General features: G+C 39.4%; 100 protein-coding genes and 2 pseudogenes (1 of these 102 running past the window's edge). 48 read left to right on the top strand and 54 right to left on the bottom strand.

Annotated elements, in window-relative coordinates:
• From H6G06_RS21065 to H6G06_RS21050, 4 genes are all read left to right on the top strand, one after another.
• Positions 1–182, top strand: partial view of a bifunctional sterol desaturase/short chain dehydrogenase gene (locus H6G06_RS21065; protein ID WP_190563718.1) — the 3' portion only. Its footprint begins 1,042 nt before the window's first position; 182 of the gene's 1,224 nt are visible here — the last part of the coding sequence; its start codon lies off the left edge, out of view; the stop codon is at positions 180–182.
• Positions 183–306: 124 nt separating this feature from the next.
• A complete protein-coding gene (locus H6G06_RS21060; RefSeq protein ID WP_190563680.1) occupies positions 307–804 on the top strand; it encodes a DUF6174 domain-containing protein in 498 nt (165 codons plus the stop codon).
• Positions 805–1,082: 278 nt separating this feature from the next.
• Positions 1,083–1,904, top strand: coding sequence for a radical SAM protein (locus H6G06_RS21055; protein WP_190563678.1), 822 nt, complete (start codon positions 1,083–1,085; stop codon positions 1,902–1,904).
• Between the two features lie 302 nt (positions 1,905–2,206).
• Positions 2,207–2,830, top strand: a complete 624-nt coding sequence (locus tag H6G06_RS21050; RefSeq protein WP_190563676.1) for a 4Fe-4S single cluster domain-containing protein — start codon at positions 2,207–2,209, stop codon at positions 2,828–2,830.
• Between the two features lie 70 nt (positions 2,831–2,900).
• On the opposite strand, the gene H6G06_RS21045 is transcribed toward H6G06_RS21050, so the two are convergent.
• Both H6G06_RS21045 and H6G06_RS21040 read right to left on the bottom strand, forming a co-directional pair.
• On the bottom strand, positions 2,901–4,196 hold the full coding sequence (locus H6G06_RS21045) for a dihydroorotase (RefSeq protein ID WP_190563674.1): 1,296 nt from the start codon (positions 4,194–4,196) through the stop codon (positions 2,901–2,903).
• Positions 4,197–4,458: 262 nt separating this feature from the next.
• On the bottom strand, positions 4,459–5,802 hold the full coding sequence (locus H6G06_RS21040) for a histidine phosphatase family protein (RefSeq protein WP_190563672.1): 1,344 nt from the start codon (positions 5,800–5,802) through the stop codon (positions 4,459–4,461).
• A gap of 293 nt (positions 5,803–6,095) precedes the next feature.
• On the opposite strand from H6G06_RS21040, the gene H6G06_RS21035 reads away from it, so the two are divergent.
• Both H6G06_RS21035 and H6G06_RS28215 read left to right on the top strand, forming a co-directional pair.
• A complete protein-coding gene (locus H6G06_RS21035) occupies positions 6,096–8,075 on the top strand; it encodes a leucine-rich repeat domain-containing protein (RefSeq protein WP_242039802.1) in 1,980 nt (659 codons plus the stop codon).
• An 81-nt stretch (positions 8,076–8,156) separates the two neighbouring features.
• Positions 8,157–8,468: a hypothetical protein gene (locus H6G06_RS28215; protein ID WP_242039801.1), complete on the top strand. Its 312-nt coding sequence runs from the start codon at positions 8,157–8,159 to the stop codon at positions 8,466–8,468.
• Between the two features lie 43 nt (positions 8,469–8,511).
• Here H6G06_RS28215 and H6G06_RS21030 read toward each other — a convergent pair whose 3' ends face one another.
• The 4 genes from H6G06_RS21030 to H6G06_RS21015 form a co-directional block, all read right to left on the bottom strand.
• A complete protein-coding gene (locus tag H6G06_RS21030; RefSeq protein ID WP_190563670.1) occupies positions 8,512–8,853 on the bottom strand; it encodes a hypothetical protein in 342 nt (113 codons plus the stop codon).
• Between the two features lie 342 nt (positions 8,854–9,195).
• Positions 9,196–10,011 (bottom strand): hypothetical protein, encoded by an 816-nt coding sequence (locus H6G06_RS21025; protein WP_190563668.1) that lies wholly within the window; start codon positions 10,009–10,011, stop codon positions 9,196–9,198.
• Between the two features lie 59 nt (positions 10,012–10,070).
• Positions 10,071–11,285 carry a DUF790 family protein gene (locus tag H6G06_RS21020; protein ID WP_190563666.1) on the bottom strand — a complete coding sequence of 405 codons (1,215 nt, stop codon included), beginning with the start codon at positions 11,283–11,285 and terminating at the stop codon, positions 10,071–10,073.
• A complete protein-coding gene (locus tag H6G06_RS21015; RefSeq protein ID WP_190563664.1) occupies positions 11,215–12,840 on the bottom strand; it encodes a DEAD/DEAH box helicase in 1,626 nt (541 codons plus the stop codon). The genes H6G06_RS21020 and H6G06_RS21015 overlap by 71 nt, the downstream gene beginning before the upstream one ends.
• A gap of 53 nt (positions 12,841–12,893) precedes the next feature.
• Between H6G06_RS21015 and H6G06_RS21010 the strand changes: the two genes are divergently transcribed.
• From H6G06_RS21010 to H6G06_RS21000, 3 genes are all read left to right on the top strand, one after another.
• The gene (locus H6G06_RS21010; RefSeq protein WP_190563663.1) at positions 12,894–14,198 is read left to right on the top strand and encodes an adenylate/guanylate cyclase domain-containing protein; all 1,305 of its coding nucleotides are present in this window, start codon (positions 12,894–12,896) and stop codon (positions 14,196–14,198) included.
• Between the two features lie 261 nt (positions 14,199–14,459).
• A complete protein-coding gene (locus H6G06_RS21005; protein ID WP_338422972.1) occupies positions 14,460–17,108 on the top strand; it encodes a PAS domain S-box protein in 2,649 nt (882 codons plus the stop codon).
• A 194-nt stretch (positions 17,109–17,302) separates the two neighbouring features.
• Positions 17,303–18,496, top strand: coding sequence for a serine/threonine protein kinase (locus H6G06_RS21000; protein ID WP_190563659.1), 1,194 nt, complete (start codon positions 17,303–17,305; stop codon positions 18,494–18,496).
• Positions 18,497–18,653: 157 nt separating this feature from the next.
• Here the strand turns inward: H6G06_RS21000 and msrA are convergent, their stop codons facing one another.
• Positions 18,654–19,319: a peptide-methionine (S)-S-oxide reductase MsrA gene (gene msrA, locus H6G06_RS20995; protein ID WP_190563657.1), complete on the bottom strand. Its 666-nt coding sequence runs from the start codon at positions 19,317–19,319 to the stop codon at positions 18,654–18,656.
• A 496-nt stretch (positions 19,320–19,815) separates the two neighbouring features.
• Complete coding sequence (locus H6G06_RS20990; protein ID WP_190563655.1) at positions 19,816–22,266, bottom strand: VIT domain-containing protein; 2,451 nt, start codon at positions 22,264–22,266, stop codon at positions 19,816–19,818.
• A 454-nt stretch (positions 22,267–22,720) separates the two neighbouring features.
• Between H6G06_RS20990 and H6G06_RS20985 the strand changes: the two genes are divergently transcribed.
• Positions 22,721–24,205, top strand: a complete 1,485-nt coding sequence (locus tag H6G06_RS20985; protein ID WP_190563653.1) for an NB-ARC domain-containing protein — start codon at positions 22,721–22,723, stop codon at positions 24,203–24,205.
• A 188-nt stretch (positions 24,206–24,393) separates the two neighbouring features.
• Here the strand turns inward: H6G06_RS20985 and H6G06_RS20980 are convergent, their stop codons facing one another.
• Entirely contained in the window at positions 24,394–26,574 is a 2,181-nt protein-coding gene (locus H6G06_RS20980; RefSeq protein WP_190563651.1) for a recombinase family protein, read from the bottom strand.
• Positions 26,575–26,661: 87 nt separating this feature from the next.
• On the opposite strand from H6G06_RS20980, the gene H6G06_RS20975 reads away from it, so the two are divergent.
• The gene (locus H6G06_RS20975; RefSeq protein WP_190563649.1) at positions 26,662–27,978 is read left to right on the top strand and encodes a proton extrusion protein PcxA; all 1,317 of its coding nucleotides are present in this window, start codon (positions 26,662–26,664) and stop codon (positions 27,976–27,978) included.
• 226 nt (positions 27,979–28,204) lie between these two features.
• The gene (gene mltA, locus H6G06_RS20970) at positions 28,205–29,464 is read left to right on the top strand and encodes a murein transglycosylase A (RefSeq protein ID WP_190563647.1); all 1,260 of its coding nucleotides are present in this window, start codon (positions 28,205–28,207) and stop codon (positions 29,462–29,464) included.
• A 28-nt stretch (positions 29,465–29,492) separates the two neighbouring features.
• Here the strand turns inward: mltA and modB are convergent, their stop codons facing one another.
• The 4 genes from modB to H6G06_RS20950 all read right to left on the bottom strand — a co-directional run bounded on the left by modB (position 29,493) and on the right by H6G06_RS20950 (position 33,219).
• Positions 29,493–31,301: a molybdate ABC transporter permease subunit gene (gene modB, locus H6G06_RS20965; RefSeq protein ID WP_190563645.1), complete on the bottom strand. Its 1,809-nt coding sequence runs from the start codon at positions 31,299–31,301 to the stop codon at positions 29,493–29,495.
• Positions 31,302–31,413: 112 nt separating this feature from the next.
• Positions 31,414–32,259, bottom strand: coding sequence for a hypothetical protein (locus H6G06_RS20960; RefSeq protein ID WP_190563643.1), 846 nt, complete (start codon positions 32,257–32,259; stop codon positions 31,414–31,416).
• 117 nt (positions 32,260–32,376) lie between these two features.
• Entirely contained in the window at positions 32,377–32,907 is a 531-nt protein-coding gene (locus H6G06_RS20955; protein WP_190563641.1) for a GNAT family N-acetyltransferase, read from the bottom strand.
• Positions 32,908–33,219, bottom strand: a complete 312-nt coding sequence (locus H6G06_RS20950) for a type II toxin-antitoxin system TacA family antitoxin (RefSeq protein WP_190563639.1) — start codon at positions 33,217–33,219, stop codon at positions 32,908–32,910. It abuts the gene before it with no gap.
• A 168-nt stretch (positions 33,220–33,387) separates the two neighbouring features.
• Between H6G06_RS20950 and ggt the strand changes: the two genes are divergently transcribed.
• Positions 33,388–35,115 (top strand): gamma-glutamyltransferase, encoded by a 1,728-nt coding sequence (ggt, locus tag H6G06_RS20945; RefSeq protein WP_190563637.1) that lies wholly within the window; start codon positions 33,388–33,390, stop codon positions 35,113–35,115.
• On the opposite strand, the gene H6G06_RS20940 is transcribed toward ggt, so the two are convergent.
• The 6 genes from H6G06_RS20940 to ruvC all read right to left on the bottom strand — a co-directional run bounded on the left by H6G06_RS20940 (position 35,112) and on the right by ruvC (position 40,680).
• Positions 35,112–35,369, bottom strand: coding sequence for a hypothetical protein (locus H6G06_RS20940; protein ID WP_190563635.1), 258 nt, complete (start codon positions 35,367–35,369; stop codon positions 35,112–35,114). The genes ggt and H6G06_RS20940 overlap by 4 nt on opposite strands.
• A 372-nt stretch (positions 35,370–35,741) precedes the next feature.
• Positions 35,742–36,821 (bottom strand): AI-2E family transporter, encoded by a 1,080-nt coding sequence (locus H6G06_RS20935; RefSeq protein ID WP_190563716.1) that lies wholly within the window; start codon positions 36,819–36,821, stop codon positions 35,742–35,744.
• Positions 36,822–36,903: 82 nt separating this feature from the next.
• Positions 36,904–38,337 carry a bifunctional orotidine-5'-phosphate decarboxylase/orotate phosphoribosyltransferase gene (locus H6G06_RS20930; RefSeq protein WP_190563634.1) on the bottom strand — a complete coding sequence of 478 codons (1,434 nt, stop codon included), beginning with the start codon at positions 38,335–38,337 and terminating at the stop codon, positions 36,904–36,906.
• Between the two features lie 121 nt (positions 38,338–38,458).
• Positions 38,459–39,199, bottom strand: coding sequence for a molybdopterin-dependent oxidoreductase (locus H6G06_RS20925; RefSeq protein ID WP_190563632.1), 741 nt, complete (start codon positions 39,197–39,199; stop codon positions 38,459–38,461).
• Between the two features lie 118 nt (positions 39,200–39,317).
• Entirely contained in the window at positions 39,318–39,911 is a 594-nt protein-coding gene (locus tag H6G06_RS20920) for a cytochrome b/b6 domain-containing protein (RefSeq protein ID WP_190563630.1), read from the bottom strand.
• Positions 39,912–40,188: 277 nt separating this feature from the next.
• A complete protein-coding gene (gene ruvC / locus H6G06_RS20915) occupies positions 40,189–40,680 on the bottom strand; it encodes a crossover junction endodeoxyribonuclease RuvC (protein WP_190563628.1) in 492 nt (163 codons plus the stop codon).
• Positions 40,681–41,131: 451 nt separating this feature from the next.
• On the opposite strand from ruvC, the gene H6G06_RS20910 reads away from it, so the two are divergent.
• On the top strand, positions 41,132–42,505 hold the full coding sequence (locus H6G06_RS20910; protein ID WP_190563626.1) for a gluconeogenesis factor YvcK family protein: 1,374 nt from the start codon (positions 41,132–41,134) through the stop codon (positions 42,503–42,505).
• A gap of 82 nt (positions 42,506–42,587) precedes the next feature.
• Complete coding sequence (tsaE, locus tag H6G06_RS20905; protein ID WP_190563713.1) at positions 42,588–43,061, top strand: tRNA (adenosine(37)-N6)-threonylcarbamoyltransferase complex ATPase subunit type 1 TsaE; 474 nt, start codon at positions 42,588–42,590, stop codon at positions 43,059–43,061.
• A gap of 55 nt (positions 43,062–43,116) precedes the next feature.
• Here the strand turns inward: tsaE and H6G06_RS20900 are convergent, their stop codons facing one another.
• Both H6G06_RS20900 and H6G06_RS20895 read right to left on the bottom strand, forming a co-directional pair.
• Positions 43,117–44,292, bottom strand: coding sequence for a patatin-like phospholipase family protein (locus H6G06_RS20900; protein WP_190563624.1), 1,176 nt, complete (start codon positions 44,290–44,292; stop codon positions 43,117–43,119).
• A 170-nt stretch (positions 44,293–44,462) separates the two neighbouring features.
• Positions 44,463–45,782 carry a dihydroorotase gene (locus tag H6G06_RS20895; protein ID WP_190563622.1) on the bottom strand — a complete coding sequence of 440 codons (1,320 nt, stop codon included), beginning with the start codon at positions 45,780–45,782 and terminating at the stop codon, positions 44,463–44,465.
• Between the two features lie 275 nt (positions 45,783–46,057).
• On the opposite strand from H6G06_RS20895, the gene lepB reads away from it, so the two are divergent.
• The 4 genes from lepB to H6G06_RS20875 all read left to right on the top strand — a co-directional run bounded on the left by lepB (position 46,058) and on the right by H6G06_RS20875 (position 50,934).
• Entirely contained in the window at positions 46,058–46,711 is a 654-nt protein-coding gene (gene lepB, locus H6G06_RS20890) for a signal peptidase I (RefSeq protein WP_190563620.1), read from the top strand.
• A gap of 335 nt (positions 46,712–47,046) precedes the next feature.
• A complete protein-coding gene (locus tag H6G06_RS20885) occupies positions 47,047–47,838 on the top strand; it encodes an MOSC domain-containing protein (protein ID WP_190563618.1) in 792 nt (263 codons plus the stop codon).
• Between the two features lie 146 nt (positions 47,839–47,984).
• Positions 47,985–49,145 (top strand): circadian clock protein LdpA, encoded by a 1,161-nt coding sequence (gene ldpA / locus H6G06_RS20880; RefSeq protein ID WP_190563616.1) that lies wholly within the window; start codon positions 47,985–47,987, stop codon positions 49,143–49,145.
• 52 nt (positions 49,146–49,197) lie between these two features.
• Positions 49,198–50,934 (top strand): R3H domain-containing nucleic acid-binding protein, encoded by a 1,737-nt coding sequence (locus tag H6G06_RS20875; RefSeq protein ID WP_190563614.1) that lies wholly within the window; start codon positions 49,198–49,200, stop codon positions 50,932–50,934.
• A 52-nt stretch (positions 50,935–50,986) separates the two neighbouring features.
• On the opposite strand, the gene H6G06_RS20870 is transcribed toward H6G06_RS20875, so the two are convergent.
• A complete protein-coding gene (locus tag H6G06_RS20870) occupies positions 50,987–53,803 on the bottom strand; it encodes a ParA family protein (RefSeq protein ID WP_190563612.1) in 2,817 nt (938 codons plus the stop codon).
• Between the two features lie 62 nt (positions 53,804–53,865).
• The gene (locus H6G06_RS20865; protein WP_190563610.1) at positions 53,866–54,507 is read right to left on the bottom strand and encodes a hypothetical protein; all 642 of its coding nucleotides are present in this window, start codon (positions 54,505–54,507) and stop codon (positions 53,866–53,868) included.
• 84 nt (positions 54,508–54,591) lie between these two features.
• Between H6G06_RS20865 and H6G06_RS20860 the strand changes: the two genes are divergently transcribed.
• On the top strand, positions 54,592–55,623 hold the full coding sequence (locus H6G06_RS20860; protein WP_190563608.1) for a cysteine hydrolase family protein: 1,032 nt from the start codon (positions 54,592–54,594) through the stop codon (positions 55,621–55,623).
• A gap of 52 nt (positions 55,624–55,675) precedes the next feature.
• On the opposite strand, the gene H6G06_RS20855 is transcribed toward H6G06_RS20860, so the two are convergent.
• Positions 55,676–56,563: a LysM peptidoglycan-binding domain-containing M23 family metallopeptidase gene (locus H6G06_RS20855; protein WP_190563606.1), complete on the bottom strand. Its 888-nt coding sequence runs from the start codon at positions 56,561–56,563 to the stop codon at positions 55,676–55,678.
• A 199-nt stretch (positions 56,564–56,762) separates the two neighbouring features.
• Here H6G06_RS20855 and H6G06_RS20850 point away from each other — a divergent pair, with 199 nt between their 5' ends.
• Positions 56,763–57,965: an HhoA/HhoB/HtrA family serine endopeptidase gene (locus tag H6G06_RS20850; RefSeq protein WP_190563604.1), complete on the top strand. Its 1,203-nt coding sequence runs from the start codon at positions 56,763–56,765 to the stop codon at positions 57,963–57,965.
• Between the two features lie 40 nt (positions 57,966–58,005).
• Here H6G06_RS20850 and H6G06_RS20845 read toward each other — a convergent pair whose 3' ends face one another.
• The 3 genes from H6G06_RS20845 to ispD all read right to left on the bottom strand — a co-directional run bounded on the left by H6G06_RS20845 (position 58,006) and on the right by ispD (position 59,873).
• Positions 58,006–58,350, bottom strand: coding sequence for a DUF760 domain-containing protein (locus H6G06_RS20845; RefSeq protein ID WP_190563602.1), 345 nt, complete (start codon positions 58,348–58,350; stop codon positions 58,006–58,008).
• A 137-nt stretch (positions 58,351–58,487) separates the two neighbouring features.
• Entirely contained in the window at positions 58,488–59,030 is a 543-nt protein-coding gene (gene scpB / locus H6G06_RS20840) for an SMC-Scp complex subunit ScpB (protein ID WP_190563600.1), read from the bottom strand.
• 165 nt (positions 59,031–59,195) lie between these two features.
• A complete protein-coding gene (ispD, locus tag H6G06_RS20835) occupies positions 59,196–59,873 on the bottom strand; it encodes a 2-C-methyl-D-erythritol 4-phosphate cytidylyltransferase (protein ID WP_190563598.1) in 678 nt (225 codons plus the stop codon).
• Between the two features lie 158 nt (positions 59,874–60,031).
• Here ispD and H6G06_RS20830 point away from each other — a divergent pair, with 158 nt between their 5' ends.
• Positions 60,032–60,991 carry a glycosyltransferase family 9 protein gene (locus H6G06_RS20830; RefSeq protein ID WP_190563596.1) on the top strand — a complete coding sequence of 320 codons (960 nt, stop codon included), beginning with the start codon at positions 60,032–60,034 and terminating at the stop codon, positions 60,989–60,991.
• 118 nt (positions 60,992–61,109) lie between these two features.
• Here H6G06_RS20830 and H6G06_RS20825 read toward each other — a convergent pair whose 3' ends face one another.
• Positions 61,110–61,592, bottom strand: coding sequence for a CRR6 family NdhI maturation factor (locus tag H6G06_RS20825; protein WP_190563594.1), 483 nt, complete (start codon positions 61,590–61,592; stop codon positions 61,110–61,112).
• 643 nt (positions 61,593–62,235) lie between these two features.
• Here H6G06_RS20825 and H6G06_RS20820 point away from each other — a divergent pair.
• Both H6G06_RS20820 and H6G06_RS20815 read left to right on the top strand, forming a co-directional pair.
• Positions 62,236–62,694 carry a Fur family transcriptional regulator gene (locus H6G06_RS20820; protein WP_190563592.1) on the top strand — a complete coding sequence of 153 codons (459 nt, stop codon included), beginning with the start codon at positions 62,236–62,238 and terminating at the stop codon, positions 62,692–62,694.
• 154 nt (positions 62,695–62,848) lie between these two features.
• A complete protein-coding gene (locus H6G06_RS20815) occupies positions 62,849–64,600 on the top strand; it encodes a DUF3685 domain-containing protein (protein ID WP_190563590.1) in 1,752 nt (583 codons plus the stop codon).
• A 60-nt stretch (positions 64,601–64,660) separates the two neighbouring features.
• On the opposite strand, the gene H6G06_RS20810 is transcribed toward H6G06_RS20815, so the two are convergent.
• From H6G06_RS20810 to H6G06_RS20800, 3 genes are all read right to left on the bottom strand, one after another.
• Entirely contained in the window at positions 64,661–66,181 is a 1,521-nt protein-coding gene (locus H6G06_RS20810; protein WP_190563588.1) for a dihydrolipoyl dehydrogenase family protein, read from the bottom strand.
• Between the two features lie 132 nt (positions 66,182–66,313).
• Positions 66,314–67,429, bottom strand: a complete 1,116-nt coding sequence (cobD, locus tag H6G06_RS20805; protein WP_190563586.1) for a threonine-phosphate decarboxylase CobD — start codon at positions 67,427–67,429, stop codon at positions 66,314–66,316.
• 26 nt (positions 67,430–67,455) lie between these two features.
• Complete coding sequence (locus H6G06_RS20800; protein WP_190563584.1) at positions 67,456–67,740, bottom strand: HU family DNA-binding protein; 285 nt, start codon at positions 67,738–67,740, stop codon at positions 67,456–67,458.
• 394 nt (positions 67,741–68,134) lie between these two features.
• On the opposite strand from H6G06_RS20800, the gene H6G06_RS27885 reads away from it, so the two are divergent.
• The 3 genes from H6G06_RS27885 to H6G06_RS28155 are packed head-to-tail and all read left to right on the top strand — an operon-like array spanning position 68,135 to position 68,609.
• Positions 68,135–68,266, top strand: a complete 132-nt coding sequence (locus H6G06_RS27885; RefSeq protein ID WP_190563582.1) for an element excision factor XisH family protein — start codon at positions 68,135–68,137, stop codon at positions 68,264–68,266.
• Complete coding sequence (locus H6G06_RS20790; RefSeq protein ID WP_422387056.1) at positions 68,257–68,505, top strand: element excision factor XisI family protein; 249 nt, start codon at positions 68,257–68,259, stop codon at positions 68,503–68,505. Before H6G06_RS27885 ends, H6G06_RS20790 begins: the two co-directional genes overlap by 10 nt.
• On the top strand, positions 68,448–68,609 hold the full coding sequence (locus H6G06_RS28155) for an element excision factor XisI family protein (RefSeq protein WP_422387058.1): 162 nt from the start codon (positions 68,448–68,450) through the stop codon (positions 68,607–68,609). The genes H6G06_RS20790 and H6G06_RS28155 overlap by 58 nt, the downstream gene beginning before the upstream one ends.
• Positions 68,610–68,656: 47 nt before the next feature.
• Here the strand turns inward: H6G06_RS28155 and H6G06_RS20785 are convergent.
• From H6G06_RS20785 to pilM, 5 genes and pseudogenes are all read right to left on the bottom strand, one after another.
• Positions 68,657–69,601 (bottom strand): annotated as a pseudogene (locus H6G06_RS20785) (type II secretion system protein GspD); the annotation flags it as partial.
• Complete coding sequence (locus H6G06_RS20780) at positions 69,534–69,794, bottom strand: hypothetical protein (protein WP_199306822.1); 261 nt, start codon at positions 69,792–69,794, stop codon at positions 69,534–69,536. The gene H6G06_RS20780 and the pseudogene H6G06_RS20785, both read right to left, overlap by 68 nt.
• A gap of 126 nt (positions 69,795–69,920) precedes the next feature.
• The gene (locus tag H6G06_RS20775) at positions 69,921–70,694 is read right to left on the bottom strand and encodes a pilus assembly protein PilO (RefSeq protein WP_190563580.1); all 774 of its coding nucleotides are present in this window, start codon (positions 70,692–70,694) and stop codon (positions 69,921–69,923) included.
• A complete protein-coding gene (locus H6G06_RS20770; RefSeq protein ID WP_190563578.1) occupies positions 70,691–71,476 on the bottom strand; it encodes a PilN domain-containing protein in 786 nt (261 codons plus the stop codon). The genes H6G06_RS20775 and H6G06_RS20770 overlap by 4 nt, the downstream gene beginning before the upstream one ends.
• Positions 71,477–71,480: 4 nt before the next feature.
• Positions 71,481–72,515 (bottom strand): type IV pilus assembly protein PilM, encoded by a 1,035-nt coding sequence (gene pilM / locus H6G06_RS20765; RefSeq protein ID WP_242039800.1) that lies wholly within the window; start codon positions 72,513–72,515, stop codon positions 71,481–71,483.
• Here pilM and H6G06_RS27585 point away from each other — a divergent pair.
• Positions 72,508–72,726, top strand: coding sequence for a hypothetical protein (locus tag H6G06_RS27585; protein ID WP_190563722.1), 219 nt, complete (start codon positions 72,508–72,510; stop codon positions 72,724–72,726). The two genes, pilM and H6G06_RS27585, sit on opposite strands and share 8 nt — an antisense overlap.
• A 95-nt stretch (positions 72,727–72,821) precedes the next feature.
• Positions 72,822–74,120: an ABC transporter substrate-binding protein gene (locus H6G06_RS20755; protein WP_190563574.1), complete on the top strand. Its 1,299-nt coding sequence runs from the start codon at positions 72,822–72,824 to the stop codon at positions 74,118–74,120.
• Between the two features lie 83 nt (positions 74,121–74,203).
• Here the strand turns inward: H6G06_RS20755 and H6G06_RS20750 are convergent, their stop codons facing one another.
• The 3 genes from H6G06_RS20750 to H6G06_RS20740 form a co-directional block, all read right to left on the bottom strand.
• Positions 74,204–75,532, bottom strand: coding sequence for a Mur ligase family protein (locus H6G06_RS20750; RefSeq protein WP_190563572.1), 1,329 nt, complete (start codon positions 75,530–75,532; stop codon positions 74,204–74,206).
• A 138-nt stretch (positions 75,533–75,670) separates the two neighbouring features.
• Positions 75,671–75,796 carry a photosystem II protein Y gene (locus tag H6G06_RS20745; RefSeq protein ID WP_096572282.1) on the bottom strand — a complete coding sequence of 42 codons (126 nt, stop codon included), beginning with the start codon at positions 75,794–75,796 and terminating at the stop codon, positions 75,671–75,673.
• A 225-nt stretch (positions 75,797–76,021) separates the two neighbouring features.
• Positions 76,022–76,561 carry a gamma carbonic anhydrase family protein gene (locus tag H6G06_RS20740; RefSeq protein ID WP_190563570.1) on the bottom strand — a complete coding sequence of 180 codons (540 nt, stop codon included), beginning with the start codon at positions 76,559–76,561 and terminating at the stop codon, positions 76,022–76,024.
• Positions 76,562–76,800: 239 nt separating this feature from the next.
• Here H6G06_RS20740 and H6G06_RS20735 point away from each other — a divergent pair, with 239 nt between their 5' ends.
• The 3 genes from H6G06_RS20735 to H6G06_RS20725 all read left to right on the top strand — a co-directional run bounded on the left by H6G06_RS20735 (position 76,801) and on the right by H6G06_RS20725 (position 80,864).
• Entirely contained in the window at positions 76,801–77,313 is a 513-nt protein-coding gene (locus H6G06_RS20735; protein WP_190563568.1) for a TIGR02652 family protein, read from the top strand.
• A 74-nt stretch (positions 77,314–77,387) separates the two neighbouring features.
• Positions 77,388–77,822: a VOC family protein gene (locus tag H6G06_RS20730; protein WP_190563566.1), complete on the top strand. Its 435-nt coding sequence runs from the start codon at positions 77,388–77,390 to the stop codon at positions 77,820–77,822.
• Positions 77,823–78,032: 210 nt separating this feature from the next.
• Positions 78,033–80,864, top strand: coding sequence for a M16 family metallopeptidase (locus tag H6G06_RS20725; RefSeq protein WP_190563564.1), 2,832 nt, complete (start codon positions 78,033–78,035; stop codon positions 80,862–80,864).
• 331 nt (positions 80,865–81,195) lie between these two features.
• Here H6G06_RS20725 and H6G06_RS20720 read toward each other — a convergent pair whose 3' ends face one another.
• Entirely contained in the window at positions 81,196–82,515 is a 1,320-nt protein-coding gene (locus H6G06_RS20720) for an alkaline phosphatase PhoX (RefSeq protein WP_190563562.1), read from the bottom strand.
• A gap of 742 nt (positions 82,516–83,257) precedes the next feature.
• On the opposite strand from H6G06_RS20720, the gene H6G06_RS20715 reads away from it, so the two are divergent.
• Positions 83,258–83,905, top strand: coding sequence for a PEP-CTERM sorting domain-containing protein (locus H6G06_RS20715; protein ID WP_190563560.1), 648 nt, complete (start codon positions 83,258–83,260; stop codon positions 83,903–83,905).
• Positions 83,906–84,324: 419 nt separating this feature from the next.
• Complete coding sequence (locus H6G06_RS20710) at positions 84,325–84,708, top strand: sulfocyanin-like copper-binding protein (RefSeq protein WP_422387057.1); 384 nt, start codon at positions 84,325–84,327, stop codon at positions 84,706–84,708.
• 173 nt (positions 84,709–84,881) lie between these two features.
• On the opposite strand, the gene H6G06_RS20705 is transcribed toward H6G06_RS20710, so the two are convergent.
• The 3 genes from H6G06_RS20705 to H6G06_RS20695 form a co-directional block, all read right to left on the bottom strand.
• Positions 84,882–85,148: a hypothetical protein gene (locus H6G06_RS20705; RefSeq protein WP_190563556.1), complete on the bottom strand. Its 267-nt coding sequence runs from the start codon at positions 85,146–85,148 to the stop codon at positions 84,882–84,884.
• Positions 85,149–85,299: 151 nt separating this feature from the next.
• Positions 85,300–87,444, bottom strand: a complete 2,145-nt coding sequence (locus H6G06_RS20700) for a peptidase domain-containing ABC transporter (protein ID WP_190563554.1) — start codon at positions 87,442–87,444, stop codon at positions 85,300–85,302.
• Positions 87,445–87,865: 421 nt separating this feature from the next.
• Positions 87,866–88,108 (bottom strand): hypothetical protein, encoded by a 243-nt coding sequence (locus H6G06_RS20695; protein ID WP_190563552.1) that lies wholly within the window; start codon positions 88,106–88,108, stop codon positions 87,866–87,868.
• A gap of 251 nt (positions 88,109–88,359) precedes the next feature.
• On the opposite strand from H6G06_RS20695, the gene H6G06_RS20690 reads away from it, so the two are divergent.
• The 5 genes from H6G06_RS20690 to H6G06_RS20670 all read left to right on the top strand — a co-directional run bounded on the left by H6G06_RS20690 (position 88,360) and on the right by H6G06_RS20670 (position 94,289).
• On the top strand, positions 88,360–89,883 hold the full coding sequence (locus H6G06_RS20690) for a beta-barrel domain-containing protein (protein WP_338422971.1): 1,524 nt from the start codon (positions 88,360–88,362) through the stop codon (positions 89,881–89,883).
• Positions 89,884–89,970: 87 nt separating this feature from the next.
• A complete protein-coding gene (gene map, locus H6G06_RS20685) occupies positions 89,971–90,798 on the top strand; it encodes a type I methionyl aminopeptidase (protein ID WP_190563707.1) in 828 nt (275 codons plus the stop codon).
• A gap of 173 nt (positions 90,799–90,971) precedes the next feature.
• Positions 90,972–91,859 carry an XDD3 family exosortase-dependent surface protein gene (locus tag H6G06_RS20680; protein ID WP_190563550.1) on the top strand — a complete coding sequence of 296 codons (888 nt, stop codon included), beginning with the start codon at positions 90,972–90,974 and terminating at the stop codon, positions 91,857–91,859.
• Positions 91,860–92,193: 334 nt separating this feature from the next.
• Entirely contained in the window at positions 92,194–93,591 is a 1,398-nt protein-coding gene (locus H6G06_RS20675) for an amidase (RefSeq protein ID WP_190563548.1), read from the top strand.
• Positions 93,591–94,289, top strand: a complete 699-nt coding sequence (locus H6G06_RS20670; protein WP_190563545.1) for a Crp/Fnr family transcriptional regulator — start codon at positions 93,591–93,593, stop codon at positions 94,287–94,289. The genes H6G06_RS20675 and H6G06_RS20670 overlap by 1 nt, the downstream gene beginning before the upstream one ends.
• 371 nt (positions 94,290–94,660) lie before the next feature.
• On the opposite strand, the gene H6G06_RS20665 is transcribed toward H6G06_RS20670, so the two are convergent.
• The 3 genes from H6G06_RS20665 to H6G06_RS20655 are packed head-to-tail and all read right to left on the bottom strand — an operon-like array spanning position 94,661 to position 96,314.
• Positions 94,661–95,152 carry a hypothetical protein gene (locus tag H6G06_RS20665; protein ID WP_190563544.1) on the bottom strand — a complete coding sequence of 164 codons (492 nt, stop codon included), beginning with the start codon at positions 95,150–95,152 and terminating at the stop codon, positions 94,661–94,663.
• A 21-nt stretch (positions 95,153–95,173) separates the two neighbouring features.
• On the bottom strand, positions 95,174–95,500 hold the full coding sequence (locus H6G06_RS20660) for a cupin domain-containing protein (RefSeq protein WP_190563542.1): 327 nt from the start codon (positions 95,498–95,500) through the stop codon (positions 95,174–95,176).
• 37 nt (positions 95,501–95,537) lie between these two features.
• On the bottom strand, positions 95,538–96,314 hold the full coding sequence (locus H6G06_RS20655; RefSeq protein WP_190563540.1) for an SAM-dependent methyltransferase: 777 nt from the start codon (positions 96,312–96,314) through the stop codon (positions 95,538–95,540).
• Positions 96,315–96,731: 417 nt separating this feature from the next.
• Between H6G06_RS20655 and ispG the strand changes: the two genes are divergently transcribed.
• From ispG to H6G06_RS28055, 4 genes and pseudogenes are all read left to right on the top strand, one after another.
• Positions 96,732–97,955, top strand: a complete 1,224-nt coding sequence (gene ispG, locus H6G06_RS20650; RefSeq protein WP_190563705.1) for a (E)-4-hydroxy-3-methylbut-2-enyl-diphosphate synthase — start codon at positions 96,732–96,734, stop codon at positions 97,953–97,955.
• A gap of 171 nt (positions 97,956–98,126) precedes the next feature.
• A complete protein-coding gene (ctpC, locus tag H6G06_RS20645) occupies positions 98,127–99,410 on the top strand; it encodes a carboxyl-terminal processing protease CtpC (protein ID WP_190563538.1) in 1,284 nt (427 codons plus the stop codon).
• A gap of 199 nt (positions 99,411–99,609) precedes the next feature.
• Positions 99,610–99,864 (top strand): annotated as a pseudogene (locus H6G06_RS20640) (DUF4277 domain-containing protein); the annotation flags it as partial.
• A gap of 5 nt (positions 99,865–99,869) precedes the next feature.
• Positions 99,870–100,040 (top strand): hypothetical protein, encoded by a 171-nt coding sequence (locus H6G06_RS28055; protein ID WP_190563537.1) that lies wholly within the window; start codon positions 99,870–99,872, stop codon positions 100,038–100,040.
• Positions 100,041–100,203: 163 nt separating this feature from the next.
• Here the strand turns inward: H6G06_RS28055 and H6G06_RS20630 are convergent, their stop codons facing one another.
• On the bottom strand, positions 100,204–101,601 hold the full coding sequence (locus tag H6G06_RS20630; RefSeq protein WP_190563535.1) for an amidohydrolase: 1,398 nt from the start codon (positions 101,599–101,601) through the stop codon (positions 100,204–100,206).
• Between the two features lie 82 nt (positions 101,602–101,683).
• Between H6G06_RS20630 and H6G06_RS20625 the strand changes: the two genes are divergently transcribed.
• Together H6G06_RS20625 and H6G06_RS20620 are read left to right on the top strand one after the other, a co-directional pair.
• Positions 101,684–102,463: a cysteine hydrolase family protein gene (locus tag H6G06_RS20625; RefSeq protein ID WP_190563533.1), complete on the top strand. Its 780-nt coding sequence runs from the start codon at positions 101,684–101,686 to the stop codon at positions 102,461–102,463.
• A gap of 43 nt (positions 102,464–102,506) precedes the next feature.
• Positions 102,507–102,962, top strand: coding sequence for a cupin domain-containing protein (locus H6G06_RS20620; protein ID WP_190563531.1), 456 nt, complete (start codon positions 102,507–102,509; stop codon positions 102,960–102,962).
• Positions 102,963–103,109: 147 nt separating this feature from the next.
• On the opposite strand, the gene H6G06_RS20615 is transcribed toward H6G06_RS20620, so the two are convergent.
• The 3 genes from H6G06_RS20615 to H6G06_RS20605 all read right to left on the bottom strand — a co-directional run bounded on the left by H6G06_RS20615 (position 103,110) and on the right by H6G06_RS20605 (position 104,971).
• Complete coding sequence (locus tag H6G06_RS20615; RefSeq protein WP_190563529.1) at positions 103,110–103,433, bottom strand: transposase family protein; 324 nt, start codon at positions 103,431–103,433, stop codon at positions 103,110–103,112.
• Positions 103,434–103,554: 121 nt separating this feature from the next.
• Positions 103,555–104,382, bottom strand: a complete 828-nt coding sequence (locus tag H6G06_RS20610; protein WP_190563527.1) for an SDR family oxidoreductase — start codon at positions 104,380–104,382, stop codon at positions 103,555–103,557.
• Between the two features lie 148 nt (positions 104,383–104,530).
• Positions 104,531–104,971, bottom strand: coding sequence for a hypothetical protein (locus H6G06_RS20605; protein WP_190563525.1), 441 nt, complete (start codon positions 104,969–104,971; stop codon positions 104,531–104,533).
• A 304-nt stretch (positions 104,972–105,275) separates the two neighbouring features.
• Here H6G06_RS20605 and H6G06_RS20600 point away from each other — a divergent pair, with 304 nt between their 5' ends.
• Entirely contained in the window at positions 105,276–105,707 is a 432-nt protein-coding gene (locus H6G06_RS20600; protein ID WP_190563523.1) for an NUDIX hydrolase, read from the top strand.
• 192 nt (positions 105,708–105,899) lie between these two features.
• On the opposite strand, the gene H6G06_RS20595 is transcribed toward H6G06_RS20600, so the two are convergent.
• A complete protein-coding gene (locus tag H6G06_RS20595) occupies positions 105,900–109,049 on the bottom strand; it encodes a DUF4114 domain-containing protein (protein WP_190563521.1) in 3,150 nt (1,049 codons plus the stop codon).
• 769 nt (positions 109,050–109,818) lie between these two features.
• On the opposite strand from H6G06_RS20595, the gene H6G06_RS20590 reads away from it, so the two are divergent.
• Positions 109,819–110,592 carry a hypothetical protein gene (locus tag H6G06_RS20590; protein WP_190563519.1) on the top strand — a complete coding sequence of 258 codons (774 nt, stop codon included), beginning with the start codon at positions 109,819–109,821 and terminating at the stop codon, positions 110,590–110,592.
• 311 nt (positions 110,593–110,903) lie between these two features.
• Here the strand turns inward: H6G06_RS20590 and H6G06_RS20585 are convergent, their stop codons facing one another.
• Positions 110,904–112,217: a hypothetical protein gene (locus H6G06_RS20585; RefSeq protein ID WP_190563517.1), complete on the bottom strand. Its 1,314-nt coding sequence runs from the start codon at positions 112,215–112,217 to the stop codon at positions 110,904–110,906.
• A gap of 953 nt (positions 112,218–113,170) precedes the next feature.
• On the opposite strand from H6G06_RS20585, the gene fmt reads away from it, so the two are divergent.
• Positions 113,171–114,169: a methionyl-tRNA formyltransferase gene (gene fmt, locus H6G06_RS20580; RefSeq protein ID WP_190563515.1), complete on the top strand. Its 999-nt coding sequence runs from the start codon at positions 113,171–113,173 to the stop codon at positions 114,167–114,169.
• On the opposite strand, the gene H6G06_RS20575 is transcribed toward fmt, so the two are convergent.
• Both H6G06_RS20575 and H6G06_RS20570 read right to left on the bottom strand, forming a co-directional pair.
• On the bottom strand, positions 114,166–114,567 hold the full coding sequence (locus H6G06_RS20575) for a DUF6464 family protein (RefSeq protein WP_190563513.1): 402 nt from the start codon (positions 114,565–114,567) through the stop codon (positions 114,166–114,168). The genes fmt and H6G06_RS20575 overlap by 4 nt on opposite strands.
• Before the next feature lie 427 nt (positions 114,568–114,994).
• Positions 114,995–115,343, bottom strand: a 349-nt coding sequence (locus H6G06_RS20570) for an RNA-guided endonuclease InsQ/TnpB family protein (RefSeq protein WP_242039799.1), incomplete at its 5' end; no start/stop codon positions are given.

Below are 115,343 nucleotides of genomic sequence, written 5' to 3'. Positions count from 1 at the left end.
TTAATCCCTATGGTGTGATGTCAGCTAACCAAGTGGCACAGGGAATTTTGTTTTTAGCCAAGCGGGATTTTAGAAATATTATTGTCACGGTAAACCCGCTAACTTATGTACTATTTCCTATTAGGGAACTTATGACATGGTTTTATTGTCGTATTTTTAGTAAAGCAGTTAAGGGGAATTAGTGAGAAGGAAAATAAAAAATTAAACTGTTATTTCCTTCACACCAGGCAAATACTCAAGAACTGCTGCTGGGCATTGCCCACCCTACCAAGAAAACACATCAACCAACACAGGATCAAAATAAATATGCGTTTACCTATAGCCATTGGTGCAGGATTACTAATTTCCCTGAGTTTCAACTTACCAGTCTTTTCTAAAATCTCCACCCCCATACAGGTAACTCAAGCACAACCAAGTCAAAAAAATACACAAATATTAAAGTCTAATCTTCGTTTGTGGAAAAAACAAAAAATCGCCAATTATCGCTATACTCTAACTAGAAGTTGCTTCTGTACAGCCGAAGCTAGGGGACCGATAGTGATTGAAGTGCGTAATGGTGTCACAACAGCAGTTACTTATGTGGCAACTAGTAAGCCGGCAGATAAAGAACTATTCAAACAATATGATACTATTCCCAAGCTTTTTGATGTGATCCAAGATGGAATTAACAGAAAAGCAGCAAGTTTAACTGTGAAGTATCATCCTAAATTTGGCTATCCCACCCAAATTAATATTGATTATGATTTTCAGATGGCTGATGAAGAATTATATCTAACTGTAGAAAAGTTTGAAGTAATTAAGTAACGATTCAGGGTACAGAATAGAGAATGCAGAATAAATAAGGTTGAGGATCATGCTTGATTTTTTTGTGAAAATCTCGAATCTTTTAATTCCTGATTTGATAATTATTCTGACTCCTGAATTATTACGTGATTAAGACATCGCCTTAACAATTTTCAGCATTTCCTCACTTTGGGAATTTACCTCACAACTTCCTCACAAACTAGTTCTAAATTATAAATAAATCTGGTGTTTTGCATGATCTCGACAGATATCAAACTAGGCTAAGTTGTGAGGTAGTAATGAGCGCATCACCATCAAGCCAAAAACCCCACTGTGCCGCAGTGTATGGGCCAGTAAAATCTGGGCGATTTGGGCGATCGCTCGGTATCGATCCTATAGGGATAATATCTACCTGTTCCTTTAAATGTATATATTGTCAGCTAGGTAATATTCAACAACAAACTACTCAACAGCAAATTTTTGTCCCTACTAGCCAAATTATCTCTGAACTGCAAGCGATCGCACAAAGGGAAATACAGTTAGATGTAGTGACTGTGAGTGGTAGTGGTGAACCTACCCTAGCACTTAATTTAGAAGAAATTCTCGCAGCTATAAAAGAAATCTTTAAACAACCAAAAGTAGTATTAACGAATAGCACATTATTAGGTGATAAATCCGTCCGTAACGCTTTATTACTAGCGGATATTGTCGCCGTCAAACTCGATGCTGTTTCGTCAAATCAACTACGGCAAATTAATCAGCCTCTAGAGAAGATTGATTTACCAGATATTATTCAGGGAATTACACAATTTAGACAGGAATATCAGGGAAGGATGGCAATACAAACCATGATTTTGTCTTCTTGGACAGCGGAAACCCAAGCAGGTTATATCCATTTGCTTAAAGTTCTCCAACCTGATGAAATACAAATTAACATTCCTTCCCGCCCCCGCGTCTTAGTTAGTCAGTTAGAATCCAGAGGTAATGATATTGCTGAATCTCGCGCCTATGCTTGTGAGAATTTCAAATTGCTAACCCCGGAAGAACTCAGTGCTATGGCACAAAAAATTCACACTGCTACTAAAATTCCTGTGCGCTATCCCATACTAGGTGACAGGTGACAGGTGACAGGTAAGAGTCTTTCCTAATTAGGGCTTGCTGAATAAATTGGAAAACTTTACAGGTAAAAGGTTTGAGGAATTTTGACTTTCAAAAAGTGCAAGATTTTATGGCGTGGGAACTTGAAAACCTTGCATTTCAGTTTGATTCCCAGTAAAAATTGCTCCCATCCAACTCTTGAAACTGTTCCCTGTTCCCTGTTAAGAGTTCCCTGTCTCCACGACAAGACTTTTTCAGCAAACCCTAATTACGAATTACGAATTACCTAATTGCTTACTGTTGTATTTTTAAGGAGTTAATAAAGATGGCTACAACAACAACAGAAATCTTATCAGCACTCAAAGAAATTCCCGCTGGCTATCTGAATATTATGGGTTATGTTGATAAGTCAGAAGTTAATGGTCCTGGTTGTCGGGCTGTGGTTTGGGTGCAAGGTTGTCCCCGTGAGTGTGATGGTTGCTTTAATCCCGACTCTTGGACTTTTGAAATTAACAAGTTAGTGGCTATTGATACCCTAGCTGAAGATATTCTCAAAAATCCCCATAATACAGGTGTAACTTTCTCTGGTGGTGAACCATTTTGGCAAGCATCCGCACTGGCAAGTTTAGCACGTAAAGTTAAAGCCGCTGGGCTAAATGTGATGGCTTTTACTGGTTTTACTCTCAAGCAATTACAATCTGAATCAGCGCCTCCCGGTTCTCAAGAATTGTTAGCACAATTAGATATTTTAATTGACGGTCCTTTTGTCCAGTCTCAAGCAATTAATTCTCCCTTGTCTCCCGTTTCTTCTAAAAATCAACAAGTTCATGTATTTAACCCAGAATTTAAAGATCAAATTAGTTGGGCTAGTGATCAAATAGAAGTTCACGTTCTCAAAGATGGCGATCGCATTGTTACTGGTTATCAAGGTTGGTTAGAACTGACATAAGGGAACAGGTAACAGGGAACAGGGAACAGGAAATAAGTATCACTTCCTTCTCTGTCACCTGTCACCTGCTTTAACACCAAGTTTGCAAAACGCGACCTTTTATTTGTTGTCCAAACCAAGGTGTATTATTAGAAAGTGTATAAAGATTCTCTCTATTAACTGTCCAGATTTCCTCAGGGTCAAATAATGTTAATTCGGCTTTTTCACCGGGTTTAATAGGTTTAATTTCTTGTTGTAAACACGCTGCTGGTTGATTACTTAAAACTCGCCATAATTCTAAAGCTGTAAATTCTCCAGTTTCTACCAGATTTTGCCACAATAAAGGTAATGCTAATTCTAAACCAATTGCCCCCGGTGGTGATTCAGCAAAAGCCTGAACTTTCTCTTCATAGGTGTAAGCTGCATGATCAATAGCGATCGCATCTATCACACCTCCACGCACACCCCCACGCAAAGCCGCTACATCACTAGGATTACCTAAAGGCGGGTCTAAATGCAAGGCTGTATGATAACTCTTCACATCTGTGGTATCTCGTAACAGGTGCATCCAAGTGGTGCTGGCTGTCACTGGTAAACCTTGAAACTTTGCAGTGGCGATTAATTCCACACTCCGGGCTGTAGAAACCCGCATAATATGAACAGGAGTTCTGATATCGGCGACTAATTCCAACAAAGCAGCGATCGCACTTGTTTCCGCACTAGCTGGAATAGGGGGTAAACCGATCCGCAAAGCCTCCCCACTTTCCCGCATTACCCCATTTGCTGATAAATGGCGATCGCATGGCCAAAACGCCACAGGTTTACCAAAAGGTTGCAAATATTCCAAAACCCGCCTAACTATACCCAAATTTTCCCAAGGTTTAGCATCCGTAAAACCCACAACCCCAGCAGTAGCTAAATCAGCAAACTCTGTTAATTGCTTACCAGCTAAATCAGAGGTAATAGCACCCCAAACTTGAAGCAGGGGTGCAGGGGTGCAGGGGTGCAGGGGAGAAGAAGAATGTAAACTCTCCTCTAATTTAATTTGCTTCTGCAACTGTGCCACCAGAGCCGGGTTATCAATAGCCGGAAATGTATCAGGTAAAACACTCACTCTCGTGAAACCACCAGCAGATGCAGCTTGCAAAAAAGAAATTAAAGTTTCTCTTTCTTCAAACCCTGGTTCACCGGAATGACTATATAAATCCACCAACCCAGCACCGATCACCAAACCCCGACAATCTTTAATAGAAATATCGGCGCTAATATCAGAAATTTGCGGTGCAATTGCTTGGATATAACCATCAACAATTAACACATCAGCTATTTGGTCAGTTTCCGAAACCGGATCGATTACCCGTACTTTTTGCAGCAGTTCAGTTGTCATTGTATCTATCGGCTATTACCTATGAGTGAGTCAGTAGTTTGTTTATTTTATTTCTTGAAGATGCAAAATTTAAATTTCGGATTTGGAATTATAGCAGGAGTCAGGAGTAAAACCCTTTTGTAGTGGGAGTTTCATTATCAATTGATGTCCTAACCACCCTGTCCATGGCTATAATGGAAAAATCTAAAATCCAAAATCCAAAATCTAAAATTCCATCACCGACAGCCGATAGCATAGCGTAGCATAAGCCTAAACCAATATCCTACAATGCTCCTGCTGCCGTTTTATCCAGTACACCCCCACTTAAATGACCAGTAATATTCATCGCTTGCAGCACAGGTAAACCACTTGCTCCTGAAGGGTAGTCAATCACACTAACTGCACCGTTACCTTGACGGAAATTCCAGAAATTTTCTAGTGATAAACCCAGGATATGACATAGCAAGGTTTTATTCGTCGCATCGTGAGCCACTACCAAACCGGTTTGGAGTTGATTTTCCTCAGCAGCTTGTAATATTGACTGCCAAGCGGCTACACTGCGTTCCCGTACCTGTTGTAAATTTTCCCCTGCCGGCATCTGCACTTCGGCGGGATGAGTGCGCCAGCGTTCCAACTCTCCGGGAAATTCCTGTTCTATTTCGGCTTCAAATTTACCTTCCCAGGTTCCGTGACTGATTTCTCTTAAACCATCTAGTAATTGCAACTTGACATCAGGATGCTGCTTGAGAATAATTTCCGCTGTTTCTTTCGGACGTGCCATAGTGCTGCTAAAAGCAAAATCAATCGCCACATCTTTGAGAAACTCCCCAGCTTTTCCGGCTTGGTTTCTGCCATTATCATTGAGAGGAACGTCAATTTGTCCTTGAAACTTACCTTGACGATTCCATTCTGTTTCCCCGTGACGTACTAATAATAATCTAAATCCCTGATGATTTGGTCGCAAACTAGGTAAACTCTCTCCCAGGTGTTGCGTCTGATTCATTGATTCTAACTGCACTGGTTCACCCAAACCGCCCGCAAAATTCAAAACGCTAATTCCACAGTTACACTGTTGTATTCCATGATAGCCACTGGGAAGAATACCCAAAGCTGTACTAATCAGGGCGCGGTTAATACCATTATGACCAACTATAAGAATAGTTTCCCCTTGATGACGAGATAAAATTTCTTGCCAAAACTGCTTGGCTTGTTCATATAAAGACAGAACAGGAAATAGTTCTTGTGTCCCCTGTGCGTCATTAATCATCATCCGCAATTCATGGGGGCGTTTTTTCCAAATACTATAGTCATCAGGGAACTTCTCTTTCACATCAGCAGATAACATTCCCGCCCATAAAGGTAAATCTACTTCGACCAGATTTTCAGAAACCTGAATCACAGCAGACTTTTCCACCAACTCATTATGAATAATTTCCGCTGTTGTCTTCGCTCGGTTGAGGGGACTGCTGTATATTGCGGTAAATGCTATATTACTCAGGGCTTTACCCGCTTTACCCGCATCGCTCCGACCTTTATCCGTTAACGTTGACGCATCAGTACGTCCTTGGATACGTCGTTCAATGTTATATGTACTTTGCCCATGACGCACAATGATGACACGAGTCATTAAAAAACCTCTTCTCTCTAAAGGACTAATTTTACTGCAAATCAGCTAATAGATTACTAACTCAAGTTGCTAGTTATCTAGTTGAGGCTGGTAATGGGTAATGGGTAATGGGTAATTGGTAATGGGTAATGGGTAATGGGTAATTGGTGATGAAATCCTTCTTTTCATCCTGTTCATCCTTGAATCCTGGACATCCTGATTCTGACAGTAAACAGCCATAACCTAGCATTTACACTGATAAGTTAAAATAATCTCCATCAATCTTCTTTTCTCTTACCCTTAGCCTTGGAATTATGAAGCAGGATGAGTTGTTGGTACTGATAGATCGCGCTGCGGCTGAGGGTTGGGAAAAGTTAGACTTGTCGCGGAAAAATTTGACCGAGATACCAGAGGCGATTGCCAAATTAACCAATCTCACCCAGCTTTACCTCAATAACAACCAAATCACCGAGATACCAGAGGCAATTGCCAAATTAACCAATCTCACCCAGCTTGTCCTCTATAACAACCAAATCACCGAGATACCAGAGGCAATTGCCAAATTAACCAATCTCACCCAGCTTGTCCTCTATAACAACCAAATCACCGAGATACCAGAGGCAATTGCCAAATTAACCAATCTCACCCAGCTTGTCCTCTATAACAACCAAATCACCGAGATACCAGAGGCAATTGCCAAATTAACCAATCTGACGCAGCTTTACCTCTTTTCCAACCAAATCACCGAGATACCAGAGGCGATTGCCAATTTAACCAATCTCACCCAGCTTGTCCTCTATAACAACCAAATCACTGAGATACCAGAGGCAATTGCCAATTTAACCAATCTCACCCAGCTTGTCCTCTATAACAACCAAATCACTGAGATACCAGAGGCAATTGCCAAATTAACCAATCTGACGCAGCTTTACCTCTTTTCCAACCAAATCACCGAGATACCAGAGGCGATCGCTAATTTAACCAATCTCACCCACCTTTACCTCAATGACAACCAAATAACGGAGATACCAGAGGCGATTGAAAGTTTACCGAAATTAGAAAAATTAGATTTACGGGGAAATCGGCTTCCTATTTCACCAGAGATTTTAGGATCTTCTTTTGATGATGCTGGTTCAGTTGAAGACATTTTCAATTACTTGCGATTACTCCGTAGCGGTGAAGTGCGTCCACTCAACGAAGCCAAACTCTTACTCATCGGACAAGGTAGCGTCGGCAAAACATCCCTCATCGAGCGACTAATCCGTAATAAATATGAAAACAATCAACCCCAAACCGACGGACTCAATGTAGAAACTTGGAACGTACAGGTAAATAGCAAAGACATCCGCCTGAATGTTTGGGACTTTGGCGGCCAGGAAATTTATCACGCCACCCATCAGTTTTTTCTGACTAAGCGTAGCCTCTATCTCCTAGTCTGTAATTGTCGCACCAGCGAAGAAGAAAACCGCATCGAATATTGGCTGAAACTAATTGAAAGCTTTGGTGGCCAGTCCCCCGTGATTATCGTTGGCAACAAAAAAGATGAACAACCCCTAGACATCAACCGCAAGGCATTACGGGAAAAATATCCTAATATTCAAGACATTATTGAAACTTCCTGCCAAGACAATATCGGCATTGATGAACTTCGCACGGCCATTTTGAAGCAAATCGCCAACCTCAAAGAAGTCTACGACCTTCTACCCCTCTCATGGTTTGAAGTTAAACAACAACTTGAATCCATGAATGAAGACTTCATCACCTACAGTAACTATATTGGCATCTGCTATCAAAACGAGATTCCTGAAGAACAAAACCAAGAACAACTTATTGACCTGCTGCATAGACTTGGCTTAGTTCTCAACTTCCGTGATCATCCCATCCTCCAAAATTTCAACGTCCTCAAACCCAACTGGGTGACAGAAGGTATTTATGCACTCCTGAGCGATGAAACCCTCAAAACTAAAAGCAAAGGCATATTCACCCACAATGATCTCTCCCGCATCCTCAATCCAGAGCGTTACCCTACCCAGCGTCACGACTATCTAATCGGGCTGATGAAGGAATTTGAGCTTTGCTTTCAACTAGAATGTCAACCACCAAAATTCTTGATTGCGGGACTTCTGCCTAAAGACCAACCAGACAAAACAGAACTAGAAGGCGAAACCCTGGAATTTCAATACCATTACAAAGTTCTCCCCGAAAGCATCATCTCCCGCTTCATTGTTAACACCCACGAAAAAATCCATAACCAAATCTATTGGCGCAGTGGCGTAATGCTGCAATATCAATAGACCTCTCCGGAAATATGGTAGAGACGTTCCGCCGGAACGTCTCTACAAGGGTTTCAAACCACGCACATTTAATTACCGGAGATGTCTAATGACTTAACTCAAACAAACGGTGCAAGCGTAGCAGAACTAATGCAAATTATCAGCACCATGCGCCAAACTGCCGCCCAATTTCCAACAGAAATCCGTGAAGACATCACCATTGATATTGATGATGTAGAAGTAGAAATTCAAAAACCAGAAAAAGAACGCAATTTACCCAAACTCAGAAAGCGTCTAGTAGCTTTACTAACTGCTGCTAGTGTAGCTGCTGCCCCGATTGCAGGTATGACAGACTTTACAAATAATGTTATGGAAATAGGGAGCAAATTAGGCATAGAACTAATTAAGCATTAGTCCTGAATGTGGTGTTTGGCGTGGAGTGTGTAGTGGGGAAGTATCAATTACCATCACTCAAATCTAGCTGCAACTGTAACCCGTCATTTTCATTCAGATTTTGATATGCGGGTTGTAAAAATATAGGAGTATAAGGAATTGTTATTGACTCACTCAGAGGTAATTCTTCAGAAATTGTGTTTTCTTGAGCTTGATTCTGGGAGATTTGCTCAAAAAACTTGCGAAAATCATTTTTGGCGTTGCGATCATTAATATTAACTAAAGAATCACCCTTTAAAGTAAAACTTCCAGGTTGAGGCTGTGCCATTGATTGTGCATACACGGCGCTATTTAAGCTCAAAAAAGCAGCTATAATTGTTAAGGTAGCAGGAAATTTAGCTTTCATTGTTTTGCTGTTTTTAATAAAGATATTCTTACATCCGATAATTATAAATCTGACTTTAGATATATTTGTATTTCCAACTACATAAGTTAATAATAATGCTGGTCTTTAGTTAAGTTATTTAAATAATTAAATTTTCCTTTATAAAAACCCTGAAAAGTATAAAAAAATGTAATATTTTTTTGATTAAATTCTTAAGAAAAAATTAAAATATTTCATAAATAAAAAAATATTGTATGGTAGGCATTGCCCACCTATTCCTATTATTTCGTAATTCGTACTTACGGATTTTCCCCCCTACTCTCTCTTCCCTGTCACCTGTCACCTGTCACCTGTCACCTATTCTCAATCATTAACACTCACAAGTTGAGGAAGTCGAGAAACAGGAGTATCTAAAAAGTAAGCCAGCACTTCCTGCCGCCAAGCATCGTAAATTTTTGGTAAATCATCAATATCCGTACCAATAGCTGTATGCGTAAGTTGCCAATGTTCCTTGAGGTAAGGATTTCTTCTGTTTTGTCCTTCTTCATCAAGTTCTAATATTTGTGCAACTAAATCTGCTTTTTCTGCTGGGGAAGCTTGGTCATACTTGCGTTGCCACCATTTTACAACGCCGACACGGTGAAAAGCTTCTTCTGGTTGAATTCGAGTAGCGGAAAATTTAGCTGATTCAGGGTCACTAATTTTACTGGTACGACTATTAACTAATAAAGATGCCACAATGTGCATTTCATAATGTAACTCAAAAGCCAAAAAACCTTGCCAATTACGAATGGGTAAATCTCCCATATAATCCCAATGTTTTTGTACTTGTCGTTGTATATCTTCAATGGGATCACGTCCTGATATGACTTGCGCCCTACGACGGGTATTTTCTGCGTGTGCGCCATCATCACCAATTTGCTGACTTAAAAATAACTGAAGTTCTGGGTCAGGAATTTGACCAATTATATTAGCACAAACTTGAACAATAAACAAATCATGAGCCGCACCTGCAACACGAAAACGATAGAAGTTTTCAATTTCTTCTGTTGTTTCCGGGGGTTTGGTTTCATGTAAACGTTTTTTTGGTAGATGGGGTGCGTGTTGATTAATTATTTTCTCAAAGATTTCTAGTTCTAAGTCAGTTGTCCAAGCGGGACGGGTAACAGTTGGATTCATGTTAAAAATAGGAGTCAAGAGTCAGGAACAAGATAATTACCAATTACCAATTACCAAAATTATTCCATTACAGCTAAAACTGCTTTTGGTAATAACTTTTCTTTAAACCAAACAATTCTTGCTGGGACATCATTTAATTTAACACCTGCCTTTTCTAAATTCAATCTTTCAGAAATTGCTAAAATTAAATTATCACAATTGGCACGACGTACCTGAGAAAACTTCTTTTGTAAATATTCCGGTCGCCAATAACCAACGATTTCTAATAAAAAAGTTCTGCCATCAGGATGAACGAGGCGAAAATCGGGAATCATGACACTACCGGGAATCGGAAGTAAATCAACTTCTCGCTCTAATATCCACCCGCTTTTTAAAGCATCCCATTTATCAGCAAAAGACTGTTCTAACATACTATCATAGGGCTTACCTTTAGGATAGTGAGAAACTAAACCACATTCAGAATTGAGAGTAAACCTGCCAGTTTTCCATTCATTTGTATAAAAATCTCGTGTTTGTAAAGTGGCGGCTAAACTCCATTTTGTTACATGGAGTAAAGCGGGAATTAATTTAGCGATCGCCAAACCATAACGGGTACTAGGACTAAATAAACTTGTTGGACCATCAATACTAATAGTAAAACCGTGGTCAGCATCACCTTCAATATAAGCCATTAATTGAAACAACTTCAGATAACGAAATAACAACTTATATTCTCCCGGTACATTGCGGTGAGCATTTAACACCAACTGACTGGCTTTATAAAACACACCTTGCACCTGAGATAAATTATAACGATGTAATAAATCTTCAGACTTAGGAGCATCAAAAGCAGTTAAAATTTTATTTTCAGATAAATCAGCATAAAGACCATCACGCACCTGAATTGGTAAAACCTCCTGTTGTAATTCCTGACTCAAATCATCAGCGATTTTAGTCAAAACCACATCAGTTGCTTCCCGACTAGAAACAGATTTTGCAGCCAAAGAAAACACCCGTTCCCGTAACATAGTCGGTTCCAGTGGACTAACAACCTCAAAAGTGCAGAAACTACTTTTAAGAACATAAGCCAAACCGCGCTTCATGCGATAATCAGTAGTATCGCCTTCAAAATCTGCCAATTGACGTTCAAGAACCCCTTGAGATTTCCCCACCGCGTCTTTAAAAAAACCAATCAAATCACTTGCCAAATCCAAATGTTGCTGATCAAGTTTCAGTCTCTTCGGGATAATCTCCTCCCCGTTTTGACGATGAATCAATAACTCCGTTGGTAACATCCTTCTTCTGTGTTGAATAATTAATTTCTAACTGTTCAGCAGCCTTAGCACTTCTTTCCTGACCACCCCCATAAACAACCTTTAAATTTCCCTTTCTTCCTTTCTTCTCCCCTCTGCTCCCCTGCTCCCCTCTGCTCCCTTGCTCCCCTGCTCCCCTACTCCCCTGCTCCTCTGCTCCCATGCTTTTATTCTCTCCTCTTCTCCTAGCAGAAGTTCCCTCCTCACTAGTATCCTCAGCCACGACTTCATATAAAATCGCCTGTTTATTTTCCAGATTTCCCTTACGTAAAACTCTACCCAGACGCTGAACATATTCCCTAGCAGAACCAGTACCAGAAAGAATAATTGCTATTGAAGCTGCAGGAACATCAACCCCCTCATTTAAGACATGAGAAGCAACCAAAGTATTATATTGCCCCTCCTTAAACTTAGATAAAATTTCATGCCTTTCCTTCACCGGAGTTTGATGAGTGATAGCGGGAATTAACAAATCTTGAGAAATGCGGTAAACAGTAGCATTATCAGCCGTAAAAATCAACATCCTTGCGGGGTAATGTTCAGCTAATAAATCAATCAGAATTCTTAACTTACCATCAGTCCCCAGAGCGATTTCTTTTGCTTGCCGATGTGCTAACATTGCCCTGCGTCCTACCTGCGATCGCGCACTCATTTGTACAAAAGTTTGCCAACCTTGTAAACTTCCCAAAGAAATGCGAGATTGCTTTAAAAAATCATTGCGGGTTTGAATTAGCTGGTTATATCTTTCTCGTTCAAGTTGGGATAACTTCACTTTTATCTGCACAACTTGATGTTCTGCCAAAGCCTTACCCGCCAAATCTTCAGCACGTTGGCGATAAACTTCTCTACCAATGAGAATGTTTAAATCAGCGTGTTTACCATCTGTGCGTTCTGGTGTAGCAGAAAGTCCCAGTCGATAGGGTGCGATCGCATATTCAGCAATTACCCGATTAAAATCAGTCGGTAAATGATGACATTCATCAAAAATAATCAAAGCATATTTATTACCCAAACTTTCCGCATGAATAGCCGCACTATCATAAGTTGCTACCAAAATCGGTGTTTGATCCCGTGAACCACCCCCCAGCAAACCTAATTCCGCATCAGGAAAAGCCGCTGTCAGGTGTGCATACCACTGGTGCATCAAATCCAAAGTGGGGACAACAATCAATGTCGTGCGCGGTGTCGCTTGCATGGCCATTTGAGCCAAATAAGTCTTACCCGCCGCTGTGGGCAGCACCACAACCCCCTGCCTTCCCGCCAATTTCCAAGCCGCTAAAGCCTCATTTTGGTGGGGATAGGGAGTCATTTCCAAACTGGGAACCAACTCTAGAGGATAAAATTTCTTAGCCTCATCAGTAAAGTTTGTCTCTTCTGCTTGCAGTGCTTCGACTAAAGAACGGTATCTAATGGCGGGAATGCGGAATTTTTCGATTCTATCATCCCATGTGGCAAAGTCTATCCAAGCTTTGCTGCGTGGTGGTGGGTGTAAAATTAACGTACCACGATCAAAAGTTAAAGTAGGGTTGCGACCCATGTTAGGTTTTCTCCCAACTGTTCACATTTAACTACTCATAACCTAAAAAGTGCATGATTCCCAAAAGAGATTTTGGTACAACCCGAATAGAGGCGCTGTTTACTCCGGAAATATTGGACTTGCAAATAGATGTAAGCCAGGTTGAATCCTACAAAGAACAGCGGCGGCGCTTTATACTCAAGCGTTTAGAATTGCAAACAAAAATCATGCTCATTGTTGGTTTAACACTGACTGCTTTTTTTGTCTGGGTGAATCAACAACCTCATGGAAAATTATATGCCTTGAAAATTGGTTTAGTAATTGAATTTTTCATTTTGATTTGTTGGTTATTATGCCAGACTAAACTAGGACATCGTTACCCACATTTAATTTTTTTAAGTTTATCTTGGGCTGTAACTTGTGTTGTCCAAATTTATACGGCCATTCTGTTTGATTTTGTAGAGCCTTTTACTAATATTTGGAATTTGATGTTTATCACTCAAGCCACTCTTATTCCTGTATTATGGCGAACTCATCTCATCTCACAAATTGGTACGATTGTCTCTTATTTAGGATTGTACTTAATCTATCGTCCTCAATTTAGACATCCATTATATTTTTATGTAGAAAATGGAATTTATTTCTTTTGGACTGCACTAATTTGTGTTTTTTCTGTTTATTTATATGAACAGTTGAAGAAACAAGAATTTAGGTCGAGACAAGAATTAGAAATAGCCCAAAAACAATCAGAAAAACTGATTTTAAATATCTTACCACAGGTAATAGCTGAACAATTAAAACAACAACCTACAACCATTGCTGATAGCTTCCTGGAAGTAACAGTTTTATTCGCTGATATTGTAGGATTTACGGAGCTTTCTAGTCATACTTCCCCACCTCAACTAGTGGAGTTATTAAACGAAATATTCTGCTTATTTGATGAATTAGCAGAACTGCATGGAATCGAGAAAATCAAGACTATTGGTGATGCATATATGGCAGTTGCTGGTTTACCTAATCATCGCAGTGATCATGCCATAGCCATAGCTAATATGGCGCTGGATATGCAACAGGCTGTAGCTAGGTTCAACCAAGAACAAAATCAATCGTTTCGTATCCGTATTGGTATTAGCACTGGTCCAGTAGTAGCAGGGGTGATTGGGTTAAAAAAATTTGCTTATGATCTGTGGGGAGATACAGTTAATACTGCTAGTAGAATGGAATCACATGGTATACCAGGTTGTATCCAGGTTTGTGAAGCCAGCTATCATCTGTTAAAAGAAAACTATTTACTCCAAGAACGCGGCTTAATTGAAGTCAAAGGTAAAGGGGAAATGAACACTTACTTACTCCTGAGAGCAAAATTTAACAATCAATAAAGTTTTATTCCTCAACATCTGCTAATAATATTAATTAGGGACATGATAGAGTCTATACCTGAAAAAGTAAACTTACATAGATTTTTACTACTTTAGATAGATTCCTAGTCAAGAAATATAAGCTTTGGATTGCCCAGTTGCATAATAGTTATGGAACTATAGCGCCGTGTCTGACTAAATTTCAGGGCAAATTCAAGTAGCTTGCAGCACTAAAGGAGACCTATATTGAAAGGAAGAGTTTCCCTTCTATTAAACTATGGTGTGGCGATTGTATCTGTTGGTATCGCCTTGGTACTAACATTCGTGTTACAGCCATTTCTAGATCGATCTATTTTTCTGCTATTTTTTGGGGCTATAGCAATTAGTACCTGGTATGGTGGCATCAAGCCAGGGATATTAGCTACTATTTCTTCTACCATAGCTGTCAACTACTTTTTTATCAACCCCAAATTTTCATTTCATGTTGATAGTCTCAACAGTATAATTAAGTTATCATTATTTATGATGATAACACTATTGATCAATTGGCTCAACTCAGAATTACGTGCTGCTAAACAGAAGTTAGAAATAAATATCCAATACCTGGCTGCGAGTGAATCTCGATTCAGAAGATTGAAAAATGCCAACATTATCGGGGTGATTATAACTGATATGAATGGCAAAGTGTTAGAAGCAAATGATGCCTTTTTAAAAATGGTAGGTTATTCACAAGAAGAACTACTAACAGGACGAATAAACGTTCGAGAAATAACACCTCCAGAATATGTGGAACAAAGCGAAAACTTAAAGGTTGAGTTAAAAACTCAAGGAGTTTGTCAACCTTTTGAGAAACAATACATCCGTAAAGATGGCAGTCGGGTTAGTGTTATAGTAGGTTTGGCATTATTAGACAATAATTCAGAACAAATCATCGGGTTTGTGGTAGATGTCAGTCAACGTAAACAAGCAGAGGAGTCCCTACAGAAACAGGAAGAACAACTGCGCTTGATTACCAATTCTTTGCCAGCAAAAATTTCTTATGTTGATGCTCAACAGCGTTATCGCTTTAATAATAAAAAATATGAAGAATGGTTTGGCATACCCACCTCTGAAATTTATGGTAAGCACCTGGAAGAATTTTTAGGAAAGTCAATTTATCAAACAATTTCTCCTTATGTAGAAACAGCCCTATCAGGAAAGGAAGTCACCTACGAAACCCAAATATTTCATCAAGATGGTACAAAACGTCATACAAGCGTCACTTACATTCCCCAATTTAATCAGCAAGGAATAGTGAAAGGATTTGTGGCTCTCATGAGAGATATTACTGAGCAAAAACAAGCCGAATTTGCGCTTAAACAAAGCGAAGAAAAATTTCGGAAATTAACAGAAAAAGTGCGCGTTATTCCTTGGGAAGCAGATTCTAAAACTGGGAATTTTACATACATTGGTCCCCAAAGTGAAGCAATTCTCGGTTATCCCTCAAATGATTGGTACAATGAAAATTTTTGGGCAACACACATCCACCCAGATGATCAGGAATGGGTAGTTAATTATTGTTTCCACTCTTCACAATCACTGGAAAATTACGAATTTGAATATAGAATGTTGGCCGCAGATGGCAGAGTGGTTTGGTTATATGACATTGTTAATGTGCTGCGGGGTGAAGATGAACCAAAGCTACTGCATGGGTTCATGATTGACATTACCGAACGTAAGCAAGCAGAGCAAGAACGGGAACAATTACTAGAGCGAGAACAAGCAGCTAGGGCTGAAGCAGAAGCTCTTAACCGCATCAAAGATGAGTTTTTAGCCACACTTTCTCACGAACTCCGCACCCCCCTCAATGCCATGTTAGGGTGGACACAGCTACTCAAAAGCCGTAAGTTTAATGAGGCTACCACTGCTACAGCGTTGGATACCATAGACCGTAACAGTCGTGCTTTAGCACAATTAATTGAAGATGTTTTGGATGTTTCCCGGATTATCCGTGGCAAACTTCACCTTAATCTGCGTCCAGTGGAACTTGCCCCAGTAGTAGAAGCAGCTATCGACACTGTGCGCCCAGCCGCAGATGCTAAAAGTATTTCCATTGAGTCAGAATTTGACCCAGCACTGGGGTTAGTGATAGCTGATGCTAACCGCTTGCAACAAATAATCTGGAATTTGCTCTCCAACGCTGTCAAGTTTACACCCAAGGGAGGAAGAGTTCAGGTAAAACTAGAGCGAATTAATTCCCGTGTGCAAATTCAAGTCAGTGATACTGGAATAGGAATTTCTCCTGAATTTATACCTCATGTATTTGAACGCTTCCGCCAAGCTGATAGCTCAACTACGCGATCGCACGGCGGATTAGGATTAGGATTAGCCATCGTCCGTCATTTGGTAGAACTGCACGGCGGCACAGTTTCCGCCAGCAGTCCAGGAATAGAACATGGGTCAATCTTCACCGTCAATTTACCCATGAAAGCCTTAATGAGCGAAAATAATACACCAAAGCCACACCCATTTTCAGCCAAAAGCGATTTTGTTAATCAGCAATTCTCAATCCTGCAAGATGTGCGGGTACTTGTTGTTGATGATGAAGCAGATACACGGAATTTGCTCACCACAATTTTAGGACAATATGGCGCTCAAGTCCTCGCTGTAACTTGTGTTCAAGAAGCACTGAAGGCGTTATCACAATTCCACCCAGATATATTAATAAGTGATATTGGAATGCCCCAAGAAGATGGCTATACACTAATTCGTAAAGTTAGAAGTCTTCCTAGTGATCAAGGAGGAAAAATTCCCGCAGTGGCACTAACAGCTTATGCTAGAGCAGAAGACCGCACCCAAGCTTTGTTAGCCGGCTTTCAGTTACATATTCCCAAGCCGATAAATCCTGGAGAATTAGCAGCGGTGGTTGCTAATTTAGCTGGGAGAACATGATAATTCATCATATTTCCTTCGGAAACGCTTCGCGAAAGTAATTTATAATTCGTAATTAGGAAAAACTCAGATCTTTCACCTGTCACCCTTTATCTGTCATCTATTCTCCTGCTTCCTTTACATTTTCTCATTCAATTGATTATCCTGGAATAGTCGGGGAATAAACTGAGCGTAAATTGCCAGCAGGTGTCTAAATGCTGCAAACAGAAGAAATATTACAAGACCGTTATCAAATCCAACGCCAACTTGGGAATAATGGAATTCGCCAAACTTGGTTAGCTAAGGATTTGCAAGCCACTAACCCAGAAAATTCTTTAGTTGTCGTCAAACTCTTGGCTTTTGGTGGTGCTGTTCAGTGGGATGACCTCAAACTATTTGAGAGAGAAGGACAGATTCTGAAACAACTAAATCATCCTTGTATCCCCAAGTATATTGATTATTTTTGTATTGATGACCGCAGTCTCTGGTTTGGCTTGATTCAAGAATATATTCCTGGTGAATCTCTCAAAGAAAAACTCGTTGCTGGTGAAAGATTTACGGAAAATAAAGTTAGAAAAATTGCTGTTAAGGTTTTAAAAATTCTCACCTATTTACATGAGTTAAATCCAGGAGTTTTACATCGAGATATTAAACCAAGTAATTTGATTTGGGGTGAAGATAATCAAATTTATTTAGTTGATTTTGGGGCTGTTCAAGATAAAGCTGCTAAAGAAGGTGTAACTTTTACCGTTGTCGGTACTTATGGTTATGCACCTATGGAACAATTTGGAGGTCGGGCGGTTCCTGCATCGGATTTGTATGCTTTAGGAGCAACTTTAATTCATTTATTAACTGGTCTTCCTCCCGCAGATTTACCTCAGCAAGATTTACGAATACAATTTGCAGACCGAGTTAGTCTGAGTTTGTCCTTTGAAAATTGGTTGCAGAAGCTAATAGAACCCGCACCAGAACAACGTTTTAGTAATGCAAATCAAGCCTTGACTGCGCTCAAATCTGGGGATACAGTTAGCCCAAAAAGAGCAGTTGAACACTTAGAGATCAAAGATGTCATTAACAATTCTGGATGTGGTATATCTAATCAATATGCACCAGTACCAGAGGAAATTTTAGGTTGGAATTGGGGGGCGTTTTTGATGCCTTGGTTGTGGATGTGGCCTAATAATGTTTGGTATGGGTTGCTGTGTTTTATCCCCCATATTGGCGGAATCATGACAATCGCTCTCGGTTTTAAAGGTAATGAGTGGGCTTGGAAAAGTAGACACTGGCGCAGTATTGAACAATTTAAAGCCCATCAAAGAGGTTGGGCGATCGCTGGGATTATGATTGGCGCACCTGTGAGTATTATTATTTGGATGGGAGTTTTCGCTTATCTCATGCACGCATTTTAATGATATCGTTGATCTCGTTCCCAGTCTGAGACTGGGAATGCTATCACAGAGACTCTGACTCTGGTATCATTCAAGGCAGAGCCTTGAAAAATTCATTCCCATACAGAGTATGGGAACGAGAAAACCCCTACCCACTCTACATTATGAATCGGTTCTTCTAACTGACTGGGGCTTCAGAAACACCCACAGGACAAGCAACATTAGTACCACCTAAACCGCAATAACCACCGGGATTTTTAGCTAAATACTGTTGATGGTAGTCTTCAGCATAATAAAATTCAGGTGCATCTAAAATTTCTGTGGTAATTTCCCCATACCCTGCTTTTTCTAAAGCTTGTTGATAAGCGTCCCGTGATGCTTCTGCTAGTTGCTTTTGAGTCTGTGAATATACATAAATACCAGAACGGTATTGAGTGCCAGAGTCATTACCTTGACGCATTCCTTGGGTGGGGTTGTGGCTTTCCCAGAAGACTTTTAGCAGTTGGGAATAAGTAATTACCTGCGGATCAAACACTACTAATACTACTTCATTATGACCAGTCATGCCTGTGCATACTTCTCTGTAGGTGGGGTTAGGTGTGTAACCAGCAGCATAACCTACCGCAGTGCTGTAAACTCCGTTTTGTTGCCAAAACTTGCGTTCTGCACCCCAAAAACAGCCTAAACCAAACATGGCAGTTTCCATACCTTCAGGAAACGGAGGTTTGAGGGGGTTACTGTTGACGTAATGTTTTGCAGGTACTGGCATTTTTTCTGTGCGTCCTGGTAACGCTTGCTCAGGTGTAGGTATGGCCAGTTTTTTACCAAAACCGAATATTCCCATTGTTTTTCTTATGAATGATGGCTGTACTTTATATATTGTAAAGATTTTGGGGATTGGTGGAAATTTGGACGGGCTAGAAGCCCATCGCACAACAATACTGTTCGGTTAACGAAAATTACCACGCAAATAACCCATTGTATAAAACCAACAAAATATTGAAAATGTTGGGTTATGCCTCCGGGACACTGCGTGTATGCTTACAGCACGCTTTGCGAACAAGTAGTGTCCCGAAGGGATACGTGCCTCAACCCAATCTACGTATTTTCGTTTTTTAGCCTTAACTAAACAGTATTCCCTAATCAATAATTGTTTTTCCCCATCACCAATTACCAGCCCAAACACATTTTATCTCGTTCCCAGTCTCTGACTGGGAATGCTATTACAGAGGCTTTGCCTGTGCTTGAAATAGAAGGCAGAGCCTTCTATAATTCATTCCCATACAGAGTATGGGAACGAAAAATAAATAGATTGGATAAGTATTAAAACAGGCATTATCCTATGGTTGAATTTGAATTTTTAACACCACTTGACCGATGAACTTTTCTGAACATTTCCAAGTATATAATTTCCGGAAGATGATATCAATTGTTTGCCATTCCTGAATCGTTGAATTGTCTTCATCTAATGCCACATTTTTCACTCTGCCATGATGATATTCAAACTCAAATACTAACTCACCACTAACACCTTCAGGTAATGGAATTGTTTGGAGATAATCAGTAATTAGAGATATCATTGACTGAGTTATTCCTGTGATATTTACTATCTTTAAACGAGGGTTATTCTGATCAACTGGTTTCAGAGAGAGTGGAACTGGATAACCACGTCCTTTTATTTCATTGGGATCTGAATCTTCATTATTTAATGCTGTAAAATCAGCCAAAAAATCCGTTAACTCTGCATCTGATAATGGTTCAGATATTACAGATGGTTCAGGTTTACTTAACAAAGCTCCAAGATTAGCAAAATCATCTGGTAATGATTCAAGTCCAGGTGCGGGTGCATACATGGGAGGTTGAGGACGTGAGAGAGATGGCCGTCTTCCGATGAGAGCAGCACTACCAATTATTTTACGTTGATGGCTAATACCTTCGGGCATTTCTACAGGTACTTGTAGAGATAGAGAATCTTCTAAAGGATTAACTCTCACCTCATCACTAACAGCAATAAAGGCGGTATATTGGGATAATAATTGATAAGTTAATACTGTATTGGTGACTGCTTCTACACCTGCTTTTGTGTCACCACTAACCATTTGATTCATTAGATCTTTAATGCGAGAACGTCCCCAAAGTTGGGCAATACCAGGATTACCTGTGACGGTAAAGTTAATATTAAAGGTTTGTTGATGATGTTTACCATCGGCGGTTATGCCAGTAATGTGCAGTTTACCAGCAAGACGATCTGATTTATTGCCAAATAATACTAATGGCTGTTCTGCAAATAAATCTGGTGGGGTTAATGGATAGATAATTGGCGATTCTCCATCACCTTCCCATTGTAATTTGATGTTAGTAAAAACGGGATTATTAATTTGACGGTAGAATTTTTCTACTACCTCATTCACTGGTTCGTCATGACGAATAATATGGGCAATACCTCTGCCTATTTCGGCGATTCTATTCAGTAAAAAGCGATTGACTGAACTACCTGCACCAAAGCTATGTAAACGAGTTCCTGGTTGCAGATGTTGTTGTACTGCTGCTAAAATTCGGTTTTCATTACCGATATAACCATCAGTTAATAAAACAATAGTTCGCAACCTGTTAAACTCTGTAACAGGGAAATTTAAGACCGTGCGAATACCCTTTAACATTTCTGTTCCCCCACCAGCATTTAAACGGTTGATGTAGTTAAGTGCTAGTCGGCGATTTTGGGGAGTGTTGAACAGGGGAACGGCTGAAAGTTGCTGTGTCGTATCAGCAAAATCTATGATACTAAATGTATCTTGGGGATTAAGTCCATTGATAAAACGGCGCATCAATTCTTGACATTGTATCAGTGGAGCGCCACTTTGGGAACCGGATGTATCAATTAAAAATATTACATCTTTAGGCACAAGCTGATCTGGGCGATACTCAAGGGCGGGAATCAAGTAAACTGCAAAGTGTCCACCCCGTTCATCAGCTTGGATGTGTAAGGCAGCTTGAGTTTTTTTACTACCTATCTGGTAGCGTATAATTAAATCTTTGTTGGGTATTGTGTCTCCATCAGCAAGTTTTACCTGTACTATTTGTCCGTTACGGGTAATTTGAATGTGGTGAGAGGGTGAGTTAATATTCTGTATTTCTACACCAGCGTTAATTTCTATGGTGACATTAATATCATGACGCGATCGCATTCCATTGGGAAGAATGGGAGCGTTCAACCGGGAAGCATCTGGGACTAAATCGGTATCTTGATTTAAACTCATGGGTGCAAGTGCGGAACCACCACCAGCGGTATTTTCTTCGATGGTGATACCGGGAATGTAACGAGGTCCAACTACCATCGGGAAGACAAACTCGTAATTTCCACCCTCAAATTTAAGGCTTTCGGTGTAGCGAATAATCACATCAATTTGTTCACCGGGTTTGATGTTAGCGAGGGATTGGGTGAAAATGTTGTCTCTTTCTTGTTCTAAGAGTCCGGCGGTGCGTCCTTGTCGTTTAGCTTGTTCGTAAATTTGCTGTGCTTCTTGGCGTTTTTTGATACTGCCTTGAATTGTGCGATCGCCTATCCGAATCAGCATATCATCAACTGCGGCTTCATCAGGTAGGGGGAAAATATAAGTAGCTTCTAGAGTAGTTGTAAAGGGGTTTTCAAAGGTTTGGGTAACTTCCACCCGTGAGATGTTACCGCTAACTTTAGCTTTAACTTCTGTGTGTTTGAGGGGAAAAGCGATCGCTTGTTGGTTGGGGGTTTGAATGTATAAACCACTGGGTTGAGTTTCTAGGTTACGAGTCATAGTTTTTACCTGTCGCTGTTGTTGTATGTCTCTAGCGTAGGTTGGTTTTTCAGGGAGATATGCTCAGTTTTATGCTCAGTTGTGGGTTCAGTGAGTGGGATCAGATACTCTATTTCTTTGAAAAGTTAGGAATATCGTTGTTTTAAATTTTCAATCACTAGTCACATATGTTCATCAAATAGGCAATTTAGAGAAGGTGTTGAAGGAACAACTAAGAATATTCGAGAAACTTACTATCGTTTGAGATTGTGGGGTGAAAGTTTGTTAGAAGTTTTAGGCATAGAGTTTAATATACCTGAACTGGTTGATAATCGCATTATTTTCAATGGTTTCAGGTAGGTTTTCCTGGAAATAATGAAATGATAGCAATTAATATAATATTCTACAACATCCAGATCCCCGACTTCTCAAAGAAGTCGGGGATCTAAATCCCTTAATTATCATATAAAAACCTATGTCCAACTCTCTCAAAGCATCAAGCACAGGATTAGAAATTGTTGATAAAGCCCGTCAGCGGTTAGGATGGACAAAAACCAGTACAGCGCGTTGGTGGCAAGATGCCCATACTTCTAAAGCTACTTTAAGAAGATTTTGGCAAGGCGATCGCATTCAGAAAGAAATCTTTATCTCTATCTGTGCAGTAGTAGGAATTACTAACTGGGAAAATATCGCCGAACTCACTGATGTAAATGATGTAAATATAGATAATTATCCAATATATCTAGATTGGTATGAAGCACCTAATTTAGAAAGTTTTTATGGGAGAAATGAAGAAATATTACAATTAGAAACATGGGTAAAAGCTGGTTGTAGATCAATCAATATTACTGGTATAGGTGGAATTGGTAAAACTTCTCTAGTTTTAGCTTTAGTCGATAATATTAAGTCTCAATTTAAGTTTATAATTTGGAAATCTTTCCATTATCCCACATCAATTATTGATTTATTGAATAATTTATTAAACGCGTTGAATCAAAAAAATGTTGATAATGTTCAAGCAGGGAGTTTTCAACTTGTCCAACATTTGCAAAAACATCGCTGTTTAGTGATTTTAGATGGCATAGATACGGTTAGTAGAAATTCAGAATTGAGTGATTTTGTGCAAAAACTCAGTTTATATCGTCATCAAAGCTGCATTATTACTACCAGTCGAGAAAAACAAAATTATACAGAAGTAAATACAAAAACAGTTGCCAATATTAAATTACATGGTTTGTCAAAAACAGAAGCTTTAGAATTATTGAAGTGCAGAGGATTTACAGGTAAAGAATTAGGTTTATTAGCATTAATTCAACTGTATAGAGGTAATCCTTTAGGCTTAAAACTTGTCACACCATTTATTCAATCTGTGTTTGCTGGTAATGTAGCTGAATTTATCAATCAGAATACCTTAATTGTTGGGGAAAGACTGAAAATTATCATCAAACAACAACTAGATAAATTATCAGAATTAGAGAGAGACATAATCTATTGGTTAGCTATTTGGCAAGAACCCATATCTTTTTCTCGCTTGCAAACCCACTTACTTATATCTGTTGATCCGGGAACAGTTTTATTAGGAATTGTAGAATTAGAAAACAAATCACTTTTAGAAAGATGGGTAAGTGATCATGAAACTTCATTTAGCTTACAACCATTAGTCATGAAAATAGTCACTGACGAATTAATAGAAAACGCTGCTAAAGAAATTCAAAGAGTTACAAAACATCAAGATATTAGCCATTTACAAATATTGCGAACTCATTGGTTATTGCGTCCAGGTACAGATGATATCACCGGGGAACGCATTATCAATCAGTTGAGGGAAAAATTAAAGCGAGTATATGGTGTAAGTTTACCGCAAATATTAGCAAAAATTTCCTTACTTTTAGGAAATAAATCACCCTTATCAATTGGTTATATGGCTTGTAATCTTGAAGTTTTAGGGAATTATGATTAAACCTCTTATACCCATTGTCTTTGACCTAGATACCCGATTTTTTGAATAAGTTGGAGATATAGTTATTACAGCAGTTATTAGACCTAACCCCCAGCCCCTTCCCTACAAGGGAAGGGGAGAAAATCAAAGCCTATCTCCTTGTAGGAGAGAGGTCTGCTTGTGGTCTATTTACCTGAAAGTAGCTGTAACTATATGACATCACAAGAATGAACTAAAGATAATAAAGGACCTATTTGTTCTTGTCCATTTACAGCTAAATCACTGTGACATAAATAAACTCTTTCAGAAACACGAGCCAGTAAATCTGCTATAATCCGACGTAATCGTTGCGTTTCTGATTCTTGTTCATCTGCTGCTGTCCAAGGTTCTCCTAACCTATCTCTAAGAAATAAAGTAGCACCAAACAAAGTGGCTGCACCACCTTTAGCCCAGAGGGGTGAACCCGCATCCAGCCAAAAATGCCATTTGTGATATCTATGACTCGCACGGTATTGGAAGACGGTAGCTAAAGTAACGGCTTTTTTGGCATTACCAATGGGACGAATAGGATAGGGGTTAGCGGTAATTGTCCCACGTCGTAATAGTTGAATAAATTCAGCAATTGTAGTCGTGAGGGTTTGTTGAGTGTGAAGTGAAAGTAAGACGGAATCTGTTTGTCTTAACCTCGTATCTATTTCCCAATAATGTTGAGCAGTTTCTAATAATTCTCGTAATGCTGCTAGTGTTTGAAATGGGGGATTATTATCTTTACACAAAAAGTTTTGAATTGCTTTGTATAGGAGAAAAATTGGTGTAGGGAGAGGACTTTGTTGATATTCCCCACGCTGTTTTTTAATCCACTCTAATATCTCATTATAAGCTTTAGTGGCAGTATATCCGATTCTATCCCAGCGTTCAAATGTTTTTACTTCTAACAAGTGGGGGTTATCTGGATGGGGTACAAAACAATGATCTGCTATTAACCCAGCACGCACCGGATCAATTTTCGGTTGTGGGGATTCTTTTTTCTCTCCATCATCTCCATAATTGGTGTTACTCTGACTTAAAATCACCAACATTTCTGCAACTTCATCCCGGTCTACTAATCGCCCCAAACCAGGATAAACTAAAGTGAGTAAGGTAAGTAATGCTCTGACAGCGGGTGAACTAATTAAGGGACGTTGATCATTGAGAGATTCTACCGGGATATTTTGCTTAGTTAATATTTCTATGAGAGTATAACGTGCGATCGCATCTAACCCAGGAGCGATAATCGCTACTTCTTCCGGTTCTACCTTTCCCGATTTAATCCCATCAATGATCACATCTGTTGTTTGACGCAAAAGTTGAGCGCGAGAGGGAATTTGGATACACTTTACCGACTTTGGTAAACTCAACATTGTCATCGGTTCAGTAACTAATTCTATCATCGACGTAGCCAGTAGATTAGCTAAATTATCTACTGTTGGACTGATTAAATTTTCTACCTGACAACGCTTTGCTAACCTGGCTAAATATTGAGGATCTGCACCCAAACCCCAACGCACTCCCCCATCAGGATTATAGCTAAATGCTCCCACCGCACCGCCATCTAACAGAAACTCAAACAAGTTATAGGCTATAGCTGGATAATCATCTACATCATCAGCTATTACCCTCTGATAACGTTGTTTTAAACGTTGCTGATAATCGCTATTAGTTAACAAATGCTGGTTGTAGAGTTCAGTAATCAATCCATAGGTTAATAATCCTCTTTCTAAACACCAATTCCGCCAATTTAGCAACAAAGATCCTAAAAGTTCTGGTTCTAGTTTACTGGCATTTTCTTGTAAACCTGTTTGCAAAACTTCAGCAATATCTTCACAAGGTGTACCACTATAAGCCGCTAGTTGCCATAGGTCTAATATCCGCCTCACTAAGCGATACTCATTCACTCCTGCACGGCGCAAAGTTTCCGCATCTAACTGAAAATCCCAAAGTTTTGTTGCTAATTCTTGCTCAGTTTCGGGGCGCAATCTCACCGGAAATTGTGCTTTAATTTGTAAACATTCAATTAATAACGGCCAAAATAAAACAACTTCATCCTGAATAAACCCCAAGGTTGTTTTAGCACGGATTGGGTATTTTCCAGAAGTCAAGGTGACAATTTTATCGCTTAATGTTCGGCGATTATCATCGTTAGATGCTAAAACTAAAACTCCGGGTTCTGTTTGGAGAAGATTTGATGTTTTGATTGTGCTTTGAGCTTTTTTCTGATTTTGATTTTTCGTATAAAATGACTCTATAGGTTGGTTGCCATTTTTCTGCACCCAATAACAAAACCGTTCGGCTAAACGAGTAGTTTTACCGCTGCGACTAGTACCGACAATCCAAACAGAATCTGAAATCACAAATATACTCCTTATGGATTTGTTAGTATACCTTCTGCGTTAACTTAAGTTTAAGAATCGCCAAACCATGTTAGATGATAATTGAGGATGAAAAATTCTGTGTTTAGTCAAAAAATATACTCTTTTTTGCTAACTGCTTACAGATGGTACTTACTGACACCAGAACGCTCTTTGGAGGAAGCTTACCAAACAGCGTTAAAGATTAAGGAAATCGAAGACAATCATTTTAATGGTAATAAAATCAGCCCTGATTCTGCTATGTACAGTAGTAGTGTCATGGATTATTTTCAGGCTGATCTAAAGAAATTATTAAAAGATGTGCGGATGCGGCTGACAGAGTTTAAAGCCAGCCGTTGGTTCTCAAATGAATCTAAGCAAAAAGCGGCAGCTAAAACAGGTATAGAATATCCCAATCCAGCTTTAGTTTTAGAAAAGCTAGAATTCATTGATCAAGTTATTGCCAAATACACAAATTATGATATAGAAACAAGTTCTGTCAATAATGTCGTTTCTCCATCTATAACTGTAGCAGATAATAAAGTAATTACCCAACCAATCACACCAAAATCATCAGTTAAAAACAGTGATATTCAGCCAAAGCGAAAAGCTGATAGTACAGGGATTTTACCGCGCTCAATTTTAACAACTATTACTCGTTTACAAGCAGAATTAGATCCCAATGCTGAAAAAGACGTAGTGCAAAATTTTCGACAAACGCAAAAAACAACAATTATATCTGTTCGGTTTATTTTATTATTAATTATTATCCCCCTTCTCACCCACCAAATCGCTAAAGCTGTAGTAGTAGGTCCGTTAGTTGAGCATTTTAGAAGTTCAGAACCAGAGCAGATTTTTATCAATGAGGAAATGGAAGAAGAAGCACTGGTAGAACTGCAAAAATTTGAAGAAAGAATCAAGTTTGAAAATCTGATAAGTAATGCACCTCCGCTATCATCTGAAGCGATAGAAAGCCAAATGCACGAAAAAGCAAAGGAGGTAGCAGAGGAGTTTCGACGTGAAAGTGCCAATGCAATTAAAAATGTGTTTGCAGATATTTTTTCTGTAGTTGCTTTTATCTGGCTGTTAATCATCAGCAAGTCATCTATCACAGTTCTCAAAGATTTCTTTGATCATGTAGTATATGGATTGAGTGATAGTGCCAAAGCATTTATTATTATATTGTTCACTGATGTTTTTGTCGGTTTTCACTCTCCCCACGGTTGGGAAGTAATTCTGGAAGGCTTATCAAGACACTGGGGTTTACCAGCTAATAGGGATTTTATCTTTTTATTCATTGCTACATTTCCCGTGATTTTAGATACAATTTTCAAATATTGGATTTTCCGTTATTTGAATCGCATATCTCCTTCAGCTGTTGCTACATACCATAATATGAATGAGTAAATAAATTCATAATTCATAATTCATAATTTGCGATTGGTAAGTAAGTCGGCTCGAAAAAACCAAGGTATGTAACAAAATGTAAAATCTCTGACAGTCTCTTCCCTCTTGCATGAGTGCCTTTTGCCTTGCCATGACGACAATTTTCAACGCTTACCTACTTGATGCCATAATTATTCCCTATTACCTCTTAACTGTCACCTGTCACCTATTCCTTTAGATTAATTTCATGAAAAAAATATTTAACACAACTGTCAGCTTACCGTTTTTTTTGACGATTTTTTTCCTGGAAATGCCAGCGATAAAAAACAAAGACGTAATTTCTCCAGAATGTCAAGTAACCAAGTGGAATTTACCAACATCTTTGAAAACTGAAAACACCAAAAATGCACCTGTACTTCTCCAAAGATTACCGGTTGGTTGTTGTGAAAATGATGCTTCTTGTTTAGATGAAAGGATCTATGGTAGTGAACAGGAGAAAATAGCAGATAGGAAGGCATTACTCAAATCTATTGATCAAAGTTTAAGATATTTAAAAACAGGTCGGGCTGCGGCTGCTTATCAAAGATATAAAATTCCTGGAATTACGAGAGATAGGGTTTATCGTAGTTTGCAAAGATTCCGACAATTAGTATTGTCAACTAAGTCGCCTCAAGAATTACAAGCAGCGATTGAGAAAGAGTTTGTCTATTATCAATCTGTTGGTAAAGATAGTCAAGGAACAGTTTTGTTTACTGCTTATTATGAACCATTATATTTAGCTAGTCGCAAACCAACCAAAGAATTTAAATATCCTGTTTATCGCTTACCACCAAATTTAGGATCTTGGACTAGACCTCATCCCACTAGGTTAGAGTTAGAAGGTGCAGATGGTTTACAAGGTTATAAAGGTAAATTAAAGGGTTTAGAGTTATTTTGGTTTCGAGACAGATTTGAACCTTATATTATTCAAATTCAAGGTTCGGGACGCTTAAAATTAACTGATGGAACGGAAACAACTATAGGATATGCTGGTAATACAGCTTATAATTATAAAAGTTTGGGTCGCACATTAGTAGAGGCGGGAAAATTACCAGAAAAGGGCGTAACAATGCCGACAATTTTTGAGTATTTCCAAAAATATCCCCAAGATTTGGATGTTTATCTTCCCCGCAATAACAGTTTTGTATTTTTCAGAGAAACCTACGGTAGATCGGCACACGGTTCTGTTGGTGTACCGCTGACTCCAGAACGTTCTATAGCTACAGATAAATCTTTAATGCCTCCTGGTGCTTTAGCTTTAATTCGCGCACCTTTTCCTTTTGTTAATAATAACAATGAATTGGAAAATCGTACAGTTAGCCGTTATGTATTAGATCAAGATACAGGTGGTGCAATTAAAGGCGCTGGTAGGGTAGATTATTATTTAGGAACAGGTGACATAGCAGGCGATCGCGCTGGTGTTACAGTTAGCGATGGACAGTTATTTTATTTGTTGCTGAAACAATAATATCCAAAATCTAAAATCCAAAATCTGATTATTCCATCAACATCAACCGCACAGGATCTAAATGTACATACCAAGGAAAAGGTTTGTCTTTTATCGTCACCCATTTTTCCTTATAAACTTCCGCTTGCAAGTGATAATCATGAATATTTTCCGCCGGGGAATGTAACTTTAAAAATAAAGTCATGCGGTGAGGAGTTTCGCTAGTTCTCACTAACCAACAGGGAAAAGTATTTTCCTGTGTAGCGTCATTGTGAAATTCAATTTGATGGGCGCGAATGCCAATGTGAGATAATTGATTAGGAATTGATTCTACAACTTCCAAAGTACAACCCCAATCAATTGATTCAACTTTTTGGGATGATATAAATACAGCACTAGAAAAGTTTTTACATCCAGTGATTTTTGCAACATTCATAGTAGCAGGATGTTGGAAAATTTCATACTTAGAACCATGATGAGCTTCTTTACCATGTTCTAATACTAATAGATTGGGACAAAGCCGATAAGCTTCTTCCATATTATGAGTAACAAATAAAGTCACACCAGAATATTCAGCTAAAGTTTTCGTCATTTGTTGTTCTAATTGACTCCGCAGGTGTGTATCCAGGGCAGAAAATGGCTCATCTAAAAGTAATGCTTCTGGTTGACTTGCCAAAGCCCTAGCTAAAGCTACCCGTTGTTGTTGACCTCCTGAAAGTTGGTGAGGATAGCGATCGCCTAGTCCCTCTAAGTGCATAGCTATTAATTGCTTTTCTACCTCTAACTTGATATTGTTATTAGATAATTCTTTGGGTAAACCAAAGGCGATATTTTGCGCCACAGTTAAATGAGGAAACAAAGCATAATTCTGAAATAAAAAACCTATTTTTCGATGACGACTAGGAATATTAATTCCTTTTCCTGAGTCAAATAAAACTCTATCATTTAATACTATTCTGCCTTTGGTTGGTGTTTCTATTCCCGCAACACAACGGAGAATCATACTTTTTCCCGCACCAGAACCACCCAACAAACCTAAAGGTTGATTATCGGTAGCAAAAGCAATCTTTAGATGAAAACTTGTCAGGTTTTTTTCAATATCTAAAAATAAGCCAGATGTAGAAGAATGAAGAGGTAAAGAAAAGGATTGATTTTCTGGTTCTATTTGTCGATTTTCTGCTTTATCTGTACGTCTAATTTTATGCTTTTGTTCTTGCCAGAAGTTAGTTAAAATAATTCCTGATAGAGAAATTGACACAATAATAATTGCCCAAAACCAGGCTTCTTTAATATCCCCAGCTTCCACAGCAAAATATATCGCCATTGGTATATTCTGCGTTTGTCCAGGAATGTTACCGGCTAACATCAAAGTTGCACCAAATTCACCCAAAGCACGAGCAAAAGCTAAAGTTGCACCTGCTAAAATTCCAGGAAAAGCTAAAGGTAAACTTACCCGCCAAAATATTGTTAATTCCTTAGCGCCTAAAGTTCTCGCTACCCGCAATAAATTAGCATCAATTTGTTCAAAAGCTCCCAATGCAGTCTTATACATTAATGGGAAAGATACCACCGTTGCAGCTATAGCCGCACCATACCAAGTAAATACTATAGTCAGGTTAAACGGTTCTAGTAATTTACCAACAGGACCATTTTTACCAAAAAATAGCAACAACAAAAAACCCACAACCGTAGGCGGTAAAATCAACGGTGCAACGAATATCCCTTCAATTATAGATTTCCCTTTACCCCGATATCCCAGCATCCAGTAAGCAGCACCAACACCTAAAAAGAAGGTGATAAAAGTCGCTAAAAATGAGGTTTTTAACGATATCCAGAGGGGTGATAAGTCCTGTGGCATAATTTGTAAAAATTCCAACTTAGTTGGTATTATACCAGGTAATAGGGAATGGGGTCAATCAGGAGATTGGCTATATATAAAAATGTAATTACTGGTTATAAATTGAAAATATTCAGGATAATCCAGGAATACCTATAATACAGTTACCAACAAGACCTATTTCTTGAAAGATATCAATATTTTGATATAGTATTCCCGCTTGAGAATCGCCTTTGTTTAGAGGAACTACATAAGAATACAGTTGAAATCCTGATTTTGTGCTAATACCCCTCTGAACTGAACCACCTATACCATTAAATTTTTTTTCTGAGACAATTTCTTTTATGACTTTTTCAGGTGCATACCACCATTCCAAATGAGTTTTTTCATATTCTGTTCTTTTTTGATAAATGAATGTTCTGATTTCATCCTTCTTAGATCCAAGTAATAGAAAATAATTATCATTTGATATATCTCCTTCGGTAACTTTAATTTCTAATTTTCCACTACTAATATCAGTTTCTAAATGAAAAATTTTAAATTGATAACTGGGATAGCAAAATCCAAATATTGCAATTTCACAAGTAGCATCACTACCACTTGCTCCTACAGAAATAGCCATGAGTTCAAGCAAATTTTTTACACAATTAGCAACATCTGATATTGAAGGAATTTCTTTGTTACAATTATTGAGATTTTGAAGGATATTAGCTAATGTTGCATAAATATTTAGTCCTATCAAACTAGCTCCTGCATATGCCATACCTATTGAATGTTCAAAATAGGGATTAGGACTAAAAAAGTCCGTTTTACATTTTATGTATAAAGGAAATATCTTAGCTCCATATTTTAATAGTTCGGTGTAAACAATTTGTTTACCCAATACGTCTCGATCTTTTCTTGATATTTGAGTATCAGCAATAGACCATAATCTGTGTTCCTCTTCTGATTTGTTTAACCAACATACAACTGTAGTCATAATAATTTCGATTTGATGATGTCTGTTGTGATTTGAAAATTTACAAAATGAGTAAATCTAATAATTGACTGCTGCTATTTACAGCATATTGTATTTATTGCTAATTCCTTATAATCACTATGTAAGCATTTTCTCTATTGTATCCATCATCAAAAAGAGCCTGTGAGAATAATCAGGAAAGCGAGAAAATTGATAATGCTCATAAAATGATCGTGCTTGATCATCTTTAGCTTCAACCACAACAGCAAGTGTGGCAATTTCACTTTTCAGACTACGATATAGAGCATCAATTAACAACATTTCGCCCAACCCTTTCTGGCGATGGTTTTGATCTACAGCTAATCTACCTAAAAGAGTAGCAGGAAGTAGAGGATATTTTGGCAGTTTTTTAGTTATCTCTATAGGCAATTCTTCTAATTTAATACTTGTTGATGATAATGTATAAAAACCTGCTATATTTCCAGAACTTTTTTCTACTAAAACCAATGGGGCTGCCATTCGTTTACGTGCATCTTGCCCAGCGTGTTTTTGAAAATAATTATCTAGTTTATCAACACCACAACAGAAGGCCGCCCGGTTATGTTTTTTTCCTAGCGGCTCTATTAAATAATGCTTGAAAGCATCAGAACTATCTATTAAATTTTCCACTTATACACCCATATTCTTTTTATAACGTTGAGCAGCAGCCCGTAACTTTTCGCTGGGTTCAGGTGGATTCAGCAGTGCTTCTACAAAAACCTCTTGGTCTTTTCTGCTTAATATCATTATTTCATTTTCTTGAATAATCTGGTTTGCCGCACTGACAAGACTGCTAACTACAAAATCTGTGAGTGTCCTCCCCTGAATATCAGCCGCACGTTGGAACAATTCCTTATTTTCTGGACTGATACGGGCTTCTAATCTTTCTGATTTAGATCGCAAGGATTTTGCTCGGCTGCTTTTAGCTGATGTATGAGTCATGATAGCCTCTACACAAATAACATAGTGTGATAAATTATATGTACGGCAAATGTCCTAACACTATAGTAATAGTTTAACCATTTAGCTCGAAAAATGTCAAATATTTTATCTAGCTACTAAAATTAATGATTTTAACCTGTGGTCTAATTAATATCCCCTACCATAAAAATGCCTACCATCACCAAAACCAAAAACCTCATCATCTCCTTCATCTCCCTCACTGCTATCCTCACTACCCAAGCAGCATCAGCCACCATCACCGTACCCCTACGCAGCAAAAAAGGAATGGTAACTTCCGCCAACCCCTTAGCCAGTGAAGCCGGACTTTCAATATTAAAAAAAGGCGGAAATGCGGTAGATGCAGCAGTAGCGACCACCTTTGCAATTTCCGTAGTTGAACCATTTTCCGCAGGTATTGGTGGCGGTGGTTTCCTACTATTTCATTCTCAAAAAACCGGAGAAATTAAAGCTTTAGATTTTCGGGAACGCGCACCCATCAAAGCAACAAAAAATATGTATTTAGATGCTAATGGTAAAGTGATTCCCGGTGCGAGTATTACAGGTTATTTAGCAGTAGCAACACCGGGAACTGTTGCAGGAATGTATGAAGTACATCGTCGTTATGGAAAGCTACCTTGGCAAGAAGTTGTTAAACCTGCAATTTCCCTTGCTAAAAATGGTTTTATTATCAGTGATAGAATCTCTTGGCGTTCTATTTCAGCTTACGAAAACCTTAAACAAGCAATACTTAACAACCCCGCAGCAAGTAAAATCTTCACTCGCAACGGTGAATATTATCAACCAGGAGAAAGTTTTATTCAAACTGACTTAGCTAAAACATTAGAAACCATTTCTCAAAATCCCCAAAGTTTTTACACCGGAGAAATTGCCAAACTTATCGCTGATGACATGGCCAAAAATGGTGGTTTAATTACTCTCGAAGATTTAAAATCATATAAAACAATTTGGCGCACTCCTGTTTGTGGAAATTTCCGAAAAGCTAAAATTTGTTCTATGCCACCTCCATCATCAGGAGGCGTTCATTTATTACAAATGTTAAATATTATCGGTGACACAGACTTAAAATCATTAGGATGGAATCACCCAGACGCGATACATTTAATGATAGAAAGCATGAAAATTGCTTACAGCGATCGCTCTCAATATTTAGGTGATCCTGATTTTGTGAAAGTCCCCGTTTCTGAACTAATTAGCAAAAATTACGCCCAAAAACGTCGCCAACAAATTAACATGAATAAGGCGACACCATCAACAGAAATAAAACCAGGACTGAAAACAACAAAAATTCCTGAAAAAACAGAAACCAGTCATTTAAACGTAGTTGACGCAGACAGAAACGCCGTCAGTTTAACCTTCACCATTAACTTAGGTTTTGGTGCGGGAATAGTCACACCGGGAACAGGAATAGTTTTAAATAACGAAATGGATGATTTTGCAGCTGCACCAGGAGTACCAAACGCCTTTGGTTTAGTTGGTAACGAAGCAAATAGCATCGCCCCCCGGAAAACACCACTTTCCAGTATGACACCCACCATCGTCACCGAAAACAACCGCTTGCGTTTAGCTGTAGGTGCGCCTGGTGGTAGCACCATCATCACCCAAGTATTGCAAATAATACTGAATGTTTTGGAATACAAAATGGATGTTGGTGCAGCCGTTTCTGTGCCACGCATACATCACCAGTGGCTACCCGATGAGTTGCGTGTCGAGTCTTGGGGTTTAGATGCGTTAACCTTGCAAGACCTACGCCGTCGCGGACAGAAAATCAAAGAAACTACACCTTGGGGTAATATTAATGCGATTGCTGTTACAGAAAAGGATACCTTAGAAGGAGCCGCAGATCCCCGTGGTGAAGGTTCAGCCAAAGGCTATTAATTTGGCACTGTTGACTTTGCCAAGCTATTGCTAAACTCGTTTGCCCGTGCGCTAGGAACTAAACTCCAGCCAGCTTTTAACAGTTTTTGATAAGTTGCCCAACCCTTAGAACCACCGGGTATTTGATAATCTGCAACTGAAAATTGAGGAAACGCCGTATAAGGCCGCCAAGGTTGACCGGGTGCAGTTTGCAAATGCAAAATTTTCTCTCCGTCATCTCCAGACTTAGATAACCAGCACATTTGTCGATGCATGGTAAACTCCTTTACGTTTAGCTTATGTTGCATAATGACAGGATTTTGTCCATACCTGCCTCAATCTTGTGGGAGAACTTCTTAGCCTAAAAGATTAGACCAGAGGAATTTGATACTATTAAAATCAGGTAAATTTCTGAAGAAGATAGACTCCTATATGCGGTTTTCCGCAAGATAAGAAGATAAACACAGAACAAAAAAGGTTGTTCTCAAGATGCTTTCTTCCAGTACAATATTTTTTTAATGTTATCTATGCTTTCTAGGATTGTATGTAGCTATAACTACGATTTTGGAAAATAACTGCAAATCAAGCTATTAGTTTTTCTATTCGGATATATAAGCCAATGATTATCCGTTAATTAGCCCCCAACCTCACAACGATGTTGACTCTTCTAAAATCTCCAGCCCTGCTTTACCCTCAACCTCAGCAAAGACAGCATCTACCGTATCTTTGATCACACCCGCCACAGGTACAGCAATTAACAAACCTAACACCCCAGCAATATAAGTTCCCATGAGTAAAGAAATTATCACCCAGATTGGTCTAATACCTGTAAATTTACCCAAAAGACGGGGAGCGATCGCTTGATCAATTAATTGGTCAATCACAACAGCAACAGCTAAAATTTGTACAGCTAACCAAAAGTCATGGGAAGCTATAATTGAAATTATTATTATCAAACTTACAACATCTCCAAAGGGAATTAAGCTTAAAATTCCCACACCCAAACCAAAAAGTAAACCAAACTGAACACGGAAAACTAAAAACATCAATGTTTGGGAAAATCCCATCAACAAAGCTAAACTGATCTGACCTATCAAGTAATTTTGAAAGTTTTGCTGGAGAGAATTTTTCACAGCCTGACCAAAATTCCCAGGTAATTTTTTCAATAATCCCTCAACAATTCTTTCACCATCTATTAATAGATAAATAGTCAAGACTACTGTAATTAATGCCTCAGAAATGCTATCAATTGTATTAACAATTAAACTAAAAAGCTTATCAGATATATACTCTAATTCATTAGGTAAACGATTGATAATATTAGTTAATATCTGACTTAAATCCAGTTGCCATCTCTGACCAAAAACCCAAATATTTAATTTTTGAAGTTTGGCTGAACTATCTTCAATCCACTGGGGAAGTAATTTAGCCATTTCATGAAATTGCTCTAAAATAATAGGGATTAAAATGATACCTACAGCAGCTAAAATTATCACAGTTGCTAGTACAACTAATGTTACTGCATAGTTGCGCTTAATCCCCCATCGCTGAATTACTGAAACAGGATAGTTTAAAATAAAAGCCAGCAAAACTGCTAAAATCAGAGTCGTCACCAATGGTTGGAAATATTGCAATAGTAAAAATAACAGCCACCCATTCAGAAAAATGAGCGGAAATAGTAAAGTCAAAATTAACCATTTAAGTAATTGTTCCAAAGAAAATTTTATCTGCATAAATGTAGTATATAATACCAGCTATGATAAAGCCAGCAATATAAATAGCAATTTCTCATTTCTATAATACTAAATACTAACTTTCTTGAAAAGCTAACAATTGCTGATCATTTATTCTTCCTACTTCGTGTAGAGTATTCACAATTTCCGAAAGAGTTAAAACCGAATGACCACAATAACCATTTTCTTTTAACCGATCTTTTACACCTTGTTCATGGTCAATAAAAACCACAATATCATTAACCTTTAATCCCACTGATTTAATTTTTTCCGCCCCTTCCATCACACTTTTACCACTGATAAGAATATCATCAACTACTGCAACCGTTTCCCCAGGATGAAAATTACCTTCAATAACCTTGCGTGTACCATGCGCTTTCACTTCCTTACGAGGAAAAATCATTGGACAATGCAGCCGTAAAGATAAACCAGTTGCAGTAGGTAAAGAACCGTAGGGAATACCAGCCAACCTATCAAAAGTAAGACCTTTTAAAATTTCTTCATAAGCACTAAGAACCTGATTAAAAACTTGCGGATTAGAAATTATTTTCCGCAAATCAATGTAATAAGGAAAAGTTGCCCCTGAAGCTTGAACAAATTCCCCAAACATAATACAACCAATATCAAAAAGTTGTAAAATCAAATCTTGATGAGGGTGTTTATCTTTGACATCAATATCAGGAAACCAGACATCACAACTAGAAGCATCATGGATAAATTCACTTCTAAATTGATTAATTTCTGTGCGTAAAGATTGAACTTGTTGAGATAAATTGGTACTACTCAACATATCTTGCGGAACAGGAATCAATAAACCATCACCGTTAGCATTTAAACCCGCTGCTAAAATCTTTTTTAGATTCCCATCCTCAGCCCAAATACTCCGTGCCATAATGATTCTTTCCGGCGCAAGAGAACGAGTAGATTTTAAAACCTCAGCATTTGTAGTTCCTACTTCCAACCCTAATTGTTCTGGAGTTCCCCAGTTTTTTGATTCCTGTACAACCTGTAAATAAAGCGGTGCATTATTATTAGGATATTGCTGTAAAATAGCTGCGCCAGGATTAGAAGTACAACACAAAATAAACACAGATTTATCAGGATAAACTAAAAATGGTGCAACATGATCCTGACCAGTGTAGGGACTAAGAGTAACAGCATCTACCTGCCATTCTGTAAATATTGAATGTGCAAAAATACTGCTAGTATTTAAATCACCATGTTTAGCATCTAAAATAATCGGAATATGGGCAGGAATAGAATTTAATGTTTTGATTAAAAGTTCTAAACCCCTTACACCTAAAGCTTCATAAAATCCCAAAGTTGGTTTATAAGCACAAACAAAATTAGCCGTTTCAGTAATCATAAATTGCAACCAATTTTCCAAACCAGTCATCAAATCAGATGATTGATAACAGGCTGGAATCATTTCAGGATTTGGATCAAGTCCTACAAATAGCAAACTTTGATTTTGGGAAATTGTCGTATTTAATTTATCAAAAAAGTTCATTTTTATTTTCCTAATAAATGTTTCAAATATGTAAGTTGGGTTGACAGAAGGAAACCCAACATTTTAGGGGTTGTTGGGTTGCGCTGTCGCTTAACCCAACCTACAATATTTACAACAATATTTACAACCCCGCAAACCATTCATAACCCTGATCTTCCCAATAACCTTTAAACGCTGATAGATGGCTAGTTAAAGTAATTCGCGTTACCCATTTACTTTGTTTATAACCTAATTTAATAGGAGAAGCTAAACGCAAAGGCGCACCATTTTCAACAGGCAATTTTTCACCATTTTTTTGATATGCTAACAAAGTTTGCGGATGGGTAGCTGATGCTAAATCCCAACTTTCATAATAACCATCTGCTGATTTAAAAAAAGCATACTTAACATTTTCCTGCGGTTGAGCTAAAGTAATTAAATCACGTAAACGTATACCACCCCATTGGACAATTGCAGCCCAACCTTCAACACAAACATGACGAATAATCATAGAACTTAAAGGTAAAGCTTGAATTTCTGCCATACTTAAACTCACGGGATTATTTACTTCACCATCAATAATTAACCGGAATTTATCTACATCAATAATTGGTGTATTGCGGAAACTATTAATGATTAAAGCTTCTGGTTGAATTTCACTAACAGCAAATTCTGGTACAAGTTTCTGCGGTTGAAAAATTAATTCTTCCACCTTTTGATTTAATGGTTCAGAAAGTTTACCTACCAAATCTTCTAATGCTGGTGTACCACAACTACTAAGTAAACCACCTATACTAGAAATTCCTGATATTTGTAAAAACTTACGGCGGTTAAATTGAGGTTTAACTATATGAATTAGGTCTTTTTTATTAGTATGATTCATGATTTAATCACTCCCCCTAATTAAAATCTCTCACAAAAATTGTGTATCTATTTGATAATAGTCAAAAACTATCTGTGTTTATCTGCGTTTATCTGCGTTAAAATATTAATTTAAAAACCTACCAAAACATAGATGCTGTTAGTTCTTCTCCCCCAGCGTTCTGTCCCAACCGCCAGTGAATAATTACAAATATTACCACCAATGGCACAGAAGCAAAATGCACAATCCTTAATGCTTGCCAATCACCAAACATATCAACTATCCAAGGAAATTGAGCAGGTTTGTACATTCCTATTCCTGTCAATATGGCTAACAATAATATGGGAATAATAGATGTGTAAATAATTCGATGCCAAGCGTAAGTTAGACGTTTGGGGTTTTGCGTTTTTTGTAAAGCTTTAATATCATTACTTCCCACAAATCTATGTCGCCAACGTCGGGTTATTAAAATATAAATTCCATAAAATAAAAGATTGAGAGAAAATATCCACATAGCTGCAAAATGCCAGTGTCTACTTCCTGCTAACCAACCGCCTAAAGTAAAAATAGGAAGAATATGCAAACCTGCACGGCCACCAAAAACGGGATTAGCGTTATAAATTTGCAATCCACTGGTAAGCATTAAAAACAGGCTAATAATATTAATAGAGTGAAATATTTTAGCGGCTATAGCTTGGGTTGGTAACTTCCGGGGTTTGGCAGGAGAATTCATAGTAAGTAGGTAGGCGTTGAAAATTGTTCTGGTAACAATAATATTATGTTGATATATTTTGAACTGACTTGAATACAAGCTACGATAGCTTTGCTCACCGTATGCATCGCATCAACCCGTGTCTAGGGGAAAAGTATGATGTATCCGGTAGGTGTAGCGATCGCTCAACTCCTTGATAGTTCAATGGATGTCATGGGTGACAGACTCAGTTTAATTAATTATTCTCCAGTTTAATTAATTATTCTCCAGTTTAACTAACTATTCTCTTTTTACAAAATTACAACTGAAATGAAGCAGTTAACGCCACCGCTAAAGCATCCGCTGCATCATCTGGTCTAGGAATTTCATCTAAATCTAACTCCCGCATTACAGCGTCTTGTACTTCTGCCTTATCCGCCTTACCATAATTTGTCAAAGCTTGCTTAATTTGAGGAGGGGCGAACTCTACATAAGGAAGCTTGCGTTGTCCCAGAACCAACATTAATACACCCCGCGCCTGTGCAACAACAATAGTATTTGCCATACGATAGAAGAATAACTTTTCAATTGCCACCAAATCCGGTTGCAAATCGTCCATCAGGGTGTGTAAATCGTCAAATAAAGTACATAGTCGCTGACTCATTTCCATATCGGCTGAAGTGCGAATTACGCCAAAATCCAGCATCTTTACGGTTGTATCTTGTACTTTACCTTGACTTTGGCTCCATGCGATCGCGCCAAATCCCACAATTGCTAATCCCGGATCTAATCCTAAAATTCGCTTTTCCATAATATCTTCCTAAATTTGCATAAAATTGATATTTACCCAGATCTCAAGGTGCATAACTCAGGTTATCAATTAGAGGTACATTCGTATCAATACTGTTCCGGGTTTTCTATCTGCAAGTTGTAACTTAGTTTGGGTAAAGGTTTTTTCTTCTAAATCTTGATTGTCCTTTTTTTATAGCAATGGACAAGGCTGTAGTTCACGAACTGATAATCAAACTTAGACACCAAAAGACTTTTAGCCCTGTCACCCCTTCGGGGTTCGCCACTTGACGGCAGTTGCTACAAGTCGGGAAACCCGTCCACCGCAGTGGCTCACCTGTCACCTGTTATATCCTTGAATCTTGTTGAAATTTTGACTTTTGGAATTTTAAATTGATTTCACTCTTGGTCTTAAAACCAGGTAGTGTACATTTTCTGTTAAACATTGTTTGTACCACTGTTCCCTATTAGGTATGTCAATCGGTTTTCTTAGACAAGCTCTCAACGCCATACAACTCCAGTCACACAGCCGCACTTCCCATCGGGTTAACCAGTGGTTTAAGTGGTTATCCCCTGGAATATCGGTAAAACGCTGGTTCCTAGTCAGTGTTGGGGGTGTTTTATTGGCAAGTTTGGGGTTGGCTATTTGGATTAAGCTAACCCCAATTTTTTGGATATTAGAGTTTCTTCGTGGTTTACTGGGATTTCTCACAGAGATATTGCCCAACTATATCAGCGGACCGTTGGTATTGCTGTGCGGTGTGCTGTTGTTACTGTGGGGACAATCTCGCACTGTAGGTTCAATTACTCAAGTGTTAAGGCCGCAAGGCGATGATGAAGAACTAATCGATGTTCTCCTGGCACATCGCCGTTTGTACCGAGGTCCAAAAATTGTCGTCATTGGTGGCGGTACTGGACTTTCTACCTTACTCAGAGGCTTAAAAACCTATAGTGCTAATATTACGGCTATTGTGACAGTGGCTGATGACGGTGGTTCTTCTGGCAGGTTGCGTCAAGAATTTGGCGTTTTACCTCCTGGAGATATTCGCAATTGTTTGGCTGCACTAGCAGATGAAGAAAAGTTATTAACAGAATTGTTTCAATATCGTTTTCGCGCTGGGGACGGGTTGACAGGTCACAGTTTTGGTAATTTGTTTTTAACTGCCATGACTGATATTACTGGAGATTTAGAAAGGGCAGTTGCAGCTAGTTCCAAAGTGCTGGCCGTGAGAGGACAAGTTTTACCCGCAACCCTTAGTGATGTTCGTCTCTGGGCAGAATTAGCAGATGGCCGCCGCATTGAAGGTGAGTCTAGTATTCCCAAAGCTGGCGGAAAAATTGTTAAAATTGGCTGTATTCCTGAACATCCACCCGCTTTACCCTCAGCGATTAAGGCAATTAAAGAGGCTGATTACATTATTATTGGTCCTGGCAGTCTGTATACTAGCTTAATCCCAAATTTGCTAGTTCCAGAAATTGCCGATGCGATCTCAGCCACAAAAGTACCTCGTATCTATATCTGCAATATCATGACCCAACCGGGTGAAACAGAAGGATACACTGTTGCTGAACACATCCAAGCCATTGATGAAGCTTGCGGTGACAGAAGGCTTTTTGATGCTGTATTAGTACATAAAAAAACCCCATCAGCCCAAGCCCTGATCCGTTACGCCCAACAAAATTCCCATCCAGTTTTCTTAGACCGAGAATCTGTCACCCAACTAGGACGGCGAATTGTTCCCGCTAACATTTTGTATGAAGATGAAACTGGTTTTGTTCGTCACGACCCACAAAAACTAGCTAAAGTTTTGTTGAAATGGTACAGTGGAGCGCAGCATGGGAAATGATGGGGACTTGGGACTGGGGACTTGGGACTGGGTAAGAGTTTTTCCCCATCACCAATCACCAATTACTAATCACCAATCACCAATGACTAAACTTTTCCTTCCTGATACAGAAGCAACACAGCAATTAGGTATTACCCTGGGTCAAGACCTGACTGCTGGCACTGTAATTTTACTAGAAGGTGACTTGGGTGCTGGCAAAACTACCTTGGTGCAAGGTATTGGTAAGGGTCTAGGTATCACTGACTCTATTGTCAGTCCTACTTTTACCTTGATTAATGAATACACAGAAGGACGCATTCCCCTTTATCATCTAGATTTGTATCGTCTAGAACCTCAAGAAGTGACAGGCTTGAATTTAGAAAGTTACTGGGAAGGGATGGAAGTTATACCGGGAATTGTCGCTATTGAGTGGGCGGAAAGAATGCCATATCTACCAGATAGTTATTTCAAGGTATGTTTAACTTATGGTGAATCTGGCACTCGTCAAGCTGAGATTACTGCTTTTAACTGTGAAATGATCAACGATGTACTATTACAGCCTAGAGGAAATTACTAACTAGTATTAAAAAATAAAAAGGTAAAAACGACCTTTTTATTTATAACTTCTTTTACTAATTATTCTTGATGAAAGCAGCGATCGCATCTTTTACTAAAGGACCAGTTTCGTTTCTATTAGAGTAGCTACGCCCATACTCAATAAATGCAGAGGCAGTATCTATTAACTGTCTCACAAACTCCTCACTAGCATTATCTATTTGTTCACTGACTCTCTGTTTTGTGAATTGGTTTTTTCTCTTCTCTCTCTCCACCACACTGCGGGGATCTTTATAAGTCTCCCCATCTTCAGCTTGAAATCTTTCATTTAAATCAAACTGAAGTCTTAAGTAGCGTTTCGACTGATTTCCACCCATAATATTAAGGCACATTGTACTGGCAATTTCTGAAGTCGGGTCCATAAAAATATCAGTAATATTTTGCGCCCAGTTTAAACCTCTCCAATTCTTAACTTCCTCAAAGCGATATGGGTCAGTAGTTTGTCCAGTACCAATAGATAGGATAGAGATATCTTCCAACTCCACATTATCTAATTTATATTTTTGCTTGATTTCTGGCAAAATTGCCGAGTGACTTAACCGCATTACTAAACTCAATGCTGCTAAGGCAGGGTTATTAGCAGAAACTCCGCCATCAATATGTGGAAATTCCCAATTACCAAATTTCTCTTTATCAACTGGTACTAATTTATAAGGAGGGAAAAAAGTTGGCGCTGAAGCAGAAGCAACGCATAACTGCCACAAATAACAATCATCATACCAACGAGCGCCAAGATCAGGATTACAATTAGTAAAAAATGTTGTATTTCGATATAATGTATCATAAGCTAATATCAATATAATTGGTTCTTCAATATCTTTAATTTTGCTGGAACCAAATTCTTTTTTGAGAGTATGTATAATACCATCATGAGAATATTTAGGTTTAGAAAATACTTCCAAAATTGAGCGCATAGGTGCTGGAAATATTTTGTATCTCTCTTTTTGGGATTGGGGAAATATATCTTTACCTTTTTTCACATACAAATCCATTAGTTCATAACTTTCTTTACCAACAGCAATCCCAGCCGTTAAAATTGAGCCTGTAGAAGTACCAGCAATTAGGTCAAAATATTCGTTTAAATAGTATCCTTTGCCTTGTTTTCTAATTTCTTGTTCGATTTGATTAAGTATTCTTGCTGTGATGACTCCACGAATCCCACCACCATCTAAACTGAGAATTTTAAAAGACATAATCACCCTCACATTGAGAATTTTTAGATAATTTTTAGTTTGTCAATGATTAGTTACCCATGAAAAACTAAGCTGGAGATTTAGCCACAAAAGCAGTTGCTCATCCCAGCCGAAATTTAATGTATGATATTTCCTATTTTTATACTAAATACGCATAGTAAAAATATTTACTACACGAAAGTTAAAGCTTGACCGCGCACTTGTGTATTTACCTGCCCTTTGTCATAGACAATTTCACCCCCGACAATTGTTGTTACAGGCCAGCCAGTTAAATTCCAACCTTCAAAAGGACTCCAACCACATTTGCTGATAACTTCTTCTCGCTTAACCTGACGGTAGGTGTTTAAGTCTACTAAAACTAAATCCGCATCGTAACCAGGAGTAATTTCTCCCTTGTTGGGAATACCATAAGCAGTAGCTACTGCCTTAGACATCCAGTTAACAACTTGGGCAATAGTACATTTTCCTGCCATTGCGGAAGTTAACATCAAAGGCAGGGAAGTTTCTACCCCAGGCATTCCTGAAGGAGTGTTAGGGTAAATTTGACCTTTTTCTTCTAGAGTGTGTGGTGCATGGTCAGTGGCGATAAAATCAATTACACCATCCCGTAAAGCTTGCCAAAGGATTTCATTATCGTGGGGCGATCGCAACGGTGGATTCATCTGCGCTAATGTGCCAATTGTTTGATAAGCACTGGTATTTAACAACAAATGTTGTGGTGTCACTTCCGCTGTCACCCAACTCGGTTTATCCTCACGCAGTAACTCGGCTTCTTCAGCAGTTGACAGATGCAAAATATGTAACCTGCGCTGATATTTTTTAGAAAGCTTTAATGCCAGTTGTGTTGCTAACAGTGCCGCTTGATTATCTTGAATTTGGGAATGAACAGCCGGATCATGAATACCCGCAAACTCCTGTCTTCGTTGGTTAATTCTCTCTTGATCTTCGGCATGAACAGCAATTAAGCGGCTTCCTTGAGCAAAAATTCTCTCCAATAAATCTTCTTGGTCAACCAGCAACTGACCGTGCATTGACCCCATAAAAATCTTAATTCCCGGTGTCGGCTGCGCCAAAAGTAATTCTGTTAAATTCTCTGCCGTTGCCCCAATAAAAAAGCCATAATTAACTAAGCACTTATTGGCAGCCCTTTGTAGTTTGTCATCTAAAGCTGACTGGCTGGTTGTCAAAGGTCTTGTATTCGGCATTTCTAGAAAGGAGGTGACACCCCCTTTAGCGCAAGCACAACTAGCCGTAAACAAGTCTTCCTTGTGTTCTAGTCCTGGTTCTCGGAAATGCACCTGCGGATCAATTACTCCAGGCAACAAAGTCAACCCTTGTGCGTCAATTTCTTGAGTTGGTGTAGCATTAGCTATTTCTGACGCTACCTCGACTATTTTCCCCCCTTGCGTCAGCACATCCCCAATCATTAAGTCACCATTGGGTAGAATGAGGTGCGCTTGGCGAATCAGTAAACTTTTTGGAGATGACATGGACTTATAAGTTATCAGTTATCAGTTATTCAGTGAGCAGTTTCATCGTGTTACTGGAACAAAATAGCAATTACTGGCAATTTTTGATAGTCAAGCCTACACAATCAAAATCATCAAATGTCTACTGCTCACTGATTTAAGTATATAGGTTTATCAAACAACTTCTCCCAAGGCTATCTTGATGAGGAAAACACCCTTCTCTAGTTAAGATAATAAATAAAGTCTTCCCTGATGAGTTCAGTGCTTGCCTCTTACCCTAAAATTTAAGTAATTTCATGCAAAATCAAGTGTCTGATAAAAACTCTAGCCAACAACCTGATAATTCCTGGATCGTCGAGCTAGGTAAAACGATTATCTTGAGTGTCTTTCTTGCCCTGGGAATTCGTACCTTTGTCGCCGAAGCCCGTTGGATTCCTACAGGCTCCATGGAACCGACGCTACATGGTGTACAAGACCAATGGAAGGCAGACAAGATCATTGTCGATAAGGTGAAGTATAAATTTGCTGCCCCGGAACGAGGAGATATTGTTGTATTTTCGCCTACAGATGAGCTAAAAAAAGAACAATACCACGATGCCTTTATTAAACGAATTATAGGTTTACCCGGAGAAAAAGTAGAAATTAAGGATGGCAAAGTCTATATTAATAACAAATATCTCCCGGAAGATAAATATTTATTCCCCTCTGCGCGTACAGTTGTTGATGTTTGCACATCAGGAGCGCAACCCCCTTTCTTGGCTAAACCGGAAACCATACCGCCTGATTCATATTTAGTATTAGGTGATAATCGTGGTAGCAGTTATGATGGGCGTTGTTGGGGTCTAGTACCACGGAAAAATATTATTGGTCGTGCTGTAATTCGTTTCTGGCCTGTTAATAAAATTGGCGGTCTTGATAAGGCTCCCTTGTATCCACCTGCAAATCCTTAGAGGATGTTTGAAAAGTTTTGAATGTATAAATAAACCCCTCTCCAAACCTCTCCCCGACGCGGGGAGAGGCTTTGAAACCCCCATTCCCTCGTAGGGAAGGGGGGAAGGGGGGTTAGGTTGCTGAAGATTATTGGTTTCATCTAATACTTTTCAAACAACCTCTTAAGAAATACTACTGCTATAGTCTGAGGCTATAGCGGTCAGCAGTCAGAAAATATGACGAAAGCAGCGGTAATTCATTAATTACCACTACCCAAACATCAGGTTTTCGGTAACATCGTGCCTAAGTCCTCAAATTATCCTATTTTTAATTTTTAATTTTTAATTTTATTTAGATGGCCTATCTAGCAAAGATTTTGTTATATCCGATTAAGTCACTCGATGGTGTCGAAGCGGAACAAGCCACAGTTCTACCGAGTGGCCCGCTTCAGTATGACCGCGAGTTTGCCATTGTTGACGCACAGGGTAGATTTGTCAATGCTAAACGTCATCTGAAAATTCATTCCTTGCGTGCCAATTTTTCTCTAACAGAAAGAGTGATTCATCTGCAACTTCCTCCTAGCAACTTATATCAGGTTTTTCATCTTGAGCAAGAACAGGAACAACTGGCAGCAAGCTTAAGTGGATTTTTTGGCTTTTCTGTCAAATTAAGACAAAATACCAATATGGGTTTTCCTGATGATACAAACTCCCCAGGTGCAACGGTGATTAGTACAGCAACTTTGAAAGAAGTAGCTTCTTGGTTCCCTGGGGTGAGTGTGGAGGAAATACGTCGTCGGCTGCGTGCCAATATTGAAATTGGTGGTGTACCAGCATTTTGGGAAGATAGGCTATTTACGGACAGCGGGGAAACAGTATCATTTCAAGTGGGAGATGTGCAGTTTTTGGGAGTCCAACCCTGTCAACGTTGTGTCGTCCCGACACGGGATTCTTACTTGGGTGAGGCTTACCCCAACTTTCAAAAAATATTTTTACAACAACGTCAGGCGACTCTGCCATCATGGGTAGCTGCATCGAGGTTTAATCATTTTTATAAATTGAGTGTCAATACTAGATTACCTGCTTCAGAAGCCGGGAAAACTATAAAAGTTGGCGATAATATCGAAATATTACAACTACAAAGTTAGTAACCGCAGAAATTAAGCAAAACCTTATAATCATTGAAACTTTTTGATGCCTCCTGCCTCCTGCCTGAAAACGACAGATCAAGAAATCTAGATTTTTTCCGGATTGTGGGCTGCAATTTTCAAGGCGAAAACAGCATAATAGAAGTGTGACTAATCTGTTAGCCCCTTTACAATCTCTAAAACAAGGTCACTGGTTCAAGCTGATTTGTGGAGCCAGTTACCAACATCTAGCTGCGGTCAGAAGTTTGACTTTAGCCTACACTTTAGCAGGTGCTGACTGCATAGATGTGGCGGCTGATACAGCGGTGATCGCTGCTGCTCAAGAAGCTTTACTGGTTGCCAAAGACCTGGTTATGGATGCCCAGGAGCGAGGTTTTGGCTTTAAAGGCAATTTACCCTTGTTAATGGTCAGCCTTAACGATGGAGAAGACCCCCATTTTAGAAAAGCAGAATTTAATCCTAGTAATTGTCCACCTGATTGCCCTAGACCTTGTGAAAAAATTTGTCCCGCACAAGCTATTGTGTTTAACAAGATAGAAGATAGCTATTCAGGAATTATTGCCGAAAAATGTTATGGCTGTGGTCGTTGCCTTCCAGCTTGTCCTTATGAGATGATTGATACAGCGTCTTATGTGTCAACGCCGGGAGCGATCGCACCAATGATCATATCAACGGGAATAGATGCCATAGAAATTCATACAAAAGTAGGGCGTTTGGCAGAGTTCCAGCGTTTGTGGGAAGTGATTGCTCCTTGGGCTGAAAAATTAAAGTTAATAGCTATCAGTTGCAATGATGGTGTAGGACTGATTGATTACCTGCAAGCAATTTATGAAATCATTGTCCCCCGTCCCCAAGTGTTAATTTGGCAAACAGACGGGCGCTCTATGAGTGGTGACATCGGCGATGGCACTACTATAGCAGCAGTGAAACTGGGGCAAAAAGTTTTGGCAGCAAACCTACCAGGATATGTGCAGTTGGCAGGGGGTACTAATAGCTACACCGTCCCGAAATTGAAGGCAATGGGACTACTTAAAGAGGCAGGGGCGCAGGGGCGCAGGGGCGCAGGGGAGGATGAAGAGTTTCTCTCGTCAGATCCTCAGCGTCTTGGCCAATCTGCTTCCATCGCCGGTGTGGCCTATGGTAGCTATGCCCGTGTGTTGCTGTCATCAGTTCTTGAACAGTTAGAGCATAAGGAGGTGAGTCCCACTGGTTTTCAGGTAAATCCCCGCCTTGAAGATGAACCGGAAATACTATGGCAAGCTGTAAAACTTGCTCATTCTCTCGTTTCCCAGATTAAGTCACAGTAAGAGCTTTAGTTGCTCATTCGTTATCTCTAAAAACGTCACCACCATAGAAAGCATGACGATTACAGAAGATCTCCAAAAGTTACTGGACATTTTGCCCCAAGACCTGCGCCAAAAACTAGAGAATCATCCCCAACGAGATAATTTAGTTGAAGTGGTCTTGGATCTGGGTCGTCGCCCAGAAGCTCGCTTCCCTCATGATGCTGAGTATCTGAGCGAAACCCCCGTTACTCAAGCACAGATAGATGATTGCATTCAACGAGTCGGAACCTTTGGTGGAGATAATCGGGCAGGAATTGAGCAAACTTTACATCGCATCAGTGCCATCCGTAACCGCACCGGCAAAATTATTGGTTTAACTTGTCGTGTCGGTCGGGCAGTTTTTGGCACAATTGGCATGATCCGCGATTTAGTGGAAACTGGTAAATCAATTCTCATGCTAGGTCGTCCCGGTGTTGGTAAAACCACTGCTTTACGGGAAATTGCCCGTGTATTGGCAGATGATTTCAATAAACGAGTGGTAATTATTGACACCTCTAACGAAATCGCTGGAGATGGTGATATTGCCCACCCAGCCATCGGTCGCGCTAGACGGATGCAAGTCGCCAAGCCAGAATTACAGCATCAGGTGATGATTGAGGCAGTGGAAAACCATATGCCAGAAGTGATTGTCATTGATGAAATTGGTACAGAACTGGAAGCTTTAGCCGCCCGGACAATTGCGGAGAGAGGTGTACAATTAGTTGGCACTGCTCACGGAAACCAAATTGAAAACTTGATCAAAAACCCCACCCTTGCCGATTTGGTTGGGGGTATTCAAGCGGTGACGCTAGGAGATGACGAAGCCAGAAGGCGGGGTTCGCAAAAGACGGTTTTGGAACGCAAAGCCCCTCCCACTTTCGAGATTGCTGTGGAAATGTTGGAGAGACAACGCTGGGTTGTACATGAAAGCGTAGCTGATACCGTTGATACTTTGTTACGGGGTCGTCAACCTAACCCGCAAACGCGAAGTGTGGACGAAAAAGGCAAAGTGGCGATTACCAGACAGTTATCTGTAGTTAACGGTCGCGGGGGTAACTTAGCCAGTGAGGATGAATCTTTTCCAGCAGTTAAGCAGGTTAATGGCTGGCGTGCTTCTGGTCAAATGGTAGCTCTACCACCTTTATCTGTGGAACGGGAACGACTAACTGGGCGCAGTGAATTTGACCGCTTGTTAGATGAGTCTTTCAATTATGGTGAGAGTATTGATTTTATTAATACTAAACCCATCAGTCCAAATGGGGAAGATTTGCCACTACACATTTACCCCTATGGGGTGAGTCGTCACCAACTCGAACAGGTAATTAGTGTGCTAACTTTGCCTGTGATGTTGACAAAAGACATAGATAGTGCTGACGCTATTTTAGCGTTGCGATCGCACGTCAAGAATCATGCTAAACTAAGGCAAATGGCAAAGGCGCGTCATGTACCAATTCATGTGATTAAGTCCAGTACGATTCCTCAGATTACTCGCGGTTTGCGGCGGTTACTGAATATCGAAGAGCCAGAAATTGCTGATGATAAGGAATTGCAACTGTTTCTGCACACTGGTGGTGATGACGAGATGGACGCTTTGGAAGAAGCGAGACTTGCTGTTGAGCAAATTGTCATTCCTAAAGGTCAGCCGGTGGAGTTATTACCCCGTTCTTCCCAGGTGCGGAAAATGCAGCATGAGTTGGTGGAACATTATCGGCTCAAGTCCCATAGTTTTGGTGAAGAACCAAATCGACGGTTAAGGATTTATCCGGCTTAATTTCACCTCTAACCCCCTCTTCAGTGCGGAGAGGGGTGTATATATATAAATATCAACTTCCCTGTTTAGCAGCGCGGCGAGCTAAAGACATCACAGCAGGTCGCCCTGCTTCTGTAAGTTTAAAATCTAACCCTAAACGAAATATTTCTGGCATATAATAATCATCTTTTTCTCGAATAATTACACCGTTTTCCTCTAATATTTTCATTTCTTCCAAAGATAATCTTAATTGCTGCCGTGTAAAAGGAATTTTTCGCTCCTCTTCAAAAAGATCGCGTAATTTAGCAAAAATATCTTTCAGGGTAGTATTTTCTTTTTCAATTTCTGCTATTTTTTCTGTGCTACATTCTGGTAAAGCGCCTTTGATTCCTTTGGGAGTAAGAATACGGTTTAACCAGCGATCATCATTATCATCTACAGAAGCTTCCGCTGCTAAGTAAAGAAGACGCATTAAATCTCGTGATTGAATTTGTCCTCTAAAGTCTGAAAGTGCTGCTATTACAAATCTAGCTGAAGCAGCTTCCTTGGAGGTATCAGTACCCACTTTTTTCCCCCATAGAGGAACTAAAATCTGTGTTAGCTCCTCTTCTTTCATTTTCTGAAGTTCTTCTACAATAGCCTTATGTGAGGTATTTTGTGATATAAGTGAGATACTAGGTGATAAAGAAGTAACCCAAGCTACTAGTCTTAAAGCTTCTTCTCTATTCCACTTCAAAGCATAAGGCTCGTAGCGTGCCATCATCTGAGCTGCATTTTGCAGTATAGCTGACAAAACCATATCACGTCTAATAAAAATGAGAATGCCTAAAAAACGACCTGGTTGCTGTCCCAGCCACTCTGGAACTGCTTGAAGTAAAGCTCGCAATGCTTTCTGTTGAGTTTTGTCACTAGCGAAATCTTGGAAAAGATCTTCCAGTCCATCAATAACTACTAGCAATCGCTGTTGCTGGGAAAACAAATGTTCTGTTAATGCTCTACCAGCCCCTTTTTGCTCAGGCTGGAATCCCACACCCCAAGCAATGACATCTAACCAATGTTCTCTCCACTGACCTTCAAGAAGATCCTGCTGACAAAAATTTTCAATGTTTTCACGAATAATTTGGATTTCTTGAGGATTTTCAAAGCCTAATGCTTGTGCTGCCTTTTTTTGAACATCTGCCACTAGTTTCACATCTTCAGGCTTAAGATTGTTTGATGCCAAAATAGGGGAAATGATAGCATCAACCTGAACTTGAGTTGCGCAAGCATCTTCTGCAAATTTTTGCCAATTTTCTCTGTGAATAATTTGTAAAAAAGTGTAAGTTTTTCCAGAACCTTTAGCTCCAACTACAACTGTAATCGGAATTTGGTGTCTGTGATCTGAAGCCAAGTGACGTAGAGGAATAGTAGGTAAAAACTGTTTGATTTCTGCCGTTTCAGCATACACCAATTTTTTACTAATATCTCTAAGGCTTTCTCTTTGAGATTTTATAGCGGGAGGATGATCGCTAATTGAGCGAATATCTTCCTTAATTGTTTGAGTTTGCTTTATGGGTAATACATCTAGCAATGGACGTAAATTATCAACAATTCCAGAACGATGAAGACGAGAATTTACTTTTTCCCATGTTGTCGGTAACACTAGTAAACTATCAGAAAATCCAGTGGTTAGGTTTAAATGTCTTATGACTTCTCCAAAAACGTATCTAGATGAATCAATGTTATTTTCTTCTGAACTTTGTATATCTTTTTCTAAAAAGAATTCAGACGTATCAAGAAGAAGATTATCAAGATTCTTATTTTCATCTTGTAATAATTCAGATTTCTTTAATTCTTCGGGAACTTGACTTATAATTATTATGGGTAATGGATCTGTTTCTCTTACCGAAGGCGCTCTTTCTCCCACTAGTTCTAGAAGTTGCTTTGTACCTGCAATCGATTGTCCACTCAAAGTTGTAACAAAAACACGGTAAACTCGTGGATCTAAAATCAGTCCTGTAGACAATTCAGACAGTCCTGCACGTAAGTCAACTAAAACAACATCTACATTTAAAGTCTTACCTAAATCTGCCAGTATTTGTGTCAGTATAAATGGATTTTTTGCGCCTTGAATAAGATGCTCAGGTTTAATTTCTAATGAAGTAAATCTTTTAGTCGAACGGAATGCTGGCAAGAAATAAATATTATCAATAAAAGCATTCTGAAGTCTATCAGCAACTAATCCAATTGAATCCGTTGCTTTTGGATCTGGATCACCATGAACCAAAGCAATTAAGTCAGCAAAAGATACAGGTGGAGAAGGTAGTCTTTGCTCTAAAAGCCAACTAATGCCTGGTGCTTCTAAATCACCATCTACCAACAGTACACGATAGTTTCCATCTATTAAAGCCTGAGCAAAAGCAATAGCATTGGTTGTGCGTCCTACACCGCCTTTAAAGGAATGAAAAGCTACTATTGGCGGGAAATCTGGGTCAAAACTTGGTGGAAGTTCTCTATCGCTAACGTGACGATTTGGAATAATTATTCCTGGTCTTGCTAAACTTGGTGTTAGTCTAGGAATACGATGAGCTTCCTCTGTTTCTTCAAAAATTACTGGTAAAATTTGTGGTTTATTAGGTAAACTCTCTAAAATGATTAGTCCGTCTACCCTATCATCTTCTTCATCAATTCTGAATCGATTATCATATACATTTTTTAGCCAGCTTTTTGCATCATCCTGAGTACCAGGACGAATTCCGATTGTTAAACTATCCCAATAAGCTTGTACCGAAACTAACCAATTTGGTAAATCACTTTTTTCTTGAATGCGAAGTAAAACTTCTTCAACATCAACCCAAGTATAAAGACGAATATCTAACCAAGCGTTAAGCAGGATATCTGTAGAAATCATAATATTTAATCTTTGTGATAACAATACAATAAACGTTTTATAATTACTTAGCTAAAAATTTGTCATCTTCTTAGATTAATATTTTCCTCAATCCAAGAACAAACACTCTTTAGCCATTCAACTAAGTTACTTTCATCTTCGGGTTTTATTTCAATACCATATCGCCAAACTTGGTGAGATTGTTTCAGATCGTGAATAGAGCCATCCTTAGCAAGATGAAACCGGGGAATTTTATCATAATCAGGATACTTACCAATTATTGTAGCTGGTAATCTCAGTTCCTTAACCCATCTGCCTAAGTTATGTCCATCTTTTGTGAGCATTGTTTGATCATGGATTTCATCAGTTCCCTTTAAACCTCTTCTTATAAGCCAGATCCTTTTTAGTCCGCACTCCACAGCATAAAATATAAGCAAGTGTGAGGAAATACTTTGATGCTCTTGAGCCTTAATTATACCTAAGTGAATCTGAAAAGCTGTTTTTAATTCATGAATACTGGCAGGAACCATGCCACTGTTAGCCCGGCTTTTTTGATTCTTCAGTTGTATAATCTCGTTATTTAGCTTATAAATATATGTTTCAGCCGTTACGGAATCTTGTTTAATTAGCAACTCAATCTTATTAAGTAATTGCTCAATTGCTCTGAGTTGAGTTTGGTCTAGATTAAGCGCAGAAAGGTCTATATTTGTAGGAGAGTCAGGCATGATTCCGTCATCTAGCTGAGGTAAAATTTAACGCAATCACGAAATTATAACAGCATTTGTATATTCCCAAGTTTAAATAAACCCATGACACAACCAACCCGACTCCCCATTCCTCCCCACTTCAACCCCAACAAAGTCGGTGAAGTATACCGCGTACCTTATCAACAACTTGCATCGGCAGCGGAAGCATCGACAAAACAATATAATATCCCCCCAGCATCCATAGATAAAAACCGCATTTGTCTATTATTAATAGATGTCCAAAATACCTTTTGTATTCCTGATTTTGAATTATATGTAGGTGGACAAACTGGAACTGGTGCAGTTGAAGATAATCAAAGATTGTGTGAGTTTATTTATCGCCACTTGGGCATAATTACCAAAATTATCCCTACCCTAGATACTCACACAACTATGCAAATTTTTCATCCAATTTTTTGGATCAATGCAGATGGAGAACATCCTACACCAGCAGCAACTAATATCACACCCGCAGATATTGAAGCAGGTATTTGGCAAGTTAACCCAGCAGTTGCTAATAGTGTGACAAATGGTGATTATGAACTTCTGAAAAAACAAGCTTTTCATTATGTTCAACAACTTAGTCAAGATGGGAAATATCCCCTCACAGTTTGGCCTTATCATTCTATGTTAGGGGGAATTGGTCATGCTTTGGTTTCAGCGGTAGAAGAAGCAATCTTTTTTCATAGTATCGCCCGTCAAAGTCAAACCCAATTTGAATTAAAAGGAGAAAATCCCTTAACAGAAAATTATTCTATTTTACGTCCCGAAGTTTTAACAGGATTTGATGAAAAACCAATTGGACAAAAAAACACAAAATTGATCAAACAACTTTTAGAATATGATGCGGTGATTATTGGTGGACAAGCAAAAAGTCATTGTGTGGCGTGGACAATTGACGATTTATTAACAGAAATTCAACAGATAGATAGCACCCTGACAAATAAAATCTATCTGTTAGAAGATTGCACCTCACCTGTTGTGGTTCCGGGAATTGTTGACTACACAGAACAAGCTAACGCCAGCTTTGCTAGATTTGCAGCGGCAGGAATGCACATCATTAAATCAACAGAATTGGTAATGGGTAATTGGTAATTGGGTCATTAACCTCCCCTGCTCCCCTCCTCTCTTCCCTGTCACCTGTTCCTCATTTTGTCAAATACTCTTTTGGATCTTTTGCCGCCCAACCAAGAGGTTCATTAGCACGGATTTCAAAGTGTAGGTGTGTTTCTCTAGACGTTGGTTGTCCTGTAGCACCAACAGTTCCTAATATGTCACCTGGTTTTATATTTTGTCCCAGGGTAACTTGAATTGTTTCTAATTGGGCGTAACGAGTTTGCAGTCCACCTGCGTGATTAATAATGACTAATTTGCCGTAGCTGGCCTGGTCTTTAGCAAATACTACAATACCGGGAGCGATCGCTTCCACAGGTGTACCCACTGGTGCTACTAAATCTACACCACTATGAAAGAAAACTTTACCTGTAATCGGATGAATTTGCCACCCATAAGCTAAGGCTACAGTTGTAGGATTAGCTAAAGGATATCCGGTTATACTTTCTGATGGTGCAGTTTGTACACCAGATGAAGCAGTAATCCGATTCGGCGTTCCTGTCACCCCAGAAACACTGGGAACAAATACAACTCTGGGGTTTTGTTGACAACCATTGATCTCAAATAAAGTATCTGGCCGAACTTTGTAATTTGCGGCCACCTGTCGCCAAGTTTGACCATTAGGTACTTGTACTACAATTCCATTGAAGGGGGGAATCTGAAGCTGACTACCAGTTGTAACTGTGCCGTTATTTACAGATGGATTCATGTTAATAATTGTTGCTGGCATGAGTTTGTATCGTTGGGCTATGCTATCTAAAGTCTCACCACGAGTAACTTGATGTTTTTGGATGCGAGATAAAGCGGGAGTTGGACAACTTGGTTCAGCAGCATTGGCGCTTTTCAGTTCTTTTAGTGGGGATATTAGCCCCAAAGTGCTAATTAAGCTACAGAGAAACATTGGACGATAGCGAAAAGTCATGTCAACCAGTCCAGAAATTGCTAATTCTAGATTTTAGTTGGGGAATCTTCAATATGGGATGATTTTTTTGCTTGACTGAAAATGATCCCCAATAATGTATTCAAAGTGATGTAAATTAATCTGTTCACTTATCAATTGCTTGACTACACTGAGAAATTAGTAACTCTCTTTCTGTGAGCGTAATTATTCTTAATTAATTATGAAGTTATCTGTGAAGGAATTAGCCGTTTACCTGTTTTTAGTGGCTATTGGCAGTAGTCTTGGTGTGTTTGGTAGTCGATATTTGCCTAGCAATGGCTCTTTTCAAGAGTTAAAAAATGTCACAGTGGCTGTACCTTCAGAATCTGTGATTGCTTATCCTTCTCAGGGGATGACGAATTCTGTTGGCGGCGATAATGTAAACTTTATTGCTACTGCTGTACAGAAAGTAGGCCCTGCGGTTGTACGAATTAATGCTACTCGAAAAGTGGCAAATCCGATTTTTGAAGCTTTTAAAAATCCTGTGTGGCGGCGTTTTTTTGGAGAAGACGAAGAACCAATTCCTCAAGAACGAATTGAGCGCGGTACAGGATCAGGGTTTATTTTAAGCGCCGATGGTCAATTATTAACCAATGCTCATGTAGTCGCACAGACAGATACAGTATTAGTTACCCTCAAAGATGGCCGAACTTTTGAGGGTAAGGTGGTGGGGGTTGATGCTGTCACCGATGTAGCAGTAGTCAAAATTCCTGCGGATAAATTGCCTACCGTTAAGTTAGGCAATTCACAAAACTTAATTCCTGGTCAGTGGGCGATCGCTATTGGCAATCCTTTAGGTTTAGATAATACTGTCACTATTGGTATCATCAGCGCCACCGGCCGCACCAGCACCCAGGTAGGCGTTCCCAATAAACGCGTTAGCTTCATCCAAACCGATGCAGCCATTAACCCTGGTAACTCTGGCGGACCCCTCTTAAATGCCCAAGGTGAAGTTATCGGCGTTAATACCGCTATCCGCACCGATGCTCAAGGGCTGGGTTTTGCTATTCCCATTGAAACTGCCGCTCGCATAGCTAATGAGCTATTGACTAAGGGAAAAGCAGATCATCCTTCTTTGGGCATTGAAATAGCAGACCTTTCACCTACCAAAAAACAGCAGTTGAATCAGGATAATCAACTCAGCATTCAGCCAGATGTTGGCATTGTGATTAAGAAAGTTCTCAAAGATTCAACAGCAGACCAAGGAGGATTGATCCCCGGAGACGTGATTCAAAAAATCAACGGTAAACCAGTCAACATCACAGCCCAATTACAGAAGATTATTGATTCAAGTCAAGTCGGAGAGATTCTTGAAATCGAAGTCAACCGTAAGGGCAAAACTCAAACCTTCAAAGTACGCTCAGGAACTGACACCCCAAATTAGTTAGTAGTACAGGCGTAGTTGATCACGTCTGTACTCTTAACTATTGATTAGACAAATGCTCTAATTGCATTCTTTGTTCCATCTGGCGCAAAAAATAACCAGTCATCATTGCTGATGCTAACAGCCCCGCTAAGTTATCCCGATCTGTAGTAATTTGGACATTAAAACTCTCTGCTGGGAGCATTCCCACTAGTCCTTGGACATTCTGGGAAATGATTTGTTTAATTTCCGGGCTGACAGACTGGGCTACACGGGCTAGAACGTCGGGAGATTGATGTTGTAAATATTTCAATAACTGATTCGGGTTTTCCCCCAATTGATCGTTCAGAAGCTGATTAGTGTGTTCCTCAGAGTTGTCATTCAAAAAGTCAGGATCAAACACCATTGGCAATTCATCTTAGCTTAGTTGCTAATTCTAGTCTAAACCATAGCACAAGCCTAGCGCATTTATCAAAACAGGGAATAGGTAAAGAATTTTCTCCCCATCTTCCTAGTCCCCAGTACCCAGTACCCAGTCCCCAATCACCTATCACCTGTCACCTCTAACTCTAGTTCTAACTGCTGTTCTTTCACTGTTTTGGGAATAATTTCAGGAAGTTGATCAATTTGAAAATATTGGTGAAATTTCGGTGTGACTTGTAATGAGTACGAACGAGATTCTCCATCTCGGCGTTTGCGAACAAATCCTAATTCTACCAGTTCAGGAACGTGCTGATATACACCTGAACCGCGTAGTTCAATCAAATCGCTTTGGAGGATGGGACTGTTGAGAGCGATCGCTGCTAAAGTCCGCAAAGCTCCTACACCTAATTCTACAGGTATCAAAATTTTGACTAAATCATGAAAATCTGACCTTACTTGCAAACTATAACCATTTGATGTTTCTACGACTTCGAGCGCACTATCTCGACGGGCATAATTATCCATGAGTTCAATTATTCCTTCTTCAGCTGTAGCGCGATCGCACCCAGCATAATCGGCAATTTCACTCAAAGATAAGGGTTTACCCTTTAAATACAAAATCGCTTCTATTTTGATTGCTATGGCTATGTTCTGCTTGGACATATTTAAAAATTATATTGAGTCGTAGGGGCGTTCGCGGAGCGTGCTGGAAGCATCAGCATTCGGGCGATAAATTATCGGTTTTTTCCCAAGTTTATTTTCCGAATGCTTCGCCCGTACAGGAGTCAGAAGAAAGAAACATATTTATTCCCAGTCCCCAATCACCTGTCACCTGTCACTTAGAATAAATTCTGCGATCGCTAAATCTTGAGGAGTCGTCACTTTCAAATTAGTTTCCTCTCCTGGTACTATCCGTACTTCAATTCCACATCTTTCAAACAAAGCTGCATCATCCGTCACTTCCCACCCTTGACGCACACCTTCAGCATGACATTCTTTCAACAACTTCACATCAAACCCTTGGGGAGTTTGAGCCGCCCAAAGTTGTTCTCGGTTAGGTGTACTTTCAATTATGCCGTTTTCATCCACAACTTTAATTGTGTCTTTTACAGGTATAGCCGCAATTAACCCCGGACAATGACGAATAGCCGCTGCACAGGCATTGAGTAAATCAGGTGTAGCTAAACATCTCGCCCCGTCATGAATTAATACTTGTTCAGCAGCCTCTGGGAGAGCCAGCAAGCCATTGTAAACCGACTCTTGGCGGGTGGAACCACCGGGAATAAATTCCACTGGTTTAGAGAGCTTTAAATCAGCCATAATCTCTTTGAAGTCATCCCAGTCGTGAGGTTGGGAAATAATCCCAATCCAACTGATAGCACTCGCAGCTTCCGCAGCTAACAAAGTCCAAGCAATCAGCGTTTTTGAGCTTACCTGTAGTAAAAGTTTATTGCGATCAGCACCCATTCTTTTGCCGCTACCTGCGGCAGGAATTAATAAATACACAACTTTCCTCGATTTTTTAAATAGCAGGAGTCAGGAGGCAGGAGTTTAATGAAAATTTAACCCAATTACCAATTACCAATTACCAATCACCAATCACCAATCACCATTACCTATTTCCCCTAAAATAAGGACGATAAGCGTCAATAAATATATTATTTATGCGAGTAGTAGCCCTTGTACCTGGTTCAATTGGCGACCAAATTCTCTTTTTTCCCACTTTGGATGATCTCAAGCGTTCGTATCCGGACGCGCAGATAGATGTCGTTGTGGAACCCCGGTCAAAGGCTGCCTACCAAGTGAGCAAGTCAGTTCACGAGGTATTGACCTTTGATTACAAAGATCGTAATAGTTTAGCAGATTGGGGTAACTTGGTAGGCACGATTCGCGATCGCGAATATGATGTCGCCATTACTGCTGGGGAAAGTTGGTTTGTGGGTTTATTTCTCTGGTTGACAGGAATTCCTACACGTATTGGCTTCAAAAGCAAGGGTGCAGGTTTTCTCACGAACGTTGTATCTGCGAACACATCCAAATATGTGCCTGCCATGTATCATGACCTGTTGCGACCTTTGGGGATTAATACACTATGCCCAGAGTTAGCAGTAAATGTACTTAAACCAGATATTGAATGGGCGCAGCAACAACAAAAACGATTGGGGATAAATGAAACAGGTTACATCCTAATTTATGGTGGTTCTGGCAAGTTGTCCCAAATCGATGGTGCAGATACCAGCTATCCTGTAGCTGGTTGGCAGCAAATTATTCAAGATTTTCAACACAAACAGCCTGATTTACCCGTGGTGGTAATTAAAGAAACTGATGATGATCAATTTTTGTCATCGCTTCTAGAATATTGTCCAGGTATTAAAGTGATTTCCCCTGATGATATTGGCAAATTAACTGCCATAATTGGTGGTGCAAGTTTGATGTTATCCATCAACAGTGTGCCATTACAACTTGCTGTAGCCGTACAAACTTATACTATCGCCCTACTAGGTTATACAGACCCCGGAAAGTTATTACCAACAAGTGATAAATTCCAAGCGATTAAATCCCCCACAGGAAAAATGGCAGATATTCCACCCGCAACCGTTTTAGAAAAAATCTGGGGAGCTTGACTATTAGTTTTAGATTTTGGATTTTGGATTGAATGAAAAATCTAAAATCCAAAATTTATATTGTAGAGAATCATGAGATGACAAGCATTCTGACTCCTGACTCCTGACTCCTGAATTCTTACCTTTGTTCAATCATTTCAAAGAAAGCATCTTCTAATTCATAACCCAGGATTTGGGCTAGAGACTTAAGCCGGAATTGAGTAGGAATACTTTGCTGTTTTAGCCAATCACTCAAAATAAAAATTTTGTGCATCAAAAAGATTTCTAAGGCTTCAGGGTTGTACTGTATACCTTCTTTAGAACTAAATTGATGGGGTACTAGCATAGCAGTATAACGCGCCAATTCCCCAGCTTTCCAGTCTAGTAAAAATGGCAACCACGGATATTTCGCATCTAAACGCACAAACCACAACCTTACCTCTGGAATTTCTGAAAGCTCCCTTGGATCATTTGCTTCCCGTGTGTAGTTAATTTCAAAGCGCAGTTGCTGTTCCTGGGATGTAATGGATTCCTCTTGCAGCAGTGGTTCAATCACCGTTAATGCAGGTGACAAATCCAGATTGTTAATGGAGTTGCTATTGAGGCTGATTGTGATTGTCATTGACTTTTTGGCTGCTTTTTTGATTGCTCAAATGTGGTATCGAGAATCCACAGTAGCAGTTTTTAGGCATTGACGCTACTCTCTATTGACCAAGCCCTTCGGGTAGGGAAAAGGGAATAGGGAACAGTTGTAAAATCCTGCCCGAATAGTGGGTTTCAATCCCCTAAATTTATTGATGAAAAGAGGTAAAAACATTTGTCGAAAGACACGTAGTGCTTCAAAAATACGTCCGTTCAAATCCCCTAATTTTAATTATGGGGATTTCCCTGTTCCCTTTTAATAGGCTTACATATAATATTTGCCCACAATACACATGACAATTTCTTGGGTCATTATTGGCTTATTAAGTATTTATACTACTAATTAATTGTAATATTATATATGGTTAATCAAGATACGCCACCGATCACCTGGACATTTACAGCATTTTTAAGCTAAAGTTGTAATGAGTTTGTTTTAAAGTTGGGATGTGACAACGCAACTGTCAATCAAAGACCAAACTTGCTTTAACCTGTGATTAATAGAGCATTCAGCGTCAACAATACAGGTATAAGCAAAAAAAAGTTGTATGTAATATCCTTCCGTATAAAAATCAGCAATCGTCTTTGAAGGGTAAAACTATCCCTATAGTTAAAACTGAAATATGCAAAAGCCAGCTATTTCTACAAAAGCAATTCGTTCCTTAGAAGATGCTCTAGATCGGTGTCAAATGCTGGGTATGCGCGTCAGCCGCCAGCGACGTTTTATTCTAGAATTACTCTGGCAAGCAAATGAACATCTTTCAGCCAGAGAGATTTATGATCGCTTGAACCAACAAGGTAAAGACATTGGTCATACTTCTGTTTATCAAAATTTAGAAGCCTTATCCAGTCAGGGTATTATTGAGTGTATTGAACATTGTGATGGGCGTTTATACGGTAATATCAGTGATGCCCACAGCCACGTCAACTGTATAGATACAAATCAAATTTTGGATGTGCATATAGAACTACCCACAGAGTTGATTGATCAAGTTGAAGCGCAGACAGGAGTCAAGATTAGTGGCTACACTATTAACTTTTTTGGACACCGTAACCTACAATCAGATGAGAATGGTCATTAATCATTAGCCACTGCTCATTAGCAACTGACTTATCTTTTACATTACCACCAGCAATAAATAAAGTGGCGAAAACAGGTGAAAATGGAAATCACTCAGCTAGGTATGACAGCGGTTTTTTGGCTGGGAACAAAGTCTATCCGTATTTGACCTGAATATGAGCGATCGCCCTTTACACTTAAAATTATTGTTAATCGACCCAGATCCCATCTTTCGTCTAGGATTAAGGGTAGCTCTAGAAACAATTCCTCACCTACAAGTAGTAGCCGATGTACCCACAGATACGGCTGCCTTGCAGGTTTTAGCGGAAATTGCCACACCTGAGCAAAACCAAGTCAATTTAATAGTTTTAGAATTAGGAAATGGCAGTTCTAGCGAATCTCAACAGCTAGGTTTGCAATTTTGTAGACAAATCAAGGCTTTATACCCTCATATACCCATTTTACTACTGAGTTCTGTCTCTACACCAGAACTGCTGTTAGCAGCAAAAAATACAGGTGCAAATGGCTATTGTCCTAAAGGTATATCCATTTCTGAATTAGTCCCCATCATGCAAGAAATAGCAAATGGTGGTTATTATTATTGGTCAGGAACAGCAGGAATAAATTCCCCATCACCTCATTTACCTTTTGCCAGACTAAGGAATAATATCCGGTTGTCAGGAATCAATCATATTAATAATACTCTCACCGCAGTTGCATCACAATTAAAAATACCCGGACTACCAATATTAGATAAAGCCATTCTCGCAGGACAACGCCGAGAATTGTTAGCTGCGCGTTGGCTAGTTAATCACTTATTAGCTGCACCAGAGGAAAGACAACCAATACAGACACCTCAACCACTACCTCCACCTATTTCTTACCTCACTAGCGCCATTAGTAAACCAGAATTACAACAAATGCAAACTGTTGTACCGCCTTTACTGAGTCCCAAAGCACTACAATCGACATTATTTGCATCTTGTATTAATAAACTCCAGTTCCCTTTAGAAAATCTTACAGACATACCTTTAGAAATTGACATTCTTCGTGAAGACAAAAAAAGAGAACTACTTTATTTCATCTTACAAAAAGTATCTCAAGAATTAGATGAACTACGCAGTCCACCACTTGAAATTAAGCAACTACCTGAGTTAAAAAATAGAATCTTAAATAATTTATGGAAATCAGCCATGACAAACTTTTATGGCAAGTTTTCGCGGATAACTGTAGGCGAGATAAATATAGAAATAGTCGATTTTTTGTTGAATAATGCAGCAGGTGTAGAAACTGAAATCCTCAATAAAATTCCCTTGGTAGAAGAATTGTTTTCTTATCTACTTTGGCAAATAGATTTATATGTTGATAATACATCCTATTCAGCAGGGAGCGAACCTGCAAATTCTCAAGCATCAATGATTTTAGAAAATTTATTAATTCATGTTGCCAATGGTGTAGTACAACCATTACTAAATTTTTTAGCAGATGTAGAACCTATTAAACAAAATTTTTATGATCGTCACTTGATCTCAACAAGAGAAATTGAAAGGTTTAGAAATAATTTATCTTGGAAATACAGGTTAAATAATTACGTAAATGAACCCCAAGCAATTTTTGAAAGTCGCTATGAACTATTTGTATTTGCACCTCGTGGTATTGCCGAGATATCAATCTATGCCCCTCGGAACCAAGAGTTAGCAAAGCTGTCTGGTGTTCCTTTAGTGGTGACATTACTGTTAGAATTTAGGGATGCGATCGCACCTCGGTTACAATCTTTATTATCTTTTTTAGGTAGTGGTATTGTCTTCATCCTAACGCAAATCATTGGTAGAGGTTTAGGTTTAGTTGCCCGTGGTATTCTTCAAGGTATTGGTAGTGTTTCTTTAACAGAAAAAACTCTCAAGCGCAACAGTGAAAAAAATAAATAATGTGTCAGATGTCAATCAATCAGATCCCCGACTTCTTGAAGAAGTCGGGGATCTGGTAGTTTATAAATTCCAATCTCGACGTAAATGGAAGAAACTTTGTAGAAATTCTTGCAAAACTTGATTTTTATTCAGCCTTTGCTGACTCCATCCTCTTGCGGTTTGTTCTAAGATTTCCGAAAAACTGGGATAAACAGAAGCTAAATTCTCTAAGTTCTCAATTTTTAGATTTTGGGACATTGCTAAGGCAATTAAATTAATTAACTCTCCTGCTTCTGCACCTAATATAGAACATCCCAAAATTTTACCATTCTCCAAAACAGTTAATTTACAAATACCTGTAATTTCGTTTTTAATTTGCGCTGCTGTTATTGTTTTAAAATAGTTCTTGAAAACTAAAACTTGATTTTTACTATATCGACGTTTAGCTTGGGTCTCTGTTAAACCTACTTGTGCTACCATTGGCTGAGAAGATATCACCCAAGGAATACAACGATAATTAACGGAAAGCCTCGGATAAAATAGAGCATTCTTTACAGCGATTTTAGCTTCATAATTAGCAACGTTGGCTATGTCATAACCGCCTATGATATCACCACAAGCGTAAATTCTTTGATTTGTAGTTTGTAGTTTCTCATTCACAACTAAACGGCGTGAATGCCACTTCACTCCTGCGGCTGCTAAATTCAAAAACTCTATATTTGGTTGTTGTGCAGTTGCAACTAAAATTTCATCCGTTTCAATGGCTTTATCTCCAGCTTGAACCCATTTTTTATCTTCAATTTGTCGCACTTGAGTTACTATTGTTTGCTGAAAGATTCGCACCCCATCAGCTTCTAATTCTGCTATCAATAATTCGGCTATTTCTGGATCAAGATGAGAAAAAACACTAGGATGGTTGACTATCAAATTGATGCTGCAACCTAACCGGGCTAAAGTTTGAGCAATTTCAATACTTTGGGGTAAACCACCCAGAATGATCCAATTTTTGGGGGAGTTCGATTTTTCTAAAAATTGCCAAATATTAGCTAAGGTGACATAACCTGTAGTTTGTAAGCCTTCAATATCAGGAATTTGAGGACGTGAACCACAAGCAAGTAAATAGGTACGGGCGCTTAAAATTCGGTCATTAACTGCAAAAGTTAGTGGTTGAGAAGTTGAAAATTTCCCACTACCAATAATCACATCTACCCCTTGGGCAGCTAAATTAGCAAGAGAATTAACTTGGTTGAAATTTGCTGCAATACCTTGAGCATACAACATCGCTTGCTTGTAAGAATAGAAGCAATTAGTTTGATATATTGGTATTCCTGATTTTTTTTGTACTACCGTATTACTAATTGGCTCGCCCAGGTGAATATCCGGTGCAGTATTTTTATCCTGGGTAATAATGCCAAGATTTGCCATATCAAGGCAGTCTTGGGAGATTTTACCTAGATTGTTGAATGCGTAATGATAATTCAATTCATAGTTGACTTGCGGCTGTACTAAGGCAACCTTCGCGTGTAGTTGAGTTGCAGTCAAAGCTGCTTGGTATCCGGCAATACTGCCGCCAATAATTACAATATCGTAATCAATTTTCATTAGTCATTGGTCATTGGTCATTGGTCATTGGTCATTAGTCAGTGGGAGAAGGCAAAAGGCAAGAAAGAGTTAGAAGGTTATTCCCCCCAGTCCCCAGTCCCCAGTCCCCAGTCCCCAGTCCCCAGTCCCCAATTAACTGATCACTGATTTAAGGGCTGTTAATAAGCGTTGGTTATCAGATTCGGAACGGACAGCGACGCGGAAGAAGCGATCGCCTAATTCTTTAAAGCTAAGACAATCACGAATTAAAATTTGGTACTGTCGGAGTAACTTTTCTTGTAACTCAGAAGTTGAGTATTGAGACTCTACCAGTAGGTAGTTAACAGCGCCTTCTAGGGGTCTTAATCCCGGATGTTCAACTAAACCCTGAAATAGTTGATTTCGTGCCTGTGGTAGCCATTTCCAGGTCTGTTGTTGAAATTCTGTATCTTGGAGTGCTGCGATCGCTGCTGCGGCTGCTAGGGTATTTACTGGCCAGGGATCTCGCCACGATTGCCATTTAGTTAGACGATCAGGGTGAGCGATCGCATATCCTAACCTTAACCCTGGTAAACTGTAAAATTTTGTCAGCGATCGCAATATCACCAAATTCTCATATTCCTGCACCAACCCAATCAAACTTTGTTCCTGATCAGGAGGCAGAAAATCCATAAACGCTTCATCCACCACCACCAAAGCAAAATCTTTCAGGTAGGGCAAAATCTCATCCCGTAAAAATAGCTTCCCCGTCGGGTTGTGTGGGTTATTTAGCAGTAACCCGTATTTTTGGTTTGGCGAGCAGGGGAGCAGGGGAGCAGGGGAGCAGAGGGGAAATTTCTTCTCCTGCCTTCTGCCTTCTGCTTCCTGCCTTTTGCCTTCTGCCTTCAAATCAACAGAAACCTCCAGCACTTTAGCGTTATAAGCCGCTAGGGTGCGGTAGTAATCGCCAAAGGCTGGAGTTATTAAAACTGTAGCCGCTAATTGCGCTAATTCCCTACCTGCTAAAGTCAATAATTCTGCGGAACCATTTCCTGGCAAAATCCACTCAGAAGGTAGTTGATGGAAATGACCCAGAGCTAGTTTTAGTTCACTATAATCCGGGTCAGGATAGTGTTTAAGATTACCAAGTTGGGACACAATCGCAGCAATAACACTGCTTGGTGGTCCCAACGGGCTGATGCTGGCAGAAAAATCGACAATAGCATCAGGGGGACAGCCAGCTAATGCTGCTGCCCAAGCTAAATTTCCCCCGTGTGCTTGTTGTCGCATCAAAAATAGATTTCCTAGAACAGAATCTACTCTTTTGGGGGTGCTACCCTTTCTCTAAATAGTTTCCCAGCAGAGAAGGCGGGAACCTTGGTGGCTGGGATTTCCATTTTTTCATTGGTTTTGGGGTTGCGACCTTCACGAGCTTTGCGTTCCCGTGATTCAAAAGAACCAAATCCTACCAAAGTGACTTTATCACCAGAGGCAACAGCCTCAATAATAGTGTCTATGGCGGCACTTAAGACAGCATCAGCTTGTTTTTTAGTCACACTAGCCTTTTCAGCCACTGCATCAACTAATTCGCCTTTGTTCATATCAAACTCCTTGAGGTTTACTTGAGATTTTTTCAAGATGTACTTTGTCGCATCTTTACGGAAATCTCTGTTGGCAGAACTACAAAAATCGTCCCTTAAGAGTATTTACACTCAAAACCGCTGTAAATCAGATTGGCTCGACTTTTCAATGAATCATTCTAAGGTGTTGTAGCCAGAAGTGGATAGATGAAAGCATTAATTTATATAGATTTCAGGATTTATTGTGTTTTTTGCTTCATTGTTGCCCTGGAAACAACCTATTTTTAAGCATAAATACTTACTTGGGTACTGGGTATTGGGGACTGGGAAGTGGGGACTGGGGACTGGGAACAAAAGTTATTTTTTTCTTTAGAATTAAAATTGGTACTAATGTTTTGAGGTTACGAGTCAGGAAATGTTACATGACAAAGGATGGTTTTATCAATCATTCTTTCGGCGTCGTTTTACCCGGTCAGTAATTGCCAGAAATCAAATCAACTTACTCATTTATGAGCCAAAGCAGGAGAAAATTGTTCAATGGCAGTAGAAGAGGATCGTCGAATTGTTCCAAATTTAATTTTAGAAAAAGCGCAAAGACGATTTTCACCGGAAGAAGTCGAAGCGCAAGCGGTTATAGATACCCAAAACGACCATTATATTCTCTTACATACTGGTTGGCGTGGAAACAATCGCACTCATGGATGTAGTATTGTAAAACTTCGCCCAATATACACATTGATATCAAAAACGGCAAAATCTGGATACAGCATGATGGCACAGAAGTAGGAATTGCTACACTTTTACTGATAAAAGGTGTACCAAAACAAGATATAGTCTTGGCTTTTCATGCTCCTGAAATGCGCGAATTCACAGAATTTGCCACCCCTTAAAGTGATATAAATACCCGAATCATACAGAATTCGGGTATATGCACAGTTTACCGTCTACCAGGAACCTTCAAGCCCCGACGCTCAAGGACATCCCGCACCTGTGGACTAGGAGTGTAATTATAACCGTAGCTGGAACGCTCCGAGTCATCCATTACCTGCGGTGTGAGTAACACAATCACCTCTCTGCGTTCATTGGTTCTGTTTGTTCTTCTAAACAGGGAACCAAGCAGAGGAATATCACCCAAAATAGGCAGCTTAGAAACAGTAGTTCTATCTTGGTCTTGAATAATACCACTGAGAATTAATGTTTGACCATCTCGCAAGCGCAGTGTACCCGATTGAAGACTTCTAGCTGCTAACAAGGCAATATTGCCATCAGGAGTTGGTGAGCTACCAGCAAATGCAGATACAGTAGGTGCAACAGACAAGGACACAAAACCATTATCATCAATCCTGTCTACTCTAACTGCTAAAGTTAACCCGGCTTCCTTGATGATCGGTTCTCTGAGTGTGTCTGTTACTCTAATACCTCCATACACTTCTGAGGTTAACTTGACTACTGCATCCTGTCCTTCTTGCACAATTAGGGTTGGATCAGTCAAAATCTTGGCATTACCGCTTTGAACCTGAGCCTGTAAACTTGCAAGGAATCGTCTGGGGAATTTGTACAGGGAGGGTAAAGCTGCTGTTGCCTGGCCAAGTACACCTTGGGTTGTAGTTACCGTTTGAGTGCTACCAGTACCAGATACAGTTCTGATAGCATTTGTAGGCTGAGTAATGTCTGTAAAACCTGGTTGCAAGGGGTTTGAAGTTGCTGGGGAAATTGGCGTAGGTACTGATGCTGCTGCCCCTGGAATTATCAAGAGTTGGCCAGGTGCAACAACCTGTCCTGTTTCAGGTACAACGTATGGTATACTAGAGTTGTTAATTACTGTAGTACCTGTACCTGATGTACCTCCCAGTGGTGTAGTTTGGGTCGTACTCAGAAAAGGCTTTATCTCTTTTTGTGGTGAAAACTTGGGGTTTATCACCAGAAGAAGTCGTTAAAATTACACTAATTCCCCCATCAGCGGGATTTAGTTTCACTTCAGTAATTTGAGTGGTCTGTGCCAAAACTGGCTGCGCTGCTAAAAGCACACAAGCAGTAGCACTAGAAATTAAAACATTACTATGAACTTGTTTCACAGTTCATTCCTCACCTTAAATAAAAACGAGCCTGTATATCTACTTGTTAACCAGAAATCTAAAAGTAACCTATTGTACATTGAATTTACATTCTAGTTACAAATCAGCACTCAGGACTTTTGCGGGTTACTTCTGGGCTGGAGGAGCGGCTTTCGCTGCTATTTCTGTCAATTCTTCAGCAGTCAATGGCATTAATGCCACTAAATCAAAAGAAGTTGACAGCTTCCCGATTCCAGTTCGCACTGCTTTCTTTTTCTCATCTGACTTATCTACCTCTGGTGGTATCAATTTGGAGTCATAGTTTTGAACAAGTAATAAAGGCTGCAAACGCTCGATATTACGCATAATTGCCTGAGTTTGTTCAAAATTGCCTTCAATTTCTACCTTGATAGTCTGGCGTTTGAGCTTATTGTTGACTTTTTCTCCCAGACTGTTATCAGTGATTATTTCTGCTTTATCTCCTGATGGCACAAACTTTTTGAGTTTGGCTCTGACGGCATTAGTTCCAGGGACTTGAGCATTACTGGAATCCACCAAGAGACTGGTATCAATCAGCAAGGTATCCAAACTTTTTTCATTAGCAAATAACGCTAGAACTTGGGTTTGTTGCTGCTTGGACTGAGCTAACTCTGCTAGTACCTTATCAATTTGTTGGGCTTTGAGCCTTTTTTGCTCAACTTCCCCTTGCAAGTTATTATTTCTTGTTTGCAAATCTTGAAAATTATTCCAAGCTGGCATGACCGTGTTTACTATCATATAAACACCACCAAGAAACCCTAAACCACCAACTATACCCCCTATAATTTGTGGTGTAAAAGTAATGCCAAAGGCAGTGGGATAGGATGATGAGGCATCATCAAAGGTATTTTGAGAAAAACTTAAATCATCACTCAGTGTCATTTCGCAATGGCTCCTGTTTTTTGTAGGCTACGAATCCTATCGACTAATCCGACCGTGCCTTTTTGCTCTAACTCACGAATTAATTCAGATGCTGGTACATTACTCAGACTAGCTTTAATAGTGTATTTAACCACTTGAGGGGGTTTGATTTTTACTTCAGATTTAGTCTCAGGTGGAATAGCACCCGTTATTGGTGGTGCATCAACCAATTCTGCGGTACTAATTCGGCTTTCTGCGGCACTCAATAACTTAGATTTTCCCATACTCAGTAGGAAGTCATTGACATCACTAAAAGAGCGAGCATAGCCATTAATTTCCAATAGCCCCGCAGGATTGCTAGGTTTTGTTACCCCGCTGTTCTGGGCTTGAATCACGGGTGGAATTTGCTTGATGGTTTCAACTTGCACATTCGCGGGAATGCGATCGCGCAAATCTTGTAACATCGCTGACCAAGGACGAATTTGATCAAATACTGTCACTAAAGCTTGTGTTTGATCTTTGACACTTGCTGTTTCATCCTTGATTTTTGTTATGTTAGCTATTTTACCGTCTAATTCCTTACTTTCCTGCTCTAGTTTGCCGATTTGCTGCGTTAACCGATCAATTTGGCCTTGTAAAAGCCACGAACCAACAAAAACCAAAGCGGGAAAACATAAACCCACACCTACTCCCAACAATGCTGGTTTTAAATCTTCTACATTAATTGGTTGTCTGACGGGTTTATTCTCATTCAACTCAGCAGGTGAGCGGTCTTTAAGAAAGTTAATATCCAAACTGTACATTTTGTTATGCCTCCCGCATTCCTAAACCCAGCACTATCCCCAAACCAGGGCGTTGCTCGGGGGGATATTTTTCAGCTTCTACCTGCAAAGACAAATCTCTAATCGGATCTATTTGGGTAGTTGGAAAACCTAATCTTTGAGTAAAGAATTCATCTAGTTGTTTAAGTCCTCCTCCTGTGCCAGCTAGTAGAATCTGTGCTACTTCTAGTCCTTCACTCTGATTGATATAAAAATCAATAGAACGGCGCAGTTCATCTGATAATTCTCCCAGAACTTTCAACATAGGACCCATACCAGGATTAGCACCAGTAGTCCCAGTCTTTCCAGCATCTAGAGTATGGGATGGAATAGTCATATCCATCAACATATCCATATCTCGTGATGTGGGTAAATTCATTGCCCTGGCTAGAGCAGCTTGCAGTTGATATGTACCTATAGGCACAGTACGGGAAAATTGGGGTACTCCATTAATAATGATGGCGATTTCAGTGCTGTCAAACTCAATATCAACCAACACTGCTGCTTCTTGAGGTCCGAATAGCCGTAACTGATCGCGAATAGTCCGAATCAGGGCAAAACTGTTAATTTCTAAAACATCAACTGCTAATCCTGCCTCGGCAAAAGTATTAATATAGGTGTCTGTCACTTCCTTGCGAGTGGCAACTAAAAGAACTTGTACTTTTTCAATGCCATCCTCGTCTACAAAGTACCCCAATTTTTGATAATCTACATCAGCTTCTTCTCGTGGATAGGGCAAATACAAGGCGGCCTCATGGTTAAGCACCATCTCACGCAACTCTTTATCATCCAACTCGGCTGGTACAGGAATGACGCGAACAATAGCATCTCGTCCTGGTATACAAGTGGCAACACGGGAAGCTTTAATTTTGCTGTCAGCCATTGCCTGCTGAATAAGTTCCGCCATCCTGGGAGAGTCGTTAATTTGACCGTCGATAATTATCCCCTCTGGCACAGGGAATGTTGTCAATGATTCTATTTTTAAGCCTTGGCGTTGCTTACGGAGTTGAACTATGTTCATTCGATCTGGTGCCAGTTCAATACCAACACCTTTCTTAGATTTACCAAGGAGTTTACCAAGATTACTAAGATTACTAAAGACGTTGTTTACCACAGTTTTACCTGCTAGAAGATTGCTAGATGGAAAATTTTTAGAACAAGGAGTCAAAAGTCAGGTGTCAGAAGGTTATTCTTCCCAGTCCCCACTTCCCAATCCCCAGTCCCTTAACTAGTAACTGGCGTTCTTACTAAGTAATCTATATAGCTTATAATCTCGACATTTCCGCATAAGTTTTTCACCCCTGTTAACCGTAAAAATATTACCACGATGATTCGATCGCAAAAATTTAAACATCTAACTGTTTGGGCGCTAATTGGTTTATTAGCTAGTTGGGTGGTAAGTTGCAGCACAGGTAATGTTGGCACCACCACAAAACCTGCTGCTTCAGAAGCCGCAACCATTGAGTTTTGGACAATGCAACTCCAACCCCAATTTACCAACTACTTCCAAAGTCTCATTACGACTTTTGAATCACAAAACCCCAGTATCAAAGTGAAATGGGTAGATGTCCCTTGGGCAGCGATGGAGAACAAGATTTTAACAGCTGTCTCCGCAAAAACGCCACCAGATGTTGTTAACCTTAACCCAGATTTTGCTTCCCAACTAGCCGGACGAAATGCCTGGTTAGATTTGGATGCAAAAGTTCCTAGTGAAGTTCGTTCTTCCTATTTGCCAAATATTTGGCAAGCTAGTACCCTCAATGGTAAGAGTTTTGGTATTCCCTGGTATCTCACCACGAGGTTAACTATTTATAACACTGATTTGTTAAAACAAGCAGGTATCATTAAACCACCTGCGACTTATACAGAATTAGCGCAAGCGGCGCAACAAATTAAAGATAAAACTGGTAAATACGCCTTTTTTGCCACTTTTGTACCCCAAGATTCTGGTGAGGTATTGGAATCATTTGTACAAATGGGAGTTACTTTAGTAAATGCTGAGGGAAAAGCGGGTTTTAATACACCACAAGGAAAAGCTGCTTTTCAGTATTGGGTAGATTTGTATAAGAAAGGATTACTACCTAAAGAATCATTGACACAAGGCCACCGTCATGCAATTGATTTATACCAATCTGGGGAAACAACTTTTTTAGCTTCTGGTCCTGAGTTTCTGAAGACGATATCTAATAATGCACCAAAAATTGCTCAAGCTTCGGCTATAGCACCTCAAATTACAGGTGATACTGGTAAGAAAAATGTGGCTGTGATGAATATCGTCATTCCCCGTGCCAGCAAACACCCTGATGCAGCGGTTAAATTTGCTTTATTCGTTACTAATGACGAAAATCAACTGGCTTTTTCTAAAGCTGCTAATGTCTTACCTTCAACGGTTAAAGCATTATCTGATAGTTATTTTAAGGAAGTTCCTGCTACTGCTTCAACTGTGGAAAAGGGACGTATAATCAGCGCCGAACAGATGCAAAAAGCAGAGGTTTTAACCCCGAAATTGAAAGATTTTAAACTTTTGCAAAAGACAATTTATGAAAATCTCCAAGCGGCAATGTTAGGACAAAAAACGGTAGATAAAGCTGTAGAAGATGCAGCACAACAGTGGAATAATCGGTAATTGAAGGCAGGAGACAGGAGGCAGAAGTTTTTGAATTTTAAGTATATCTATTCCCTGTTTCCTGTTCCCTTCTTTCCCAATGACTAATAACAATTACCTAGAAAATATCCTATTAAATAGAGAGAACCGCATAAAACAACTAAGTTATCTCTGTTATCTATCGAGGTGAAAGCAGCATCTAAAGCGATAAATACATCTGGATAGGTGCTGCAAAAACCTAAATCGAGGCAAGTTTCAAGAGCTAATTTTGTTAAATTATCCAGATTGGCTGAATTACTATCGGGGACAGGTACTAAATATAATTTATCTCCTGTTTTTAATAATGCTTGAAAAATATCACCATGATCTTTAGTGGCTAACATTCCCATTACCCAAGTTACACAATTATTCTCCCCTCCCTGCTTGCGGGGAGGGGGTGGGGTGAGACTATCTACATAATTTCTTAAAACTTCTGCTGAAGCTGGGTTATGTGCGCCATCAATTAATAGTTGATAACTTGTATTATTATCTTTTTTCCAGGTGAACCATTGCATTCTTCCTGGCCATTTGGTTTTTCCTATGCCATTAATAATGGCTTGTTCGGGAATTTTCCAGCCTTGTTGTTGTAATATTTCTAAAGCTGCTAAAGCTAAAGCTGAATTTGTTAATTGAATTTGTCCCTTTAATGGTAAAGGATATTTAATTGTAGATTTCGATTCTTCTATTTTCTCCCCATCTCCCCATCTTTTATATTCTGCCCATCCAGGGTTAATTTCCTGAGCAGGTTGAGGGGTAATAATTGGGCATTGTAATTCTAAGCTACGGGATATTACAACTTGTTGGGCATCTGTAGGTAATGGTCCAACTACTACAGGACATCCAGGTTTAATAATACCTGCTTTTTCTCCGGCAATATCAGCCACTGTGGGACCTAGTTGTTGCCAGTGTTCCCGACTAATAGATGTAATAACTGTTACTAAAGGCTGAGAACAGACATTTGTCGCATCTAAACGCCCTCCCAGTCCGACTTCCACCACGGCTATATCAACTTTTTGTTGTGCAAAATATAACCAAGCCGCTGCGGTGATTACTTCAAACTGAGTTGGTGATTCTTCGTTCTGGTCAATGGCAGCTTGAACTTGTAGTATTAATTGAGACAAACTTTCTGGTTCTATTGGCTGTTCGTTTACACAGATGCGTTCTGTCCAATCTACTAAATGTGGGGAAGTGTAGCGTCCTGTCCGATAACCAGCTTCAGTAAGTACGGAGGAAAGGTAAGCACAAACAGAACCTTTACCGTTAGTTCCAGCAACATGAATGACCGGAACTTGATGATGGGGATTGTCAAGATTTGCTAATAATTTGACAATACGGGATAGTCCCAGATTAACACCAAAGAGTTGAAAGGGTTGGAGTAAGGAGTCGATGTTCACAGGAATAGGTGACAGGAATAGGTGACAGGTGACAGGTGACAGGTGACAGAGAACAGAATAGATTATTTTTCTTTTGCCTCTTTGCCTCTTGCCTCTTGTCTTCTGTTCCCTATTCCCTGTTCCCTTAAATTACCTAAATTAAGCTTCTTTGTTCAAAAAGTTTTGTACTTGTCTAATAGCAGCAGCACCAATATTAAAAGCAGCCCAACCAGCTGCTATGGCTAGTGGTGCTAAAACGATGACTACACGGGTATCGATGTCCATATCTAGAAACCTCTGTTATGTAAAAATTAAAGTTTTGTCAACAGTTATCAATTTTTATTTTTATCTGAAGTGGGGTATTTTTCCAAGGGGAAGTGTAAAGAATGATGAAGTTGATCAGGAGGCAGAAGGCAGAAGGCAGGAGGCAGGAGTCAGGAGTCAGGAGGTTATTTATTCTCCCCTGCTCCCCTGCTCCCCTGCTCCCTATTCCCTTCTTACTGCCACCTGTCACCTGTCACCTGTCACCTGTCGAAAACCAATATCAGTCCCCTTGCCGGCGTGAACTAGGGCTAATTTATGGTATTTTTCGGCGTGTTCGATGAGTTCTGCTGCTTCGGTGTTTGTGAGTTGACGGGCGATTTTGGCAGGAATGCCTACTACTAGGGAAAATGGTGGGATGTCTTTGGTTACTACTGCACCAGCGCCAATGATGCTACTATGACCAACTCGGACTCCATTGAGAATGATTGCGCCAATGCCTATTAAACTCCCACGTTCAATATGGGCAGAATGTACCACAGCACGATGGCCTATAGTGACATGATCTTCTAAGATTGTTGGCAGACCAGGATCACCATGTAAAATGGCTCCATCCTGAATGTTTGTGCATTCGCCAATTTCAATGCGTTCTACATCCCCCCTAACCACTGCACCATACCAAATGCTTACCTCTGCTGCGATGTTGACTGAGCCGACAACAACGGCGTTGGTTGCGATAAAGGCAGCTTGAGAAAAATCGGGAGATGTCCAGTAGGAAACAGTAGACACGATAGAATATTGATATGGTACCCAGGAACACTCGAAAAACTCCAACCTTTGAGGCTGGTTGCACAACCAGGATATCACAGCCGTTTGGCCTATACGCTAAGGAAAGAACTGCTAAGAATTGTTTTTGCGGCAACTCCCTATTGTGTGGCGGTAAGCAACTAACTCAAAGTAGCAGAGCCGATGTGTTAAATCCAACCTATTGGTGCTGGTAAAAATAAAATTATGCTTGTACGCACTTCATGATCAATCCAGGCTTACAGTACCCAATATTTGGCCCTGAAATACAGTGTCCTCACTGTCGCCAGACTATTCCCGCGCTGACGCTGACTGATACCTATCTGTGTACGCGTCATGGCGCTTTTGAAGCGAATCCGAAAACGGGAGAGTTGGTACATCTCCAGTCGGGTCGTCATTGGCGTAGGTGGAATAATGAATGGTATCGACAACATACTCATCCTGATGGTATTCGCTTTGAAATTCACGAAGCGTTAGATAAGTTGTATACTCAAGGCTTTCGTGCTACACGGGTGATTATTGCTCGCCGCTATCAAGAGTTAATGAGTGGTTATTTGGAGCGTAGTAGTCCTTGGCGTTCTGGACAACCGGAAGCTGGTGCTGCTCGTTTGTATGGCTTACCAGTGGAATTTGGACCAGATCCAACTGAAGATCCATCCTGGGATGTGATTAATTTTGATTTGGATAAAGAACCTGGTGTACCAGTACGTTATCCTTATTTCCGGCTGTTTGAGTAAATTATGGCAATTTTAGGTTTTAGGTTGTAGATTGATCCTCAATCCAAAATCCAAAATCTAAAATCTAAAATTTTATGCACCATGCTTCTATTCGGACTGCTAATATTCACCGTGCGATCGCTTTCTATGAGCAGTTAGGATTTACTGTTGGCGATCGCTTCACTACAGGTTATACTTTAGCTTGCTGGATGGAAGGATTAGATAGCCGCATTGAACTAATCCAAATTCCTCAGCCTAAACCCGCACCCGATGCTTTTGCAGATGAGCATTATGTGGGTTATTATCATCTTTCCTTTGATTTAACTGAAACTGTGCCAGATTTGCACAGTTGGTTAGATAATTTAAAGGCAAAAATTGCTGTAGTAGCTGAGTTGCAACCCCTCAAAATCCTTTTAGAACCAACTCAGCAACAAATAGGCGATCGCATCCTAGAAGTCGCTTTCATCGCCGACTCTGATGGTTTACCCTTAGAGTTTATCCGGTTTTTGTCCAAGTTAGGTGACAGGTGACTGGGGAGCAGGGGAGCAGGGGAGCAGGGGAGCAGGGGAGCAGGGGAGCAGGGGAGCAGGGGAGCAGGGGAGCAGGGGGGAAATTTATTTTTCTTCTTCTTCTGAACTCCTGACTCCTGACTCCTTCTTCTGAAAATTTTCCAGAAAAATTAAATCACAACTGTATAAGTAAAAAAGTTGTAGTCTTATTTACTTATATCTAGAAAATATATGTTTGTTATTTCTGGCTTCCATCGTTATCGTGTCCCGCTATTTTTATTCATTTTCTCGCTGATAGCAGTGTTTTTCTTGAAGTTTCTGTCTTCCAACAGCCACAATTTCATGACAGCAACCTGGGAACATTCTCAGCAAATATTCGTAAGCGAAAAAACAAATAATCTTACAGTGACAAACAATGTCGAAAAGACAGTTCTGGAAAATGGCTTAACTGTTTTAACGAAAGAAGTCCATAATGCACCAGTTGTAACGGTGCAAGTGTGGTATAATATCGGTTCGGCTAAGGAATCACCAGGAATAAATGGTATTGCTCACCAGTTGGAGCATATGATGTTTAAAGGCACAAAAAACCGTCCTGTTCAGTTTGGACAGTTGTTTAGTGCTTTGGGTAGTGACTCAAATGCTTTTACTAGTTATGAGCAAACAGCATATTACAATACGGCGGAACGGGATAAACTGAAAGCACTGCTGGAACTGGAAGCAGACAGGATGCAAAATTTGCTAATTGATCCCCAGCAACTAGCCAGTGAGAAGCGGGTAGTAATTTCTGAGTTACGGGGTTATGAAAATAGTCCGAAGTACCGCCTCAAGAGTGCTGTGATGCAGTCTGTATTTCCTGAACATGGTTATGGTTTACCTACAGGTGGTACTCAAGCTGATGTGGAGAAGTTGACAGTTGAGCAGGTGCGGGAATATTACCAGAAGTTCTATAATCCTGATCATGCTATATTGGTGATTGTGGGAGATTTCCAAACTGCTCCAACTTTGGAAACAGTCAAAGATATTTTTGGCAACCTTCCTAAAAGTCAACAACCTTCCCAACTCCCCAAGTACCTAACTTCCCAAGTACCAACTTCTCCTATCGTTTTGCGAGAACCAGGTGCGGGTAAACTATTACAGATGATTTATCCACTTCCAGATGTAAATCATCCAGATGTACCGATTTTAGGGGTGATGGATTACATTCTGACAGGGGGAAAGAATTCTTATCTAAATCAGGTTTTGGTGAAATCAGGTCTGGCTAGTGATGTTTCTGCTCATGTCGCCAGTTTGCGAGCAATTGGCTGGTATGATTTATCTGTGTCTGCTGCACCAAATCAAGATTTACAAAAAATTAGTATTACTATTAATAACGCAATTACGAAACTTGTCAAAACTGGTGTAACAGTAGAGGAAGTTGAACGCGCTAAAAATCAAATTATCGCCTCTGTAATTTTAAACAGGCGTGATATCACTAGTCAAGGTCAGCAATTTGCTAATGATCTGTTAATTGCTAATGATTATAGATATACAGAACGATATCTAGAAAATGTCCGCAAGGTAAAAGCTGAGGATGTGATTGCTGTAATCAAGAAATATCTGCAACCACAAGCAGCAGCAGTTGGTTTTTTTGAACCTGGGGAAAATACCAAAGATGAGAATAATCAATCATCTTCATCTTCTGCTGCATCTGAAGAAAATTTGACTGCTGGTGTAACAGTAACTGCATCTGAGGTGATGAAGTATTTACCAAGTACGGTTGATGGCAGCAATAATTTAGATGATTTAAATAATTCCAATAATCAAAAAATAATACCACAGCGATTAACGCTTGTCAATGGTTTGCGGGTGTTATTATTGCCAGACAAGAGTAGTCCGACGGTGACTTTAGGTGGTTATATTAAAGCGGGTAAGGAATTTGACCAGGCTGAGAAAGCGGGGTTAGCTTCTTTGGTGGCGGCTAATTTGATGAATGGGACTAAAAGCAAGGATACATTAGCGATCGCTAATATTTTAGAAGCGCGGGGAGCGAGTTTAGATTTTACAGCGCAACGGGAAGGTGTGCGTATTCAGGGTAAGAGTTTACGGGAAGACTTACCTATTTTGTTAGAGACGATGACGGATGTTGTCAGAAATAGTACATTTCCGGCTCAGGAGTTGGAAATAAGTCGTCAACAGGCTTTAAATATGCTGAATGTAGATTTGAACGACCCTTATGAGGTGGCTAATAGGAAATTTATTCAATCTCTTTATCCGCAAAATCATCCATTGCATATTTTTCCGACCCCAAAAAGTATACAGCAGATTAAACGAAAAGAGGTGATTACTTTTAAACAAAAACATTATCGTCCAGATACGATGGTGTTGGTATTGGTGGGTGATTTTGATGTGGAGAAAGTGCGATCGCTAATTGAAAATCAATTTGGTGATTGGCGAGTCAATGGTAAACCACCGATGGTCAAATATCCCCCGATAGTGATGACAGATCAGGGAATGCGTGTTAATTCTGTTCTCCCTGGTAAATCTCAAGCTGTCACCTATATGGGTTATATAGGTATTAAACGCCAAGATCCCAGATTTTATCAAGCTTTGGTGTTGAATCAAATTTTGGGAGGGGATACTTTATCTAGTAGACTAGGGGCAGAAGTGCGCGATCGCTTGGGTTTAACATATGGAATTTATAGTAACTTCCAAGGGGGAAAGAATATTGGCACATTTTTGATTGAAATGCAAACCAACCCAGAAGATACTAATCAAGCGATCGCAACTACCCGTAAACTATTAAAACAACTACATCAGCATGGTGTTACCGCACAGGAAGTAGAAACCGCTAAAAATACTCTGATGAGTAACTATAATATTTCCCTATCTAAACCAGAGCAATTAACAACTAGAATGCTTATGAATGAAGTTTATGGACTAAATGAACTCGAATTACGCACTTTTGGTGAAAAAATCCAGCAAGTTAGCATCAATGAAGTTAATGAAGCTGCGCGTCAATTACTCGATCCTGATAAATTTGTGGTGGTGACAGCGGGACCTGCAATCATGGCACAACATAGATAAAGCGATTGGGGACTGGGGATAATTGGACTCGACCCCATCTACTTGATATTATAAACCTTGATATTATAAACCACGTCTACTTTGAAACCCATAGTTTTTTCTTAATCGGGTTTTGTTCCTAAATCCTATACTCTTCCCTGTTCCCTGTTCCCTTTTGAAAAACTCCAGTTCTCAACTTGGACGAGGTTTATATTAGACATCAGGAGAAAAAGAATGTAGAGACGTTCCATGGAATATCTCTACAATAATTCTAGAAAAAGCACATTTTATTTTCACCAAATGTGTATTACAAGGCAGTTTCAAGACTGAGAGCATGAATTGGGAAATATCATTAGATTCTAGTTTCCCAAGGACCCCAGATTGCCAAAGTAATACCAGGGTTTTGGATGTTGACAAACAGAGTCTGACCATCAGGAGAGAAGCAAGCTCCAGCAAACTCGCTATCACCATTATTCAAGGTGTTACGGGCTAAATCATAGAGTTGTCCCTGGGGAGTTACACCTCTTAAGAAATTAGGAGCATCCCCATCTTCACAGATAATGAGATCGCCATTCAAAGGTGCAATACAAATGTTGTCAGGCGCACGGAGAGTACCTGCACTTGGAGACTCTACAAACAGATCAAGTGTCTCAGTAGCAGGAATGTAGCGGAAGACTTGACCACGGCTTCCAGGTCCACCACTGGTACAACAGAAGTAAAATTCACCGTTACCGTACCAAATACCTTCCCCACGGGCAAATCTGGCTGCACCTAAGTTACGACCTTGTACCCGGACATTATCTGTAGTTGGATTAGGAATAGGAATGTCTACCCAATTTACATTCCATCTTTGTCCTATATTGAAACCACTAGCAGTGTTAACACTACCAGCACTACTGCTATTGGTACCTATTCTGAGAGCTTGGAGTCTACCACCTTCTGCTAACTTGCCAGGTACGTTGGGGATAAAGCGGTAGAAGAGGCCATCTCCTCTATCTTCAGTCTGGTAAACAATGCCAGTTGCGGGGTCTACAGCCACAGCTTCATGATTAAAGCGTCCCATAGCAGTGAGAGGTACTGCCTTTACAGGCCCGGTGGCACTCGCCGGAATCTCAAAGTTATAACCGTGTAACTGTACACGTTCGCTACTTGTTCCACTTACATCTTCTTCACAGGTAATCCATGAACCCCAAGGAGTTGGGCCACCCGCACAGTTACGAATAGTTCCACCAAGAGAGGCAAACTGTTTAACTAGCTGACGATTGGAATTTACAACTAAGGTTGTAGTACCACCTCTGCAAAGAGCATCATAAGCCAAATCACTGGGTACTTGTACTTTTCCAGTAGTGCCAGTGCCGCCAATTTCGTGGTTACAAATCAAGATGGTTGTGCCTCTGGGTCCTTGGAAGGCTGCCATACCATCATGGTTGCTAGGCACTGGATTACCATCAGACATGAGATTACCCGTGCGAGATATCTCCCGATACTGGAATCCTGCTGGTACTGCTAAAAGTCCGTCAGCACCGGGGAAAAGCGGACCATATCCTATAGTCGTAGGCGTTGTTTGACCAAATGCTGCTCTAGCAAGAAGACCTTCTAAAGGAGAGACTGCTAAAGTGGTAGCCGCAGTTGCACCTGCCAAGGTAAAGAACTTACGTCTTGATAATGTCATCTGGAAATTTTTGGTTATGTAAAATGTTAACTAAACGTCTAATGTGAATTAGTTCTTCAATGTTGAGACCATTGTGATTTTATTAATGATCTCTAAAACTACTGTTCTGTAAAGTCTGGCAACCTTTAGGTGATAACAGGATGTTTAAATTCACATTAGCCTTAATTATTAAAATATGTGATGTTGATTAAGCTTTGGTAATGATTGATTTAATAAAAGGTTGGTTGTTATTAGTAGCTTTTTTAGAATATTTCCTCAATAAAAAGCAAAATTGTTGATATTAAAGTTTCCATATCAATTAGGCTCTATTCCCAAAGATTACATCCGCTGATAAATACCAGGGAAAATTTTTAGATGGATAAAATAACAACGATAAGTTAAGGATAGTTAAAGATTGATTTAACTAATTGAAAAAATATACTTTTTTCAAAAACTCGAATTTATCTTTTTGATTTTTTTAGAGAAAATCAGTTCAATTTACATTTATGGAATTGAATCTAATGATAGAATCTCCCCAAAGGCACTTTTTTAGAAATGGATTAGGTCAAATAAGATCAATATTTCTATGACCCTACGTTAAAGCATCTGAACTACAGGAAGTAAGCTGACGGCATTGGTTACATCCTCTGTTATCGTGCTTAGTTGGTTATGGAAATTCAATTTCTAAATTTCACCTTTTGTTAAGCTAACCAAAAATTAGCTGATAGCTAAAACAACATCACAATAGTTGGCATCAAAAAAAATGAAAAGCATTTGCAACCAAATCAAAGCGACAGTAGCTGTTGCTGCTGTTTCCTCTGTTGCGACTTTTGTTAATATTCCTAGTGCGAATGCAGCCTTATTCGGTCTTAATTGGACAGGAGCGCAAGGTTATTCTGCTAAAGGGCAGTTCAGTTTTAGCGATAATTTTTCAGGTAGTGTCGTTACCCAAAATCAGCTAGAGACATTTACTCTTTCCTTCTTCAACCCCACTGGCAATTTATTAAAAACTTTCGCTTACGATTTCTCAAGTCCTACGACTAGTCCTAGCTCTAGCTTCAATTTCAACTTCGATACAGTCACCAAGACTATTCTGCAATCAGGCAGTTATAACACATCTACCGGCTTTGACTTGGGAAATGAAGCTACCTTTTCTGGCAATGGCTTATTATTCTATACCTTCCAAGACTCTTCACAAGGATTGGCAACCGCTACCATTTTCTTAAAGCCAGATGACCTGAACCCAGAAACCTGCGTTATTAGCGGAGGGTGTAATTATGATTTTGGTGGTCAGTTAACAGCAAATAGAATCCCTGAACCTGGAACAATTTTCGGTTTGTTGGTACTTGGTTCTGTGGCTGGATTCTTAAAGAAAAAGTCAGCTTCTGCCTCAGCAATCAAGCTAACTTAATTAAAAATCAAACTAATTGACTATTATTCTAGCTAGAGTACCCAAAATGTGCAGGGCTAGAACTGCAAAAAATGTGTCAGGGACTTATGCAAATAAGTCTCTGTAGACTTGTGGCGCAGTCTGTGATATCGTTTAAGGCTAAACAGTTGTCATTGCGATCGCTGCCAAGCAATCCTAAAAGCTTACGCTCACTTAGTTATACTTGCCATCATATATTGCCAGTAATTAAGCTGACTTAATATCAACTCAGGTGACAGGTGTCATAAATAGGCTTAGATGGTAGATAATAGTCAGAGATGTTACTGACTACCAAGATGAAAATATATTGTCATCTGACGAAGATTACCCAACGTCTATATTCAGTCATTTATTTATTCACATTGCTAGTTTTTTTAAGTTTCATCGGTGCAACTCCAGCAATGGCAGGGAATTTATCTGGTGATATACTCAAACAAGCACCGACAGAAATTACCGTCAGTTTGGGTAATGCTGCGGGTGAACTTAAATTTGAGCCAAATTACCTGGAATTTGAAATTGGTAATCGGTACAATCTGCGGTTAACTAATCCTAGCCCTGTCAAGCACTATTTTACGAGCAAAGATTTTGCTGATGCGATTTGGACACAAAAAGTTGAAGCCGGGAATGTAGAAATTAAAGGTGCTATTCATGAACTAGAACTAAAACCCGGTGCAGAAGCGCAATGGGTATTTGTTCCCCTCAAATCAGGAAAATATCGTTTACGTTGTACGATCGCTGGACATTCAGAAGCGGGGATGGTTGGAGATATTGTGATTAAATCCTGATCTATCATCAGAATCAGGATTCACAGGATTTGAGGATGTACAGGATTTCTAGATGTGAATTTTTCCTGAAAAAATCCGCAAAATTTAGAGGTTAGACTGTTGACAACAATAACTAGGGGTTGCTGAAATATTCTTCTACAAGAATCTAAAAGAAAAACTCACAGGGAGGGTAACTACAGAGGAAGTTCAAAAACAGGACCATCTTCATTCAAAGGATAGTAGAGTGTTGTACCTGATTTACCTTTCTGCTCACCACCAAAGATACCAGGTATAAATTCATTAAATCCAAGAACTTTACCTGATGGAATCACACCATCTGGTTTTTGGCTAGGTACTGCCACAAATGCCGGTTCAGCAGTATATCCACCTACTACCTGTGCAGCTTCCGTATCAGTAATTTCTGCCCAGAGATTTGATTCTTGGGGGTTTTGAGAAGTCATGATGTTTTTACCTTGTTTTAAAACAGATCTCAATAACAAACATAATATCTGACTTTCCGTAAATATAACTATCAAAAAAACTAATTTTTATCATAAATAATTGTAGGATGTGTTTTCTAAATAAAAACGCAAATTTGCTATATTTTCATAGTTAAGGAATTAAAAAATCTAAATGTTCTCCAGATTCAGCTTGTAAATCTTCTGGAGTTCCTTCTATTTTCAACTGTCCTTTATCCAACATAATAATAAAATTAGCACGTCTAATCACTCTGGGACGATGACTAATCATAATTGTAGTGTTACCCTGACGATAATATAGAAGTTTATCCAAAACTTGGGTTTCTAATATAGGGTCAAGTGCGCTAGTAGATTCATCTAAGATTAAAATAGGTGGGTCTGTAACAATAGCTCTAGCTAAAGCTAATCTTTGTTTTTGTCCACCAGAAATATTCACCCCAAACTCTCCTAAAACCGTTTGATAATTATCTGGTAAATCATTAATAAATTCATCAGCACCAGCAATTTGACAAGCTTTAACAATCTGTTCAAAAGTCGCATAAGGATGACTAAAAAGGAAATTATCTAAAATCGAACGACTCCAAAAATGTGGTTCTTGGGGAACTAAGATTACTTGTTGACGAATGCTAGATAAAGATAAATCTTTTTGGTTATAAATTCCCAATCTAATACTACCAGATTGTAAGGGATATAAACCAGCAATTAATTTAACTAGGGTACTTTTTCCACAACCAGATTTACCAATTAAAGCTGTAACTTTACCCCCAGGAATATTAATAGAAAAATCTTTTAATAAATCGGTTCTTCCTGCATGGTGAAAATTCACATTAGTACAGATGATATTAGCATCTTCAGGAATTTTTGCATCTGGTTTACGTTGTTGATTTTCATCTTCTGGGGTACTATCAATGACTTCTGTAATTCGTTGGGTTGCAGTTTGCACACGAGCAAATTTATCTATAAAATCAATTACAGTAGTAATTAAAGCGATGAAATTACCATTCATTGCATTAAAAGCCAATAATTGACCTATACTCAATTCTTTACTAATAACTAAACTACTACCAAACCACAAAATAGCCAGATTACCTAAACCGGAAACTAACCCAGAAAATACATTATTAATAATAGTAATTTGAATAGTGCTAAATGTGAGATTTGCCAAACTCCCAAAACGGGTTTGAATTTCTTCCCAAGCTTGTGGTTCAGCGTTAGCCGTTTTTAAAGTTAGCATTCCTTTAAAAGTTTCTACTAAAACCCCTTGGTTTTCAGCTTCTTTGATTAAAACATTACTGATTTTTCGCCGTAAGGTAGGAAGAAAGATAACTGTTGAACAAGTCATTAATAAAGAAGACAAAATAGTTAAAACCAGTAATTTATAACTGTAAAATAACATAAATCCCAAGGAAACCACAGCAATAAAAGTTTGGCTGGGAAGACGCAGTACAACTTGGGAAATTAGCTGATTAATTTCTTGAATATCACGTAAACGGCTGACAATTTCACCACTACGGCGTGATTCATAGTAAGTTAGGGGTAGTCGCAGGATTTGTCTACCAAAATCTAAAATTAGTCCTAATTCTAAACGTTGGGCAAAATTGGCAATCATATTAGATTGTACTAACTTTAAAGTACTACTAAAAAGGTTCATAAGAACCACACTAATACCCACTGTAGTTAGTAAATCTGTGTCTCCTCTAACTAAAACATCATCTGTAAGAATTTGAATTAAAAAAGGTGAAGCTAGAGATAATATTCCCATGACTAAATTTAGGAAAATTGCCTCAGTTAAAATATGACGATAAGGTAAAACACGGGCTAAAAAACGTCTGAAATCACCAACCTGATCAGACTCTTGCTGATAAAAACGAATTTCATCAGGTATTAATAACAGCATGATCCGATTTACCCAACCTGTGATTAGTTCTTCACGGCTGAGATAACGAATACCCACACCGGGATCTGCAACTATGTATTTTTTACCTTTTTGACCGTATAAAACTACCCAATGATAGCCTTTCCAGTGAATAATTGCTGGAAGTGGTGCTTGATGGAGTTGATCTATTAGTTCTGGAGTCGCCCTAACTTGACAGGCGTTAAAACCGAGATTTTCTGCACCACGTTTTAAACCTAAAAGTGTACTACCTAGTTGTCCTGTACCCACTGCTTCCCGCACATGGTTAATAGTAAAGGTACGTCCGTAATGTTTGGCTATGGTAGCAATACAAGCAGCACCACAATCTTCTTCACTGTGTTGCAGAACTATCGGATATTTCATCTACTGTTAGAAAATCAAAGGTTAAAAACTTTATACCATGTTCTTTTGTTTGTCTTAGTGTCTCGTTAAAAATATACAGCAGATTGCAAATAAATCAGATATAAATTTTTATCATAAAGCTATATAATAATAGACTTTCAACCCTCTTACCTGCTATAAGTAGGTAGGCGTTAAAAATTGTCGTTATGACAAGGCAGGAGGCAGGAGGGAAGAGGTTTTCAGGAACTTTACATTTTTTTTACATACCTCGGTTTTTTCGTGCCGACTTACTTAGTAAGCAAATATGTTAAGTTAAGAAATTATCAAAAATTAACTGGTAATTAGTAAACTGAAAACCTTAAATAACTATTTTCAAAAAAAGTCAGTATCTACTATTAGTAAATCACTGACTTGCCGGTTTCAAAAAGGTAATGTTTAAAATTTATGAGAAAAATTTCTTAATAGCTCCATTCTTGGTGGTAACAATTCCTAAGATAGTGGATGTTTTGTCTGCATCATAACCTGGTGTATCAGATACTATTACTCCTATTTCATAAATTCTTTCTCCTATTTCTTGTATGGTTGGAGGGTTTCCACCACTAATTGCTTCACTTTGAGTATCAGTAATTTCTTCCCAAAGTTGGCTATTAAGGAATAGTTGTTTAGCTGTTTCTTGATTGAACATTTTGATTTACCTCAAAAATACAAAGATGAACAATTGACGACAAAAAAGAATCAAAAGAGAAAGATACTCTTTTCTGTGTATTTTTACTGATTTTATGCTTTGATAATTAGAATATGTCCTTGTAAATAAGCGTGGTTTCACTGATGTGCCACTTTATCATCTGTCTACAAATTACAACACTTTCTTAGGCACTAAACACTCATACACTAAAAGATTTATAATTCTGTAACTTGTCACCTGTCACCTAAACTGTGTCTGAAACAAAAATTGAAGCTGGAAGTAATTACGAATTTCTTACACCTGCTAGTCCTAATGAATTTTTACCACCTATTAGTCGTTGGACTACTTTTGGTGGGTTAGCATTGTTATCAATTTTTAGTGCAGCTATGATAATTTCAGGAATTTTGAAATACAAAGTTATTATCAAAGCTCCTGCTACAGTGCGTCCTATGGGAGAATTACGTTTAGTACAAGCAATAACAGAAGGTACTATTAAAAGTATGAATGTAAAAAATAATCAAGTAGTAAAAAAAGGTGATGTTCTGGCGAAAATTGATGATTATCGTTGGCAAATTCAAAAGCAACAACTGTTAACAAATATCCAAAAAACGAAACTGCAATTATCCCAAATTGATGCTCAAATTCGAGCTTTGGATGGACAAATACAAGCAGAGAGCGATCGCAACCAACGTGATATCATTGCCTCTAAAGCAGAACTCAGCCGCAGTCAAAGAGATTTTCAAGATCAAAAAATTAGTTCTCTTGCTCAAGTTCAGGAAGGTGAAGCTAATTCACAACAAGCCGAAAAAGAACTGCAAATAACCAAAATTAAGTTAAAATCAGCTATAGCTAACGTCAAATCCGGCGAGGCGGCTTTTAAAGCAGCTAAGGCAAGGCGCGACAGGTATAAACCCTTAGCTGAAACAGGTTCTATTTCTATAGACCAACTGCAAGAAGCACAGTTAGCAGTTGAACAACAAGAACAATTATTGGTATCACAACAAGCTACTGTAGAAGAATACCGTGAAGCAATTGCACAACAACAACAAGCTGTAGAAGCTGCCAAAGCTAGACAGCAAGCATTATTAACGGGACTCAACCCCAACAATGCTAATGTGATTATTGCCCAGGAAAAAATTGCCGCCCAAATTGCTACAGGTAAATTTAGTCTCGCTCATTTAAACCGAGAACGAGAAGAATTAATCCAGCAAAAATTAGAGATCCAAAAACAAATTAACACCAGTTTACAAGAACTTCAGCAAGTAAATCAAGAAATTGCCAATACCGTCATTAAAGCTGCTGTTTCTGGTACTATTCAAGAACTTAATTTGCGTAACACTGCTCAGGTTTTGCGTTCTGGTGATATTGTCGCCCAAATTGCCCCCAGTGAATCCCCTTTAATTTTCAAAGCTTGGGTGACATCGGCAGATATTCCCCAGGTCACAAAAGGTCAGGATGTAAAACTCCGTGTTTCTGGTTGTTCCTATACAGATTTTGGCACTCTCAAAGGAGAAGTAAGCGAGATTTCTCCTGATGTCATCAGCTACACTTCCCAACAAAAAACGTTACCAGGAAAAACTTCCTTTTCTGGGTCTGCTACCTATGAGGTAACTATACAACCCGAAAGCTTAGTCTTATCTGCTGCTAATCATCAATGTACTATCCAATCCGGTATGGAAGCTATAGCAGATATAATTTCTACGGAAGAAACTGTATTAAAATTCCTCCTGAAAAAAGCACGACTGCTTACAGATTTCTCTAACAGGGCAAAATAAGTTAACGTGAATATAGATAATTTTCTCAATAAATCCCAACAACTGGAAACCTAAGCCGTAAAGCCCCAGTAATTACTAAATTTCATGATGAACATTTTCAGTAACTTGCTTTCTCAACCAGCCCAGCCAAAACCAGCACCAAAACAACGCCGGGGCATTGAAATTAAATCTCCCCGCGAAATTGAAATTATGCGGCAATCGGCTAAGATTGTAGCAACTGTTCTCAAAGAAATTTCTGAGCTAGTAGAGCCAGGAATGACTACAGCTGATTTGGATGCTCACGCAGAAAAACGCATCCGGGAAATGGGTGCAACACCTAGCTTTAAAGGATATCACGGCTTTCCGGCTTCAATTTGTTCTAGTATTAATAATGAAGTTGTACATGGCATTCCTAGTCCGAAAAAGGTGATTCGGGCAGGAGATGTATTAAAAGTTGATACAGGAGCTTATTACCAGGGATTTCACGGAGATTCGTGTATTACAATTGCTGTGGGTGAAGTGACTCCAGAAGCTGCTAGATTGATTCGTGTAGCGGAAGAAGCTTTATTTAAAGGTATTGAACAGGTAAAAGCTGGTGTCCACCTAGTAGATATTGCTGGTGCGATTGAAGACCATGTAAAAATTAATAAATTTAGTGTGGTTGAACAATTTACAGGTCATGGTGTAGGTAGAAATTTACACGAAGAACCAGCGGTATTTAATTACCGGACTCGTGATATTCCCAATGTGAAATTGCGTGCCGGTATGACTTTAGCGATTGAACCAATTTTGAATGCTGGTTCTAAAAATACCAGGATTTTAGCTGATAGATGGACTGCCGTGACAGTTGATAATGCTTTGTCTGCTCAATTTGAGCATACGGTCTTAGTAACAGATAGCGGTTATGAGATTTTGACTGATAGATCGGACATTTAACCCAAATTAATAGAAATTTGGTGCAGAACCCCGACTTTTTCCAGAAGTTGGGGTTCTTGTTTTTTAACCTCTATTCAAATTTGAAGTTTTGTAAAATTAACCACAAAAATATAGCTATAAAGTTATCTTGTTCTGTTAATAAATTTACCCATTAACAGGGGATAAAAATTTTTATGCTGTGCCAAAAAGCTACTAAATTGCTGTTAGGCTTACTTGCGACTAGTTTTGGCTTAATATCTACTTCTGTGCAACCTGCTCATGCTAGTAGTTTGTTAGGTGAATGGTATTACACCATTGATTCTTTTAATGATGGTTTGTCACCGAGTGTTGGTATTAGTGACTCACCTTACGAAATTTATGGCATGGCAATGAAGGAAACTGCTAACGAGATCACCTTTGCAATTAATACCAATTTACCTGCTGGAGGAATTAGCAATATTTATGCTCAGGATTTTCATGTCGCTTGGGGCGATTTATTGCTAAATTTCACGGGAAAATCTCTAGATGTTGCTAATGCTGCTAGTGAATTATTCGGTGTACATTGGGCAGTAAATGAATCAGGTGTACCGGAGTTAGGAGTTTATCAGAATGTCACAGCCAAAGCTATTGCTCAAGAGAATGGTTTGCTGTTACAGGATGCGAGTTTAAGGGGTTATAACAACAGGGTAATTAGTAAAGGAGGAAACCCTTTTCATGGTGATTTAGGGATGATAAATCCTTATTTCAATGAAAATCATCACGTTCAAAATGTGATTGCTACGGGGACAAAGATTGGGGATGTGAATGTATTAAATGATGTTAGCAATTTGGGACTAAATTTTGCTCATTTTGGCGCTACAGGTACTCAAACCTTAGCTTTCAGTTTTTCCAGGAAGTTATTACCTGATGGTAGTTTCATAGTTCACTTGTCACCAGAATGTGATAATGATTTAATTGCTATGGTAGGCAATCTGAAAACTAATTATCAGCCTCCTCAATCAGTGCCAGAACCTTCCACACTTTTACCGCTTGGTGTGATGGCTGTGCTATTTGTGGCATCCCGTCAGCAACGTCGCAGCTAATTTGGGTTGAGAATTGCGATCGCGCGGATCGCAGTGCTGATAGCATGGCTTGGTGTAAGCCGTAAGTGAAATCACACTCCTTAACAAAGCGATCGCATTTTGATTTATATTTTTGGAGGATACAAATTTGGATCACAGCCAGGGTTTGAGCAAGTTTGTGTCTCTAGACATACGCATCTGAAAATGATAGCTTGCTAAAAAGTAGAAGTAATATCAAGAGTCTAAATTAATAATTGTGAAATATACAAAAACTCTAACTCCTGATAGATGTATAAAACTTCGATACAACAAGACTTTTAACCCTATTCCCTATTCCCTGTTCCCTGCGATAACAATGAATGAAACTGATTTAGCTTTTACCCCAGCTTTAGAGTTAGCGCAATTAATCCGTCGTCGGGAAGTGTCACCTCTAGAATTGGTAGAAATATATTTAGAAAGAATTTCCCGCTTAAATCCCCAACTGGGAAGTTATTTTACAGTTACAGCAGATTTAGCTGTTGCTGATGCTAAAGCCAAAACAGAACTGCTCACAACCACCTCAGAACTACCGCCATTTTTTGGTGTACCGATTTCTATTAAAGATTTAAATGCCGTAGCAGGTGTTACCTGCACTTACGGAAATCCGGCTTTAGTAAATAATATCGCTAACTATGATGATGGCGTAGTTATCAAAATTAAACAAGCCGGTTTTACGATTCTTGGCAAAACTGCAACTTCCGAATTAGGTTCTTGTCCTTACAGCGAACCTGCGGGATTTCCACCAGCTAGAAACCCTTGGAACTTAGAATATACCCCCGGTGGTTCCAGCGGTGGTGCAGCCTCATCCGTAGCAGCGGGATTGAGTGCGATCGCTCAAGGTTCCGATGGTGGTGGTTCCATTCGGGGACCTGCGGCTTGTTGTGGTGTAGTGGGAATCAAACCAGCGCGGGGAAGAGTCACAAAAGCACCTGTTGGCGATAGATTGGGAGGGATAGCTGTTAGTGGACCAATCGCCAGAACTGTAGCAGATGCAGCAGCAATGTTAGATGTTATATCTGGCTATTTTTCCGGTGATCCTTATTGGTTAAGCGATCCACAACCTTCCTTTCTCGCTGCAACTCAAGTAAAAACCTCTAGCTTAAAAATAGCTTTTAGTACCAACATTCATCCCTTGGGATCAGCAGACGAGAATTGTAAACAAGGAGTTTTACAAACAGTTCAACTTCTAGAACAATTGGGACATCAAGTAGAAGAAAAATGCCCTGATTTCAGCGGTTTAGTAGAACCATTTCAAATTGTTTGGCAAACGGGAGTAGCAGCCGCAGGAATACCCCCAGAAGCCTTACAGCCCTTGAATCGCTGGTTATTTGCTAGAACTGGTTCTGCGGCTGAATATTTGCAAGCATTGGCACAAATGCAAATAGCATCACGGCAAATTGTCGCCTTTTTTGATCAGATAGATGTGTTAGTGCTACCCGTTTATTTGCATTCACCAATTCGCGTGGATGAATGGGCAGATTTGAGTCCTGAAGAGACATTCCAGAATATTATTAACTGGGTTGCCCCTTGTCCTGTAGCAAATGCTACTGGATTACCTGCGATCGCCATTCCTGTAGGTTTTGATAGTAACGGCTTACCCATGAGTGTGCAGTTAGTTGGGAAACCTGCCGCTGAATCTACCATTATCAGCCTCGCAGCGCAATTAGAAGCAGCTAATCCTTGGATTCATTATCGTCCCGCATTTGCCCTATAATGCAGGCTTCCTTAGCACAAATTACCCAAATTAAAGTGTTTGCAGATTTAGAAACCACAGATAAACTAAATCTGCAACCTTATACTGTGTTGAAAAGTTATGGAAAAGGGGAGATAATTTTTCATGAAAGTGATTCTTTACCCGCTAAATTGTATGCTGTTGCCAGTGGAATAATTAAAGTTAGTAAAACAGCAACCACAGGTAAAGAAACAATACTTCGCAACTTAGGAACTGGAGAAATTTTCGCCGCACCTGCATTATTAGGTAATGGTATTTCTCCAGCCACAGTCACCGCTGAAACTGATTGTGAAATTCTCACCGTAGAACGGGATGCTTTATTAACAGCGATTCAAAAAAAGCCTGATATTGCTTTGCGAATGTTAGGAGTTTTCAATAACCGAATTCAGCAATTACATCAAACAGTTCATGGTTTAGTTTCGGAAAGGGCAATTATTCGACTTGCGAGATTAATTCAATATTTTGCTACTACATCGGGAACAGAAACAACAGCAAAAGGTGAACGTTTAAAAGAAAGCTTATCATATTATCGCATGGCGCGGAGTATTGGCATTACCTATGAAGAATGTGTGCGGTTAATTAAAAGTATGAAATCAGTAATTGACTATCATCGAGGTGGAGAAATCACAATAATTGATATTCATAAATTAGACGATATTGCCGATGGAAAAATTGAGTAAAATTGGTATTATATAGCCCTTTCAAAGTGGGTAAATGTTAGATAAAACATCCCTCTTTCTTTCACCTCATACCTCTGCGTTTTCTGCGCCTCTGCGGTTAGAGGATGTTTTTAAAGTTTTTTATGTATAAATTAACCCCTCTCCAAACCTCTCCCCTGCAAGGGAAGAGGCTTTAAAATCCCCATTCCCTTGTAGGGAAGGGGGGTAGGGGGGTTAGGTTTCTGGCAATTGCTGGTTTCATACAATACTTTTCAAACAACCTCTTAGATAAATGACTTTTCAACCACAGAGATACAAATCGCCTAGAGAGGAAAGAAAAGATTTTTCGAGTCACCTTAAAAGGGCTGGGTGGACATTTTCCACCAAAACAATTAACACACCTTAGCAAGTTTTTCTTGTTCACGGGCATCAACAACTAAAACTAAACAAAGTGCTGCAACCGCCTTTTCCCATTCCTGACGAACTTTAATATCTTCCACACCATCAAATAAACCCACCAAACGAGGAACAGCTTGTTCTAAAGCTGCGTGTGGAACTGGACGATGTAACTCAACGAGGTGATTTAAACTTTCTTGATTATGGAGAAAGTTGATTACCCATTTTGTTGTATGATCTGGACTATCAGGAACACGCTTCACTCCTAATTCATTTTTTAGCCAATTATAAAAAGGTGGTAAATTTTCAGCTAATACTTGTCCTGCGGTTGGTAAAGTTTCTCGCAGCAAGTTAATATCTAAACTGTTTAATTCTTGTTTTAATGCCGTTGAATTAAGCACCTCATTTAAAGGTGTGGAAAGTATTGATTCTATTTCTGATTGAGAAAAATCTAAATTTTCGGTAAAGGTAGAAATTAGTGATGACATTTTGCCAATCTCCCAAAATAATTAATTAATATCTGCTGATTTTTCAGAAAGTGTGAGCAGAAATGATAGATTAGATTCAGCCTGTAAAGCATGAGGGGCATTAGCAGGCATAAAAATAAAAACTCCAGGTTCTAATTTAATTTCTTCCCCTGATAAAGTTAGTAAACCTCTACCTTCCAAGACATTGACAGTAGCATTGCGTGTAGAGGTATGTTCAGATATTTCGGTGTTAGCTGCTAAACAAAAGAGGGTATATTGACAAGCTGTATCTTTTGCCAGCACTTTGCTGAAAACTCCCGCACGGGGATATTCAATTTGTTCTTGTAGTTGAGTGACAGTAGAACTCATAGCAATCTCATAATAAAGTTTGTCAAGAATCAAAATATTATTCAACAACAGCACAGATAATGATGTAGCCTAGTTCTTGCTCATATTTATGGAAAATATGACGCATTTCTAAAATGCGTTGGCGAATAGCAGGCTGTGTTAAGATATTCCAGAAAATCCGCATGGTGTTGAAAATGCCTTCATCTTGCAACATTCGCCACAGATTAAGTAAATTCATAGCATCAGTTTCATGTTTCTGTACTTGTAATCCTGCTTGTGTAAAAGCCTGAATCCAGTTACTTGCTGAAAGAGGTGTAGAATTAACTCGAATTACCTTGGCTAACTCTGCACTAATTTCTGTTTCTTTCTCATTAGCTAATAATTCATGGGAGAGAAATTTACCTCCCGGTTTCAGTTTGTTGTCAATTTCTGTTAACAGCTTGGCTTTCCCTGGTGGAGATTGCATGGTCAGAATTGCTTCAGCTAAAACATAATCAAACTTTCCTGGTATTTTATCCAGTTGGAAAATATCACCTTCAATAATTTCAATTTCATTTTCTAAGCCAGCAAAGCGGACATTAACACGCGCACTAGCGACACTTACGGGATTTTTTTCTATTCCGACTACCTTTACATGGTAGCGTTGAACCAGAGAAATGGCACTATAACCAAAGCTAGAAGCTAATTCTAAAACTCTGTCACCTGGTTGAAAATTCGCCCATTGGCATAATTTTTCTGTAGCTATGCGTCCACCAGGACGTAGATATTTTTTACCTGCTGCTGCTAAAACTTGGTGTCCCGAAGCGGTTGAGAAATTAAGGATAGTGTTGGTCATTTGTCTGACCTCTGAATCTGTTCTATCCCCAATCTGCCAAAATTTTATCCTGCTGTCTTTGAGGTAGCTCAAAGAAGAGAAATTCACTAGATTGAAAAGTTTTTGTGGAAGAATAGGTGTGGGGAAGGAATGAAGAGGAGTCAGAATGCCTGTTCGTCGTAGACGTGCCGTAATAGTCAGGGGTAACAACCGCGCGAAAATTTTTTCTTTTCTCCACGGATAAATCCAGGGGCTTTAAACCTCGATTCATCCACCAGTAGCACCGGAGTCATTCTGACTCCTGGCTCCTGACTCCTGAATTCTTCTTCGGTAAATTTTCCAATCCATCACCCAAAAATGCCTCAACTGTGGCAATCTGAGAATCAGAAGCTTTTCCGATCTGATATTTTAGCTACAGAAAATCTACCTGTTGAGGTTATGCAAACTCTGCCGACTCTTGAAACTACTAACACCACTAGTCAACCTGTCTTTGACACCACCATCAAACGCCGCAAAACCCGTCCTGTCAAGGTGGGAGATGTGACCATTGGGGGAGGATACCCTGTGGTGGTACAATCAATGATTAATGAAGATACCCTAGACATTGATGGTTCTGTAGCGGGTATTCGTCGTCTCCATGAAATAGGCTGCGAAATTGTCCGCGTTACAGTTCCCAGTCTAGGACACGCCAAAGCATTGGCAGAAATTAAACAAAAATTAATCAAAACATACCGTGATGTTCCCATTGTCGCCGATGTCCATCACAACGGCATGAAAATTGCCCTGGAAGTTGCTAAACACATTGAAAAAGTGCGTATCAATCCAGGGTTGTATGTGTTTGAAAAACCAAATACCAGCCGCACCGAATACACAAAAGCTGAATTTGACGAAATTGGCGAAAAAATCCGCGAAACCTTAGCACCATTGGTCATTTCCTTGCGTGATCAAGGTAAAGCCATGCGTATCGGTGTAAATCATGGTTCCTTAGCTGAAAGAATGCTATTTACCTACGGTGACACTCCAGAAGGGATGGTAGAATCTGCCTTAGAATTCATCCGCATTTGTGAATCTTTGGATTTTCGTAACATCGTCATTTCCATGAAAGCCTCACGAGTTCCCGTGATGGTTGCTGCTTATCGCTTGATGGCCAAACGCATGGATGATTTGGGGATGGACTATCCTTTACATCTGGGTGTAACAGAAGCCGGTGATGGGGAATATGGCAGAATTAAATCTACAGCTGGCATTGCCACATTATTAGCTGATGGTTTGGGTGATACCATCCGTGTGTCTTTGACAGAAGCACCAGAAAAAGAAATTCCCGTTTGTTACAGCATTCTGCAAGCTTTAGGTTTGCGGAAAACAATGGTCGAGTATGTCGCTTGTCCTTCTTGCGGAAGAACTTTGTTTAACTTAGAAGAAGTGCTGCACACAGTTCGGGAAGCCACCAAACACCTAACAGGGTTAGATATTGCCGTGATGGGTTGTATTGTTAATGGACCTGGAGAAATGGCAGACGCTGACTATGGTTATGTTGGCAAAACACCCGGTTACATTTCTTTATATCGTGGCAGGGAAGAAATTAAAAAAGTTCCCGAAAATCAAGGTGTAGAGGAGTTGATTAATCTGATTAAAGCTGATGGACGTTGGGTAGACCCTTAAATGAGGTGACAGGGAACAGGTGACAGGTGACAGGGAAGAAAAACTTTATGAGAAAAATGCAGAAAACCCAATCACCAATCCCCAGTCCCCAGTCCCCAATCCCCAATCCCCAATTCCTGTGTTAGATTGGGCATACTGACTATAAATTTTCCCTCTGACACAGCTGTCATTATGGTGATTACAAAAAGTAGACTTGTTTTAGGTGCTACAGCAGTGACGCTTTCTACAATTGCGGTTACTAGTCTTGGCATTCACTCCCGTGGTCAGGCTTTATTTAAAGCAAGTCCCAAAGAGTTGATAGATGAAGTTTGGCAAATTGTTCACCGCCAATATGTAGATGGTACTTTTAATCAAGTCGATTGGCAGGCTGTTCGTAAACAATATTTAAGCAAGTCCTACAGTAATCAACAGGAAGCTTATAAGTCCATCCGGGAAATGCTGAAAAAGCTAGAAGACCCTTACACCCGGTTTATGGACCCAGAGGAATTCAAGAATATGCAGGTTGATACCTCTGGAGAACTCACAGGTATTGGTATTACTATCAGTCAGGATGAAAAAACTAAGCAATTGGTTGTGATTTCCCCGATTGAGGATACACCTGCCTTTAAGATGGGAATTCTGGCTAAGGATGTCATCCTGGAAATTGATGGCAAAAGCACTGAAGGCATGGACACTAACCAAGCTGTGTCTTTAATTCGGGGTGAAGCGGGAAGCAACGTGAAGCTGAAAATCCTGCGGAATGGTCAGAAAAAACAATTTGACATCACACGGGCGCGGATTGAAATTCATCCGGTTAAGTTTTCTGAAAAGCAAACTCCAGCAGGTAAAATTGGTTACATTCGCCTGAATCAGTTCAGTGCTAATGCTGGCAAGGAAATGAAAGACGCTATTAATAAGTTAGAGGGTAAAAACGTATCTGCTTACGTTTTGGATTTGCGGGGTAATCCTGGTGGTTTATTATTCTCCAGTGTGGACATTGCCCGGATGTGGTTGGATAAAGGAACCATAGTTTCTACTATCAACCGTCAAGGTGAGCAAGAGCGGGAAATAGCCAGAGGACGTGCTTTGACAACTAAACCGTTGGCGGTGTTAGTGGATAAGGGTTCAGCTAGTGCCAGTGAAATTCTCTCAGGCGCTTTGCAGGATAATAAACGTGGGGTAATAGTTGGTACGCAAACTTTTGGTAAGGGTTTAGTACAATCTGTGCGTCCTTTGGAAGATGGTTCAGGGTTAGCAGTAACTATTGCTAAATATCATACCCCTAGCGGTAAAGATATTAATAAGCATGGCATTGATCCAGATGTAAAAGTGGATTTGACTGATGCCCAAAGACAAGATTTATGGCTAAAAGAACGGGAGAAACTAGCTACTTTAGAAGACCCTCAATTTGCTAAAGCTATTGAGATTTTAGGTAAACAAGCTGCTCAAAATACTACGACAACGAATAATAATTAAATCCAAAATCTAAAATCCAAACTCTAAAATTACATGGGTTGGCATTTTCCAGCCCTGATTAATCCCACATTCTGCAGATATTGAAGCAGATTAAATAATTAGAAATTGTAAAAATATAAAGCCTGAAATGGTTGGCTGGTAATCATTTCAGACTATTTATTGTAAAATAATAAGTGCGAAATAGAGAAAGAGAAAAAACATGAAAGAGTCTCAAGTTGCCATACAAATCCTAAATATAGACCATTTAGGAATAGTAGCGGGAATAATAGATGAGATGGAATTGGTAGAAGAAGTGAATAAAATAGTGGGAATAAAAACAAAAGAAATTCTCACACCAGGACAAGTAATGAAAGCAATGATATTGAATGGATTAGGGTTTTTAAGCGCCCCATTATACCTATTTGACGAATATTTTGTAGGAAAAGCAACAGAACATCTAATAGGAGACGGAGTATTACCATGTTAGTCTATAACCTGGCACAAAGAAAGTTAAGGCAAGAACTAGCTAAATTTGATGATGGGATTAGAAATCAAGTTAAGAAAATCACAAATAAACTGCTATTCGATAGGATAAAGAATGGAGTTTGGTTGATTGCAGTTCATCGTGATGCAGAGTCGAGAAATTACTGATGCACTAACTGCTGATATCCATTTTCATCAGGCAGGGTTTCGAGCATTATTAAGACCCTTTACATCCATCAACCTAATAAATCAATTGAAAAGTATTTTATCTTCACCTACCTTGCGGGACGGGCAAGATGCCTGTCCTAATGGTACAAATTCAATACACAACCTACAAACCCATCACTTGACGATAATGAGACTCGATTTGCGCTACAGTTGGCGATTTACCCCTTGTTTCCCACTGACTGCGGTTAAATAATTCTTGGCGTAATTCATCAACATTAATAGTGGTAACTTTCCCATCAGCGATAATTTGTTTACCATTGACCCAAGCACTATTAACAACATTCACAGGACGACCTAAAACCAATAAACCAATGGGATCTGTACGAGGAAGCAAAGATAAACTAGTTAAATCATAAAGAACTAAATCTGCTTTTTTTCCCACAGTTAGAGAACCCAGTTTTTCATCTATATTTAATCCTTTTGCACCACCTAAAGCAGCCATTTCTACAGCTTGACGCGGTGTAATCCATAATTGATAATCAAAATCGGTAACATTATGTAAGATAGAACCAATTTTAATCGCTTCTAACAAATCTTGAGAGTCATTACTCGAAGCACCATCACAACCAAAAGTTACATTTACCCCAGCTTGACGATATTTTAAAATCGGTGCAATACCGCTACCTAAACGCAGATTACTTAACGGGTTATGCACAACTGTAGATTGAGTTTCTGCCAGAATTTGAATATCAGCATCAGTTAACCAAACGCAATGGGCTAAACTAGTGCGATCGCTCAAAAAACCAATCCTATTTAAATGTTCAACCGCACTACAACCATATTTTTCTGCTGCTAATTTTTCCTGGGCTTTAGTTTCCAATAAGTGAGAGTGACGACAAAGATTATAACGATTACTCAAATCAATACAACCTGTAAATAAAGCATCAGTACATAACTGTATTCCAGTTGGTGCAACTAAAATATTTATCCCTTCATCTGGACGATGAAACTTAATTACAGCTTCTTCAATAATTGCTAAAGTTTCCGCAGTCGAACGAAAATAAGGTTCATGATTTTGTGTTAATTCCCCCGTAGGCATCCCAGCAGTCAAAGATTCATCTTGAATTAAAGGGGCAATAAAAGCCCTAATTCCTATTTCTTGATAAGCGCGAACTACTGTAGTGATGGTTTCCATCTCCTTACCAGGAATTAACACCAAATGATCTACTACACTCGTTCCCCCAGAAAGTAAAGTTTCTACAGCAGTTCCCAAGGCGCTAAGATAAACTTGTTCTGTATCCAAGGGAGCAAAATCATATAGGTGGGCTAACCACAATTCTAAAGGCAAAGGTGGAATTACTCCCCGTTGCCACTTTTCCGAAGAATGGGTATGGGCATTAAAAAACCCAGGAAGCAGCAGTTTATGTTCACCGTTAATTGCTGTACCAATCACATCTAAATCTTCACCAATAGCAGTAATGATACCATTAACAACCTGAACATCTAAAGTTGTGTAACCATCTGTAACAGCAATTAAAGCTTTCTGAATAGTAAAGTTCATGATTTTAACCTTGATTAAGTAATTGAACAATTAACATCATTTCAAGTTACAAATTAAGCAATGATATTGGGTGTTAGCATTTATGAATCTACCGTTACGAACACTAGGATTTTACCCCAATGCTTGGGGAGTCAATCAGACGTTTGCAGACATTACTCGTCCTCAAAAAACCCCACAACCCGTTATCTTATCAACAGAAACCAAAACCCTGCGCCTTGATTTGGCAAAAACCGCCATTATCATTATTGATATGCAAAACGATTTCTGTCATCCTGATGGTTGGTTAGCGCATATCGGCGTAGATGTCACCCCCGCCCGTCAACCCATTGCACCTTTGCAAAATTTATTACCACAACTGCGGGCTGCTGACGTGCCTATAATTTGGCTCAATTGGGGAAATCGACCGGACTTACTCAATATTAGTGCAGGTTTACTTCATGTCTATAATCCTACAGGTGAAGGTGTAGGATTAGGTGATCCCCTACCTAGCAACGGTGCAGAAGTTCTCATGAAGGATAGTTGGGCGGCTGCTGTAGTAGATGAACTACCACAACTTCCGACAGATATTTGCGTTGATAAATATCGCATGAGTGGGTTTTGGGATACACCTTTAGATAGTATTCTGCGGAACCTGGGAATAACGACAATATTATTTACAGGTGTCAACGCTGATCAATGTGTTTTGACAACTTTGTGTGATGCTAACTTTTTAGGATACGATTGCATTTTAGTCACCGATTGTACAGCCACAACTTCACCAGAATATTGTTGGCAAGCCACTTTGTACAATGTCAAACAATGCTTTGGTTTTGTCACAGATTCTTCGGCAATTATAGCAGGAGTCAGGAGTCAGGAGTTATAAATTTTTTAATTTTTAGCCAATTACCAATTACCAAACCAAATATATGCTTACTACTCGCTGTGTAATTCCAGTTATCAAATCTCCCAAAGATTATCAAGCATACCGCATCAGTCCTCAAGACTCTAATCGGTTAGCAATTATCTTTGATTCGACCTCTGCGAATACTTCTTTAACTTGCTGTGTGGAAATCTTTGATGTGGGTGGACAAACCCCACCAAATCGCCATCAATGGGCAGTAGAAATGTTTTTTATTCTCAAAGGAGAAGGAGTTGCTATCTGTGATGGTAAAAAAGTACCCATTAAAGCAGGAGATAGTTTATTAGTTCCCGCAACAGGCACTCATTTGATTAGAAATACTGGTAATTCTCGTCTTTATGCACTGACGATTATGGTTCCTAATGAAGATTTTTCAGAACTAATTCGTAGTGGTATACCTGTAGAATTAGATGCAGAAGATATGACAGTTTTAGGAAGATTAGATTCTTTGAAATTTGTGTGAAATTGAGCAAAAATATATCTCCCTAAATCCCAGTTAAAAAGGGAGACTTTGAAAAATTTATCCACCCTTATTAAGAAGATTAAGGGAAGATATAATTTGTAACGATATCACAGAAAAATTTAGCCCCCCTTGATCAGCAGGGCTGTTTCATTCCATAAGGAGAAGGAGTTTGTCAATATCATGGGAGAGAAATCTTTGAGCGAATGAAGTGGCCAACTTATCAAAATCTACTCCCATGACTACCCGTCTGATCGTTGAGTATGAGGGAACACCATGTTTTTGGATTTCAAACTTTTTGATCAATACTTGACGATGGCGTTTAACGAAATTCCCCCATGCTCGATACCCGACATATCCACTCATTGTTCCCATTATTACAAACAGCAATACCAGCCAGAGTGGATGTCTTCGACCATTAGTCGTTCTGAAGTCTTCCACTTGCCGCAGATGTTCCATCAGAGAAGCACCCATAATTTTACCCCCTCAACACTTGCTATTTTACCTGTTTTAGGGAATGAAACAGCCCTGCTTGATAAGGGGGGATCTAAATTTGTTAATTTATGATTTAACCAGTATTCTGACTCCTGACTCCTTAAGAATTACTAATCTCCAAAAAAAGCTGCTGCCAATCAATTACAGGGTGTCTTATTCCTTGATTAACTAACTCAAAAACCTGCCCAGCAGAACTTGGATAAAACAAACTTTCCACACAAGCAGCAGCCACATCAATGCGACTAGTATCACCTGAAAGTTTATCCCCTTTACCCAATACTACTCCTAACTTACCTTCCGTTTTTGCTTTGAGTAAAGTATTAAGATCATAGGAAGTGAATGGTCCATCAATCAAGCGTCCAGGACGGATAATTGTATAGGGAATTCCTGAATTAATTATCGCTTCTTCTCCCTGTTGTTTAGCATCTAAGACACCAAAGCGATTGAGAATACTAAAAGGAATTTGATTTTTACGGAGTATACCGCAGGAAGAGACAAAAACGAATCTTTTTAAATTTTTAGGTGCTGCTGCGACTAAGTTTTTAACAGCTTGGGAATCAACTTTGAAGGGAGTATTTTTTGCTTTACCTTCAATTGATTTGGGGTCAAACAAAGCCAGACCCCATTCGATAATGTTGGGAGGTGAATCAAATTCCCATCTAGCAGATGGAAAAGCCGTAGTTCCTGTACAGCATATAATGGAGGTGATATTTAGCATTGCTGCTGGGAGGGTATTTGGTTCGCGGATATCACCAACAACAATTTCTACCTTGTTGCCAAACATCTTTTTAGCTTTTGTTGCATCTCGTGTGAGGATGCGAACTGACAAACCTTTTTCTAATAGTTTGCCGACTACAAGCTGTCCGACACCACCAGTAGCACCAGTAACTAGTACGAAATTTACACTAGAATTTTCTATGTTAGTCATAATTGTTCAATATGAGAAATTTTATAAATCTAATCCGCATCCTATATATAGACATCCTAAATCATTCACAAACACTTTCTATTCCCTATTCCCTGTCCTCATGAGTCAGTTTATAAATCAAAGAGGACTGCTATAATTTTATCGAAATTTAAACATCCATGACAATTTGAGTTTTACGATTGTGTCCATGAATCAATTCGATTTGTTCCCATCCTCCCGGATACCAAGCAGTTGAAGCAGCGTCAGTCAACCATTGCATAACAGCAAGACCACCAAAACTTTGAAAATAACATCCTACAGCAACTATACCAGTTCCACTAATACCTGTTACATCTTTCTTTCTAACTAACTTAAAAGAGTTGAGATCATATCCATCTCGTGAATGATCATCAAATACTAACTGTCTACCCCTTTTGTCTTGCAACTGTTGAAAAGATTTTAAAGATGGGAAAGTAGCATGAGTAGAATTTGGCAAACATCGAGCTATAGCCACTTGTCCATCTGGTAAGATAACTCCTCCAGCTATTATCTGTTGTGATGAGTTTTTTTCAGGTTCAATTAACCAAAATGTTGGGGGTTTGGGTTGCATAACAGAGACTCTTTTATTGCCAATATGGCTTTTTTACTTGGTTAGTTTTGACTAATATATTTGGGTAATAGCCTAAACCTTGTGCTTTAATTACCACATAATCATCCCACGAATTTGGCATAAATGAGGATAAATAATCAAACTTCGTTAAATATTATACGGAATAACCAGTTAAGCCAGTGAAAGATGTAACCAAGGGTATTAATAGATTTATAGTCAACACTGCCAAGATGACTGTAACGATCACCCTATAAGTATCGCAGTAATGACAATATCGAGGTTAATTTATCAGGAATAAACTCCCATGAGAAGAAAAACCAACAAAATATGCAAACAATCAGGAGTAATTCCATATCGTGTCCGAGATGGAAAAGTAGAAGTTTTATTGATCACTACTCGTAAACGTCAAAGCTGGGTAATTCCCAAAGGAGGAGTTTGTAAGGGTATGAGTCCATCAGATTCAGCAGCTAAAGAAGCTTGGGAAGAAGCAGGAGTTGTGGGTCAAGTGAATAGTGAAAAAATAGGTGCTTATAAATATCGTAAACGCGGTAATATTTATCAAGTTCATTTATTTTGGTTGCCAGTGGAAAAAGTGTTAGAAGATTGGCCAGAAGCAACGCAAAGAGAAAGGATATGGTTAGATATTAATCATGCAGCCATGATAGTTAAGGAAAATTCCCTCAGAAGAATTTTGCAGTCTTCAAAAGACCAAGTGAAAATTTACAGCAGCTATTAGCAGTCAGCGGTCAGCAGTCAGCAGTAAAATCTTTTTGCTACATGATGGTTGTGTAATGAAATATTGTACTTTATTTACCAGCAATACACGCTAATACCAATTTACCTTCTTATTCATCATCATGCTGATACTTAATCATGATTATAGAGACGTTTCATGAAACGTCTCTATAAGAGATTTCTAAACTTATTTCTAAACTATGGCTGACAATTTAACTTGGACAACCATATCGTTGTAATCTAAATCTCCACCACCGCTTATATCTTCAAAACCAAAGGTGTTATCTCCCAAAAGTCGAACGTGATCTACACGATCAGAATTAGCACCTAAATATGTAAAGTAAACTGATGGATCATTGTTGGGATTACTATCAAGAACAGCATCGGGTCTACCATTAGCAATAATAAATGGTACGTAGATAGCACCACCTTCTAAAGTACTGCTAAAAGTCGCTGTTTGTCCATTACCAACAGTCAAACCAAAATTGCTTAAATGCTGATTAACCGCAGCTTGAGTATAACCTGCTTGTCCGGGCAAGATATCGGCACTACCATCACCATCAATATCAATTCCACCGGTTTCATCAGTGACTTTATAGAAGCCAACGTAATTATCAAATGCTGCTTCTCGGTAAACTGTAAATTCAGCGTTCACTAAACCAGTTACATTGCGTAAATCAATGTTTTCTCCTTGTGAACTATCTTGTAGATTTGTACCCAGAGATAAGGGTTTATCTGTAGCGTTAATATTTACAACCAAATTCCCCAAATCAACAGAGAACTTATCATCATCTAACGGGGTAATATTGAGGCTTGATAAGCTAGGGAAAATAACATTGGTAAGAGGAGTAAACCCAGCTTTTACAGAATCATTTGTTCCATCCTCCACTATATAGAATCTCAATTTATCATTGGCATTCAATTCTAATAACTTATTGAGATTGTTGATATCAAACTGGTTAGGAATTTTAGCAATAGCAGAGAAAACTACCTTACTTCTTGCCAATGCGGCCTGAGTATATCCATCCTCACCAGGGGCAATGCCATTAATTTTACCATCTGCATCATCAACGGTAAATACTGCTAATTCCTTAACCAAATTAGAATTATTGGCTTGAAGGTTGGCTTCAAATCTGACTTTGCTATTATTGCTGATGATTTGAACAACATCATCACCAATCTTGACTACTTGAGTTTGGGTATTTCCACCAGTTGGAGGTTCTTGGTTTTCGTTGATGTCGTTAACATTAATAGTCAACTCTTTTACAAAAGAGAGTCCACCAGCATCCGTTGTCCTGACACTAATGTTGTAAATTGACTTAGTTTCAAAATCTGGAGATTTTTTGATCTTCAGACTGTTGCCACTAATGATAAAAGCAGCATTATCAGGATAGTTTTCATCATCAACTAAGCTATAGATGTGGGTATCACTTGTGTCTAGATCAGTAGTGATAAATGTGCCAATTTCAGTTTCGTCTGTAATATTCTCATTAACAGTAGTAGCACTTAAGGCTAAATCTGTCGGTGCTGTATTTGTACCTGTATTGCCTCCTGTTTCATCGATGTCATTAACATTAATAGTCAATTCCTTCTGATACGACAGTCCACCTTGGTCTGTAGTTATAACTTGGATGAGATAACTTGACTTGGTTTCAAAGTCTGGAGATTGCTTAATTTTCAGAGTATCACCATCAATAATGAAAGCATCATTATCCGCAGCACCAGCAACTAAGCTATAGGTGAACTTCTGAACTTTTGCGTTGGGGTCAGTGGTAGTAAATTGGCCAATAACTGTTTCGGCTGCAACATTCTCATCAACATTCTCGTTACTAAGTAACAAATCTGTGGGGGTGTTATTGATGCCAAAAATCACGTAGCCTTCCCCAGTTTGGGAGTCAGCAAAAGGGGCGCTAACAATTAGGTCACGGATACCGTCACCGTTTACATCTCCTCCACCGCTGACTGAATGACCTAAGTTATCCCACACAGATTTGCCGTTGATGACAAAGCCGTTAGTGCCATCAATATCGGCAAGATTGATGGAGGACCCAAAGTTGTTCTTACCAAATATTACGTAGCTCTGGCCAGAACTCTCACCATTGGGATCTGCATTGTTGGCGCTGATGATGAAGTCGTCGATACCATCGCCGCTGACATCTCCCACACCAGTAACAGCCCAGCCTGAGTTGTCAGATTCTCCAATGCCTTTGATGGCAAAGCCGTTATTACCATCAAGGGTGGAAAGATCTAAGATGGGTTCAAAGTTACCATCTTTACCAAATACTACATAACTGATTCCAGCAGCATGAGTTACGCCATTGGGATGGGCAAAGGGTGCGCCAATAATTATGTCATCAATACCGTCATTATTAACGTCCCCTGCACTGCTAACGGAGAAGCCTAATTCCTCATCATCTTGACCGTTGATGATAAAGCCGTTGCTGCCGTTAAGACTGGAGAGGTCAAGGGTTGATGAAAATTGTTCTTCGCTGCCAAATACTATGTATGCCCGCCCGGATCTGCTACCATTGGGGTCGGCATAATGTGCGCCAATAATGAGGTCATCAATACCGTCATTATTAACGTCTCCAGCACTGCTGACCGCAAAGCCTAATTCGTCGTTCGCAGTCAGTCCGTTGATGACAAAGGCGTTGCTACCATTCAGACTGGTGAGGTCGAAGTTGGAATTAAAGTTACTCTGACCAAATATTACGTAAGCCTTTCCAGGTTGACCGTTGGGATTGCTGTAGACGTTGGGAGCGGCGATAATTAGATCATCAAAGCCGTCCTTGTTGATATCCCCCGCATTGCTGACTTTATAGCCTAATTCGTCTTCCGCAGCCAGTCCGTTGATAATAAAACCGTTCGTACCATTAAGACTGGAAAGGTTGATAGTAGGGGTGGAACTGAAGCTATTTTTGCCAAATACTATGTATGCAGCCCCAGAACTCTCACCATTTGGGTCAGCAAAGGGTGCGCCGATCACTAGGTCGTCGATACCGTCGCCGTTAATATCTCCTGCTGCACTGACTGAATGGCCTGATCCGTCACCTTCTGTACCACCGATTAGAGTAAAGCCGTTGATCCCATTTAGGGTGGAGATATCTATGGTGGTAGGAAAGCCTTGGTTAGTACCAAATACTACATAGCTGCTTCCTGCATTATTTTCCTCATTGGGATCATCTAGGGGAGCGCCAATAATTATGTCATCGATGCCGTCACCGTTAACGTCTCCAGCGTTGCTAATTGAGTAGCCTAAGTGGTCATCATGAATCGGTCCATTGATGATAGTAAAGCCGTTTGTACCATTAAGTGTGGAGATGTTAAAAACTTGTTCGCTCATAATTCTGTACTATTTTTGGTTCTGCCAATTTTTGATAATTGCCGCTACTGCGATGTAATCTACTCATCCGCTGTGGTAGGGCTTTAGTGCCGCAGTTTGTCAATTTTTACTGTTAATCTGCGTTGCGAAGTTGCTCTGTGCTGTGAGCAGCCAGAGTAGATATAGATTGCAGTGGAGGATAGGAGTTCACCCCGCTGTTAATCTGCGTGACGATGTTGCTCTGTGCTGTAAGTAGCCAGAGTTGATATAGATTGCAGTCTGGGTATGAAGAATTGAGGTTAAATTCTATGCAAATTAAAACCTAGATTCTATTCAGTTACCCTAACCGAAACTGCGTACCAATAAAATCCATGTCTATTCAGACTTGGGGTTTTTCCGATGACACCCGAACGAACTTACCAAACCGAACTTACCAAGATGCTGAAGTTTTTACTGATTTTCAGGGGTTTAATTTTTGATTAATTAAGAAGGTTTTGATTAAACACCCGCAATAATTATAGACTATCTCTTGTGCTATTAATTGTCAAGTCTCCATCAAGTTAAGGCAAGGAATACATAAAACGCTGAGTTGACTTTTTCTGAGTAGGGTTGTTGATTTCCACAAATAGCCGCACTTTATCAAGCTGCTGGTGAAACAATTATGATTAATTTTGACATCTTATCTTTTTTGAAGATGATGTGCTATTAGAAAAACCAGCACAATGATATATGTATCACTGGGAACTTGTGAACATGATAAAGGTAACAGTTTTACTGGAGACAGAGAACAATGTATTTGAACTTTTTTATCAGTTCTATTGTGGGAATTGTAGTCACATTCTTGGTAGCTTTTGGTGTTTTGCAATGGTTCCATATACCCGCAGGTAATGTTCTCGACTGGGTAATTGGTGGTGCTAGTTTTTGGTGGTTATTGGTGATTGTGACAGTTCCGTGGAATGTCCATTTTCAAGCTAAGGAAGTTTTAGCAGAAGCAGCAGAATCTATAGAAAAAAATATTCCTGTAGATGAGAAACAAGTTAAGTATGTGAAAGTTTTAGCCAAGCGATCGCTCTGGTTGGCTATTGGTTTACACTTAGTTTCAGCTATTGCTCTTTATATCCTAGCTGCTACTGGTATTAGTGCTGTGGGATATATCAGTTCTGGCGCAGCTTTGTTATTAACTTTACTCCGTCCTGCTATTAGCGCCTACGAATATTTATATGCTCGGTTAAGAATGATTCGTCAAGCATTTACCTATCCGCGTGAAGATATTTTGGAACTTCGTAACCGATTTTATGAAATAGAGCAAAAAGTCCAATCTTTAGAAGACCAACTTAACCCAGAACAACCATATTCTTTGGCAGCAAATAACCAAAGGTTTAATGAAGAAACTCGTCGAGAATTAGCTCGTATTATTGCTAGTTTAGAAGAATTACGGGCTACAAACCAAGTTGAACATGAGCGACTATCCAGAGAAGCCAGAAATGCCATTGCACAACTTTCTACAGATGGGCAATTTCTGGATCATGTTCGGGAGATTATTAGATTTTTTAAATCAGCCTGAACATATAGCTGAATTCAGCAGTCAGGGGTCAGGAGTAAAAGCATGAGTGTGCCGTAGCTTTGTGAGCAAATTTTGTACCTCATGTACCTGCAATATGCCCTAAATGGTAATAAGTATAGCCATGGACAGGGTGGTTAGGACATCAATTGATAATGAAACTCCCACTACAAAAGGGTTTTACTCTTGACTCCTGACTCCTGCTATAGCTCAACTTTAAAAACATCTTGCTGCGGATAACAAAAAATACCCGTTATCACCTTGGGCAACAACGGGAATTAAAATTAATATTTATTATCCAAAATTTTGATTCACTATCTGGAAGCAACTTGAGGTTCTGCCCAAATCTGTGTATCTCTTTCACCAAAAGTAACAGGCTGATCGCCATCGTTTGTGACATTTACACTTTTGCCATCACTAGCAACTTGTATCAAAGGCCAATTTTCTTCCCCTAGTTCACCTGCACGGAATAGCACATGATCGGGTTGTTTTTTACTCCAACCTAATAATATCGCTATTTTTTCATGCTCATCTTCCCCTTGGGTTGGAGCAACGGTTTTGGTATGATTTTCTTGCCGATCCCAAATTACTGCATGGTCTGTCACATCTGCTGTGTTGAAGATGCCTACAAATTTGCGGGCTAAAAAGCGATCGCCTTTTTGAGACCAGCTAACCGGAACTAAAACCCCTATTTTCCCTTCGGCATCAGTTTGTTGGGCGGGAATTGGCTGATTTAACAGTGGATCAGCAATGGCAGCAGTTTTAGCCATTACCCGTAAACTCTTGGTTTGCCGATCTTCGATAAACAACAAGCTGGTAACTCGGCTGTTGTGCATTTCCGGTTGCACTTCTAGTTGCACTCGGCTATAAACAGCATATCTACCATCGGGAGAAACTACTGGTATACTACGATAGTGTCGCACCCCAGAACCCCCTTGACCACCAATAGCTTCCTGAGTCATCATGATCCATTTCCAAGGAATTGGATGAGGACTACCTATGGGATCATCTGGCACTGCGTCGGACTGATTTTGCTGTTCATCTACAGGTACTTCCGTCATGGAGGAAGGCTGTGATTCTCTAATATTTGATGTTCCTGTCGCTGTTCTTAATATTTCATTTTTCAGACTCTCACTTTCTAAAGAGTTAACTTCACCCCGTAAAGCCTGGACTTTAGCATCCTTTAATTTTTGGATTAAATCAGTTTGACCACCAGGGATCTTTGCTAAATTTCCCTGTTTAACTAGCCCCAAGATATCGCTAACAGGTACATTACTATTTGAGTGCTGATTTTCTTGTCCTGCCCCAGAATCAATTTTATCGGCCAGTAATACTTGCCTTTCTTCACTCACAGACTTGTCTACTGGTACAACATTCCCAAATTTTGCTTCCAAGGATTTGACTTCACCTAGTTTTAAATCATTTTCCCTAGCAATAGCCGTTACTTGGGACGTTGAATCAGATTTGCCAGGACTTGAACTAATTTTTCCTACTTTTAATTGTGATTGTTTCGCTACGCTAGAGTGAATTGATACACCTACTAAGGGAGCAATTAATATAACAACGATAACGTACTTAAGAAATGGTTGTACGCGGAACCATCCTGACAGCAAAAGGGATTTCAGCATGAGTGGACTCTCTAAGGGGCGGTGGCTATGTGAGGAGCAATGTCTATGCAGGAAGAGGAAAAGCTATGATTATATGTATAACAACAAACTAGAAGCTCTAACGAGATCATCTCGCCAAATTTTGCATCACTTTACAAAAATTTTCCAATCATTGTTCACACCTTTACATTCTTTAAATTACTTGGTTGTTCAGGCCAATTTAATTACAGTGAATATTGCTGTTGATCATTCCAGTCATCTACGTGTAAATGGATGCCTAAATTATGCCCATACTTAGGTAGGACCAAATATAGGTAACTTGAGAAAGGATATAAACTACGCTCTTAGGTGACTAAAGCTAGTGCCTCAATTTATGTATTCTGATAAAAATGTTTTAGCAAAAACTAAACCATTTAACTCAGTTTTCCCTTTGTATAATCTGGTATAACAGCGCCAACCCCGATAAAACTAAAGAGTATCTGTCTGAAAGTGATTTATTCCTTTAAAAATCTACCACGGTCTGAGCAACATCCATAAAACCTCACCGTCATTTATCCAAATTCATAAATTGCAAATTTGCTCTCAAACCAATAAAATATATATTGCGATCGCGCAGATGCAAGAAAGCTGAATTTGGTCAATTATCAAATAAATTGGGTGAGTAGATGCTGAATTTTCCAGCCATGAGACAAAACGAAATATCTATACCTGCAAACAGCAGATACAATCACTGATTGATATTAGCTGATCTGCTTGCCAAGGCATTGTATTTTATTAAGGAACTTTTTGTTGCACCGATAATAAATACTTTACCACTAAATAGCTAAAATTTAATGTCGTCAAAGCAAAATTGCTTTGCATCTTTTTCCTTGTTATTGTCATTTAGTCAGTTGCGGGCTGTCAGTTGTCAGTGATTCGTGACGCACTTAATATTGACTAGTAACTCATAACTAATAACCAGTAACTAATCACTAATGAAAGTAGTATTTTTTGGGACTCCCCAGTTTGCCGCTCCTACTCTAGAAAAATTACTGTATCATCCTGATTTTGAGGTTTTAGCAGTTGTCACCCAACCGGATAAACGCAGAGAACGCGGGAATAAACTGACTCCTTCACCTGTCAAAACAGTTGCTAATGCTCACAACCTCCCAGTATGGCAACCTGAGAGAGTTAAAAAAGATGCTGAAACTTTAATCCAATTACAACAATTAGATGCGGATGTGTTTGTAGTGGTTGCTTATGGACAAATTTTGTCTAAGAAAATCTTAAAGATGCCAAAGTTAGCTTGCATCAACGTACATGGATCGATTTTACCTCAGTATCGAGGGGCTGCTCCCATTCAGTGGTGTCTATATAACGGGGAGAAAGAAACCGGAATCACAACTATGTTAATGGATGTGGGGATGGATACAGGAGATATGCTCCTAAAAGCCACCACACCCATTAAATTACTGGATAATGCCCAAATTTTAGCCGACCAGCTGGCTGTCATAGGTGCAGATTTATTGGTGGAAACTTTGCTAAAGTTGGAACTTCAGGAAATTCAACCTATTCCCCAAGATAATTCTTTAGCCACTTATGCGTCTTTGATTCAAAAGGATGATTATAATTTGGATTGGTCAAAAAGTGCTATTGAATTACACAATCAAATTAGAGGCTTTTATCCTAACTGCATCACTACCTTTCGCAATCAACAGCTGAAAATTACTGCTACTGTTCCCTTAGATGCTGCTTATATTCAAGAATTACCGGAACAATTACAAGATAAAATACACAAAATACCTGATTTGTCAACTGTATCTGCCCAACCTGGAGAAGTAGTAAGCATTGCCAAGGGAATAGGAGCAATTGTACAAACTGGGGAAGGTTTTTTGTGGTTGAGAGAAGTTCAGCTAACTGGTAAACGTCCCCAGTCAGGATGGGATTTTGTTAATGGTACTCATTTAACAGTAGGAGAGGTAATTGGTCATTAGTCATTTGTTATTCTCCCCCTGTTCCCTGTTCCCTGTTCCCTGTTCCCTGAATTTTCATAAAAACGGCAAGAATTACAAGGTCCTTCTGGGTTAACTGCACAGCGAATGATTTCTGAATTAGCATTGTAGTCACAACTAGCATCACCAATTACCCAACGTCCAGCTACTAAAGTTTTTTCTGATGGTCGTTTAGCTTTTTGAACATAAATAGCAATATTATGTAAGCGGTAGCGTCCTGCTTTCAATTGATACCTATGACGGCGCTCTAATACTGCATAGGTTTTGCCTTCAAAATCAAGATAGTTTCCCGGTTGGGGTGTCCAATCAAGTTGTAATCTACCAAGAGACTGACGCGGATTTGTCAAAATTACCTCAGTTGGTAAAGAGTCTGGCTCCATAATCAGTGTATGTTATGTGATTTACATTATTAAAAATAGTATCGCAATAGATAAACTATTGCTAAAGCTATATATAAACCTCGTCCAAGTTGAGAACTGGAGTTTGTCAAAAGGGAACAGGGAACAGGGAACAGGGAAGAGTGTAGGATTTAGGAACAAAACCCGATTAAGAAAAAACTATGGGTTTCAAAGTAGAGGTGGTATAAGTCTATTGGAGTTAAGAATTTATCCGTGAGGAAAGGGAACCGAAAATGGGGAACAGGGAACAAGGAATAGTGATATTTATTCTGCCGATCCAAAAAAGCTAACTAATGCTAACAAGAGCCAGCTTTTTCTTCCTGCTTCATCCTAGAAGTGTCGGCACTATCTAGTCCACAGGCTAACACGATCAATCTGACCGCTTCTTTTTTTAAATTAATCGCAGCGTTTAAATCTCTGTCACACTCAAAACCACAGCTAATGGCTTACGCCACGCTGCGCGAACACATTTAAACACTCTTTGAGATAATGACAGAGATGATTTCTTCTCTCCACAACTTGAGCAAGTCTTACTACTGGGATAAAATCTATCCACAATTACTAACTTACTGCCATATAGTTGTGTTTTATATTCTAGCTGCCTCCTAAATTCATAAAAGCCCATAGCGGCTATAGCTTTTGATAATTTCCCATTACCTAACATCCCGGATACATTCAAATCCTCTATCCCTATAACCGCGTGGTTTTTGCTAATATAAGTCGTGATTTTGTGTAATGTATCTTTTCTGATGTTGGCT

The sequence above is a fragment of the Anabaena sphaerica FACHB-251 genome (genome assembly GCF_014696825.1).
Classification (GTDB): Bacteria; Cyanobacteriota; Cyanobacteriia; order Cyanobacteriales; family Nostocaceae; genus RDYJ01.
Note: the sequence above shows the minus strand (reverse complement) of the source record. Positions and strands in the feature narration are given on the sequence as shown.

Excerpts from the sequence above, each read along its gene's own strand:
- H6G06_RS21060 (WP_190563680.1), top strand. The coding sequence starts at position 307 with ATGCGTTTACCTATAGCCATTGGTGCAGGATTACTAATTTCCCTGAGT.
- H6G06_RS21055 (WP_190563678.1), top strand. The coding sequence starts at position 1,083 with ATGAGCGCATCACCATCAAGCCAAAAACCCCACTGTGCCGCAGTGTAT.
- H6G06_RS21050 (WP_190563676.1), top strand. The coding sequence starts at position 2,207 with ATGGCTACAACAACAACAGAAATCTTATCAGCACTCAAAGAAATTCCC.
- H6G06_RS21045 (WP_190563674.1), bottom strand. The coding sequence starts at position 4,196 with ATGACAACTGAACTGCTGCAAAAAGTACGGGTAATCGATCCGGTTTCG.
- H6G06_RS21040 (WP_190563672.1), bottom strand. The coding sequence starts at position 5,802 with ATGACTCGTGTCATCATTGTGCGTCATGGGCAAAGTACATATAACATT.
- H6G06_RS21035 (WP_242039802.1), top strand. The coding sequence starts at position 6,096 with ATGAAGCAGGATGAGTTGTTGGTACTGATAGATCGCGCTGCGGCTGAG.
- H6G06_RS28215 (WP_242039801.1), top strand. The coding sequence starts at position 8,157 with ATGTCTAATGACTTAACTCAAACAAACGGTGCAAGCGTAGCAGAACTA.
- H6G06_RS21030 (WP_190563670.1), bottom strand. The coding sequence starts at position 8,853 with ATGAAAGCTAAATTTCCTGCTACCTTAACAATTATAGCTGCTTTTTTG.
- H6G06_RS21025 (WP_190563668.1), bottom strand. The coding sequence starts at position 10,011 with ATGAATCCAACTGTTACCCGTCCCGCTTGGACAACTGACTTAGAACTA.
- H6G06_RS21020 (WP_190563666.1), bottom strand. The coding sequence starts at position 11,285 with ATGTTACCAACGGAGTTATTGATTCATCGTCAAAACGGGGAGGAGATT.
- H6G06_RS21015 (WP_190563664.1), bottom strand. The coding sequence starts at position 12,840 with ATGGGTCGCAACCCTACTTTAACTTTTGATCGTGGTACGTTAATTTTA.
- H6G06_RS21010 (WP_190563663.1), top strand. The coding sequence starts at position 12,894 with ATGATTCCCAAAAGAGATTTTGGTACAACCCGAATAGAGGCGCTGTTT.
- H6G06_RS21000 (WP_190563659.1), top strand. The coding sequence starts at position 17,303 with ATGCTGCAAACAGAAGAAATATTACAAGACCGTTATCAAATCCAACGC.
- msrA (WP_190563657.1), bottom strand. The coding sequence starts at position 19,319 with ATGGGAATATTCGGTTTTGGTAAAAAACTGGCCATACCTACACCTGAG.
- H6G06_RS20990 (WP_190563655.1), bottom strand. The coding sequence starts at position 22,266 with ATGACTCGTAACCTAGAAACTCAACCCAGTGGTTTATACATTCAAACC.
- H6G06_RS20985 (WP_190563653.1), top strand. The coding sequence starts at position 22,721 with ATGTCCAACTCTCTCAAAGCATCAAGCACAGGATTAGAAATTGTTGAT.
- H6G06_RS20975 (WP_190563649.1), top strand. The coding sequence starts at position 26,662 with ATGAAAAATTCTGTGTTTAGTCAAAAAATATACTCTTTTTTGCTAACT.
- mltA (WP_190563647.1), top strand. The coding sequence starts at position 28,205 with ATGAAAAAAATATTTAACACAACTGTCAGCTTACCGTTTTTTTTGACG.
- modB (WP_190563645.1), bottom strand. The coding sequence starts at position 31,301 with ATGCCACAGGACTTATCACCCCTCTGGATATCGTTAAAAACCTCATTT.
- H6G06_RS20960 (WP_190563643.1), bottom strand. The coding sequence starts at position 32,259 with ATGACTACAGTTGTATGTTGGTTAAACAAATCAGAAGAGGAACACAGA.
- H6G06_RS20950 (WP_190563639.1), bottom strand. The coding sequence starts at position 33,219 with ATGACTCATACATCAGCTAAAAGCAGCCGAGCAAAATCCTTGCGATCT.
- ggt (WP_190563637.1), top strand. The coding sequence starts at position 33,388 with ATGCCTACCATCACCAAAACCAAAAACCTCATCATCTCCTTCATCTCC.
- H6G06_RS20940 (WP_190563635.1), bottom strand. The coding sequence starts at position 35,369 with ATGCATCGACAAATGTGCTGGTTATCTAAGTCTGGAGATGACGGAGAG.
- H6G06_RS20930 (WP_190563634.1), bottom strand. The coding sequence starts at position 38,337 with ATGAACTTTTTTGATAAATTAAATACGACAATTTCCCAAAATCAAAGT.
- H6G06_RS20925 (WP_190563632.1), bottom strand. The coding sequence starts at position 39,199 with ATGAATCATACTAATAAAAAAGACCTAATTCATATAGTTAAACCTCAA.
- H6G06_RS20920 (WP_190563630.1), bottom strand. The coding sequence starts at position 39,911 with ATGAATTCTCCTGCCAAACCCCGGAAGTTACCAACCCAAGCTATAGCC.
- ruvC (WP_190563628.1), bottom strand. The coding sequence starts at position 40,680 with ATGGAAAAGCGAATTTTAGGATTAGATCCGGGATTAGCAATTGTGGGA.
- H6G06_RS20910 (WP_190563626.1), top strand. The coding sequence starts at position 41,132 with ATGTCAATCGGTTTTCTTAGACAAGCTCTCAACGCCATACAACTCCAG.
- tsaE (WP_190563713.1), top strand. The coding sequence starts at position 42,588 with ATGACTAAACTTTTCCTTCCTGATACAGAAGCAACACAGCAATTAGGT.
- H6G06_RS20900 (WP_190563624.1), bottom strand. The coding sequence starts at position 44,292 with ATGTCTTTTAAAATTCTCAGTTTAGATGGTGGTGGGATTCGTGGAGTC.
- H6G06_RS20895 (WP_190563622.1), bottom strand. The coding sequence starts at position 45,782 with ATGTCATCTCCAAAAAGTTTACTGATTCGCCAAGCGCACCTCATTCTA.
- lepB (WP_190563620.1), top strand. The coding sequence starts at position 46,058 with ATGCAAAATCAAGTGTCTGATAAAAACTCTAGCCAACAACCTGATAAT.
- H6G06_RS20885 (WP_190563618.1), top strand. The coding sequence starts at position 47,047 with ATGGCCTATCTAGCAAAGATTTTGTTATATCCGATTAAGTCACTCGAT.
- H6G06_RS20875 (WP_190563614.1), top strand. The coding sequence starts at position 49,198 with ATGACGATTACAGAAGATCTCCAAAAGTTACTGGACATTTTGCCCCAA.
- H6G06_RS20870 (WP_190563612.1), bottom strand. The coding sequence starts at position 53,803 with ATGATTTCTACAGATATCCTGCTTAACGCTTGGTTAGATATTCGTCTT.
- H6G06_RS20865 (WP_190563610.1), bottom strand. The coding sequence starts at position 54,507 with ATGCCTGACTCTCCTACAAATATAGACCTTTCTGCGCTTAATCTAGAC.
- H6G06_RS20860 (WP_190563608.1), top strand. The coding sequence starts at position 54,592 with ATGACACAACCAACCCGACTCCCCATTCCTCCCCACTTCAACCCCAAC.
- H6G06_RS20855 (WP_190563606.1), bottom strand. The coding sequence starts at position 56,563 with ATGACTTTTCGCTATCGTCCAATGTTTCTCTGTAGCTTAATTAGCACT.
- H6G06_RS20850 (WP_190563604.1), top strand. The coding sequence starts at position 56,763 with ATGAAGTTATCTGTGAAGGAATTAGCCGTTTACCTGTTTTTAGTGGCT.
- H6G06_RS20845 (WP_190563602.1), bottom strand. The coding sequence starts at position 58,350 with ATGGTGTTTGATCCTGACTTTTTGAATGACAACTCTGAGGAACACACT.
- scpB (WP_190563600.1), bottom strand. The coding sequence starts at position 59,030 with ATGTCCAAGCAGAACATAGCCATAGCAATCAAAATAGAAGCGATTTTG.
- H6G06_RS20830 (WP_190563596.1), top strand. The coding sequence starts at position 60,032 with ATGCGAGTAGTAGCCCTTGTACCTGGTTCAATTGGCGACCAAATTCTC.
- H6G06_RS20825 (WP_190563594.1), bottom strand. The coding sequence starts at position 61,592 with ATGACAATCACAATCAGCCTCAATAGCAACTCCATTAACAATCTGGAT.
- H6G06_RS20820 (WP_190563592.1), top strand. The coding sequence starts at position 62,236 with ATGCAAAAGCCAGCTATTTCTACAAAAGCAATTCGTTCCTTAGAAGAT.
- H6G06_RS20815 (WP_190563590.1), top strand. The coding sequence starts at position 62,849 with ATGAGCGATCGCCCTTTACACTTAAAATTATTGTTAATCGACCCAGAT.
- H6G06_RS20810 (WP_190563588.1), bottom strand. The coding sequence starts at position 66,181 with ATGAAAATTGATTACGATATTGTAATTATTGGCGGCAGTATTGCCGGA.
- cobD (WP_190563586.1), bottom strand. The coding sequence starts at position 67,429 with ATGCGACAACAAGCACACGGGGGAAATTTAGCTTGGGCAGCAGCATTA.
- H6G06_RS20800 (WP_190563584.1), bottom strand. The coding sequence starts at position 67,740 with ATGAACAAAGGCGAATTAGTTGATGCAGTGGCTGAAAAGGCTAGTGTG.
- H6G06_RS27885 (WP_190563582.1), top strand. The coding sequence starts at position 68,135 with ATGTTACATGACAAAGGATGGTTTTATCAATCATTCTTTCGGCGTCGT.
- H6G06_RS20790 (WP_422387056.1), top strand. The coding sequence starts at position 68,257 with ATGGCAGTAGAAGAGGATCGTCGAATTGTTCCAAATTTAATTTTAGAA.
- H6G06_RS20775 (WP_190563580.1), bottom strand. The coding sequence starts at position 70,694 with ATGACACTGAGTGATGATTTAAGTTTTTCTCAAAATACCTTTGATGAT.
- H6G06_RS20770 (WP_190563578.1), bottom strand. The coding sequence starts at position 71,476 with ATGTACAGTTTGGATATTAACTTTCTTAAAGACCGCTCACCTGCTGAG.
- H6G06_RS27585 (WP_190563722.1), top strand. The coding sequence starts at position 72,508 with ATGTTCATTCGATCTGGTGCCAGTTCAATACCAACACCTTTCTTAGAT.
- pilM (WP_242039800.1), bottom strand. The coding sequence starts at position 72,515 with ATGAACATAGTTCAACTCCGTAAGCAACGCCAAGGCTTAAAAATAGAA.
- H6G06_RS20755 (WP_190563574.1), top strand. The coding sequence starts at position 72,822 with ATGATTCGATCGCAAAAATTTAAACATCTAACTGTTTGGGCGCTAATT.
- H6G06_RS20745 (WP_096572282.1), bottom strand. The coding sequence starts at position 75,796 with ATGGACATCGATACCCGTGTAGTCATCGTTTTAGCACCACTAGCCATA.
- H6G06_RS20735 (WP_190563568.1), top strand. The coding sequence starts at position 76,801 with ATGATCAATCCAGGCTTACAGTACCCAATATTTGGCCCTGAAATACAG.
- H6G06_RS20730 (WP_190563566.1), top strand. The coding sequence starts at position 77,388 with ATGCACCATGCTTCTATTCGGACTGCTAATATTCACCGTGCGATCGCT.
- H6G06_RS20725 (WP_190563564.1), top strand. The coding sequence starts at position 78,033 with ATGTTTGTTATTTCTGGCTTCCATCGTTATCGTGTCCCGCTATTTTTA.
- H6G06_RS20720 (WP_190563562.1), bottom strand. The coding sequence starts at position 82,515 with ATGACATTATCAAGACGTAAGTTCTTTACCTTGGCAGGTGCAACTGCG.
- H6G06_RS20715 (WP_190563560.1), top strand. The coding sequence starts at position 83,258 with ATGAAAAGCATTTGCAACCAAATCAAAGCGACAGTAGCTGTTGCTGCT.
- H6G06_RS20710 (WP_422387057.1), top strand. The coding sequence starts at position 84,325 with ATGGCAGGGAATTTATCTGGTGATATACTCAAACAAGCACCGACAGAA.
- H6G06_RS20705 (WP_190563556.1), bottom strand. The coding sequence starts at position 85,148 with ATGACTTCTCAAAACCCCCAAGAATCAAATCTCTGGGCAGAAATTACT.
- H6G06_RS20700 (WP_190563554.1), bottom strand. The coding sequence starts at position 87,444 with ATGAAATATCCGATAGTTCTGCAACACAGTGAAGAAGATTGTGGTGCT.
- H6G06_RS20695 (WP_190563552.1), bottom strand. The coding sequence starts at position 88,108 with ATGTTCAATCAAGAAACAGCTAAACAACTATTCCTTAATAGCCAACTT.
- map (WP_190563707.1), top strand. The coding sequence starts at position 89,971 with ATGAACATTTTCAGTAACTTGCTTTCTCAACCAGCCCAGCCAAAACCA.
- H6G06_RS20680 (WP_190563550.1), top strand. The coding sequence starts at position 90,972 with ATGCTGTGCCAAAAAGCTACTAAATTGCTGTTAGGCTTACTTGCGACT.
- H6G06_RS20675 (WP_190563548.1), top strand. The coding sequence starts at position 92,194 with ATGAATGAAACTGATTTAGCTTTTACCCCAGCTTTAGAGTTAGCGCAA.
- H6G06_RS20670 (WP_190563545.1), top strand. The coding sequence starts at position 93,591 with ATGCAGGCTTCCTTAGCACAAATTACCCAAATTAAAGTGTTTGCAGAT.
- H6G06_RS20665 (WP_190563544.1), bottom strand. The coding sequence starts at position 95,152 with ATGTCATCACTAATTTCTACCTTTACCGAAAATTTAGATTTTTCTCAA.
- H6G06_RS20660 (WP_190563542.1), bottom strand. The coding sequence starts at position 95,500 with ATGAGTTCTACTGTCACTCAACTACAAGAACAAATTGAATATCCCCGT.
- H6G06_RS20655 (WP_190563540.1), bottom strand. The coding sequence starts at position 96,314 with ATGACCAACACTATCCTTAATTTCTCAACCGCTTCGGGACACCAAGTT.
- ispG (WP_190563705.1), top strand. The coding sequence starts at position 96,732 with ATGCAAACTCTGCCGACTCTTGAAACTACTAACACCACTAGTCAACCT.
- ctpC (WP_190563538.1), top strand. The coding sequence starts at position 98,127 with ATGGTGATTACAAAAAGTAGACTTGTTTTAGGTGCTACAGCAGTGACG.
- H6G06_RS28055 (WP_190563537.1), top strand. The coding sequence starts at position 99,870 with ATGTTAGTCTATAACCTGGCACAAAGAAAGTTAAGGCAAGAACTAGCT.
- H6G06_RS20630 (WP_190563535.1), bottom strand. The coding sequence starts at position 101,601 with ATGAACTTTACTATTCAGAAAGCTTTAATTGCTGTTACAGATGGTTAC.
- H6G06_RS20625 (WP_190563533.1), top strand. The coding sequence starts at position 101,684 with ATGAATCTACCGTTACGAACACTAGGATTTTACCCCAATGCTTGGGGA.
- H6G06_RS20620 (WP_190563531.1), top strand. The coding sequence starts at position 102,507 with ATGCTTACTACTCGCTGTGTAATTCCAGTTATCAAATCTCCCAAAGAT.
- H6G06_RS20615 (WP_190563529.1), bottom strand. The coding sequence starts at position 103,433 with ATGGGTGCTTCTCTGATGGAACATCTGCGGCAAGTGGAAGACTTCAGA.
- H6G06_RS20610 (WP_190563527.1), bottom strand. The coding sequence starts at position 104,382 with ATGACTAACATAGAAAATTCTAGTGTAAATTTCGTACTAGTTACTGGT.
- H6G06_RS20605 (WP_190563525.1), bottom strand. The coding sequence starts at position 104,971 with ATGCAACCCAAACCCCCAACATTTTGGTTAATTGAACCTGAAAAAAAC.
- H6G06_RS20600 (WP_190563523.1), top strand. The coding sequence starts at position 105,276 with ATGAGAAGAAAAACCAACAAAATATGCAAACAATCAGGAGTAATTCCA.
- H6G06_RS20595 (WP_190563521.1), bottom strand. The coding sequence starts at position 109,049 with ATGAGCGAACAAGTTTTTAACATCTCCACACTTAATGGTACAAACGGC.
- H6G06_RS20590 (WP_190563519.1), top strand. The coding sequence starts at position 109,819 with ATGTATTTGAACTTTTTTATCAGTTCTATTGTGGGAATTGTAGTCACA.
- H6G06_RS20585 (WP_190563517.1), bottom strand. The coding sequence starts at position 112,217 with ATGCTGAAATCCCTTTTGCTGTCAGGATGGTTCCGCGTACAACCATTT.
- fmt (WP_190563515.1), top strand. The coding sequence starts at position 113,171 with ATGAAAGTAGTATTTTTTGGGACTCCCCAGTTTGCCGCTCCTACTCTA.
- H6G06_RS20575 (WP_190563513.1), bottom strand. The coding sequence starts at position 114,567 with ATGGAGCCAGACTCTTTACCAACTGAGGTAATTTTGACAAATCCGCGT.